The following is a 115,343-nucleotide window of genomic DNA, read 5'->3' on the forward strand; positions in this document are numbered from 1 at the left end:
GTTTATGGAGGATTAAAGTATGACATTCCTAAACCTCCCAGACTTATGCTTCATGCTTATAAAATTTTCTTTAAGCATCCCCGAACCTTAGAAAATATGGAATTTATAGCACCAATCCCTAAGGAATTTGAAAAATACATAGAACTTCTTAAAAAGGGGTAAAATTGAAAAAAATTGGTATTACAGGCGGAATTGCTACAGGAAAAACTACTTTTTTAAATATAATTAAATCTCTGGATTTCCCTGTTTTTTCAAGTGATGAAATTGTAAGAGAACTTTATAAAGAGCCTGAAATCAAAGCTCAACTTTTAAAAATTTTTGGACAAGAAATCTTAAATTCTGATGGAGGTATTAATAAAAATAAAATTTTAAAAAAAATTTTAGAAAATTTAGAACTTAAAACAAAACTGGAAATGCTTTTTCATCCGATAGTAAAAAAGAAATTGTTAGAGTTTTTTAAAGATGCTGAGAAAAATCAGTATAAAATAGCATTTGCAGAAGTTCCTCTTCTTTTTGAAGCTGGCTGGCAATCTATATTTGATGAAATTTGGGTTATAACCTGTTCAAAAGAAACTCAAATTAAAAGAATAAAAGAAAAAGGTAATTATGCAGATTTATTTTTTCAGCTTTCTGAAAAGCAGATACCCCTTGAGGAAAAAGAAAAAAAAGCTCACAGAATTTTTTCTTCTGAAAAATTGCCAGATGAGTTAAAAAAAGAGCTTAAAATTCTCCTAAAGGAATATTTAAAAGGTTAAGCCCTGTTTGGGTATAAGCATGAAATAAATAGGAATTGCCAAGTTTTTTGACATGCAAATCTTTAAGAAATAAAGCTTCATTTAACCGTGTTAAAGGTTCTCTTTCAATAGCCATAATCCCTTTTTTATCTCCTATGATAACAGGGCCTACAAAATAAAAAATCTCATCAACCAAATTTTCCTCCAAAACACTTCCATGAATTTTAGCCCCTCCTTCAACCAACAAAGAGGAAATCCCTTTTTCATAACATTTTTCTAAAAGTGCTTTTAAATCTATTTTATTTCTTTTTAAAGGAAGTCTCCAAACCTCTATTCCTTTATTTTTAAAAACTTCTTCTTTTTTTAAAGATGCCTTTTCCCCGCAGGCTATAACAGTTTTTTTATCTTTATCTATTTTAAAAATTTTATAATCAGGACTCAAGCTGAGCTTGGTATCCAAAACAATTCTTACAGGATTTTTCCCTTTTACCAATCTACAAGTAAGTTCAGGATTATCTTTTATAACAGTGTTTTTACCAACTAATATAGCATCGCATATATGTCTTAATTTATGCCCATATTTTCTTGCCTCTTCTCCTGTAATCCATTTTGAGTCTCCTGTAGAGACTGCTATTTTGCCATCTAAGCTCGAAGCAACTTTCATAATAACCCAGGGCTGTTTCCTTAAAATATAACTCAAAAAAAATCTTGTTAAAATTTTAGCTTCTTTTTCCAAAACCCCTACTTTAACCTCCACACCTTTAGATTTCAAAATTTCCAAACCACCTCTGGCTACAGGATTAGGGTCTCTTATAGCGCATATTACTTTAGAAATTCCTACTTCTAAAATTTTTTCTGTGCAAGGAGGAGTTTTCCCATAATGAGAACAGGGTTCTAAAGTAACATAAAGATGAGCTCCTTTTGTTTTTCCTCCTGCTTTGCAAATTGCTTCTACTTCAGCATGAGGATAACCATATCTTTTATGATAGCCTTTAGCAATGATTTCCTTAGTTAAAGGATTTACTAAAACAGCACCAACTGCAGGATTGGGAGAAGTATAACCCAATCCCTTATATCCTTCTTTTATGGCAATTTTCATAAAATATTCATCAGAAAATTTAATAGACATTATTTTCTTCTGGGACGTAATGATGATATATAAAGAAAAGTTTGCAAACGAGACCAATTTATGTTTTTGGTTTCTTTTTTACCCTCTTTCTTAGCCAGTTTAATCTTTTCTGCAACCTTTGGAAAATATTCTTCCTGAATATTTATAGGTCCTCTGCGGATTTGATTTAAATGGAAAATTAAAGCATTTAACTTTTTAACCTTGCTATAGGCATCACCTACTTCTTCACCCAAAAGTTCTTCCAGCTTGGCAATTTCTTTTCTCAATTCTACTTCCTTTGGAACAAAACCTGCATTTTTAAGGATTCTGAAAACTATTTTTAATTCTTCCGGAACAAAGGGATCATCTTTTAAATCTAAAGACTTACCCTTACACTCAAGATTATCAAATTCTCCATTTTCTATAGCCTCTCTAATACGCTCTTCTGCAATTTTCTTAAATATAAAGAGACTCATTTTTTTACAATAAGTTGTGATAATTTATATTCTACTAAACCTGCTTCTTCTGAAGGAAACTCTTTAAGATATTTTTTATAATATTTTTTAGCAAGAGCAAAGTTTCCGATTTTTTCAGCTGCCCGTGCTATATCCAAATAAGTTAAAAAGTTCAACTCTGGTTCTTTTTTAATAACCTCTTTATAAGTTTTTAAAGACTCTTTCCATTTATTTTGATTTTCTAAAACCTTGGCCTCTCCATACAAAATGACACCTTTTATTTCTGCAGGGTATTCGCTTTTTAATTCCTTTAAAAGATCCTGCATTTTAGCATACTCTTTTTCCTGAAAATAATAATTCCATAATAGAAGAGAAGCTTGAAGTGCAGCTGAAGTGCCTTTATATTTGTCTTTAACTTCTTTTAAGGCTTTAACAATATTAGGGCTCTTAACTGCTTCCATAAGTTTAAGAGCTGCCCTTTTTTCTTTTTTAGAATTATAATAAGTTATCCCTCCCCAGATAATTCCTATTCCAATTAAAGCAAAAATTGATAACAAAATAACACGAAGATTTCTATCAAAAAAAGCAGTTAGCTTTTCATGAAAAGACAAAAGTTTATCTTCATTTTCCATTTTAATAACTCCTTTTTTAATCTTCTACCCCACTAAAGAAATCATCCCATTTAAAAATAAGAGGTTCTTCTCCTTCTTTTAATACTTGATAATCTACAATTTCTCCTACAATTATCATATGATCCCCAGCTTTAAATTCATCCATAACTCTGCACTCAAAATAAGCAATAGCATCAAGAAGAACAGGACTTCCATTAAAAGCGGTTTTATAAGAAATGTTTTCAAATTTATTTACCTTTTTTCCGCTTTTAAAACCAAAATGTTTAGCAAGTTCTATTTGATTTTTGCTCAAAACATTTATACAGAAAATACCAGATTGTTTAATTAGTTCGTAAGTATACCTTTGAGGAGCAATAGCAACAGAGAGTAATCTCGGTTTAAAGGAAACCTGAGAAACCCATGCTGCAGTCATTCCATTAATTTTATCATTCCATTTTGAAGTGATAACAAAAACTCCCTGAGGAATATAAGTAGTAATTAATTTTTGCAATCCCATAATTTTCTCCTTTAAAGTGATAATATTTTAAGCTATTTTTAAAAATTATTGTAAAGTATTATAAATATATTGTCAAGATGAGGCAGAGTTTGTGTTTATCTTGCTTCTCCAGACTCTTGACAAAAGTCAATAAATTGTTACATTTAAAAATTGTATAAATGGGCCGTTAGCTCAAGTGGTAGAGCAATGGACTCTTAATCCATAGGTTGGAGGTTCGAGTCCTCCACGGCCCACTGTTTATCAGAATCCCAAAACGTTGTTTCAAATTAAATTCTCTTTAGGGAACATTCTGAAGACAAATCTTAGAGATACAAGGAATAAAAGGTTTTAAAATTATTCTTATGGAAGAAAAAGAAATGCTTGGAGAACTATTTAAAATCTATAAAAGCATAAAACCACAAATAATTTTACGTTTAAAAGAATTTAAAAATCTGTGGCTAAATGGAAAAGAAGAGGATATTTTTAAAGAACTTATTTTTTGTTTACTTACACCTCAATCAAAAGCTGAAAAATGCTGGGAATGTGTAAAAAATCTTGAAATGAAAAACCTTTTATTTTCAGAAAATGAAGAAAAAATTGCAGAAGAGCTTAAAAATGTTCGTTTTAGATTTAATAAAGCAAAATATATTATTGAAGCAAAAAAGAAGTTTGTTATAAAAGATGAATTAAAAATAAAAAGTTGCATAGAAAATTTTGAAAATCCTATAAAAGCAAGAGATTACCTTGTAACAAATATAAAGGGGCTGGGTTATAAAGAAGCAAGTCATTTTTTAAGAAATATAGGCCTTGGAGAAAACTTGGCAATACTTGATAGGCATATTCTTAAAAATTTAAAACTACTTAAAATAATCCAAGAGATTCCAAAAACCTTATCAAGAAAATGGTATATTGAAATTGAAAATAGAATGAAAAGATTTGCTAAATTTATAAATATTCCCTTATCGCATCTTGATTTTGTGCTATGGTATAAAGAAACTGGTAAAATTTTTAAATAAGAAGTCAATATGAAATTGCATTATATTCAGCATGTTCCTTTTGAAGGATTGGGTTACATTGAAAATTGGGCAAAGAAAAAGCTTCAATCTTTATAACCAAAATGTATGAAAATCCTGATTTTTCAAAAACTGAAAGTTTTGATTTTTGGTTATCGGTGAATTTTAAGGTATTCATCCTTTTTTGCGGTAAAAGCTGAAACTACCTCAAAGATCACTTCAGGATTTTTTTAATAAAAATAGGTGTTTCTGGCTGTATTAATCAGTGTGCAGAAAACTGCATTAAAGATCTGGGATTCCATGGATTGAGAAGTGGCTGGGTAGTTACTGTGTATAGATGTTATATGAATTTTTAAAGTTAAAATAATTTTATAAAAATTTTAAAATTAACTTGAATTTTAATAACTAAGACTTATAATTTAAATTAATAAAAGAGTTCTATTTAATTGAAATTTTTAAATAATTTTTTTAGGAGATAGGTTATGCCTTTTATGGAGTGGAATGACAAATTATTAACAGGTGTAAAAGAATGTGATGAGCAACACAAAAAATTGGTAAATCTTATAAATGAACTCTATGAAGCTATGAAACAAGGAAAAGGAAAAGAAATTATAGATAAAATTCTTAATGAATTAGCCAGTTATGCAGATTATCATTTTTCTACAGAAGAAAAGCTCATGACCAAATATGGGTATCCTGAGCTTTCCATTCATAAAAAGGAACATGAAAGTTTTAAAAAGAAAGTTAAGGAATTTATAGAGAGAAAAGCTAAAGGTGAGGTAACTCTTTCTGTAGAAATAATGAATTTTTTAAAGGATTGGTTATTTCATCATATTATGGAAACTGATAAGAAATATGGACCTTTTCTTTCTCAGAAATTGGGCATTAAGTAAATAAAAAAAGATTTAAAATCAAAAAAATTTTTTAAAGGGGATTTCTATGACAAAAAGATTTCAAATTTATAAATGTTTGGTATGTGGCAACATAGTAGAGGTTTTACATGGAGGCAAGGGAGAGCTTGTTTGCTGCAATCAGCCAATGCATCTTTATCAAGAAAATACTACAGATGCAGCCAAGGAAAAACATGTTCCTGTAATAGAAAAAGTAGAAGGTGGATATAAAGTAAAGGTAGGGAGTGTTCCTCATCCTATGGAAGAAAAACATTATATTGAATGGATTGAGCTTATTGCTGATGGAAAAGTTTATAGAAAATTTCTAAATCCCGGTGATATACCTGAGGCAATTTTTGAAATTAAAGCAAAAAAAGTTGCAGCCAGAGAATATTGCAATTTACATGGTTTATGGAAGGCAGAGGGTTAAAAATTATATAAAGGAGGAGGGAAATTATGGCGATAAAAGTAGGATCACCAGCACCAGATTTTAAGGCAATGGCATTTGTAAATGGAAAGTTTAAAGAGATAAAACTTTCAGATTACAAAGGCAAATGGGTAATTTTATGCTTTTATCCAGCTGATTTTACATTTGTTTGACCTACAGAGATTACCGCAGTTGCGGTAAAGTATGACGAAATTAAAAAACTTGATGCAGAAGTATTGGCTATAAGCACAGATACTCAGTTTGTTCACAAAATCTGGCAAGAAGTTGAACTCAGCAAGATGGTAGAGGGTGGAGTGCCTTATCCTCTGGTTTCTGATCCAGGTGGAAAAATCGGAAGCATGTATGGAGTTTATGATGAATCTGCTGGAATTAATGTAAGAGGAAGATTTATTATTGATCCAGATGGTATTATTCAAGCAATGGAAATTTTATCTCCACCAGTTGGTAGAAATGTAAATGAGCTTATCAGACAATTACAAGCTTATCAGCATGTGCGTAAGACTGGAGGTAAAGAAGTATGTCCTGCTGGTTGGAGGCCAGGTAAAACTATTCTTAAACCAGGTCCTGATTTAGTGGGTAATGTCTGGAAAGTGTGGAAACCAAGCGAAGCTTTTGAAGAGTAAACTTTTAAAGACTATGCGGGAGAAATCCCCGCTTTTATTTATTTTTTAAATGTCCTTTTTAAAAAATCTGAAATGTTTGATCTACAGAAATTAAATAATCTTTTTATAAATTCTTAATAGAGTATTGCAAAATTCCGTTTTTGGGTATTATATTAACAATTAGTATTTAATATAAAAATTAGATATCCAAGGAGGGATCAAAAATGATTATCATTATGGAGCCTCATGTTACTCAAGAAAGTTCAGAATTCAAGTCTTTGTTAAAATATTTAGAACGATTTCCCCACTTGAAGATAAAAGTTATGGAAAGTAAAGGGGTTACGCGAAATGTTTTAGAAATTCATCTCATAGGAGAGGATTACATGGTGTCTCAAGAAGAAATAGAAAGTTTACCAGGCGTTGAAAAAGCTATAAAAGTAACCACTAAATATAGACTCATTGGAAGGCATGGAATATTAAGTGATTTTGGGTTTGAATATAAAGGTATCCAGTTTAATCAAGATACCTTTCATATTTTTCCTGGATTATGTGCTGTTGATACTTATGAAAATACAGAAGTTATTTTTAAAACATTAAAAGAAAACAATGTATATTGTGCTCGCATGGGAGCTTATAAACCCAGAACCTCTCCTTATGATTTCCAAGGGCATGGTAAAGAATGTTTGCCCTGGCTTTTTGATTTAGCAGGTAAATATGATATCAAAATAATTGTAATGGAAGTCTTAGCACCTTATCATATAGATGAAATAAAAGAAGCTTTAGATCTTACTGGTCATCCCTGTGGAGTTATCCTCCAAATAGGAACCAGAAATGCTCAAAATTTTGAATTATTAAAAGCTGTTGGTAGGCAAAAAGAATTCCCAGTTCTTTATAAAAGGGGATACGGTTTAGCTTTAGAAGAAAGCCTTAATGCTGTAGAATATATAGCCTCAGAAGGAAATACTAATATAATATTTTGTTTAAGAGGTGTTAGAACCCATCTTGGAGATCCCCATAGAAATTTAGTAGATTTTGCACATGTTCCTGTAGTAAAAAGACTCACCAGACTTCCTGTATGTATAGATCCTTCTCATCCTATTGGTTCAAGAGTAAAAGCACCTGATGGCATTAGAGATATTTATCATGTTACTGCTCAAGGGGTTATTGTAGGAGCTAATGCAGTTTTAGTGGAGTTTCATCCTTGTCCAGAAAAAGCCCTTTGTGATGGACCTCAGGCTATACCCTTAAATGAGCTTCCTTTATATCTGGAATATGTCCATAAGGTAAGAGAAACCTATTTAGAGCTAAAAAATTTGGTAAATGAGAAAAGCTCTTAATTTTAAAACACCCTTTGGCAAGAGCCAAAGGTGTTTTATTTTAGTTTTTCAACAAGTTTAAAATAGCTTTAGCAAATTCTTCTGCAGCAAAGGGACCTGCTCCAGTAACTATTTTGCCATCTATTTCTACAGGCTTTCCAGTATAAATAGCTCCTTTCTCTTCCAAAGCTTTTCCTTCTGATTGCCATACTGTAGCCTTTTTCCCTTTTAAAACTCCAGCTTCAGCTAAAATCCTTGGAGCAAGACAGATAGCTCCAAGAACTTTCCCTTTAACTACAGCTTCTCTGGCAATTTTATGAGCAACAGGATTATGAAAATATTCCTGAGCTCCAATTCCTCCTACAAAAACTATAGCATCATAATCATCTACATTTACCTGATCAATTAGAATTTGAGGAGTAACCAATGCTCCAAGCATACCCTTAGCTGGTTTTAAAGATGAAGAAGCAATAACAACTTGATAGCCTTCTTTCTCAAAAAGTTTTTTAGGTATTAAAAGCTCTTCATCTCTAAAATTTTGAAAGGCAATAATCATAAGGATTTTCTTGCCCATTTTAGCCTCCCCTATGTTATTACTTAATAATATCATCATAATCAAAATTAATAGACCTTTTAAATACTTCATTATAACTTCCTCCTATCTAAACTTAGATGATTTCTAAATTTTTAAGTTTTTCCTCTATGGGGAAACCTTTTTCATCCCATCCTCTTATTTCATAATACTTAGGTAAAAGTTCAGGTAATTTATGAACATATCCTTTAGAAGCACCTTCTGAAATTGGCTCTGAAAGAAATCTTTTAGGAAGTATATCTTCCTTAGGATCAATTCCTGCTTTTAAATTGAATAACCTTTCTAAATTATAAATTCTTTCTCCTGCTTCAAGTAATTTTTCTTCTGTATAACCAGTTCCACAAACAGCATTTATAAAATCTGTATAATCCTTTAAATTTAAAGCGAAAGAAGTAAAAAGACATATTCCTAAGGAATCTATTACTGCTGTAAGATCTTGAAAAAGTTTTGTCCATTCAGCTTTACCTTCTAAAGAAAATCTATCAAGTTTTTTAGGAATACCCAGTATTTCAACAGAAATTAAATATCCTCTTACATGACAACCACCTCTATTAGAAGTAGCGTATTCCAAACCCTGTCCTTGTGCACCTCTTGGATCATAAGCAGGAAGTTCTTGTTTTTTCACTGACATAGAAAATTCCGGAACTCCATAAGCTTCACAAAGTCTGTAAGATCCTTCTGCTAATTTATCACCAAATCCTTCTCTTTTTCCCATTTTTATAGTCCATCCTATAATAGCTTGTGGATCACCAAAATTTAAAGATAAACCATCCTTAGCTATTTCCTCATCTTTTATATAGCCTTTTTGATATAGCTCCATAGCAGATGCAATAGTAGCTCCAGCGGAAATAGTATCTATTCCATATTCGTTACACCAGTAATTGGCTTCAGCTATAGCATTTAAATCATAAACCTCACAATTTGCACCAAAAGCCCAAATTGTTTCATATTCAGGTCCCCCGATTTCTTTTTTCTCTTTTAAATTCACTATTCTTCCACATGCTATAGGACATCTGTAACAGGCATATTTTTTAACAAAAATAGTATTTGCCATGGTTTCACCACTTATTTTATTAGCATATTTAGTATAAGCCTTTTGAAAATTGGCTGTAGGAAAAATTCCATTTTCATTTATTATATTTACAAGGATCGCTGTTCCATAAGTAGGGAGTCCTTGTCCTGTAACAGGATGTTCCCGCAGTTTTCTTAATTTTTCCATAACTACATTTTTAACTTTTTCCTTATCTGCCACTTTTACATTATTAGAACCTTTAACTACAATAGCTTTTACATTTTTAGATCCCATTACTGCACCAACTCCTGATCTACCAGCTGCTCTTTCATAATCATTCATTACACATGCAATCTTTACCAGTTTTTCACCAGCAGGCCCGATACAAAGAACTTTTACTTTGTCTCCATGTTCTTTTTTAAGTATATCTGTTGTTTCAGAAACTAATTTACCCCATAAGTTAGAAGCATCCTTAATTTCAATTTGGTCATCTTCAATAATTATATAAACTGGGTTCTCTGCTCTCCCTTCTAAAATAATCATATCATAACCCGCTGTTTTTAATTCTGCTCCAAAGTATCCACCTGAATTAGAACATGCTATAGTTCCTGTTAAAGGAGACTTGGTAATTACCATATATCTTCCACTTGAAGGAACAGAGGTTCCTGTTAAAGGACCAGTAGCAACAATAAATTTATTTTCTGGACTTAATGGATCTAACTTAGGATCTATTTCTTCAAAAAGATATTTACTTGCAAGTCCTCTACCACCAATATATTTCTTTGCCCAGTCTTTGTTTAAATCTTCTACCTTAATGTTTCTATTGCTTAAATCTATTCTTAAAATTTTTCCAGTATATCCAAACATAATTTTCCTCCTCAATATGTTTTATATGTTTATTTTTATAATTAAAAATTATTATAAAGTCAAGTTTTATCGTTGTAGTATTTACACAAACTTGTTACAGTCAAAAATTTATATAAAATTTTTTATATGAAATACATTCAGCCTTTTGATCCCTGGAAATCTTCTCTTTGCACCTGCCCTCCAAAATATAGCCTGAATCCTTATACAGGATGTGGACATGGATGTCTTTATTGCTATGCTACAAGCTTTATTAAAAATTTTTATAGCCCAAGACCCAAAAAAGATTTTTTAAAAATTGTAATAAAGGACTTAGTCAAACTTCCAAAAAATAGTCTTATTTCCTTATCTAATTCCTCTGACCCTTATCAACCCTTGGAAAATTTATATGAACATACCAAAAAATTTTTGAATTTTCTTTTAGGAACCTCTTATAGAGTTTTAATTATTACTAAGTCCGATCTTATTTTAAGAGATATAAAGCTTTTAACCAAGTTAAGATGTGCTGTTAGTATTACTATAACTTCAAAGACTTTAAGTAAAAAACTTGAGCCAGGAGCTCCAGGTTATAAAAACAGATTGAAAGCGGTAAAAATTCTTTCTGAAGCAGGAATACCTGTATCTGTTAGGCTTGATCCTATTATACCGGGACTTAATGAAAAAGAAATTTTTGAAATCCTTGATGAAATTGTTCCTTATGTAAAACATATTACTGTTAGCACTTATAAAGCCAGACCCGATTCTTTAAAAAGATTAATAAACGCCTTTCCAGAAAAAAAGAAACTTTTGGAAGAACTTTATTTAGAAAAGGGGAAAAGATTAAGCGGAGCTATTTATCTTCCAGATAAACTGAGATATAAGTTGATAAAACCTCTTTATGAAAAAGCTAAAAAGTATAATCTTTCTTTTGCTACCTGCAGAGAAGCCTTAGATAAATTTAAAAATCCTGGAAAATGCGACGGAAGCTTTTTGATAATTTGATTTTTACTTCTTTCCTATATACAAATTTACAATTCCAAAAGTTAGAGGATAATTTTTGATTTCTTTGAAACCACATTCAGAAAGCATAGTTTTTATTTTTTCAGGAGGAGGAAATTTTTTAATAGAATCTGCAAGATAAAGGTAAGCCTCTTTATCTTTTGTTAAAATTCCTCCTAAAAAAGGCATATAGTAATCCAGATAAATTTTGTAAATTTTTTGAAAGATAAGATTTTTGGGCCAAGAAAATTCAAGAATTACCAATTTTCCGTTGGATTTTAAAACCCTGAAAAATTCTTTTAGAGCTTTCTTTTTATTAGGTAAATTCCTTAAACCAAAGGCTATGCTTATTCCTCCAAAAGCATTATCTTTAAAAGGTAAAATTTCAGCATCTCCACAAATAGGATAAACAGGTCTATTATTCAATCTTTTTTTTCCATAAAATAACATAGAAAAACTAAAATCAAGTCCGTAAATTTTAACAGGTTTTTTCTTTAAAATTTCCAGAGTTAGAGTATAAGGACCACAACAAAGGTCAAGCAGTGGAGGCTCTGCTTCTTTTAAAATTTCTGCTACTTTTTTTCTCCACAGTTTATCCTGCCCAAAACTGCCTATTAAATTAACAAGATCATACTTTTTTACAATGCGATCAAATTTTTCTTTAACAAATCTTTTATGCAAATCCATAAAACAATTTATACCTCAAAAAATTTCAACTCAGGTATAGAAGGAATAATCTTTTTTTTATAAAGATATCCACAAAATGTTAAAAATGCTTTCTGTTTTAAACCTGAAAAATCATATTCTAAATGGGTTAAATAATTGTAAACAAATTCTTTGGGGAACTTTAAATAACTTTTTTCTACAATCTTTTCTAAATTGGAAAAAGCACAAGCTCTGGCATAGTAAATATTTAAACAAAAATCTCTCAGAAGCCTTTTATATTTTTCAGCTATCTCTTCTCTAATTATAAATAAAGCAAAAATAAAGGGAAGATGAGTGTATTTAAGCCATAATTCTGCAAGATCTGTAATAAACATCTCTTGATTATTCAATTGCAAAGTTAAGGCTTCATCTCCTATAGCTAAATACCCTGCCAATTCTTTTTTTTCTTCCTTTTTTAAATTATTCCAATTGGTGGAAAGATAAATATAATCTGGTTTTATATTAATAAAATCTTCCATAAGGATTCTCAAAAGATTAAAAGAGCTTTCAGTTTCAGGAGTAATTCCTATTTTTTTGGCATTAAGTTTTTCAAGAGGCTCTTTATGACAGAGAATTACACTTTTTACCTCACCTACAGCACTTATAGAAATATCCGGAAGAAGAAGATATTTATTAAAATCTCTGGCATAAACTACACTTGAACTAAGACTCCCATGGATTTCTCCTCTGGCTAAGCTAAGGTTTAATTTTTTGGGAATTTCAAGTAATATTTCAAAATTAACATTATTCTTGGGTAAATAAAATAGAAGTGGTAAAGTATTTAAATAAAATGGTATTCCTATTTTTAATCTAAACATAGACTCTAAATATTACCTCTTTTTCAGAATATACTAAATCCTCTAAAATTTTTTTTAAATTTTCAGAAAGTTTGTCTTTTATCTCTATTATTATAAGATTTGGTTTATAATCTGGCATAATTGCTCCCATATTACTAAATCCCAAAATATGTGCTCCATTATAAGTTGCCATTTTCAACAATTCTTCTATGGAAATATCTGTAAAAAAACTATGTAAAACTTTTATTTCATCCCATATAGATAAATGATCATTGCTTGCAAAACTATCTGTTCCTATACATACTTCTATTCCTGCATTTAAAAATTTCTTTAATTTAGGAATTCCAACTCCTATAAAAATATTGCTTTTGGGACAAATACAAATTTTAACATTTTTTTCTTTTAAAATTTTAATATCTTCCTCATCTACATAAACTGCATGAATTAAAAGTGTATTCTCATCTAATACTCCCAAACTGTTAAGATATTTTACAGGACTTACCTTAGGTGGAATAAAACTATCATTCCAGATTCCTCTTTCCTTTAAAAGTTTTGACCATTGTCCTTTACCTGTTTGTAAAAATTCTACTTCCTCAGAAGACTCAGCACAATGAATACAAAAAAGTCTTTTTCTTTTTTTATTGTAAGATTTGATAGCCTGAATTAAAAGAGGAGCTACAGTATGTGGTGCATGAGCTGAATAGGTGATTTTAAAATTTGAACATGGATATTTAATATATAACTCTTTTAAGTTATAAACTCCTTGAAAATTTAAAACTTCCTGGAAAAAATATCCATAAAAAGGTGATTGACAGAGGAGATCCAAGGTTATAGCAATATTTCCTACATCTCCTATAATTCCTATACCTTCTTTCCAAAAACCTTCTATAGTTAATTTAGCAGCTTCTTTCATTTCTATAGGAGTGAGTTGTTCTCTCATTTTTATAACATTTCTTACCCATAAAATAAAGCTTCCCGAAGGAGGAATTCTGTATTTAAGAGCTGAAAGTTCTAAATGAGTATGAGCATTTGTTAAAGCTGGCATTATAACAGCATCTTCAAAATCTATGAGTTTAGCATCAATTACTTCTTTTGAAAGTTCTTTATAAGTTCCAATTTTTGTTATTTTTTTATCTTTGATTTCTATAGCACCATCAAAAATAGGAGAGGATAAAATAGGGAGAACCCACTTAGCTCTTAAAAGATAATGATGATAAGACTGAGCCTGTATATTTTCCATTATTCTATTATGGTATAATCCATTTTTCTTCTTTTTGGAATATATCCAGCTGATTTTATATAATGTCTTATTTGTTCTTCACTTAATCTATGAGAAACCCCGGTTGCTGCTACTACATTTTCTTCTATCATAGTGCTTCCAAAGTCATTTCCTCCAAATTCTAAAGCTATTTGAGCAATATGAGGACCTTGTGTTACCCAAGAAACTTGAATGTTTCTAATGTTATCAAGGACTATTCTTGAAATTGCAAGAACTCTCAAATATTCTACAGATCCGACTTTGGTTAAATAGTGCAATTTTGTATTCTTAGGCTGAAAAGTCCATGGAATAAAAGCAGTAAAACCACCTGTTTTATCCTGCAGATTTCTTATTTTTAAAAGATGTTCCACAATTTCTTCCCTTGTTTCTATATGCCCAAACATCATAGTAGCTGTGGTTTTAAGTCCAAGCTTATGGGCTATTTCCATAACTTTAAGCCATTCTTCAGAAGTAGCTTTATTAGGAGATAAAAGACCTCTTACTCTGTCAGAAAGTATCTCAGCCCCTCCACCAGGTATGGAATCAAGACCTGATTTTATAAGTCTTCTTAAAACCTCTTCTATACTCAAACCTGATTTCTTACTAAAATGCACAATTTCTGGAGGAGAAAAACCATGCACATGAATTTGGGGATAATGGGTTTTTATAAAACCAAGCATTCTTTCATAAAATTCCAAAGACAAATCAGGATGAAGTCCTCCTTGAAGAAGGATTTGATAACCTCCAAGAGCAAGAGTTTCCTCTATCTTTTTACCAAGCTCTTCAAAGCTCAACACATAGCCATCAGGAGATCCAGGAGGTTTATAAAAAGCGCAAAATTTACATCCTGAAATACAAATGTTTGTATAATTAATATTTCTATCTACCACATAGGTTACAATTCTTTCTGGATTAAGTTTGAATCTAACAATTCTTGCAAGATACCCAAGCTCAGCCAAATCAAAATCAAAAAGCTTTAAAGCCTCATCTTCATTAAGTCTTTCTCCCTCTAAAATTTTACTTATTATCCTTTTTTTCATTTTTCTATTCCTTTTCTTGCAAAAACTCCCTCATCTATATAATGTTTGATTTTTTTCATCTCTGTTACCAAATTTGCCATTTCAATAAGTTCTTGAGGGGCATTTCTTCCTGTAATAACTATTTCTACTTCCTTGGGTTTGTTTTTTAAAACCTCTAAAAATTCTTTTAAATCAATTATTCCCCAGTTTAAAGCATAAATAATCTCATCCAAAACAATTATATTATAATCTTTGGAATTTACCAGATTTTTAACCTCGGACCATCCTTTTAAAATCAAATCTTTAAATTCTGGTTTTATTTCTCCTATTATAAAACTTCTTCTTCCGAAATTTTTATAATAAATCTGAGGAGCAAAGCTTTTGAGAATTTTTACCTCGCTTGAAGTACCAGGTTTAAAAAACTGGATAAATGCAACTTTAAAACCTGCTCCTATTGCTCTTATAGTCAAACCTACAGCAGCTGTGGTTTTTCCTTTACCATCTCCTGTATAAACCTGAATATAACCTTTAAATTCTTCCATTCTTTTTAATTTTAATCCATCTTTTAAACATAACAAATTTTTTTAGCCATTTGTTTCTAAATTTCTTTTTTAGAAATATAAAAATTTGATCTTGACAATTAATTTTAAATTTTATAAAAAAAATTATAAGAACATTAAAAAATCAATTTTATAAACATCCTATTATAATAGGAGGTAATTTATGCTTGTAGCTATTAGTGATCTTCATTTTGTTGATGGGACAGCAGGAGAGCATAATGTTCCCTATGAAGTTTTTGAAGATATCTTTCTAGAAAATAAATATGTAAAATCAGCTTATAATGAAAACATCTGGAAAAATAATCCTAAAATTCAATATATAACCCCTACTTATGATCATAGTCCTGATTTTGTAGAACTTAAACAGATGACTTATATAGTTTTTTATAACAAAGAGGAAAATACAGATAATAAAAAAAGCAAATACTTTGTGTTTTGATATGTGGACAGGAATAAAAAAGAAATATTATGAAGAAAAATAACACAGGAAAACTAACAGGAGGAGATAAAATGCGTTTATTTATTTTAGCTATTATTTTTGTACTTGTTTTTAATACTTCTCTTTTAGCAAAAAAAGAGAGTTCAAAAGAGACTAAAATCTGTTTTAGGGTTAAAAAAGAACTTTTTGCAGAGCCTGATTTTTTGCTTTTAAATATTTCTATTGAAGCAAAAGCTGATGAAGAAAAAGATGTGCTTAATGCTTTAGCTCTTGCTGACAAAAGGATTAAAAATACTCAAATTAAATACGAAGGTGGAAAATATAATATAAGAAAAAATTGTTTCTGGAAAAGGAATGAATGGATTTGTAAAGAATTTATTGGAAATGCTAATTATAATTTTAAATTAAAATCCCCTGAAAAACAAAATATAATTTTAGAAACCTTAGAAACTGATCCTAAGCCTTATACTTATTTTATAAATTATTTGCGGTGGACTATTTCTAAAAATAAAGAAAAGTATATAGAAGATAAATTATTTTCTGCTATTTTTGATGAAGTTTTAAGGAAAAAAGAATTAATTGAATCTAAACTTAATACCAAATGCTATATTAAAAAGATAGATTTCATAAAAAGATATTATCCAGTTAGAATGAATATGATAGCTGAAAAATTGAACAAATCAGTTGTTGAAGCTCCTATGCCTCAAAAAGAAAAACTTAACTTTTATAAAGCTGCTGAAATAGAAATAAGGTGTGAAGAATAATAAATGCTTCTTTGGATAAGTTTTATTATATGTACTTTAATAATTTTTTACGGGGGGAACAATCTTTCTAAATATGGTGATATTATTGCAGAAAATACAGGGATTGGAAGAACCTGGGTAGGGCTGGTTATCGTTGCCTCTGTTACCTCCTTACCTGAATTAATAACAGGTATAAGTTCTGTAACTTTTGTTAAAGTTCCAGAGATTGCAGTAGGAGATGTTCTTGGAAGTTGTATTTTTAATCTTTTAATTTTGGGATTTGTTGGTTTTTTTTATAAAGGTGCTTCTATATCTTATCAAACTCACCATGGCAATATTCTTGGAGCTTGTTTTAACATTATATTATTAATATTAGTTTCCTTAGGTTTATTTTTGCAAAGTTATATTTTTCCTATAGGTTGGATAGGAGTTTATACTATTCTAATTATTTTTACTTATTTTATGGCTATTCGTTTTGTTTATTTATATGAAAAAAGGGAATTACAAAAAATTATAACAGAAAGAGCAAAAGAACTGAAATATAAAGGTATATCTTTAAAAAAAGCTATTTTTAAATATGTCTTTAATGCTATTTTAGTAATTATAGCAGCTTCTATTCTTCCTAAAATTGGCAAAGAATTAGCAGGTGTTACAAATCTTGGGCAAATTTTCGTAGGTAATATTTTTATCGCATTTTCAACTTCACTTCCAGAATTGGTGGTTTCTATATCAGCTTTACGATTAAAAGCAGTTGATCTTGCAATAGGAAATTTATTAGGTAGCAATCTTTTTAATATAATAATTCTGGCAGTAGATGATTTGTTTTTTACAAAAGGACCTTTACTTTCTTTTGTAAGTAAAAATCATTTAATTCCAGCTTTGTTTTCTATTTTAATGATATCTATCATTATCATAGGAATACTTTATAGAACAGAAAAAAAGAAAATTTTATTAGCTTGGGATTCTTTACTTATTATTATAATTTATTTATTAAACCTTATGATTCTTTATAATCTTAGATAAATTTATTTTTAACTTATCTTTTCCCATATATTTTCTACAATCTCTGCAATTTCTCCGCCTTTGTTGTAAGTTTTTACATATTCTATAAAAGGCATTTCCTGTTTAACAGATTTTAAAACATCTTCTGAAAAAGGAATTTTTCCAATTACTTCTACGTCTTTTTCTTTGAGTTTGTTTTCTATCTCTAAACTCATCTCTTTGTTTAAATCGAATTTATTAATAATTACTTTTACTTCGGTTTTAAAGTGTTTAGCAAGATCTAAAACCCTTTCAAGATCATGTAAACCAGACAAAGTAGGCTCGGTTACAGCTACTACCAGATCAACCCCTGTCATACTTGCCATAACAGGACATCCTACTCCAGGAGGTCCATCAATTATTATGTAATCTTTGTTTTGTTTTTCTCCCATATCTTTGGCTATTTCCCTTAATTTAGCTACCAATTTCCCGGAATTTTCCTGAGCAATCCCAAGTCTTGCATGTACCATAGGTCCATATTTTGTTTCAGAAATAAAGTATTTTCCAGAAATTCTATCCTCTAAAATAATAGCCTCTTCAGGACAAAAATAGTAACAAATTGTGCATCCCTCACAAAAAAGAGGGTTTATTACAAAATCATCTGTTATAGCTTCAAATTTACAAATACTTTTACAAGTTCCACATTCTGAACATTTATCTTTATTTATTTTTGCAATTTTACCTCCTATAAAATCATAGCTTTCCTTAATTTTTGGATGTAATAATAAATGTAAATTAGCAGCATCAACATCTGCATCAACTATAATTTTATTCTTAGCAAGAACAGATAAGCATCCTGAAAGCATGGTTTTACCTGTTCCACCTTTTCCACTAATAATCAAAATTTGTTTCATTTTACAAGCTCCTTAATGGTTTCAAAAAGTTTTTGAAACTTTTGTTTATATTCAGGTAAACCTTCTACTAAAGGGATCCCTTTAGAATAAAGTTCTGCAATTTTTTTATCAAAAGGTATTCTCATTAAAATAGGTATATTATTTTTTTCACAGAAGCTTTCTATTATGTCATCCTTTTCAGACTTGTTTATAATTACTCCAGAAGGAATATTCATAATTTTGGCAACTTCATAAGCTATTTCAAGGTCATGAAGTCCGAAAGGAGTTGGTTCTGTAACTAAGATACAGAAATTTACATCTTTTAATGAAGCAACTACAGGACATGAAGTTCCTGGAGGAGCATCAATAATAGCATCCATGGAAAGATCTATAAAAGATTTAGCTTCCTCAATTACAGCAGGAGCCATAACTTCAGAAATATTAAGTTTTCCTTCTATAAATCTTAAATTTTCCTTTTTTCCAATATTAACAATCCCTACCTCTCTTTTCCCTTCTTTCATAGCTTTTTCAGGACACAAGAGAACACAGCCTCCACATCCATGACATAAATGAGGAAAAATTATCACAGAATTTGTCAAAACTGAAATAGCATTATAAGCACATATTTCACTGCACTTTCCACAATAGTTACACTTTTCTTCATCAATTTCAGGAAACATAACTTTCACAGAATAAGTTTCCTTTATTTCAGGTTTTAAAAATAAATGATCATTTGGTTCTTCTACATCACAATCTATTAATTGAACTCTCTCTAAGCTTAAAGCTAAATTTACAGCTATTGTAGTCTTACCTGTTCCACCTTTTCCGCTGGCTACTACTATAATCAATTTTAAGCCTCCTTAAACGCTTATAATTTCTCCTGTAGTAGCAAACCTAAATTTAGAACCAAAAATCTCTCTAAACTTAGAAGCAACACTCAAGCCTGTGCAATGATTAGCAGCAATAAGAGATACCTCCATCTGAGCTAAACGAATTAAGGTTTCTTCAAGTTGCTTGGAAGATGCAGGACCAAGATGGGTTCCTCCTATCACAGCAAATATTTTTTCTTCTCCTGTTACCTCTTTAGCATGTTCTATTATATTAATCACTCCAGAATGAGCACATCCAAGAATAACAACTAAACCCTTAGGTGTTTTTATAAAAAGGCTCATATCATCTAAAATAGGATCGGGGAGCTTTTTATCACCTTCTTTTATATACATACTTTCATCTATTTTTTCAAAAGTGGTCTTTCTTGGAATCTCGCCACTCAACCATATTCCCGGGAATATTTCAGTAGGCTTTTTTATCCATTTAAAATTAGCTCCTAAGCCTTCAAGTTCCTCTTTACGGAAAGGAATACCAATATAACGATCCACAGGAGATGAAACACAATGAAGACTAAAAATGTCAGGATGAGCATAAACAGGAATAGGTTTATTTATAAATTCCAAAACAGCCTTTAAACCGCCTGTATGATCATAATGACCATGGCTTAAAACTATAGCTTCTGCCTCTTTTAGATTTACACCTAAACGTAAAGCATTTTCTACAACTTTCCCTGTTTGTCCTGTATCAAAAAGTATTTTATGCCCCTCATGTTCAATCCAAACACTTAAACCATGTTCTCCAGCAAGTCCTTGTGGTATTAAAACTCCTACTGAATTTTCTATTAAAACAGTAATTTTCATTTCAACCCTCCAAAATTATTTCCTTTCCCACTCCAGCATTTATAAAATTTTCTTTAAATGCTTCTCTAAACATCTCTCTTGCCTTATCTCCAGTGCAATGAGAGGCAGCAATATATCTTAATTTACAAGATTTAAAAAATTCAATAATATCTTTTATTTCCGATTTATTCTTGCTCAGCAAATGCAACCCACCTAATATCATAAAAGGTTTATCTTGAGCGATTTCAATAGCTCTTTGTAAAATATTAATTATTCCTGGATGAGCACAACCTGTAATTAGAATAAATCCCTTTTCCGTTCTTAAAATAAGAGAAATTTCTTTTATATAACTCCCAAGCTCTTCTGTAGATAAAATTCCTGAATAAATTTCTAAAGGTTTATCTTTAATTAATTGAACTTTCATTTTTTGAGGAAAAGAAGCACTTAAATGTTCATAAGAAAAATTTCCCATATAAAGCTCAAGATTTTCAAGTAAAGGAAACAATCCCTTTAAACCTCCAGTATGATCACCATGATAATGAGAAATAACTATTTTATTAATAATTTTAGGATCAATTTTAGCTTTATTAAAATTATATAAAAGTATATGAGAATCTCCACCGGTATCAAAAAGAATGTTTTGATGAGGTATTTGAATAAGACAGGAAAAACCCCAGCCAGTTATAAAATCTTCTTCAGCTGGATAATTATCATAAAGGATTTTTATTTTTATCATTTCAAAATTTCTTCTATTTGCTCAATTATTTTAAAAAAAGCTTTAGCTGGCTCACTTTCAGGATAATATTCTACACAAGGCTTTCCTTCATCCCCTGCTTCTACAAGCTTGGGATCAATAGGAATTCTCCCTAAGAATCTAATATTTAATTCTTTAGCTAAAGTTTCAGCCCCTCCACTTTTAAATATGTTTATAACTTCTCCACATTTTGGGCAAACAAATCCGCTCATATTTTCAATTATTCCAAGAATAGGAGTTTGGGTAGCTTCGCAAAATTTTATAGATCTTTTCACATCAGCTAAGGCTACATCTTGAGGAGTAGCTACAATAATGGCTCCATCAACTTTACCTAAAAGATGCCTTATAGAAAGCACTTCATCACCAGTTCCTGGAGGAGAATCTACAATAAGATAATCTAAAGCTCCCCAGATAATATCACTTAAAAATTGTTGAATAGCTCTATGTTTTAAAGGTCCACGCCAAATTATAGCATCATTATCCTTAGCAAAAAAACCTATAGACATTACCTTTAAAGTTGGAGAATAAACTACTGGATAAGCTCCTTCTGGAGTGACTGGTGGCTGCGTTCCCTTTAAACCAAGCATATTAGGAATATTGGGTCCATGAAGATCTACATCCAAAAGACCTACCATATTATCTCTTAGAGATAAACCAACCGCTATATTGGTAGAAACTGTACTTTTCCCTACTCCACCTTTCCCTGAAAGAACCAAAATTCTTCTTTTAATAGCTGAAAGTTTTTCTTGTAGCTCCTGAAGTTCTTTATCCTGTTCTTTTTTACCTGGCATTTGCTTATCCTCCTCATAATTTGCTTATAATATCTTTTACTTTTCCAGAAACTTCAACTATTTCTACTCCAGCATTTTTTAAAACTTCTTCTGCATTAGGACCGATTCTTCCTGTAAAAACTTTTTTAGCTCCCTTTTGAACTACAAACTGAGCAGCCTGAATTCCTGCTCCACCCATAGCAGCTTTCCATTGATTTTCTACTGCCTCATGTTGTTTAGTATCTGTATCATAAAAAATAAAATAACTACACCTTCCAAATCTTGGATCAACTTCTGAATCAAGACTACTTCCTTGAGCTGTAATACAAACTATCATAACTTTCCTCCTTTAGTAAAAAAATTTTTACAACTTCAAATTAATGGCATTCATGACCATGAGAATGGTCACAAAGACTCTCTCCACCTTTTAAAGTTCCTTCTAAGAAAGCTTTTAAAACCTCTTCCACTCTGCCTGTAACTCCTAAAATTGGTTGTATACCTGCTGATTGAAGCATCATGACAGCTTTGGGTCCCATTCCTCCTGCTATAATATAATCAACCCCTATGCTTTGTAAAAACCTTGGAACTAATCCAGGTTGATGTCCTGCATAACCTGGATTTTCAACCATTTCCCTTCTGACAATGTTACCTTCTTTATCAATATCCACAACTAAAAAAGCCTGACATCTGCCAAAATGAGCAGAAACAAAATCATCATCCACAGCTATAGCTACACGCATACAAAACCCCCTTAGTGAGATTAATTTTTAAACTGAATTTAAATTTTCACTAATAAATTTTTCAACAATTTCCACTTCTTGAGGAGTAAAATCTATACTACCTGCAACTTTTTTAATTCCTAATTTTGTTAAATCATAATGATAATTTATTTCTATTCCAGCCTTTTCTAAAATTTTTTTGGCACAATTTTTAGGACATCCGTCTATAGCTATAACACTTTTAGCCTGAGAAACTTTTTTAAAAGCATTCTGTATTCCTGCAGCAATTCCTGCTAAACAGACCATGTATCCCAAATTAGATTTTACTAATTTTACACCTATAGCATTAGCCAATTGTCCTGTATTAGAGCCACCAGCACAGGTAAAAATAGCTATTTTACCTGTATCTGTTTTCTGATTATTATCCATTTCTTCCACCTCCTTTTCCCTGACCCCTTCCTTGACCTTTTCCTCTTCCGCATCCCCCACCTTGACCTTTTCCCCGGCCTCCGCAACCACCTTTTTCCTGACCTCTTCCACCTCCTCTTCCTCTTCCACAACCACCACCTTGGCCTCTATCACCTCTTGGACAACAATTATTTTTAAACATTTTTTTCTCCTTTTTAAGTTTTAAAACACTATTTTACTCTTTCTTTTACCAATTCCAACCCCAGCCTCTTCTCCAAGCCATACCTCTACCACCAAACCAGCCTCTACCCCAACCTCTTCCAAATCCTCTTCCTCTGCCCCAGCCTCTTCCAAATCCCCAACCAGGACCTTTGGTAAATCCAGGACTGTCAAAACCACTACAGTAACCTAATCCCCTACCTGTTCTTGGACCTAAACCTAATGGACCTGTTCTATCTCCCCAAGGCATAACTTACACCTCCTTTTTAATTTACTTTTCTTCTTCCAACTTTTTCATTCTTTTTTCTATTTCAGCAAGCCTTCTTTTTAAGAATTCAGCTTCTTCTTGTAAAAGTTTTTTTTCATCATCAGGAGGAAGGATTTCTTCTGGGAAATAATTCATAGCCCAGAACCATCTCCAACCTCTTCCTCTGCCCCAACCTCTTCCAAATCCTCTTCCTCTGACCCAGCCTCTTCCAAATCCCCAACCAGGACCTTTGGCAAATCCAGGACTGTCAAATCCGCTACAGTAACCTAATCCCCTACCTGTTCTTGGACCTAAACCTAATGGACCTGTTCTATCTCCCCAAGGCATAACTTACACCTCCTTTTTAATTTTTTTTATTTTCTTGCTCTAACTGAGCTAATCTCTTTTCAATCAATTCAAGCTGAGTTTTTAATACTTCTGCTTCATTTTTAAGCAATGCTTTTTCAATTTCAGCATAGGGTTCTTCTAAATAAGCCAATCTCCGCCAGTATCTCCAACCCCAACCTCTTCCCGGCCATCCAAACCACCAACACCATCTCCATCTCCAACCTCTTCCTCTACCCCAGCCAAGCCCTGGTACAAACCAAGGCATAAATTACCACCTCCTTTAGTTTTTATTATTGATAATAATTCTCATTTTCATTATTTTAATGATATATCTTAATTTTAAAAAGTCAAGTATTTAATTTTTGAATTGTTGAAAAAACTTTTTATTATTTGATTAAAAATTTAAAAAATTTTACGAAATAAACTATTTTTCAAGTTTCTGACAATTTTCACAAAGTCCATAAAATTGTAAATCTGAACTTTCAATTTTAAAATTGAATTTTTTTTGGATAGAGTTTTTAAAATCTTTTAAAGGATCCTCTTCAAGAGTCACTTCATAATCTATGATTTTACCACAATTTTTGCAAATAAGGTGATAGTGCTCTGCATTATCATTATGTATAAATTCATATCTTGCTTTACCGTCTTTAAAATCATACCTTTTTATAAGGCCAATTTCTGTAAGCAAATCCAAAGTTCTATAAACTGTAGCAAGCCCTACACCAGGTAATACCTTTTTAAGTTCCCAAAAAATCTCTTCTGCACTTAAATGCCCTTTTGTGCGGCTTAAAAGCTTTATTAAAGCCTCTCTGGCTTGAGTTCTTCTGAATCTCCAACAGCGTCCTTTACCAAAAGGCACTTTTTTATACCTTTATTGAAAATTTTTCCTTTTATTTTTTAAAAATAATTTAACTTCTCAAATAAGTCAACTTTTTATTTCTATTTTAAATATTTTTAATTTTTGAAAAATTTTTTAATTGGATTTATATATTATCACTTTTCAAAAATTTTCTCAAAACCTTCTTCATAGCCTGCACAATCAATACAAACCTTTTTATTACCTAAAACTCTTAGATAAGGAATTGAAACCCATTCTCCACAAATTTCACAGGGTTGAGCTCCTAAAACCTCTTCTGGAGGTTCAAAAGTTGAATCTTCAAGTTCACCAATGATAAATATTTCTTCTTCAGGTGCTTCTAAAACGATTTTTACTGCTTCCCAGGCTTCTTCTTCAGGAATTTGGTCAGGTGGAATCCCTTGGGCTCTTTTTTTCATAAAAGAAGTTTGTGCAATTTTTTCTCTTATCTCAGGATTAAATTTATAAGCAATTCTTATTTGTTTTCCCTTTTTGGATCAACTAAAGTAAAAGCCAATTTACCTCTTGGTTTCCATATAAGACCTGCTTTACCCACAGTACAACCTGTAGCATACTGTAATCCATCTAAAAAACACACAGCTCCGTGAAAATATCCAGTTTCAACAATAGCATAGAGTCCTCTTGAACCAATTCTTTGAGCCCCAAGTCCCCTTAAAGCTATAAGACCTGCTCTAAAACCCAAGGTAGATGCCCAACATTTGTGACCATGAAAATTAAACATCTTTTCCAAAAGCTCTTTTTTGATTTCCATAACTAACCTCCTTCTTTAGATTAATTACCATATTAATGTATAGCTAAATAGCTAAATGTCAAGAAATACATCTTCAAAGTTTTTAAAAGTGTTATATGGCTTAGCAGGTTGAAAAAACCAATAAAACTTAGTTGGAAAAGTCTGGTATATCTGGAAAGCAAAATTTAAAACAATTAAAATTTAAGTAATATTTTGTTTTTTAAAAACATAATTATTAACATCTATACCAATATGAGAAGCAATTACCGGACATTTTACTTTTAAAAGAAAAAACAAATTGTCCTTTTTTATATCAGAAAGACTTTCGTAGTTTCCTTGTCCTTTGCTTATAATAATATCAGCTTGGTTGAAAATTTCCGAAAATTCTTTGCTACACTCTTTAAAATCAATTCCAGGCAAGGTGCAACCCGTAGAAATTATCTCAGCACATTCATGTAACCCTGATTCATAAGCCTCTTCCAAGGTAGCATCATTTATAATTGGAATACCTCTTACAGCATAAAAAATTTTATATTTTTTAAATTCTTCAATCAAAATTTTATCAAAAACTGTTTCACCTGCATTATCTCCCAAAATTAAAATAATTTTAGCATTTTTGAGTTTTTCTTTAAAATTTTCCAAATCACATAAAGCGAATTCTTTTTTTAATTCCTTTTCCAAATTTTTTTCCAAATTTATTTTAGAATAAACTCCATAGTCTAAAACATTTCCTATAGCTGCAATTTTTAAACCCCAGTATAATTTATCTCCCTGTTGATTTAAAAATTCTTTTAAAGGTTTATAAAATTTTTTAGCTATTTCTATACTCTGCTTTTTTATCTCTTTGTAAGGATCTGGATCTCTTGTGTATATTTTTACAAGACCATGAATTTCTCTTGCGAGTTCAGGAGGAGTTCTATAATTTTTGAAATCTCTGAGAATCTTTATAGCTTCTTCTATAATCTTTTCTTGAATTTCTGTTTTTTTGGTTACCATACGACTTGCTTCTAAAACTTGTCTTAAAAAACAGGGCAGACAATCAAGTTGTAATTTCATTCTTTAACCTCCAAAAATATAATTTGATATTAAGATATTTTTGGATTATAATAAACAAATTAAAAAAATAAAAGGGGTGACAAATGGAAGCACTTACTAATTTAAGAGGTTTAGATAAAATAATTGTTCCTATCAGACTTTCTTCCAAATCCAAAATCAAGTTTCAATGCTATCCAGGAGTTCCTTGTTTTAAACTTTGTTGTTCTAATCTATTTTTACCTCTTACTCCTTATGATATTATAAGAATCAGAGATAAACTTGGATTATCTACTGATGAATTTCTTCTTTTATACACAGAACCTTTCATCTTACCTAAATCCGGGCTTCCAATTGTTAGATTAAAAATGTCAGATAATGAAGATAAAACCTGTCCATTTTTAGGGGATGGTGGATGCGAAATCTATGAAGTAAGACCTTTAGCTTGCAGATATTATCCTTTAGGTTTTGGTCTTTTTAGAAATAGAGATAAAAGAACAAATGAAGAAATATATTATCTTGTAAAAGAAGGTTTTTGTCAGGGATTAGAATCAGGACCAGAAATTACTGTAGAAGAATACAGAAAATCTCAAGGAATTCCTGAGCTGGAAAAACCTATTAAAGAATGGGCAGAAATAATTATGAAAAAAGAATCCTTGGGGCCAATTGAAGTCCCGGAAAAAAGTTTACAATTGTTTTTTATGGTTAGCTCTAATCCTGATAGATTTAGAAGCTTTGTTTTTGAAAGTAAATTTTTAGACATTTTTGAAGTTCCAGAAAAAACCTTAGAGGAAATTAAAAAAGATGATTTAAAGCTTCTTCAATTTGGTTTTAAGTGGTTAAAAACTGTGCTTTTTGGAGAAAATCTGATAAAACGCAGAAAGGTTGTTTCCTCAGTGAAAAAAATTAAGCCTTTTTAAGTTAAATTAAAATAATTCTTTATAAAATTTAAAAAAATCTGACTCGCTGGAGTAAAATTTTTATATTTAGGATAAACTAAATAAAAGTTTCTTGTTATAGTTAACTTTTTAATTTTTATTACCTTTAATAATTTTAAAGATTTTTCTATTTCTATGGCAAGAAAAGATACAAACCCACAGCCTAAACCCGCTTTAACAGCTTCTTTAACTGCTTCGGTGGAACCCATTTCTCCAGTAATATTTAGCTTCAAAATATCAATCCCTGCTTTTTGAAGAGTTTCTACTGCATTTTTCCAACTTCCTGAACCTTCTTCTCTTTTAATTAAGGGGATTTTATAAAGCTCTGAAAGCTCCACTTCATCTTTAGAAAACTGAGGTGGAGCAATTAAAACAATTTCATCTTGATAACAAGGTGTATAAACTATTTCTCTGGTTTTGAAAGTAGCTCCAATCATTCCTAATTCTAACTCGCCTATCATTACTTTTTCAGCTATTTCCTGAGAATCTCCCACTTTTAAAAATACAGAGATGTAGGGATATTTTTCTTTGAAATTTTTTATCACCCTGGGTAGAATATATTGTCCTGGAATAGTGCTTCCCCCTATTTCAACCAGACCACCTTTTTCATCTTTGAAAGGTTGAAGCTCTTTTTGCATTCTTTTTAAGATATTGAGAATTTCTTTTCCATATTCATAAACTATTTTACCTGCTTTACTTGGAATCACTTTTCTGGTATGTCTATCAAATAGAGTAACTCCTAAAGCTTCTTCTAGGTCTTTTATATGAAGTGTAATGGTAGGTTGAGCCAGATATAATAATTTAGAAGCTTTAGAAAAACTGCCTGTTTCATAAACTTTAAGAAATACTTCCAGTTTTTTAAGGTCTAACATTTTGAAATACTTTTAGATAAAATTCTAAAATAGATGATTTTAATTAATTTATTTAAAATTGCAATTATTTTTATTAGAAATTTTTATGAATTTTTTTCTAACTTCTATTTATTTTTTTCTAAAATTTTTTGAATTTCAGAAGGACCTGCCTTGGTTTTAACTATTAATAAATTTATATCTTTGGGACCATCTTTAAGAAGTTCTTTAATTTCAAATTCATAAAGTTTATTCTTTATAACAGGCAAAAAGTTGAGAATTTCTCCTACTGTAGGGCCTGAAACACAGATAATTCTTTCCATTTCAATACTGGTAAGAACATCTGAATATTTCCCATAGCCAAATTTCTCCAAAGCTTCCCTGGGAATCTCTCCAAAACCAGGAGCTAAAATAATAGCTCCTACTTCAAGTTCCCTAATTTCTGGGTTACGGATAAAAGTTAAATTGGCATTATATCTATCTACTGCCAAAGAGGAACAGTATCTGGTACAGTCTCCACAGGCTTTGCATTTATTTGAATCCACATATCTTGGATTAACTTTGACTTTCACTTTAAAATTTCCGGGTTCACCTTCTACAGCTTCTACCTCTGATAAAGTTAAAATTTCAATATTTTAATAATTATTATTTAGAATGTGCAAGAGATTATTATAAAATTTTTATTTTAATTTTTAAATAAAAACAATTTTTAAATTTTAAAAAAGTAATAAATTAAATCTTTTAGAATTTTTAGTTTTATTTTTGAAAAATATAATTAAAATATAAAAAGGAAAAAATATGTATCCTAAAATAAAACGTAAGAAAACCAGAGTTGTTTGGGTTGGGAATGTTGGAATAGGAGGGGATAATCCTGTTCGTGTCCAAAGTATGACAAATACTGATACAAGAGATGTCAAAGCTACTTTGGATCAAATCCACAGGCTTTATGAAGCTGGCTGTGAAGTAATTAGAGTTGCTATTCCAGATGAAAAAGCTGTTAAAGCTTTAAAAGATATTGTTAAAGAAAGTCCTATACCAGTTATAGCAGATCTTCATTTTTATACTTCTCTGGGAGAAAAAGCTGTAAAAGCTGGTATAGCAGGAATAAGGATAAATCCTGGCACTTTTAAAAATAAAAAAAATTTGGATCGTTTAATAGAAATATGTAAGGAAAGAAAAGTTTGTATAAGAATAGGTATAAATGCTGGTTCTTTAGAATCTGCAGTTTTAAAAAAATATAAAATACCTTGCCCAAAAGCTATGGTAGAGAGCGCTCTAAATTGGTTAAATTATATTATAGAAAAACATGATTATCAAAATTTAAAAATATCTCTAAAGTCTTCCAATTGGTGGGAAACAGCTAAGTCTTATGAAATGTTTTCAAAAAAATCAGACTTTCCTCTTCATTTAGGGGTAACAGAGGCAGGGGGATTAATACCTGGCACTATTAAAAATACCATGGCTATAACCTATCTCTTATTAAAAGGTATAGGAGATACTATAAGAGTTTCTTTAACTGCGGATCCTGTAGAAGAAATTTATGTAGCTTTTGAAATTTTAAAAAATCTGGGGTTAAGAAGCTTGCATCCTGATATAATTGCCTGTCCAACCTGTGGAAGATGTGAAATAGATTTAATGAAGCTTTATAAAGAAGTGGAAAATTGGGCCAAAAATATAAAAGCAGATTTAAAACTTGCTGTAATGGGATGTATAGTAAATGGACCAGGCGAAGCTAAAATGGCAGATCTTGGTATTGCAGGAGGAAAAGGAGTAGGGATTATTTTTAAAAAAGGAAAAATTATTCGCAAGGTTTCTGAGAAAGACCTTTTACCAACTTTTTTTGAAGAAATAGAAAAATTTTTAAAAGAACATCCAGAAAGACTCCATTTAACAACCTCATAAAGAAAAAATCAAAAATGTGTTTTTTGAATTGAAAAAAATTAAAAAAGGTCTATTATTAAAAATATGAGTATTAATAAAGTTATTCTTATTGGAAGATTAGGGGCAGATCCTGAAATAAGATATACCTTAGATGGGAAACCTGTTGCCAGTTTTAGAATAGCTACTAATGAGGTTATTGTTAAAAATGGGGAAAAAGAAATTCTTACTGAATGGCATAGGATAGTTGCTTTTGGAAGACTTGCTGAAATTTGTGGAGAATATCTGACCAAAGGGTCACAAGTTTATATAGAAGGTAAATTAAGAACCAGAAAATTTGAGGATAGACAGGGAATACAAAGATATATTACAGAAATTATAGTACAAAATATACAAATTTTAGGTAAAAAACCTCAAACCTCTCAAACTACAGAATCTTTAACCTCACAAGTAGAAAGTTCTCCTAAATTAGTCAAAAAGGATGAACCTTTACCTTTAGAAGAAACTGAAGAACCACTTATAGATGAAGAAGATATTCCCTTTTAAATTTTATTGAATAATCATCTTCTTAGAATTTTCTTTCTTATTTTCTTTTTTAGACAGTATTTTTTTCTTTTCTACCGATTCTTCAATTTCTGTAGTATCTTCTTCTGTTTCATCCAAGTTATAGATCTGTCTTATAAGACTAACAGCATATCTACCTTCTTCATGATAGCTTTTTTTGATAAAATTAATAGGAAAATAAAGCATTTTTTGAACTAAAGATTTAGTTAAAATTTCAATAGCTTCTTTTTCTTCTTCAGAAAGATTTTTAAGTTTTTTAAGAGTTTTAGAAAGCTCTTTTTGTCTTAAACGTTCAGCTTTTTCACTTAAAGCTCTAACTGTAGGATGATAATCAAGTTCTTTTAACCATTTCTGAAATTTTAAAACCTCTTCTTCTATAATAATTTTAGCTCTAAAAGCTTCTTTTTGCCTTTCTTTAAGATTTTCTTCTACTACTTCTTTTAAATCATCTATATCGTAAAGAAATACATTTTCCAATTTATTAACTTCTGGTTCTACATCCCTTGGAACAGCTATATCAATAATAAATAAAGGCTTAAATCTTCTTGCCTTAAGAATAGAAGCTACCATATCTTTAGTAATTACAAAAGAAGGTGCTCCTGTAGAGGAAATAACTATATCAGCTTTAATGAGAACATTAGGGAGTTCCTCTAAAGAATAGGCTTCACCTTTAAATTTTTCTGCAAGTTCTACAGCTTTTGATAAGGTTCTATTAGCAATAAGAACTTTATTAGCACCACCTGAAATAAAATGCATAAAAGCAAGTTCTGCCATTTCTCCGGCACCAACTAAAAGCACTGTTTTGTTTTTTAAAGAACCGAGAATTTTTTTTGCAAGTTCATAAGCTGCATAACTTATAGAAACAGCTCCTCCTCCAATCCCTGTCTCTGTGCGAACTCTTTTAGCAACAAAAAAGCATCTATGTAAAAGTCTATTTAATACTAAACCAGAAGTTCTATATTTTAAAGCATCTTTATAAGCATCTTTTACTTGCCCTAATATTTGAGGTTCACCTATTACCAAAGAATCAAGACCACAGGCTACTTCAAAAAGATGTTTTACAGCTTCCTCATTTTCCAAAAAATAAAGATGTGGTTTTAACTCTTTCCATTTAAAAGAACTTTCTTTTTCTAAAAATGAAGAAAAATCTCTTAAAAATTCTTCTTTTTTAAATCTTTCTAAAATAAAACAAAATTCAACTCTATTACAAGTTGACAGAAAAAAGGCTTCCTTAAAAGACGGTATTTGAGATTTTAGTTTTTCCAAGGGATGAGAAAGAGAGGTTTTAAAAGATAATTTCTCCCTAATTTCAACTGGAGCAGTTTTATGATTTAAACCTATTAAAATTATAATATATTCAGGAAACATAGGTATGAAATCCTTTAGTAAATAAATTTATCACAAAAAAGCTGATTAACCAGACTCCAAAACCTAAGATAATCATAAAAGCTGATTTTTTACCTCTCCAACCTATTAAAATCCTTTGATGAATTAAAATGGCATAAATTAACCATAAAATAAATGAATTAACTTCCTTAGGAGACCATCTCCAATATTCAGCATAAACAAGATTGCTCCATATAGCTCCAGTAATAATAGCTATACTGAGAAATAAAAATCCTAAATATACACACTTTTCACTGACTCTATCTAAATATTCTAAAGGTGGCAATTTTCTATAAAAAATCCCTAAATGTTTGCGCTTAATTTCTCTTTCTTGTAAAAGATACATTATAGAGGTTACCATAGCAAAAATTAAAAAACCATGAGAAAATAATCCAGAAATAGCATGTATAGGAAACCAAAAATTTCTAAAATAAGGTGTAAAAGGCGAAGTAAAAGTAGGAGAAATTATATAAGAAATAAATAAAAAAAATAAAATAAAAGGTGAAATGAAAAATCCAACAGTATAAATCTTAAGCCGACTAAAAGAAAAAATAAAATAAATTAATATGAGACACCAAGCTAAAAAATTAGGTAAATCTTTAAAATACAATGTATTGGTTGAATATATTTCCAAAATTCTAAAAATCCAAAAAATAGAATGAAAGACAAAACCAGATCCTAAAATAAATTGAGCATACTTTAGAACATCTTTTCTTAAAGTTTTAAAATAAAATCCAAAACCTATAAAAGCCACAAAATAAGCAATAAAGGTTAAAATGAAAAATAGATCGGTCATTTATAATTTGTTTAAAAAATTTTTTCAATTAATTTTATTTCTTTTTAGCTATGTAAATAGAACAAGGAGCAAAATTAGCCACTTTCGCAGCTGTGCTACCAAGAGTATATCTTATTATGTCTGGTCTGACTCCTCTTGCTCCCATTATTAATAAATCGGCTTCTTCTTTTTCTACAAAATTCAATATAGCTTCAGCTATAGAAAATTCAGTTATTATAACTTCTTTAATTTTAAAAGAATCCTGTATATCTATTTTTATCTCATCTAATAAGGCTTTAGCTTTTTCTTTAGCTTTTTCTTCCTCATCCTTAGACATATCCTCTCTTTTTCTAATAACATGAAGAAGAATTAATTCATCTATAGCATCCTTTAAAAAGTTTTGAATCATTTTTAAACCTTCTTTAACATCTTGAGATCCATCATAGGCAATTACTACTTTCATAAAAACCTCCTCTTTTAAAAGATTAAAAATACTTAATATTATATTTTAACACAATTTTAAACTTTTTGTAAGTTCTGAAAGAATTCTATATTCTCTTTTCCCCAAAGCTTTATAAATTTTTTGCCAAGAATTCTTATAGTGGTATTCCAAAAATTTCCTTTAAATAAATATTTTAAGGCTTCTTTATAACTATAAAAATCTTTAAATAATGTATTATGAAGCTCTTGTAATTCTAAAGGACTTAAATTTTTAGGATAAAATACTACATGATGACCATCATATAATTCCCAATCTGTAGTAAAAATTCTACCATTATTTAAAAAATCTTCAAATAATTTAGTACCAGGAATAGGTGTAAGTATTAAAAATTGAACAGAATCAAGGTTTATCTCTTTTGCAAACCTTAAAGTAGCTAAAATACTTTCCTTAGTATCTGTATCAGCTCCTATAACAAACATACCATGAATTTTTATCCCAAAATTATGAAGAGTTTTTATTCCTTCTTCTATCTCTTTCTTGGTTATGCCCTTTTTATAAAATTTTAAAGTTTCAGGATTTATAGATTCAATCCCTACATAAACCAAAATACACTTACTCTTTTTCATAAGATACAGAAGTTCTTTATCCTTATAAATATCAATTCTTACTTGAGTTGACCACTCACCTTTAAAATTATGTCTTATCATATCTTCTAAAAGCTCTTTAGTCCGATTCTTATCAGCTACAAAATTGTCATCATAAAAAAAGACATGTTGTCCCTTTTTTATATTTTTTAACTCTTCTAAAATAAGATCTTTATTTCTAAACCTATATTTTCTTCCGAACAAGGCAATAACAGAACAGAAAATACATCCAAAAGGGCATCCACGAGAGGTAGATATAGGATAAATTTTAATTTTATCAGAATTAAAATTCTTGACCAGAGAAAAATCAGGAATAGGAAGGGTATCCAAATCTATCCAATCTTTATCCATGGGATTATGATAAATCTTTCCGTTTAATTTATAAGAAAGGTTGGGAACAGAAGAAAAATTAGGCTTTGTGCTTTCTAATTGTTCTATTAATTTTACTATAGCTTTTTCCCCTTCTCCTCGTATTACAAAATCAGCAAAATTTAAAGCCTCTTCAGGAAGAAAAGAAACATGTGGTCCCCCCATAATTACAATTTTTTTGTATTTTTCTTTAACCTGTTGAGCTATTTTATAAGCCCTTTTGGCTGTAGGGGTAATAGTTGAAATCATTACTACATCCGCATTTTTCAAAGCATTTTCATCTATCTTCCCCTGCTCTTCTAAAAAGATTTCTACATCATGTCCTTTATTTTTGAGAATAGTTCCTAAAAGTGGCATAGCTAAACGAGAAAGTTTAAAAGCCGAAAATACATGGGTTCTAAAATTTTTAGGTTCTATACCAACTATTTTCATAAAAATACCTTAAATTGAAATTTTTATATATAAATTCTATTATAGAAAAAAAATTAAAAAAGTAAAGCTTATAAATTTTTGCAATATATAATTTTTAATGATAAAATTAAATTATGATTAAAAATAAAGAGAATATAAAAATGGACTCTAAGGAAAAAGTTAAAAAAATTGCTGAATTTATGAAAAGAAATGATAAAGTTGCTATATGGTTAAATGTAAATTTAATAAATATAGCTCCTGGTTATGCTTTAATTGAAATGAAAGTGAGAGAAGATATGCTTAATGCAGCTAATGTTTGTCAAGGAGGAGTTATTTTTTCCTTTGCAGATTTTGCTTTTGCTTTGGCATCTAATTCTCATGGAAAAATAGCTTTAGCTATTTCATCAAATATATATTATCCTTCCAGTGCTAAATTAGGAGAATACCTATTAGCAGAAGCAAAAGAAATTGCTTTAACCAGAAGAACAGGTGTATATGAAGTAAAGGTCTTTGAAAAAGAAACTAAAAGATTAGTAGCTTTATTTACAGGACAAGTTTATAGAAAAGAAGAAGAACTTTTAACAAAAATTTAATATACTATACAATTTTTGCCTTTTAGTTTAGCTTTATAAAGTTTTTTATCTGCATCAATCAACATATCTTTTAAAGAATTTTTAGCTCCAGTTTCTACCCCTATAGATATTGTATAAGGTATTTCTATATTCTCCAATTTTATAGGATGCTCCTCTATATATTTTCTAAAATTTTCTAAATGTTCTAAAAGTTTGGAGAAGCTGCTATAAGTTACTAATATAACAAATTCTTCTCCGCCTATACGGGCTAAAAGATCTTCTTCTCTTTGAAAAAAATTTTGTAATTTTTTTGCAAAATCTTTTAATACTATATCTCCAACATCATGACCATAAGTATCATTAATTTTTTTAAAATCATCAATATCTATAATTATACACGCTATATTTAATTTCCTTCTTTTAGCCAAATTCCATAATTTTGGAGCCTCTTCAAAAAAGTATCTCCGATTATATAATTCTGTTAAAGGATCTTTATATGCATAAAATTCAAGTTCTTCAATAAGATCAAGCATTTCTATAGCATTTGTAACTCTTACCATAAATTCTTCTTTACTAAAAGGCTTCTGTAAAAAATCATTAGCTCCAGCTTTTAAAAGTATAGGTATCATTTTAGGTTTTATTACTCCTGAAACAATTATTATCCCTAATTCACTTTTTTTATATTTCTCTCTTAATTCATAAATAAATTCTAAAGTATTTTCTTCGGGAAGATAATAATCTAATATAATTAATTTTATGTCAGGATTAGAATTTAATATTTCTTTTGCTTGAGAAATACTTGGTGCGTCAAATACTTTAAATAACATACTTTCTAAAATTCTTTTCATTATTAATCTATCAGTTAATGAATCTTCTATTATAAGAACCTCTGTCTTCATATTTTTTAAAGATCTTTTTATTACATCAATAATAAGGTTGGTAATCTTAGGAGTACCTTTAACTAAATAATCTATTACTCCTTTATTTAAAATTTCTTCTCTTAATTTTTCATCATAGTTATCTGTAAAAACTATAGTAGGAATCTTACGGTTTAACAATAAATCTACACTTTCACCTTTCTTAGCATCAGGTAAACAATAATCACAGATAGCAAGAGTATAAGTTTTATAATTTAATTTTTCTTTCAACTCTTTTAAAGATATAGCAGTATCAACTTTTAAAGATAATTTTTGACTGATTAATTTGGAAAGTAACTTTAAAATAATCTTATCATCATCAACTATTAAAATTTCTATCATTTAAAAACCAGTTTAAATAAATTACATTTTTTTAATTATAAATTTTTCCAAAGGATTATCAAGCGATAATAAATCTTTTAAAAATTTTAAAATAGAAAAATTTTCTTTAAAAACTTCTATTCTATATTTTTTTTCTTTTGATAAAATCTTTAATTCATCACTAATAATAGGTTCTATTTTAATTTTTTCATCAAGAGGAATCATTTCAAATACAAGTTTTCTTTTTTTAAGTACAGGTTTTTGTAGCCTTTCATAGACTTCTATAATTCTTAAACCTTTATATATCTCAAGACCTTTGATTTTCTCTGCTAAACCTTTTTCATACATAGCAAATGCTATAAATTCTTTTTCAGAAAAGATTCCTATAGGTAAAGCATTATCTACTACCAACTTGGGATGCGGATGGAATCCTGATGTATAAATAAGTGGTAGATTCATCTGATTAAATTTTAAAATAAAAAGCCTAATAATTTCTAACTGAGAAAGATAAATAGCCTTATCTTTTTTAGTATAGTATATTTCATACCAAATCTCGTAAAATTTTGATTTTATCTTAGAAATATTTAACTCTAAAAATTTATTATCTTCTTTTATATCCTTAGCCAGGATGTTTTTTATTTTTTTATAACAAACACCACATTTATAACATTTTTCAAACCTACAATCTTTTGTAATTTCTGCTTTATAAGCCTTTTCTCTTTCTTTTAATAAAAATCCTCTGGAAACTCTTAAATCTATATGCTCCCAGGGCAATTTTTCATCAAGAGATCTTTCCTTTAAATAAGAAGTTAAATCTATACCTAATTTTTTTGAAGTTTCCTGCCAAATCTGAAAATTAAAATATTCTTTCCAGCTATCCAAACGAGCACCTTTATAATAAACTGCTTCTATTAAATGGCTTAATTTCCTATCTCCTCTTGCTATAACTCCCTCTAAAAAGCTTTGTTCAGGTTGATGATATTTAAAAGCTCTCTTTAACTCTTTTTTCAAAAATTTAATTTTTTCATAAGTTTCTTCTATAGAGATCTGCCTTTCCCATTGAAAAGGTGTGTGAGGTTTAGGAATAAAAGTTGAGACCGAAACAGTAATTTCTAATTTAGGTAATAATTTTTTTAAATCTTTATAAAGCTTTATAATTCCTTTCAAGTCCTCTTCTGTTTCAGTAGGAAGACCTATCATAAAATAAAGTTTTATTTTTCTCCATCCCAAGTTATAAGCTATTTTAGCTTCTTCAAAAAGTTTGTTTATATCTATATCTTTATTAATAACCTTCCTCAATCTTTCTGTTCCTGCTTCAGGAGCAAAAGTGAGTCCGGATTTTCTACCAAGTTTTATAAAATCTAAAATCTCTTCATCAATACTTCCCACTCTCAAAGAGGGTAAAGAAAAAGCATATTTTCTAAAAATAGTATTTTCATAAAAAATTTTTTTAAGGTTTTTTATTAAATCTTTTAAACAGGTATAATCACTGGTAGAAAGAGACATTAAAGAAACTTCTGTATAGCCGGTTTGTTTTATATTTTTTGATATTTGATTTAAGATGTAATTTACACTTTTTTCTCTTACAGGACGATAATAAAAACTTGCTTCGCAAAATCTGCATCCTCTGGTACAACCTCTGGAAATTTCCAGAGGGATTCTATCGTGAGCCAAAGGAATAACCGGTGTTCCAAAATTCCACAAAATTTCTTTTTTATTTAAATTTTCTATTATACGTCTTTTTACTTTATTTTTAAAAACTGGGACATAAACTCCTTCTATTTTTACAAGTTCTTTCCAAAGATCTTCTCTTGAAGTCTTATCTTTTTTCCATAATTCTATAATTTTTATTACTTCTAAAATAGCCTCTTCTCCATCACCTATAATAATGGCATCAAAAAAATCTGCTATTGGTTCTGGATTTCCACAGCTTGGTCCACCTCCAAGAATAACTGGTTCTTTAAGGCTTCTTTCTTCAGCTTTAAAAGTGATTTTAGATAAATCTAAGATCTGCAAAATGCTGGTTGCTAAAAGTTCATAAGCATAAGAAATTCCTATAATATCAAATTCTTTTAAAGATTTTCTATAGTTAACACTTAAAAGGGGAATGTTAGAGGTTTTCAATTCTTTCTCAAAATCAGGAGCTACTGCAAAAACAAAATCAGCCAAATAATCAGGATTCTGATTAATTAAATAAGCCAAAATATTTATACCTAAATGAGACCTCCCTACTTCATAAAGGTCAGGATAAGCAAAACACACTTTTATTTTGGTTTCTTCCCAGTATTTCTTAGAAAAAGAAGGCTCTTCACCTATATATCTTGAAGGCTTTTTAACTTTAATTAAAATGGAATAAGGATAATCTAAATTTTTTAACATATTTTTAAAATTTACTATATGTTTTATTATTTGGGAATAGATATAGCAGGTTATAAAAATACTTGGGCTGTGGTTTTAAGTTTAGAAAAGAAAGAAATATATTTAAAAACTATTTTATCCTTAAAAAATCCTCTTAAACCCAATAGTGTGAGTCTTAAAGACATAGTAAATTTTTGCCAAAATAATAAGGTTTTAGCAGTAGCTATAGATGCCCCTTTGAGTTTTTCTATAGAAAGTGAAAAAGGAATAAGAAATTCAGATAAAGTTCTTAGAGATTTATTGCCTTCTGAAGCCAAAACTTGGGTAGTTTCTTATAATGCTCTTATGGCTATACCTATAAGGGCTTATTTATTAGCTCAAACTATAGCTCCCTATTGTGGAACTATAATTGAAACTCATCCAAGAGCAAGTTTTTATTTTTCTTTACCTAATAACAAAAAAACACTTGCATTTATTTATAAAAAAGTTAATCTTAATAAAGAAAAAAAATTTTTAATAAATTGGTTAGAAAGTAAATTTGATCTTTGTCTTTCTTTTGATTTTAAAGTGACAGAAGGAATTTTGGATGCTATTTTATGTGGTGTAACAGGATACTTTTATCATAGGTATCCTGAAAAACTTTTATTCCTTCCTGAAAAAAGTAATTTAAAAGGATTTGGTCCTTTTGTGGTTATTTACTTTTAAATTTTTAAATTTAATTTAAAATTTTAAAAAATTTTTTAAAAGGGGTTGCTTAATATGATATCTAAACTTTTTAGCTGGTTTTCTAAGGACCTTGCTATAGATCTTGGAACAGCAAATACTTTAATATACTTAAAAGGTAAAGGAATAATTTTAACTGAACCTTCTGTAGTTGCAATTAAAGAAGATGGAAAGCTTAAAAAAGTTATTGCTGTAGGAGATGATGCCAAAAAGATGGTTGGGAAAACTCCTGGTTCAATAAAAGCTATAAGACCTTTAAAAGAAGGAGTTATAGCTGATTTTGAGGTTACTGAGGCTATGATAAGGTACTTTATTCAAAAAGTGCATAATCGTGGATATTTGGTAAAACCAAGAATTATTATAAGTATTCCTTCTGGAACTACTCAAGTTGAAAGAAGAGCTGTAAAAGAAAGTGCAGAAAGTGCTGGAGCAAGAGAGGTTTATCTAATAGAAGAACCTATGGCAGCAGCTATTGGAGCTGGACTTCCTGTAACAGAGCCCATTGCTAATATGATAGTAGATATAGGAGGAGGAACTACTGAAGTAGCAGTTATTTCCTTGGGAGGAATAGTGGTAAGTCATTCTATTAAAGTTGCTGGAGATAAATTAGATGAAGCTATTTTACAATACATTAAAAGAAAATACAATTTGCTTATTGGAGAATCTACAGCTGAACAGATAAAAATACAGATAGGAAATGTTTTGCCAGAAGAGCCTTATGAAACTATGGAAATAAAAGGAAGAGATTTAGTAACAGGTGTCCCTAAAACTATTACTATCACCTCCAAAGAAATTCAAGAAGCTATTAAAGAGCCTGTAGATCTTATCTTACAAGTTATTAAACAAGTTTTAGAAGATACTCCTCCAGAATTAGCTGCAGATATGGTAGATAGAGGTATTACTTTAAGTGGAGGAGGTGCTCTTCTCAAAAATCTTGATAGACTTATTCAAAAAGAAACAGGACTCAATGTTTGTATAGCAGAAGATCCTTTAACCTGTGTAGCACTGGGGGCTGGAAAAGCCTTAGATGAAATAGACAGATTAAAAGAAGTTATGATAGAAAATATTTAAATTTTTTTTAAAAATTCTTCAAGACATCTTTTTGAGCAAAAATAATAGGTTTTACCTTTTATATCAACCTTTATAGCTTTATCCTTTTTTATATAGGTTTTACAATTCTCATCAAATACAAGTTCAGTTACTAAGGATTTTTTATCATTTTCTTTAATTCTTTTTTTCCTGGAAAAATACCAAAAAATAAAACCTAAAATAATAATCCATATTAAAAGTCTCATAAACCTAAAATACTATAAATTTTCTATTTTTAAACTCTCATAAATTTCTTTTATGCTTTTTTTAAAAACAGGATGAATCCAATCAGGAATTATTTCTAAAGCTGGAAACAACACAAAATCTCTTTGATGAGCAAGAGGATGAGGAATTTTCAAAATTTGACCTTCAATTATATAATTTTCATAAAAAATTATATCTATATCTATAATACGGTCTTCATAATTTTTTTTTCTTTTTTTTCTTCCCATTAAAGTTTCTATTTTTTTTATTTCAAAAATTAAAGCCCATGGAGAAAAAGAAGTCTTCCCAACTGCAATAAGATTAAAAAATAAATGTGGACTTTCAAAACCCCAAGCAGGATTTATATAAATATTTGAAATTTTTTGAAAATTAATAGGAAGCTTTTCTAAAAATTTTAAAGCTTGTTTAAGATTTTCCTCTTTATTTCCTAAATTACTTCCTAAACTTAAAACAATTGTTTTTAAAGTTTCAGGGTAGCAAGTCTTTTTATTGCTTCCTTTAATCTCTCAACTCCCACAGTTAAAGCTATTCTAAAATAACCTTCTCCAGCATTTCCAAATCCAATTCCAGGAGTTATTACTATACCAACCTCTTGGAGGACCTTTTTACAAAATTCTTGAGAAGACATATTTTTAGGGGTTTTTACCCAGAGATAAAAAGTAGCAGAAGGTTTTTTAAACTCATACCCGAGTTTTTGAAGTTCTTCTGCTAAAAAATCCCTTCTTTCTTTAAATACTTTTACTAAGGGTGGCACAAGTTTTTCCAAATTATTTAAGGCATAAGCCCCTGCTTCTTGAATAGCTGTAAATGCTCCGGAATCTATATTACTTTTAACCTTGGCAAGAGCAGAAATTAAAGAACTGTTCCCCACGGCAAAACCTATTCTCCATCCAGTCATACAAAAAGTTTTGGATAAACTATGAAACTCTATAGCTACATCCTTAGCCCCTTCTATCTCAAAAATACTTATAGGAGGTTCTTCATAATACATTTCTATATAAGCAGCATCATGAGCCACAATCAAGTTGTGTTTTTTAGCAAAGTTTACCAATTCTTTAAAATATTCTTTAGTAGCTGTTGCTCCTGTAGGATTATTAGGATAATTAAGCCAGATAATTTTAGCTCTTTTTAAAATATCTCCAGGGATTTTGGTAAGGTCTGGAAGAAAATCATTTTCCCATGTAAGAGGCATGGGATAGGATTCTCCATCTGTAAAAATAGCTCCCAAACGATAAACAGGATAAGCAGGATCAGGGTATAAAACCACATCTCCAGGATTTATAAAAGCTATAGGGAAATGAGCAATTCCTTCTTTAGAACCAATCAAAGTTAAGATCTCTGTTTCAGGATCAAAACTGATTCCAAAACGCCTTTTCATATAATCAGCACAGGCTTTTCTAAAAAACAAACTTCCTGCATTAGAAGGATACTTATGATAAGCTGGATTTTCTAAAGCTTTTTTAGCTACTTCTACAATTTCCTTGGGTGTAGGTAAATCAGGATCTCCTATACCAAGATCTATAACATCTACACCTTCTTTAATTTTTTCATTTTTTAATCTATCAAGTTCTACAAATAAATATGGAGGGATTTTTTGTAATCTTTTAGAAAGTTCCATATATCCTCCTATCTATCCCTTTTTCCTTCTATAAATTCTTGAACCATTTGTTTTGCTATATAATCAGGAAATTGTTTAGGAGGATGTTTCATGGTATAAGCTGAAATAGAAATTAAAGGTCCTCCAATTCCTCTATCCTTAGCAAGCTTAGCACATCTAATAGCATCTATAGCAGAACCTGCGGAATTAGGAGAATCCTCCACTTCTAATTTTACTTCTAAAGACATAGGCACACCACCAAAATGTTCTCCTTCAAGCCTAATATAAGCAATTTTCTTATCTTTTAACCAAGGAACCCAGTCAGAAGGACCTATATGAATGTTTTCCCATCCTATATCATAAGGAAGGATACTTGTTACAGCCTCTGTTTTAGACACTTTTTTTGTTTTGAGACGATTTCTTTCAAGCATATTTAAAAAATCTGTATTTCCTCCAAAATTGAGTTGATAACTTCTTCTAAGAGGGATACCTCTATCTACAAAAAGCTGAACCAAAGCTCTATGTAAAATGGTTGCTCCGAGCTGGGATTTTATATCATCTCCCACAGCAGGGATACCTTCTTTTTCAAATCTTTCTCCCCACATAGGATCAGAAACTATAAAAGTTGGCATAGCATTTACAAAAGCAACTCCTGCTTTTAAACAGGCTTCTGCATAAAATCTAGCTGCATTTTCTGATCCCACAGGAACATAGTTGATTAACACATCTGCCTGAGTATCTTTTAAAACTGACACCACATCTTCAAGTTCATCTTCTTTTTCAGAAGAAGGAACAAAACTTTTTTCTTGAGGAAATTGATTCATATGATCAGCAACCCCATCAAGAACTTTTCCTTTTCTAACTTTTACACCAAGATGAGGCACATCTTTATAAAAGATTGTAGTGCAATTAGGCGGTGCAAATATAGCCTCAGAAACATCTTTTCCCACTTTTCTTTCATCTATATCCCAAGCAGCAACTATTTCTATATCATAAGGTTTATAACCTCCTATATCAGGAACCATAATTCCTTCTATATTATCCAGATTTTTATTTTTATAATAAAAAATTCCCTGCACAAGAGAACAGGCACAATTACCCACTCCGACAATAGCTAACCGAACCTTTTTAGACATTATTTGCCTCCTGCAATTTTTTACAAATTTTTAAAATAACACAAAACTAAATATTATCAATTAAATATTAAATTATTTTTTGTTTATTTTTATCTTAGAAACACCTATTACCTGTTCTCCAGGTAATAAATTCATAAGTCTTATTCCTTTAGTAGATCTCCCCTGTTCAGGTATTTCTTTTCCTTCAATTCTAATTGATTTACCTGAACTTGCAAAAATTAAAACTTCTTCTTTATCAAAAAGATCCACCCCCCCTGCTAATCTCCCTGTTTTTCCATTAACACTATGGGCAATTATTCCTTTACCCCCTCTTCCCTGTAACCTGTAATCCTTAAAAGGTGTCTTCTTTCCAAATCCTTTTTCTGTAATTGTAAATAAATATCCCTTTTTATCTGTTTTTATTAAATCTAAAACTTCATTATTTTCATCAAGTCTTATTCCTATAACTCCTTCAGATTGTCTTTTGGTTACATTTATATCCTTCTCAGATAGATGTAAAGCTATTCCGTTTTTTGTAAGTATTAATAAATTGTCTTCTCCACAAGTAATTACTCCTTTTTGCAGCCTGTCTCCTGATTTTAATTTTATAACTATCATTCCATTTTTACGAACATTTTTCAATTCTGACATTTCCAATTTTTTAATAATTCCCTTAGCAGTAATAAGAACCAAATATCCCTTTTTTTGTTCAGGAAGCATAAAAGAGATGTTCCCCTCTAAATTGGGAATTAAATTTTTAATATGTATGCCTTTAGCTGTTTTTGTAGAAAGAGAAAGTTTTTTTAAATCTAAAGGATAGACCTTTCCATCTTCAGTAAAGACCCAGAGCTGAGCTAAAGAGTCTGTTTGTAAAGTAACCTTAAGTTTTTCTTCTGAACTAAAAGCCAAGCTTCCCTTTCCTCCTCTTCTCTGTGTGGAAAATAAATCTAAACTAAGTTTTCTAATATAACCTTCTTCACTTATTAAAACCAAAACATCTTCTGAAGGTATATCTTCTTCAGAACTTAAAATATCCTCTTCTTCTACACCAACAATCTCTGTTTTCCTTTCATCTCCATATTTTTCTTTTATTTCTTTAAGTTCTTCTTCTATAACAGTTATAAGAGTAGGCTCATGGTTAAGTATTTTTTCATAATAGGCTATAGCTCTTTTTAATTCCTCATATTCCAAAAGTATTTTTTCTCTTTCTAAAGCTGTAAGTCTTTGTAATCTCAGATTAAGAATCTCTTGTGCCTGAATTTCTGTAAAGTCAAATCTCTTTATAAGTTTTTCTTTAGCTTCTTTGGGAGTTTGAGATTTTTTAATAAGTTCAATAATTTCATCTATATGAGATAAAGCTTTAAGAAAGCCTTCTAAAATATGGGCTTTTTCTTTTGCTTTTCTAAGATCATATTGAGTCCTTCTTATAACAACTGTTCTTCTCCAATTAAGAAAATTTTGTAAAACATCTTTAAGAGTAAGAATTTCTGGTTTCCCATGAACCAAAGCAAGCATTATAACACCAAAGGAAGTTTGAAGAGGTGTCATATCATAAAGTTTTTTAGCAACAGTATGGATAGCATTACTCCAGTCTTTTTTTAGCTCAACAACTATTCTTATACCTTCTCTATCAGATTCATCTCTTACCTCAGAAATTCCGTCAATTTTTTTATCTTTTACTAACTGAGCTATTTTTTCTACAATTTTAGCTTTACTTACCTGATAAGGGATTTCAGTAAAAACTATTTTTACTTTATCTTTTTCTTTTTCCAGCTTATATTTAGCTTTTAATTTTATAATTCCTTTACCTGTAGTATAAGCTTGTTTTATACCTTCTTTTCCAACTATATAAGCCCCTGTTGGAAAATCAGGGCCTTTTATATATTCCATTAGATCTTCGTTATCAAGATTGGGATTTTTGAGCAAAGCTAATAATCCATCTATAACTTCTGTTAAATTATGAGGAGGGATATTGGTAGCCATTCCTACAGCAATTCCAGAGGATCCATTGATTAAAAGATTGGGAATTTTGGAAGGTAAAACCACAGGTTCTTTTAGAGAATTATCATAGTTCGGAACAAATTCAACAGTTTCCTTTTCTATATCTGTAAGGAGCTCATGGGCAATACGTGCAAGTCTTACCTCAGTATATCTCATAGCTGCAGGTGCATCTCCATCTACAGAACCAAAATTTCCTTGCCCATCTATAAGAGGATATCTCATAGTAAAGTCTTGAGCCATTCTAACTATAGCTTCATAAACAGGCATATCTCCATGGGGATGATATTTACCAATAACTTCACCCACAACTCTGGCACTTTTTTTATAAGGTTTATTCCAATCATTCCCCATTTCATACATAGCATAAAGAATTCTTCTCTGAACAGGTTTTAATCCATCTCTAACATCAGGAAGAGCTCTACCTACAATAACACTCATAGCATAGTCTAAATAAGATACCTTAAGTTCTTCCTCTAAAGGAATTGTGATAATTTCTCCCATATATTTTCCTCCTATTGTTTGCTTAACTTTTCAAGACCTTTTAAAATCGCCTCTCTTACTACTTGAGCCAATTTTTGTCTATCTCTTATATTAAAGTTTTTAGTTTCTATAGGTTTCCCTAAATATACTTTTACTTCCTTAGTTTTAGATATTCTAAACCAAAGAGCGCCTTTAGGTAAAATTTCTCTTGTTCCTGAAATAGCTACTGGCACAACTTTTACCTTGCTTCTTAAAGGTATCAAAAAACCACCTATTTTAAAAGGTAAAAGTTCTCCTGTAGGACTTCTGGTTCCCTCTGGAAATATAACCAAAGAAAAACCTTTTTTTAATCTTTCTACACAAGCTAAAACACTTTTTAAACCTTCCTTTGGGTCTTCTCTTTCTACAGGAACATAGCCTAAAGCCTTTATACCCCAACCAAAAAAGGGAATCTGAAAAAGGCTTTTTTTAGCCAAAAATCTGATATTATAAGGTTCTAAAACTTTTTCTAAAACAGGGATATCAAGCTGACTCTGATGATTAGACATGAAAACATATATTCCGTAAGGTAGCTCTGTATCTTTAAAAACTTTTATTTTTATACCCAGGACCTTTAATAAACCTTTACACCAAGCTTTTGCCCAAAAGTGTTGTCTTGTAAGAATTGCAAGTATTCCATAAAGAGGAACTGTTATAAGAATATAAATCCAGACCAGAAAATTACGAAAAATTTCCTCCGACTTTCTCAACATTTTAATATTTACTTAAAAAATTTCTTAAAAGAATAATTCCTTCAGGAAGATTGTTCGAAGTAAAATCCCAATCCTTTGGAGGATTTTTAAATTTCATCCACTTTTCAAGAGAAGTTCCTATGGACTCTGGATGAAATTGTACTCCCTCTACAGGAAATTCCTTATGCCTTATACCCATAATTTCCCCATCTTCAGCTTTAGCTGTAATAACAAAAGAATCAGGTAAAGTTTCTGGATCTATAGCTAAGGAATGGTATCTCATAGCTTGAAAAGGATTAGGAAGATTTGTAAAAACTCCTTTTCCATCATGAGAAACTAAAGAAATTTTACCATGCATAAGTCTTTTAGCTCTTATAATTCTGGCACCAAAAGCATAACCTATGCTTTGATGCCCTAAGCAAACTCCCAATATAGGTATTTTACCAGCAGCTTTTTGAATTAGCTCTACAGAAATACCTGCTTCCTTAGGAGTGCAGGGTCCAGGAGAAATAATAATATGGGTGGGATTTAAAGCTAAAGCCTCTTTTACTGAAATAGCATCATTTCTGAAAACTAAAATTTCTCCTTTCCAGAGTTTCTCAATCATAATTCCTATAAGCTGGACTAAATTATAGGTAAATGAATCATAGTTATCTATTATTAACACCTTTTTCATAGCTTAGGAAAACTCCTTTAAAATTTCTAAAGCTTTAAAAATGGCTTTAGCTTTATTGATAGTTTCTTCATATTCTTTATCTGGATCAGAATCAGCCACAATCCCTGCTCCAGCCTGTATATAAAGTTTGTCTCCCTTTTGAAAAAGAGTTCTTATAGTAATACAAAAGTCCATATTTCCAGAAAATCCGAAATATCCTACTGCTCCTGCATAGGGTCCTCTAACCTTTTTTTCCAGTTCTGTAATAATTTCCATAGCGCGTATTTTTGGTGCTCCTGAAACAGTTCCTGCAGGAAAGGTAGCTCCAAAAACATCAAACATATCAAGACTTTCTTTTATTTCTCCTCTAACTCCAGATACAAGATGCATCACATGAGAATACCTTTCCACTACCATCAATTCATAAACCTCCACACTTCCATATTTACAAACCCTTCCTATATCATTTCTTCCAAGATCAACCAGCATAATATGCTCTGCTCTCTCTTTCTCATCATTTTTTAATTCTTCTTCTAAAGCCTTATCTTCTTTCTCAGTTTTCCCTCTTCTTCTTGTTCCTGCAATAGGTCTTGTTTCTACAACATTTCCTTCCATTCTAACCAAAATCTCCGGAGAAGAACCTATTAAAATCTCGTCATCTAATTTTAAATAAAAAAGATAAGGCGAAGGATTAACCTTCCTTAAAGCTCTGTAAATAAGAAAAGGAGGAAGATCAGTCTCAAAAAAAAATCTCTGAGATAATACCACCTGAATAACATCTCCTTGCTGAATATAATCCTTGGCTTTTTTAACCATAGAAATGAATTCCTTTTTTTCTATTTCAGAAAGGATTTCCAAACTGGAGGGTAAAGAAGAAATATCATAATAATTAGTAATTTTTTTGCTTTGAATATTTTCTTTTACTTTTAAAAGTGTTTTTATAGCTTTATCATATAAAGTGTCTGCTTCTTTAGGATTTTTAAGCTGAGTATTATAAACCACTTTTAAAGTATGATTAAATCTGTCATAGATTAAAAGAACTTCTGGAAATACAAAATGTAAATCTGAAAAATTAAGAGTATCCTCTCCAGCTGGAATTTTTTCAAAAAACTTTATACACTCATAACCCACAAATCCTACTGCCCCTCCAAAAAAACGGGGGAGATTTTTCATTTCAGGGGCTTTAAATTTATTTACGATATTTTTTAATTCTAAAAAGGCATTCTCTGAATTATAAGTCACTTTTGAAAAATTATTCTCTTTTTTTTCTAAAATTGTTATTTTTTTGTTTTTACTTTTAAAAATAAGGAAAGGTTTAATACCTATAAAGCTATAACGAGCCCATTTTTCTGCTCCTTCTACACTCTCAAGTAAAAAGGCATACTTATTATCTTCTGCAACTTTATAAAAAAGAGAGATAGGGGTCTCAAGATCGCAGGGAAGATCTATGTAAATTGGAATAACATTATATTTCTGAGAAAGCTCCAGAAATTCTTCTTTGGAAGGCTTGACTAATTTACGCATAATTTATCTTCTCATAAACTTTTTCAGAAAGCTCCTTTAGATTTTCAAAATCTATATTTTCTTGCCTGCTTTCTTTTAAATTTTTAAAAATAACAGACTTATCTTTCAATTCTTTTTCTCCGAGAATAAGAGCATACCTTGCTGAAAGTTTATCAGCATTCTTAAGCTGAGCTTTTAAAGATTTATCTTCATAGGTTGTCTCACAACGAACCCCTTTTTCTCTAAGAATCCGTGCAAGCTTTATACCTTCAAAAATTGCCTCTTTTCCAAGAAGAACTAAATATAAATCAGGCTTGAGCTTATTTAAAATATTATCCAAAGGCAGAACACCTCTCTTTTCTTCATCTCCAAAAATAGAAATAGCCCATCTTTCAAGACCTATAGCAAAGCCTATAGCAGGAAGATGAGGTCCTCCAAGTTCTTCTAAAAGATAATCATATCTCCCACCAGCTGCTACAGTATCCTGTGCCCCTAATCCTTTAGCTTTTATCTCAAAAATAGTTCTTACATAATAATCAAGCCCTCTCACTAACCTTGGATTCAAAACATATTTTATATTTAAAGCTCTTAAAATACTTTTAAGTTCTTCAAAATGTTCTTTACATTCTTCACAAAGATAATCAGTTATAACAGGACTTTGACTTACAATCTCTTTACATGTTTCTATTTTACAATCAAGCACTCTCAAAGGATTTCTTTCAAGCCTATCTTTACAGATCTCACAAAGTTCATTTTTATGTTTTTTTAAATATTCTAACAAGGCTTCTCTATACAAAGGTCTACATTTAAAACACCCTAAGGAATTTAGCTCTAAGGTATAAATATCTTCCAAAGATTGACCACTTTGTTTAAGAGGAGTATTTAAAATTTTTAAAGCTAAATCTATAAGTTCTACTTCTAAATAGGGATTTAGTTCTGTAAAAAGTTCTAAATCTATTTGATAAAACTCACGAAGTCTGCCTTTCTGTGGTCTTTCATGACGAAACATAGGCCCTATGGTGAAATATTTAAGAGGCTTGGGTCTTACATGAAGTCCATGCTCTATAACCATTCTGCAAATTCCTGCTGTGGCTTCCGGGCGAAGAGTTAAAAAGTTTTTATTTCTATCCTGAAAAGTATAAGTCTCTTTTTGAACTATATCAGTAACTTCACCTATGGATCTTACAAAAAGCTCTGTTTTCTCTAAAATAGGAATTTTTATCTCTTTAAAATTATATTTTTTTAACCAATTCTTAGCTATATTTATAAGATATTCATATTTTGCAAAATTTTCAGGAAGCCAATCTTTAAACCCTCTGACAGCTTGAAATTTCATTTTATATCTTCTCCCCAGGCACTAACCAGCGAAACACCACCCATAGGGATATATACTCTTTCATAACCTTCATGATAAAAAATTCTTGAAACTTCATAAGATCTTGCTCCTAAGCTACAAACTATAACTAAATCCTTATCCTTAGGAAAAGTTTTAATTTTGCTTCTTATTTCATTATAAGGAACATTTATCCAATTAGGATATTTATCTTTCATAGGTCTAAATTCTTCTGGAGTTCTCACATCAATGACCAGCAAATTGGGATCTTCATTTTTTAAGCGATTTAAAACTTCATCCCATTCTATGGGTTTGAACCTACCATAAATAAGATTTTCAGCTATATGAGCAGTAATATTAATAGGATCTAAAGCAGTATTGAAAGGCGGAGAATAGGCAAGTTCTAATTCTACCAAATCCTCTACAGATGGTTTATAAGGTAAAATACTTGCAATCGCATGTAATCTTGCTAAGGTTCCATCTGTAAAAGGTCCTATTGATTGAAATCCTAAAACTTTATTAGTTTTTTTATCAAAAATTAGAGAATAATAAGAACCTCCATAGGAAAAAATATGAGCTCTTTCATGTTGCACATTTATGGCATACATAGCATCAAAACCTTCAGAACAGGCAACTCCATAACTAAGACCACATCCACCTATGGACATATCATAGCATTTTAAAATAAAAGATCCTACAGTTCCTTTAAATCTGGCATAACCTCCTGCTATATTAGTAGCAATAATTCTTCCCTGTTTATTAGCTAAGGATCCTTGAGGCATAAGTATTTTTTTACCTGTTAAAATATGAATAACCTCTATACAATCTCCCCCAGCATAAATATCTGGATCAGAAGTTTGCAGTCTTTCATTTACTACTATACCTCCTGTAAAAGGAGAAACCAATAAACCTGCCTTTTTAGCAAGTTCATTATTTGGTCTCACACCTGTAGCTAAAATAATCAAATCTGCTGGATAAAAATTATCCTCTGTTTTAACTCCTTTTACTTTTCTATTTTCTCCTACTATTTCTTTTATCCTGGCGTTAAGAATTAATTTTATTCCTTTTTTTCTTAAATTATTTTCTACAATACGGGATAAGAAAGGATCAATAAGTCTTGGCAAAACTTGAGGGAAATATTCTAAGACTGTAACAGAAACTCCCCAAGCTTCTGTAAAAGCTTCTAATATTTCTAAACCTATAAATCCAGCTCCAATTATAACAACATTTTCAACTTTTCCTTCTTCCAGTTTTTCTCTTATTTTTTTAGCATTATAGGCATTAGATAAAGTAAAAACTCCTTCTAAATCCACTCCTGGAAACAGAGGAACCTTAGGAACAGCACCTGTAGCTAAAACTAATTTATCATAAGGAATTTCTTCAGTTTTATTATTTTCTAAATATTTAACTTTTACAACCTTTTTCTGTCTGTCAATCTCTTCAGCTAAGGTTTTAGTTAAAGTAATTACTCCTTTACAATTTTTAAAAAATTCAGCATCTCTAATAGCCCTAAAACTTGTTGTTCTTATTTCATCTATATTAAAAATGTCTCCTGTAAGATAATAAGGTAATAAACATGCACCATAGGAAATAAAGTCATCCTTATCTATCATAATAATTTCTGCATCAGGTCTTAATCTTTTCAATCTACAAGCAGCCCTTGTGCCACAAGCAACCGCACCAATTATGACAACCTTCACGAGAAACCTCCATCTTTTTAAAATATACTTTGAATTTTACCATAAAAGTTTAAATTTAAAACTATAAAAATTGGTAACTTACTTGACTATAAAGTTATACTATTTTAAAATTTTATAACATGAAAGCCTGGGTAATTGAAAATATAACCGATCTTTCTAAAAATCCTGAACCTTTAAAATTGATAGAATTGCCTGATCCTATCCCTGAATCAGATGAAATAATTATAAAAGTTCATGCCTGTGGAATTTGTCATACAGAAATAGATGAAATAGAAGGTAGAGCTATTCCCTCATTTTTCCCTATTATACCTGGGCATCAAATTGCTGGAGAAGTGGTAGAAATTGGAAAAAGAGTTGAAAAATTTAAAATAGGAGACAAGGCTGGAGCAGGCTGGATTTATTCTGCCTGCGGAAAATGTGAATTGTGCAAAAAAGGATTAGAAAATCTTTGTTCAGAATTTAAAGCTACTGGTAAAGATGCCCATGGAGGATATGCTGAATATTTTAAAATAAAAGAAACCTTTGCTTTCCATCTTCCAGAAACATTTTCTTATGAAGAAACTGCGCCTCTTTTTTGTGCAGGAGCTATTGGATACAGATCTCTTATGCTTGCAGGTCCTGAAAATGGACAAAATATAGGTTTAATTGGATTTGGTGCTTCTGCTCATTTGGTTTTAAAAATGATACGATATTTGTTTCCTGATATTAAAATTTTTGTATTCTCTCGGACTCCTAAAGAAAGAGAATTTGCTCTTAATTTAGGAGCTTTTTGGGCTGGAGATATAGGAGAAGAACCTCCAGAAAAACTCCATTCTGCTATAGATACCACCCCTGTTTGGAGACCTCCTTTAACCACTCTAAAATTTTTATTACCAGCAGGAAGATTGATAATTAATGCTATAAGAAAAGAAGAAGTTGATAAAAATGAATTATTAAATCTTGATTATCCAAAAGATCTCTGGTTAGAAAAAGAAATTAAATCAGTGGCTAATGTTACCAGAAAAGATATAGAAGAATTCCTTAAACTTGCTGAAAAAATTCCTATTAAACCCGAAATAGAAGTCTATCCCTTTAAAAAAGCAAATCAAGCTTTAAAAGATATTAAAAATCGTAAAATTAAAGGAGCAAAAGTTTTAAAAATAGCAAACTAAATTATGAAAATTTCCTTAGGATTTGATTTACATCGTTTAGCTCATGGAAGAAAATTAAAAATTTGTGGTATAGAGATACCTTTTGAAAAAGGACTTCTGGGTCATTCAGATGGAGATGTGGGATTACATGCCCTTATAGATGCTATTTTATCAGCAGCTGGTCTTCCTGATATAGGAACTCTTTTTCCTGATAATGATCCTAAATACAAAGATATAGATAGTCTTATACTCTTAAAAAAAACTTTAGAATTAATTCAAGAAAAAAATTTAAAAGTTTCTCAAGTAGATTTCACCTTTATATGCGATGCCCCTAAATTATCACCTTATTATGAAAAAATGAAAAAGCTTTTATCAAAAGTTCTAAAACTTGACATTTCAGAAATAAGGATTAAAGCTCGCAGTACAGAAGGATTAGGGTGGGGCGGAGAAAAGGATGCAATTGCATGTTTTTGTTTAGTTGTTTTGGAAAAAAATTAAAAATTTAATTTTCTAAATTATCTTGTAATTTTTATACAATGTGTTATCTTCTTTAGAAGATAGAAGTTTGAGTTTTTAGAGTCCCATTCTCTAAATTCTCAACTTCTATCAAATTTTAAAATTAAAGGAGCTTTAAAATGCGTAAGGTTCAAGTTGGTGATGTAGTTAGTATACATTGTGTAGGTAAACTTAAAAATGGTGAAGTTTTCGAAAACACTTTTGAAAAAGAACCCTTTGTTTTTCAAGTAGGTTCTCCTGAAATCATTCCTGGACTTTCTGAAGCAGTTATAGGAATGACAGAAGGAGAAGAAAAAGAAGTAGTTATTCCTCCAGAGAAAGGTTTTGGCCCAAGAGATGAAAACCTTGTAAGGTCCATTCCTAAGGATTCTCTTAGTTTAGATGTGGAACCTGAACCAGGTCTTATGTTAAATCTTATTGTAGATACACCTCAAGGAGAAATGACCTTTCCTGCTACTATAGTTGAAATAACCGATAACGAAATAGTTCTTGATCTTAATCCTCCTTTAGCAGGGCAGGATCTTATTTTTCAAATCAAAGTAGAAAAAATCATTAATCCTAATGAAAAAGATATAATTCTCTAAGTTTTAATTCTTTAAATTCTTTGGTGGGGAACCTTTTCCCACCTTTTTTAAATTCTTTATTTCTATTCACCCAAGAAAAATTTTTTAAATTATTTTTATAGTTTTATAGACTTAGTAAACTAATAGATATATATGTCCTTTTTAAAAAGTGATTGAAATTTTAATGCTTTTTCTTTAAACAATAGTCTAAACTAAGCTCAGCAAATAGCAATCTAAAATCGTATTTAAGGGTAGACAAATTTTTTTAATGGGTTAATTTTAAAATAGTTAAACTTTCATATGGAGGTCTAAATGAGGATAAAAACTATTTTAATAATAATTTGCCTGTTTTTTTCTGGATTTTTAACTAATTTCCTTTATGCTCAAGAAAATTCTAATTCTACTAAAAGAGTCTTAATATTACCTTTTAAAATTTATGCTCAGCAAGATTATTCTTATTTAAAAGAGGCTATACCTCAAATGTTAAGTAGCCGTTTATTTACTCCTTCAAAAGTTGAAATAATAGATATAGATAAAATTAAAGATGAAATAAAAAAATACCCTGAAATAAACCAAGATGTAGCTAAAAACTTAGCTCAGAAATTTAAAGCAGATTATGTAATCTGGGGAAGCATTACAATTTTGGGCAAAGCTGTAAGCATAGATGCTCAAATAATGGATTTTTCCGGCAACAAAAAACCTGTAAAGTTTTTTCAGGAAATAAAAGATCTTTCTGAAATAATCCCTCAAATATCACGTTTTGCATGGAAAGCCAAAATGTATATTGAAGGTAAGGAAAAAGATTTTTATAAAGCTGAGCCCTTTTATGCTATGACTCCTTATGCTTCTGATAAAATACATCCTGAAAGAGAGTTTTATTATTATGCACCTTATTTATATCCTCCTGTTTCTTATAAATCAAAACCCAAAGTAACAAAAGCTAAACCTGCTTTTGGAGACACTTTAGAAGAAGGTTTAACCAAAAATTTAGTAATAGATCTTTCCAAAGGGACTATTGGATGGGCTGAAGATGAAGAAAAAAACAAAAAAACTTCTCAAGAAAATTCTACAATGTTAAAACCTTCTTATCCTCTTATATATCCTCCACAACCTTATTATTCTTATTCACCTCCACCCTACTATTATTATCAGCAGGAAGAGAAAAAAGGTTTTTTTTCTAAACTGTGGCCTTTTGGTAAAAAGAAAAAACAATACCAAACACAAATTGTCCAATTTAACTCTAAGGAACAAATAATTCAACAAAAAACACAACCTAAATCACAAACAATAACCTCAAATAAACTAACTATTAATAAAACTAATAAAACCAGGGTAACTAAAAGTAATCCTTGGAGCTGGGAATAGATTTCTAACAGGTCAAATGAAATGCCCCTGCAATAGATTTATTTTGAGAATAAAGATCATTGAACCTCTTAACAGCATCAGCAGTTTTATAGACTTCCAATTTTATATTTAACTCTTTAGCTTTTTTCTCCACTGAAGGATCAATTTTCATAACTCCATAAGCTCCTGTTCCTACGATTAAAAATTCTACAGGAACTTCCCATATATCTTCCAAATCTTCAACTTGTAAATAATGTCCTTCTTTTCTCCACCAGTTAGAAACAATCTTTTCGTCTTTAGAAGTTTTTATGATGATCAAGTCTTTATTAAATGTTTTATTTTTAAAAACTAAACTGCCAAAACTATAATGAGATATCATAAAAATTTACCTTTTAAAAAATTTAAGCAGCTAAGCTCATTTTTTCTTCTTCCTGTTTAAGGGCTTCTGTTCTATAATGAGTGATTAAAGCATCTATAAATTCATCAAGATCTCCATCTAATATCTCAGTAAGATTATAAACTGTTAGACCTATTCTATGGTCTGTAACTCTATTTTGAGGAAAATTATATGTTCTAATTTTTTCACATCTTTCTCCTGTACCCACCTGAGATTTTCTTTCTTTTTGAATTTTTTCATTTTGTTCTTTTTGAGCAAGTTCATAAAGTTTAGCTCTAAGAATTTTTAAAGCTGTAGCTTTATTTTGATGTTGACTCCTTTCGTTTTGGCAACTAACTACTATTCCAGTAGGAATATGAGTAATTCTTACTGCACTTTCAGTTCTATTAACATGCTGACCACCATGACCACTTGCTCTCATAGTTTCTATTCTTAAATCTTCAGGACGGATTTCAATTTCAACTTCATCTACCTCTGGTAAAACAGCCACTGTAGCGGTAGAGGTATGTATTCTACCTCCACTTTCAGTAATTGGCACTCTTTGAACTCTATGAACACCACTTTCGTATTTTAATCTACTATAAGCACCTTTTCCTTCTATTTTAGCAACTACCTCTTTAAAACCCCCTAAACCTGTTTCATTAGCATCAAGGATTTCAAATTTCCAACCTTGTCTTTCTGCATACCTCTGATACATTCTTAAGAGATCCGCAGCAAAAAGAGCAGCTTCTTCTCCTCCTGCTCCGGCTCTAATTTCTAAAATAACATTCTTTTCATCATTAGGATCTTTGGGTAATAAAAGTATAGGCAGCTTTTCTTCCAAATCTTCCAAACGTACCACCAGTTCTTTTAATTCCTCTTTTGCTAATTCTATTAATTCTTCATCTGATTCTTCTTCAATGATTTGTTTACTTTCTTTAATTTGCTGAAGAACTTTTTTATATTCTCTAAAAACTTCTACAATTTCTGAAAGTTCTGAGTGTTCTTTGGCTAATTTGGCATAAATAGAGGGATCGGATATAATTTCAGGATTAGAAAGTTTTGCAGAAATTTCTTCAAATTTTTTTTCTATAGCTTCTAATTTATTTAAATAAAATTTGGATAAACTCATAAATTACTTTTTCTTATTTTTTAAATTTAATTTTTCATAAAATTCAGCATATTTTTTCATAAATTTTTCAATTCTACCTTCAGTATCTACAAATTTCATTTCTCCTGTAAAAAAGGGATGACATTTAGAACAAATTTCTACTTTTATTTCTGGTTTAGTAGAACCTACAGTAAATTCATTACCACAGGCACATCTAACCACAGCATTAGGATAATACTCAGGATGTATACCTTTTTTCATTTCACACCTCTCCTTAATTTTGGATTTTATTTTTTGAAATATAATCCAGAAATAAAAAAACTCAAGAGAGCGCCCCCGGAGGGACTCGAACCCCCAACCTACGGCTTAGAAGGCCGCTGCTCTATCCTATTGAGCTACAGGGGCATTTTGTTGATTATAAATTTTAATCAATTTTTTTATTTTGACAAGTACTTTTTTGGGTTTATAATAAATCCACTATGGAGCTAAAAATTTTTTCTCTTTTTGACAATTTAGAAGTAGAAAAAATTAAAAATTTGTTTAAAACTGAATATCCCTGGGAGCCTTTAAAAATACTTAAAAACTATCTCTTAGAGTTAATTCCAGATTTGCCAAAAAAAATACCTTTAAGAGAACCCCTTTCTAAAAGTTTGTTTTTAACTTTAGAAGGGGAAATCTTGCTTTTAAATGAAATAGAAATTATAGAAAATGAGTTTTATTTTAAAGGAGAAAAAATTGAAGGTGCTATTTTATATGCAGGAGCAATTTTAATGAATTCAAAGATATTTTTTGAAAAAAATGTAATAGTAGAGCCATTTGCTATGGTTTCAGGGCCAGCTTATTTTTCCGAAGGAACTCAAATAAGGCAAGGAGCTTATATTAGAGGAAGTGTATATACCGGTAAAAATGCTGTTATAGGACATACTACAGAAGTAAAAAATAGTATTTTCTTTACTTCTGCTAAAGCTGCTCATTTTGCTTATGTAGGAGATAGTATCCTCGGCAAGGATGTCAATCTTGGAGCAGGAACAAAACTTGCTAATCTTAAGTTTACCAAAAAAGAAATATTTTTTGAAATAAATGGGGAAAGGATATCTACAGGCTTAAAAAAATTAGGAGCTATTTTAGGAGATAATTGTCAAACAGGTTGTAATTCTGTCTTGCAACCTGGGACAATTTTAGGTAAAGGTTCTTTTGTATTACCAGGAAAAGTAGCAGGCCCTGGTATTTTACATCCCAAAACTATAATAAAATAAAAGGAGTTTTTATGAAAAAATTTTCTATTTTATTTTTTTTAATTTTTAATTTAGCATTGTTTAATTATTTATGGGCGCAAGATCAAAATATTTTGGCAAAAGTTGGACCTTATAAGCTTTATATGAGCGATTTAGAAGATCTTATTAAACAAAATCCTCAGGTCAGTAAAGCTTTAAAACAAAAACCAGAATTAAAACAAAAATTAATAAAAGCTTTAGTTGAAAGATGGCTACAAATTTCTCTGTTAGCTTTAGCAGCAAAAGATGAACACCTGGATAAAAATCCAGATGTTCAAAAAAAATTAATAGAATTAGAAAAAAATTTCTTAGCTCAAAAATATTTAGAAAAAGAATTAAAAGAAATAAAGATTACAGATAAAAATCTCAGGGAGTATTATAAGAAAAATAAAAATAGATATGTTGAGCCAGAAGGATTAAAAATAAAGCATATTTTGATTTATGTACCTAAGAATGCAGATAAAGCTACTCAAGAAAAAGCTTATAAAAAAGCTTTAAAAATAAGAGATCAACTTTTAAAGGGTGTTAAATTTGAAACTTTGGCTAAAATTTATTCTGATGATACAGCTTCAAAAGATAAAGGAGGAGATTTGGGTATTATAAGAAAAGGAGAAACTATACCTGAATTTGAAAAAGAAATATTTAAATTAAAACCCGGAACTATCAGTCAACCTATAAAATCTATCTACGGATATCATATTGTAAAGGTTGAAAAAAAAATACCTGCTAAAACTTTATCCTTTGAAGAAGTTAAAAATATAGTAAAGCAGGATTATATTCAGGAACAAGAAAATAAAATAATAAAAAAATTATTTGTTAAATTAGTTCAAAAATATAACCCTAAAATTTATTTAAAGAAAGATGTTAAAAATGGAGAGAAATAATTTAGAAATTTTTAAAATTGAACTTCAAAAATTAGATATAACTGAAGAAAATAAATGGAAAACATATCTCCATTTTCCTTCTCATGTTCTTTTTCTGGATATTGAAACTGAAGGCTTATCCAAAAATAAGAATGATATTACTTTAATAGGCACTTATAGAAATGGAATTTATTTGCCTTTTATAAAAGATATAAATTTAGAAAAATCCTTAAAAATTTTAAATGAAACGCCTATTTGGATAACCTTTGGAGGGGAAAATTTTGATATACCTTTTATAAAAAAGAAATTCCCTTTTTTAGAAACCCCTATAATTCATTTAGATTTATTCTTATTAACAAAAAAAATTGGCTTAAAAGGTGGTTTAAAGAAAATAGAAAAATTTTTAGGTATTTCAAGAGAAACAGATGGTTTAAATGGATATGATGCTGTAAAATTATGGCAAAAATGGGTAGAATATAAAGATAAAAAAGCTCTAAGAAAATTAATAATTTATAACAAAGAGGATGTGGTAAATTTAAAGAAAATTATGAATTATGTAATAAAAAAATTGACTAAAAAAGAAAAGGAGGGAAATTTTTATGAAAAAGAGATCCAATTCTCTTTATAAAACTTTGATAATAGTCTTATTATGTTTTACTCTGGGGGTCATTTTTAAAATTTATTTGGATAAAGGTTATTTTTCTAATAAGCCTTTAATAGCTGAGGACGGAGTTAAATTTTCTAAGGAAAATTTGGAATTAGCTCAGAAGGTTTCAGAGGCTTTTTCTTATGTAGCTCAAAAAGCTGCTCCGGCAGTAGTTTATATAGAAACAGAAAAGGTAATATCCATGCCTCGCGAATTGTTTCCTTTTGATTTTTTTGGAGATGAATTTTTTAAAAGGTTTTTTTCTCCACCTCGTTATAGAGAAAGAGGAGCAGGTTCTGGTTTTATCATCTCTAAAAATGGATACATAGTTACTAATAATCACGTTATACAGGGAGCTCAGAAAATTACAGTAAAACTTACTGATGGTAGAACATTTAGAGCTAAAGTTGTAGGAACAGATCCTTTTTCAGATATAGCTCTTCTTAAAATAAACGCCCATAATCTTCCTACACTTACTCTTGGTAATTCTGATTTAATAAAACCAGGCGAATTAGTTATCGCTATAGGCAATCCCTTTGGTCTGACTCATACTGTTACTGCTGGAATTATAAGTGCTAAAGGTAGAAGTGGTATAGGTATTACTAATATAGAAGACTTTATTCAAACGGATGCTGCCATTAATCCTGGGAATTCTGGAGGACCTCTTTTAAATCTTCAAGGTAAAGTTATTGGTATGAATACTGCTATTTTTACAAGATCTGGTGGTTATATGGGTATAGGGTTTGCTATTCCCAGCAATATAATTAAATATGTAGTGACTCAATTAAAAACCAAAGGTAAAGTAGAAAGAGGATACTTAGGAGTAGTGATTCAAAATCTCACTCCTGCTTTAGCTAAGGAGCTTGGCTTAAATATTTCTGAAGGAGCTTTAGTTACAGAAGTTATACATCATTCTCCAGCTGAAAAAGCTGGATTAAAAGAGAAAGATGTAATCATATCTTATAATGGTAAACCTGTTAAAAATGCTGCGGATCTTAAAAATTATGTACTTTTAACTAAACCCAGTACAGAAGTTACCTTAACTGTTATAAGAAATGGGGGAAAGATCCAGTTAAAAGTTAGAATAGAATCTCCAAAAAAAGAATTCTTCACTTCTAAACCTGAATTTAAAAAATTGCAAAAACTTTTAGAAGATTTTGGATTGGTAGTAGAAGAAATAACTCCAGAAATAGCTAATAAATTGGGACTTAGAAGTACCCAAGGAGTTATTATTAAAGAGATACTTCCTGAAACTCCTGCAGATTATGCTGGTCTATCTCCAGGACTTGTAATAGATGAAGTAAATGGCAAAAAAATTAAAAATTTAAGAGATTTTTATGAAGCTTTAAAACCTTCTTTAAAGTCTAAGAAAGTTTTGTTGGGAATCCGAACTCCCAAAGGCAGATATTATGTTACTCTTGGTGTAGATTCTGAAGAATAAGATCATGTTTAAGAAATTGATTTTTGTAGTAGTTCTTTTTATATTATTTTGGATTGATCTTCTCCCTGCTACAAAGGTTGTTAATAAAATTGTAGCTGTAGTAGGTGATAAATTTTTAACTCTTTATGAATTAAACAAGCTGTGTAAACCCTATTTTGAAAAATTTTTAAAATCTGATATGCCTCCTGAAGAAAAGGAACTATTAAAAAAAGAAATACAAAAAAAGGTTTTAAAAGACTGGGTAGAGGATACTCTTATAGGATTAGAAGCTAAAAAATATAATTTAACTGTAACAGATGAGGAAGTTGAAAAATATTTAGAAGCTGAAAAAAAATCCTTAGGAGAAGAAAAATTTAAAGAAATTTTAAAACAGCAAGGATTAACCTTACAAGATTATAAACAAAAATTAAAAGATAAATTATTAAAAATAAAATTGGTTCAGTTACAGGTAAAAGAAAAGGTTGTAATTACAGATGAAGAGCTTAAAAAAGCTTATAAAGAAGCTATTAAAAATTATGATGATAAAGATTATAAATATTGGATATCTATTTTAATTGTTAAAAATAAAGATCTTACTAATAAAATTTATCAGGAAATAAACCAAGGTGTGTCCTTAGAAGAAATTGTTAAAACTTATCCTAATCAGTTAAAATTTATTAAAAATGAAGCATTTAAAGAGGAAGAACTGGCTCCGGAAATTTTAGAAACTTTAAAAAATTTAAAACCTGGAGATATAACTAAACCTATAAATATTAACAATAATTTTTATATAATTAAACTAATTAAAAAGGGTTATAACAAACCTCCTTCTTTTGAAAAACTAAAGCCCAAACTTTATAAAAAACTTTTTGAGAAAAAAGCTCAAGCTTATATAGAAAAATGGATTAAAGATCTTCAGGAAAAAAGGTATATCAAAATCTTTCTTTAGCTATAAATGTTTTTTTCTACAGAAGCTATCATTATCTCTAAAAAAGATTTAGGAGAAATAGATTTATTATTAGAACTCTTTACTCCAAAAGGGAAATTTTGGACTATTGCAAAAGGCGCACGAAAAAGTCGTAAAAGATTTGTTAATTTGCTTGAGGAATTTAATATTATAAAGGCTCATTTAAGAAAAACTTCAAAAGGAAAACTTCCTATTCTGGAAAAAGCTGATTTTATTTTTTTACCTGAAAATATAAGAATTGATTATAAAAAATATATTTTTTTATCTTATATAGGGGAAATACTATCAAAAATAAGTTCTATAGGTGGAGAAAAAACTTTTAATTTTGTAAAGAGTTTTATAAATTTGGTAGAAACAAACAACAATTTTATATGGTTAAAACCTTATTTTGAATTAAACTTTTTAAAATTTTTAGGATGGTGTCCTGAATTGTTTAGATGTGTAAAGTGTGGATATGAACCTAAAAAGATTTTTTATTTTTCTATTCCAGAAGGAGGTTTATTATGCTATAAATGCAAAGATGATAGATGTGAAATTTTAGAAGCTAACATCCTTGAGATTTTAAGAATTTTAATTAAAATGCCATTAAATAAATTAAATTTTTTAGAATTAGAAAAAGGAATGGATTTAAACAGAAAAAATAAGACTAAAATTTTAAAAATTGCAGAAGATTTTTTAAAATTCTTTTTGCTTTTTGATATAAATTCTTTAAAATTTTTAAAAGAAGTTTTAGAAGGAGTTTAATTTATGGAGAAATTTTTTAACGGTAGACTTTTTGAAGAAAAACAATATGTTTTAGAAGGCTTAGCTGCAAAGGAGTCTTGGAGATTATTTAAAATTTTAGCAGAATTTGTAGAAGGTTTTGAAGTTTTACCAAGAGTTTATCCTGGAGTAACAATTTTCGGTTCAGCCAGAACACCTCCTGAACATCCAGATTATAAAAAAGCTGAAGAACTTGCTAAACTTCTTGTAAAAGCGGGTTTTTCAGTTATTACAGGTGGTGGTCCTGGTATCATGGAAGCTGCTAATAAAGGTGCTGCAGAGGCTGGGGGATATTCAGTAGGTCTTAATATAAAATTACCTTTAGAGCAGGCTCCTAATCCATATGCTAATATAAAGCTGGAATTTAGATATTTTTTTGTTAGAAAGGTTATGATGGCAAAGTATTCTGTGTCTTTTGTTTTCTTCCCAGGAGGATTTGGAACTCTGGATGAAATGTTTGAAGTTTTAACCTTAGTTCAAACTAAAAAAATTAAACCTGTGCCAATAGTATTAATAGATAGAGAGTATTGGAATACACTTTATAGATGGATGGAAGATTATTTAATCCCCAACAATAAAATCTCTTCTAAGGATGTAGAATTGTTTAAAATTGTTGATACTCCTGAAGAAGCTTTAGACCATATTAAGGAATATTTATGGCTTTAAAACAAAATCACCTTTTAGATATAGCTTCTTTATCAAAAGAAGAAATAAAAGAGTATTTAAACTTGGGTTTGAATTTAAAAGAAATTTTATATAGACCTATTCCTAAGGTGCCTACTTTAAGAGGTAAATTGATTATTCATCTTTTTTATGAACCATCTACAAGAACAAGATTTTCTTTTGATAGAGCAGCCAAAGTTTTATCAGCTGATACCTTAGCATTTACTGCTAAGGGGTCAAGTATAGAAAAAGGAGAAACCCTTTTAGATACAGTTAAAAATTTAGAGGCTATAGGAGCAGATTTATTTATAATAAGACATCCCTTAGCTGGTGCTCCACATTTCATAGCTAAACATAGCAAAGTTCCTATTGTAAATGCTGGAGATGGAACACATGAACATCCTTCTCAGGCTTTGTTAGATCTTCTTACAATAAAAGAAAAACTTGGAACTTTATCAGATTTAAAAGTGACTATAATTGGGGATATAAAACATAGCAGAGTGGCTCATTCTGATATACTGGCTTTCCAAAAAATGGGATCATCTGTTTATGTTACAGGTCCAGCCCCACTTTTACCGGATCCAAAAGAGGAATCCTATTTCAGACTTTCAGAAAAAACTTTCAAAATTTGTTATAATTTAAGAAAAACTATAAAAGATGCTGATGTAATAATAGCTCTAAGGATTCAAAAAGAAAGACACGGAAAAGCTCTTATTCCAAGTTTTCAAGAATATTATGAATTTTTTGGATTAAAACCCCAGTATTTGGATATTATAAAACCCGGAGCTATACTTATGCATCCTGGCCCAATTAATTGGGGAATTGAGCTTTCTCCTGAACTTGAAAAATATCCTTTTCAAGTAATTTTAGATCAGGTAGAAAATGGTGTAGCTATTAGAATGGCTATTTTATTAAAATTACTTACAGGTGAAAAAACTTATGAAGTTACTTATTAAAAATGGTAGAATTATTGATCCAACTCAAAATATAGATTTAAAAGGTGATCTTCTAATAGAAAATGGAAAAATTGTAGGGTTTGATAAAAATATTGAAATTAATGATGCCATTAAAATTATTGAAGCAAAGGGATTATGGGTTTTACCAGGATTGGTAGATATTCATGTACATTTAAGAGATCCTGGAGAGGAATGGAAAGAAGATATAGAATCAGGAACCAAAGCAGCTTTGTATGGTGGGGTTTTAAGACTGGCTTGTATGCCTAACACAAATCCCCCTAATGATTCTCCTGAAGTAACTTCTTATATTGTTAAAAAAAGTAAGGAAAAAGGTTATGTAAAAGTCTATCCTATAGCATGTATTACTAAAGGCCAAAAGGGCGAAGAGATTACAGAATTTGGAAGATTAAAAGAAGCAGGTGCTGTGGGGGTTTCTGATGATGGAAAATGGGTCCAAAATTCTGAAATAATGAAACGAGCTTTATTTTATGCTAAACATTTTGATCTGGCGGTTATTTCTCATTGTGAAGATCAAAATTTATCTCAAGGAGGTCAAATTAATGAGGGAATATATTCAGCTAAATTAGGATTAAAAGGAAAACCTCCTTCTGCTGAGGTAATAGCTGTAATTAGAGATTTAATTCTGGCTAAGGAAGCTCAAAAATCTGTTCACTTAGCTCATCTTTCAACCAAGGAAGTAATTCCCTTTCTTAAATGGGCTAAAGACGAAGGAATTCCTTTTACAGCAGAAACTTGCCCTCATTATTTTACTTTAACCGAAAAAGAAGTGGATAATTATAATACTCTTGCTAAGGTAAATCCTCCTTTAAGGACTGAAGAAGATGTTCAGGCTATAAAAGAGGCTCTAAAAGAAGGATTAATAGATATTATTTCTACAGATCATGCTCCTCATAGTTCTCTTGAAAAAGAAATAGAATTTGAACTTGCTTCTCCAGGTATGATAGGGTTACAATTATTATTACCTTTAAGTTTAAATTTGGTTAGAGATGGTTACCTAACTCCTTTACAATTAGCAAAATATTTAATAACAAATCCTTCTAAAGTAATAAGAATAGAACCACCTTGCTTTAAAAAAGAGGCTCCAGCTGAAATTATTATTATAGATCCTGAAGAAGAATACATCTTAACAGAAGATTTTATTAAATCTAAAAGCAAAAATACCCCTTTTTTAAATAAAAAACTCAAAGGTAGAGTAAAAAAGGTTATTTTAAATGATAATATTATAACCTTAGATTGAGTGTGTAATTTTCTACACAGTTGTAAACTTTATTTAACACTTGTATATTTTTAAAAATTCCTTAAAATTTGGCTAATCTTTAAGATCAAAACTGGCATACAATTTGTTTAAAATTTTTTTAGAGAAATTCTGTCTAAGGGAAAAGGGTATATGGAATATCAGAGAACTGTAGCTGATAAAATAGTTTTAGAAGATAAGGGTATTTTTAGTGGGAAAAATATAAAGGTTGAAATAGAGCCTGTAGAAGAAAATACAGGCATAATTTTTATAAGAGAGGATTTACCCTCCAAACCTGTTATACCTTTAAAAATAGAAAATGTTATAGGGCTTGATGGAGCTACTGCAGTTACAGATGGAGAACATTTTATTTATTTGGTAGAACATCTTTTATCAGCTTTACACGGATTTCAAATAGATAATGCCATCATTCGCGTCCATGGAGAAGAAATTCCTCTTATAGATGGATCTTCTTATCCTTGGGCTAAAAAAATAAAAGAAAAAGGATATAGATTTTTATTTGCTCCCCGGAAAAAATTGAAAATAAAAAAAACTTTCCATTATCAAAATGGTATAGGCAGTATAACTTTTAAACCTTCTGATACTTTAAAAATAAATGCATCTATAAAATTTGATCATCCTTTAATAGGTTTACAAAGTTTTATTATAGAGGTCAATCCCAGAACCTATTTTAATGAAATTTGTTTTGCCAGAACTTTTGGTTTTAAGGATATTCTTTTTGAAAGAAAAAAGAAAGGTATTTTAAAAGGAGGAGATCTATCCAATGCTATTGTCTTAGATAAAGAAGGAATTTTAAATCCTGAAGGATTAAGAAGACCTGATGAATTTGTAAGGCATAAAATTTTAGATATAATAGGAGATCTTTATGCTCTGGGATATCCTTTAATTGCTGAAATAGAAGCTGATTGTTCTCATCATAAACTTCACATTGAAGCTTTAAAAAGTATTTATAAAGCTGGTTTATTAGAAGAAACTGAAGATAGAGCTTTAACTTTTTTCATAATCCCTAAAAGGTTTCGGAAAATAGATTAATCTTCACTTAATTTTGCCTATCTTATAAATCAAACCATCTGGATTTTTCAAAATTTTTTCCAGTTTTAAAAGGTTAATTTGATAATTTTGATGTTTTATCAATTTGTCCAATTTTTTAATAATATAGAAAATCGGATGTTTAATTCTTTTTTCTATATCTTCATAAGCTTGAATGTATATATTTTTATTTTCCACAGCAAGTTTATAAGGTTCATAAACAATCTGCACAGTAGTTCCTACAGTAACATTATTATAGAGAAATTTTATATGCTGAGGATAAAGACGTATGCAGCCGTGTGTACTTCGTCTTCCTATGCTATAAATTTTATTGGTGCCATGAATGGCATACAGTCCTCTTGATAAATAAAGTGCATATTTACCCATAGGATTGTTTGGTCCAGGAGGAACTACATCAGGCAAAGTAGGATCTTCTGCTTTTATAGAAGGTGGAGGATACCAAAAAGGATCTTTTTTCTTTTTAATAATCTTATAAATACCTGGATCTGGTAATCTCCCTACATCTCCTACCCCTATAGGAAAAACGAATAACTTTGGAAATCTAAAATAATAAAGCTTCATTTCGGGAAGATTAATTATTATATAAGATTTGGAATGAAAATATTTAGAAAATTCCTGAGGAATAAGGATTTGATAGGGAATAATGATCTTCTTTTTAGGCTTGGGTACCCAAGGATCTATTTTTGGATTAGCAAGAGTTAAATGATAATATCCTACTTCAAAAGTTACCGCTAAATCAACCAAAGTATCATTTTTTTGAATAATATAGGTTTTATTTTTTAAATAAATAAATCTATGAGGGAATATATAAATAAAAGAAAAAGCAAAAGCTTTTACTTGGCAAGTAAATAAAGTGATATAAAATAAAGCAATTAAAACTTTGAAGAGGATTTTATGAAATTTCATAATATCTTGCAAAAAATTGGTAATACTCCAATAATTAAACTAAGAAAACTAAAAGTCAAGTCTTCTATAGAAATTTTTGGCAAATTAGAAAGTTTAAATCCCGGAGGTTCTATTAAAGATAGACCTGCTTTTTTTATGATTGAGGATGCTGAAAAAAAAGGGCTTTTAACTCCTGAAAAGATAGTCATAGAGGCTTCCAGTGGTAATACAGGTATAGGCTTATCTTTAGTTTGTGCAGTAAAAGGCTATAAATGTATGATTGCTATGTCTGAAGCTGCTTCTATTGAAAGAAGAAAAATTATGCAGGCTTATGGTGCAGAAATTTTATTAACCCCTGCTGAAAAAGGAACAGATGGTGCTATAGAGGCTGTATATGAATTAATAAGAAAATATCCAGATAAATACTATTGTCCTGATCAATTTAATAATCCTGCTAATTGGATGAGCCATTATCAAACTACTGCACCTGAAATCTGGAGAGATACAGAAGGAAAAGTTACCTATGTTGTTTGTGGACTTGGAACCACTGGAACCGCGATGGGTATAGCAAAATATGCTAAGGATAATAATCTACCTTTTAAAGTTATAGGAGTTGAGCCTAATCCTGGGCATAAAATTCAAGGCTTAAAAAATATGAAGGAATCCTATCCTCCGAGTATCTATAATAAAAAACTTCTTTACAAAATTATAAATATAGATGATGAAGAGGCCTTTTACTGGACAAGATGGCTGGCAAAAGAAGAAGGTATTTTTGTAGGAATTAGTTCTGGCGCTGCTCTGGCAGGAGCTTTAAAAATTGCTAAAGAAATTGACAAAGGACTTATAGTAGTAATTTTTCCAGATGGAGGTGAAAGATATCTATCTACACCTTTATGGAGTTTTGATTTGGATAAAATAGATTCTACAGAAAAAGCTGATCTTATTCTTACTAATACTTTCTCAGGAAAAAGAGAAATCTTCAGACCTTTAAAAGATAAAGAGGTTAAAATTTATACCTGTGGACCCACTTTAAACGCTAAACCCCATATAGGACTCTATAGAAGACTTCTTACTGTAGATCTCCTAAAAAATTATTTAAAACTAAAAAATTATCAGGTAAAACATGTAATTAACCTTACTGATTTTGATGATAAAACTATAAAAGCTGTTTTAAAAAAAGAGATTGATTTAAAAGATTATACCTCTGATATAGAAAAAGGATTTTATCAAGATTTAGAATGGCTTAAAATTGATAAAGCTGATTTCTATCCCAAGGTGAGTGAACATTTAGAGGATATGAAAGAAGTTGCTTTGAAAATCTTAGAGAGAGATATGGCTTATATAAAATATTCAAGTCTTTATTTTGATATTTCAAGACTTCCAGATTATGGACAGCTCTCTAAAATAGATTTAAGGTATCTTAAACCCGGTGCTACCATAGATGTAGAAGAATATGATAAAGAAGAACCCTTTGATTTTGCTTTATTAAAAAGAGTTCAAATTTTAGAATTAAAAAAAGGCTATTTTATAAATACTCCTTTTGGAAAAGTTAGACCGACCTGGCATATTCATTGTGCAACTTTAATTTTGAAATACTTAGGAAATGAAATAGATATTTTTACCAGCAGTAATGATCTTATCTTTCCTCATCATGAAAATACCAGAGCAGTAGTAAAAGCTTTAACAGGAAAGGAGGTTGCTAAATATTGGATACATACTGGCTTGGTTTTTTATAATGAAAAAAAACTTTCTTCAGAAAACAAAATCACTATAGATGATCTTAAGGCTAAAGGATTTTCAGGTAGAGATTTAAGATTCTATTTTTTAAGAACTCATTATCGGAATCCTTTTAATTTTAGCTGGAAAGGTCTTGAGGAAAGCAAAAAAATTTTAGAAAAAATTGACAAATATATAGCTCTTTTAGGAGCTGCTACAGAAATTTCAGAAAAAAAAGAAGAGCCCTGGAAATTTTTAAAAGAATTTAATCAAAATTGGCAAAATGCTTTAAAAGAAGATTTAAATACACCTGTGGCTATTTCGGAGTTAATAACCTTTTTTAAAAAAATTTATCCCTTTTTTAAAATTGGTTTACCTGAGGGATTTAAAGAAGAAATTTTTAAAAGTTTAAGAATATTAAACAAAGTTATTAAAGTTCTAAGATTTCCTGAAAAGGTTAAAGATAAAGAAATACTTGAAAAAATAGAATTAAGAAAAAAAGCAAAAAAAGAAAAAAATTATGCTCTTGCTGACCAAATAAGAGATGAACTTCATCAGCTTGGCTTTTGGGTTATAGACCTACCTTCAGGAACAGAAGTGATAAGATTAAAGGACGAGGTATGAAAGATATTAGTAAAATTCTTGAGGAAATATATAACAGACTTTTCAGGCATTTTGGTCCTCAAGGCTGGTGGCCTGCTAAAACACCTTTTGAAGTTTGTGTAGGTGCTATTCTTACTCAAAATGCCAGTTGGAAAAATGTAGAAAAAGCCATAAATAATCTAAAAGAAAAAAATTTACTGGATCCCTTTAAGCTCTATGAATTACCTTTAAATATATTGGCAAATATTATAAAACCTTCTGGTTTTTACAATATAAAAGCTAAAAGGTTAAAGGAATTTATAAAATTTTTAGTAGAAAATTATGAAGGAAACCTGGAAAAGCTTTTTTCCAAGAATCTTAATGAAATAAGAAAAGAATTGCTAAACTTAAGAGGACTGGGGAAAGAAACTGTGGACAGTATTTTACTTTATGCTGGTAATTTTCCTGTCTTTGTAGTTGATACCTATACCTATAGAATTTTAAATCGCCATTATTTAATTCCTGAAGAATCAACTTATGATGAAATACAAGAATTATTTATGGAAAATCTACCACCTGATCCCAAGCTTTTTAATGAATATCATGCTTTGTTTGTAGCTTGTGGTAAAAATTACTGTAAAAAGAAAACTCCAATATGTGAAAAATGTCCTTTAAAGGATCTCAAATAAATTATGCTTTATTTTCTTTTTGCTATTTTAGCCGGATTTTTTGTAGCTTTAAGTGATGCTCTAAATAAAAAATTTCTATCTTCTCTGGGTTCTCCTTATATGGTAATTGCAAGAACATTGGGTAGTTTGCCTTTTCTTTTCCCTTTGTTTGTTTATCTAACCCTTAAACATAATTGTTTTTTTTATTTTTCTTCTAATTTTGTTTTTACAGTTTCAATTCTTTTAATCTTAGAAATTATAGCAACGCTTCTTTATATGAAAGGAATCCAGATTTCTCCTCTTTCTTTAAGTCTTCCTTTCCTTTCTTTTACTCCTATATTCATTATTTTAACAGGCTATATCCTTCTGGGAGAAGAAATTTCTAAATTAGGAGCTTTGGGTATTCTTTTGATAGTCTTAGGAAGTTATTGTATCAATCTTCCCTCTATTAAAGAGGGTTGGTTATCTCCTATAAAGGCTATTAAAAAAGAAAAAGGAAGTTTGCTTTTACTTAAAGTGGCTTTTATTTATTCTATAACATCTGTTCTTGGTAAAAAAGGGCTTTTATTAACTGATCCTGTTTGGTTTGCCTCTTTTTATTTTTCTCTTTTGGGAGTTTTTGCAACTTTAGTAATAAAAATTTTTTATAAAATAAAAATTTTAGATTTTATCAAAAGATATAAAAATGCTATTTTACTGGTAGGTATCACTCAGGCACTTATGTGTTTTTGCCACATGATAGCCTTAAGTCATATAGAAACAGCTTATATGATAGCCCTAAAAAGAACAAGTATACTTTTTGCTGTAATTTTGGGATATTTAATATTTAAAGAAAGTTATTTTTTAATCAGACTTTTCTCTGTAATTTTTATGCTTTTAGGTATATTAATAATCACTTTGTTTAAATGACCTGTTTATTTTAAATACTTTTCTTTAATTCTTTTTATTACAATGTGTGCAGTATTAAAGGCTTTCATAATATTGCCTTTTTCTACTGCTATATCTCCTACTAAAAAAACCTTGGGCAAGTTGGTCTCAAAATATTCATCTAAGGAGGGCTTCTTGTTATCCATTTGTATTCCTATTTTTTGTAAAAATCTTTTAGGAGTAGATCCACCTAAGCAATAAATAATATAATCATAAATATCTTCTTTATTATTTTTAAAATATACCTTTATTTTATCATCAAAAGGTTCTAATTTTTCAATATCTGTATTTAAAAGAAGTTTTATCTTCCCCTGTTTTGCTTTTTCATTTAGTATTTTTAAATTGGTTTCATTAATTCTAAAAAATTGGGGTCTTCTGTAAGAAATATAAATTTCATTGTTATCACATAAACTATAAGCTACTTCTGCAGCAGTATTTCCTCCTCCTACAACTAAAATTTTTTTATTTTCAAATTGTTGCTGAGGAGGTTCAAAAAAAATCTTGTTTTTTAATTCAGAAGGAATAGGATAAGAAGGTTTTCTGGGAGTGCCAAAAATTCCTATAGCAATAATCACAAATTCAGCCCAAATTTCAGGATTATCTTTAATCCAAATATCATATCCTTCTCCATTTTTAGTTATATTAGTAACTTCTGCCTTAAATCTAATATCTAAATTCCATTGTTTTGTCCAATTTTCTATTCTTTTTAAAAAATTTTCCTTAGTTTCTGTTTCAAAAGAACAAAGTCCTATAGGTTTTATACCTGCACTTTTAAAATTAGCATCAACCCTTTTTCCAGGTTTATAGAATTTGTTAATTGTATAACAAATTTGATCACTCTTTTCTAAAATAACCACAGGCTCTATTTTAGAAGCTTTAGCTTCTATAGCAGAAGCTATGCCTGCTGGACCTGCTCCTATAATAGCTATTTTTACTTTTTCCATTTTTACTCCTTTTTTTATTTTTTATTATTATGATTTTAAGATGTTTGTTAACTTATTTCCAACTATTTGATAAATTTTTAACAACCTAACCCTTTTTTTATTTTTGAAATTAATTTTTAAATTATGAATCAACAAAAAAATGAATTAGCCTTACTTTTTAATTCTTCTGAATTTGTAATAACCTTTGAACTTGTCCCATCAAGAAGCACAAGAACACGGCAATATAAAGATATTATAAATTTTATTTCTAAAGTTTCTAAGGAAAATTTACCTATCAAGGTCTTCACTATTACTGATAATGCAGGGGGAAATCCTACTTTAACTCCTTCAGTATTAGGCAATGATTTGAAAACTATGGGGTTTATACCTATAGTTCATTTTTCTTGTAAAGATAAAAATAGAAATGCTATAGAAAGCGAACTTTTGGCTTTGGATAGAAATGAACTTCATAATTTACTAATTATGACAGGAGATTATCCAAGATACGGCTTTTTTGGAAAAGCAAAACCTGTTTTTGATTTAGATGCTATAAGTCTGCTTTATTTAATCACTGAAATAGAAAAAGGTATAGAACTTCCTTCCTGGGTTCCAGGTGGAGGAATTAAGCTTGCTCCTATTCCTTTTTATAAAGGCGCTATTGTTAACCCTTTTAAAACTCTTTCTGCAGAGCTTTTCTGGCAATATGTAAAATTTTACAGAAAATTTAAAGCCAAAGCTTATTTCTTTATTACACAAGTAGGTTTTCATCCTCAGGGTTTTGCAGATTTCATAGGAATTATCAAATTAGGGTTTACTCGTTTATTTGCAGAATATCTACAAGATCCTTCTATTTATAATCCAGAAGATGATAAAAAATTAAAAGAACTTCCCATTTTAGCAGGTTTGTTTTATGTAAATGAAAAAATAGCCAGAATTTTTAAAAATAATAATATTCCGGGTATTTATTTTAGAGATGATTTTTATAATATCCTTGATCCTATAGATTCTTTGGCAAAATTTATGTATTTAGTTAAAGAATTAGGATATAAAGGTGTTCATTTATGCGGTCTTCCTTTAAAATTAGAAAAATTTCAGCAACTTTTAGAAAAATTTAATAATTATTTAGCTAAAAAACCTGAATTAGATAAACTTTTTGGGAGCTCTCCAAAAAATCAAGGTGTTTCTCAACCTTATTCCTTATATGAAGTTTTTAATAGAAATAAAAAAGAAAATCCGGTCTCTTCTCAAATTTTTAGATATAAACTTTATAATGTTTTACATTATCTTTTCTTTTCTAAAACCAGCCCTATTTATCCACAATTGAAAAAACTGGCTTTATTTATAGATCATCACGAAAGAATTAAAAATTTTTTTACTCGCACAGAATATTTTTTTAAAAAGCTTCTTTTTAATTGTCAGGAATGTGGAGATTGCTTTTTACCAGAAGTTGCTTATTTATGTCCTCAAAGCCAATGTGCCAAATTTTTAGTTAATGGACCTTGTGGAGGGAGCTGGAATGGTTATTGTGAAGTGTATCCCAGAAAGAAAATCTGTGTCTATGTAAGAGCTTATGAAAGACTTAAAAAAGCTAAAAAATTAAATCAGGTTTTTAAAATATCTTTTGTTCCTCCAAGAAATTGGACTCTTTATAAAACCTCATCATGGCTTAATTTTTATCTGGATAGAGATCATCATTTCTATCTTACTAAATAAGATTCTCTGTCCAAAAATTTTAAGACATCTGTTGCAGATAAAATTCCTACAGGAACTGTTTTCCCTACCTTTTCTGAAACTACAAGTATTCTATGAATCTTGTGTTTTAACATTTTATCTATAGCTTGCTTCAAAGAGGCATTCCCTTCTATAGTATAAACACCTGGACTTATCAAATCCTCAGCTGTTAAAGAAAAAACTTTTTCTCCATCTTTTAATAAAGCTTCTATAATATCGGTTTGACTAATAACTCCTGCAAGTTCACCAGTAGGAGATAATACAAGAACAGCATGAACTTTTTCTTTTCTTAAAGTCTCAAGTATTTCTCTAAAATTTGCTTCCATAGGAACAGTTATTAATTGTCTGTTCATTACATCTGAAACTTTAACCTCATCTATTTTCATAATTCCTCCTAATTAAAAATTTAATTTTTAATTATAAAATTGTTAGTATATTTTTACAAGGTGGATCTTAAAAAGATTTAAAATTTAACCAAAATTTTACATAATTTTAACTAAAATTTTATAAAAATTTTAAATTTTTTAAAATTTTTTATTTTACAATAAATACGGTTTTAATTGTTAAAAATCTCTAAAAAGGAGGGGAAATATGTTTAAAAGAAAAATCAGTAAGGCTTTAACCCTATTTTTTTCAGCTGGTTTAATAGGATCTACAGTTTCTTCTGGATTAGCTGAAGATTTTCAATTAAAAACATCTCAAACTAAAAACATTGTCTATTCTAAAGAAGCACAATTAGATGCTAAAATAGAGGAATTAAGAGCTTTGTTAAGAGAATATGATGTCAAAATAGCAGAAATTAAGCAATTGCTTAATATATTAGAAGATAAAGAAAGAAAATTAAAGGCTAAGGAAAAGGATATAGAAGCTATAAATAAAGAGATTGAAAAAACAAAAAAAGAGATTTCAGAAAAAAACAAAGATTTAGAAGACATAATTAAAAAATTAAAAGGTCTTAAAATAAATGGATTATGGTATATTTCTTATCAAAATTGGACACAAAACGGTCCAGATTACAAAAGCAAAATAGCTATAAAAAGAGGTTATGTAAGATTTACCAAAAGCATTACTCCTTGGCTTGATGCTCATGTAACTTTTGATGTTACTCAAGCCAACGAGGATACTGGTAATTTAGATGGTTCTATAGTAGTAAGAACAAAATATATTTTTGGAAAATTTAAATTTCCGGATATAGGATTTTTAACCAAACCTACTTTAGAATTTGGGCAGGTTCATTTCCCATGGCTTGATTTTGAAGAACATGTTAATTTTTTTAGATGCCAGGATACAATGTTTACAGAAAGGAATCATATTTACAATTCAGCAGATTTTGGAGCTACTTTTATGGCACTTCTTGGAGGAGAAATGCCTGAGTGGTATAAAAAGCATGTTAATTCTCATTATCCTGGGCGTTATGGTAGTATTGCTTTAGGAATATATAATGGTGCTGGATACCATGGCAGAGAGAAAAATAATAATAAACCTATAGAAGCAAGAATTACCATTAGACCTTTACCTGAGATTTTACCTGGATTCCAAATTTCCTACTTTGGAATTCGTGGTAAAGGGAATAAAGCTGATAACCCTCCTGATTGGAAAGTAAATCTTCTTTTTGCAAGCTATGAACATGAATATTTTACTACTACAGCTCAATATTATTGGGGAAAAGGCAATTTAAATGGAGATGATAATTATGATAAAGATGGTTATTCTTTATTTTTAGAATTAAAACCTTATGCTTTTTCAAGTTTGCCTATCAGTATAATAGGAAGATATGATTATTTTGATCCAAATGACGATCAAGATAATGATGAAAGTAAAAGATATATTGTTGGTTTAGCCTATCATTTTGATAAACCTCATAAAAATATGGTTTTACTTGATTATGATCATTTAGACCAAGACAATAAAGATGATGACTCAAGAGTTCAGCTTACTTTGCAAATTAAGTTTTAAGTGTAACCCTTCATACCACACCTCTTAAAAAGGAAGAGAGACAAGTTTTGGCTCTCTTCCCCTCTTCTAATTTTCTTTAAGTTTTAATAGTTCTTCAAAAACTTTTTTAAGCTGGATAAACCTTTCATGAGAACCACCTTTATCAGGGTGAAGCTCTTTGGCTTTTTGTCTATATATTTTAAATAATTCCTTTTTTGTAGCTTTCTTAAGAATTTCAATAGAAATTCCTAAAAGATTTGAGGCTTTTAGGAATATTTCATTTTCTTTAAAATTGTCTATGAAATGAAATTTTTTGGGTCTCTTAAATAAAGGAATAGCATCGAAATAAAGCCAAATATATCTACAGAAATAAGTTTTCAGCAATTCTTCGGTATCCATACCCATTCTAAAAGTTTCATCTTTTAAAATTTTGCAAAAGTTATTTAAAAACATTTTATCTATATCTTCTTCTGAAAACCAAGAAGGAATATAATTCAAACCAAAGATAATCATTAAATATCTTATTTTTTCTTTAAACTTTAAGCTATCTTCCAGATCCCAAAAATAATTTTCCAGCTCATCTCTTGATTTTTCATAAAGCTCACTCAAGAAAGGATAGGGACAGTCCATATATTTTTCTGGGTTTGACATGCCAAATTTTAAAACTATTCTTCTTTTTATATCAAAAGGATGGAAATCTTTTATATTTACCTTTTTTCTTTTTATTTTAATAACTTGTGATCGAGTGAATTGAGTAATAATCCTCTTAGCTTCAGAATTTAAAAATCGGAAAAATAATTTTTCAAGTTTCCATTGATCAACTTTATACCCTAATTTTTCAAGAGTTTCTTCTAAATCAATAAAAAAACCCACCTCACTGTAATATATGATATAATCTTCTGGAGATGAACCAAGATTTAAAATGGTTCTGCTCTTCCAATACGGATCTTCATAATAAGATTCTTTTAAAGAATACTCATAATGTCCAAATACTGGTCTTCTTGCAATATACATATTTCTATTTTATCCCCCTTTTAGAATTTAAGAACAGCTTAAAAAACAAACTTTGTAAAAATGAAAGTGTTCCACGTGGAACACTTTAGGCTGGTGTATGAAAATTGCAATCAACCAAACTTTCAAGTTCTCTAATGTAAAGTAGTCTCCAGTCTAAAAATTCTTCATATTTTTTTCTATTAAGTTCCTCTACAAAATTAAAAGCCTCCAAGGTGGTCAAGTTTTTTACCTACTAAATAATTTTTTTTAATATTTAAAATTATTATAACCTAATTGTTTTAAAAATTCCATGCTTATCAACTTTTAAATTTTATTTACTTTTTAAATTATTTTTTAAATTTCTATCTATTTTGCTATTAGCTGGTTATACAAATCCCTGCTTAGCCAAATCCTTATTTTTATCATTTTTGGTTTTTTTATGAATCTACAAGCTCTTTTTAACTGATGTTTTATTGTTTAATAATAATTATAACTCCAATAGTAATGATTTTTGGAAATTTAAAACAACCAAAATCTTCTGTTCCAAAAGGCCCTATTTGTAGGTTTTGGTTTATATAATCAATGTTCCACGTGGAACACTCTCATTTTTGTCAAATTTTAATAAATTTTCTTATCAATTCATTATATTTTTGTTCTATTGGTTTAGCTGTACCCAAAATTGAAGTATTATCCAGCCAAACAAGTGATTGAAAAAGGAGATGTATTTCAAATTCAGGTTAAAATAAGTACTTCTGCACATATCAAAAATATTACTGTTATACCTATTTTGCCAGTTGTTTTTCTCAAAACCTATGCTTCCGTCTATCCCTCAATATTATAAAACAATTAAAAGTCTTTCTCAATATAAAATAAAAGGTTCTATTGTTAAAATTAATTCTTTGTATCCTGGGAGTGAAATTATCATTCCTTTTAAAGTATTTTCTCCATCTGCAATAGCTCGAGAACAAGTAAATGGAACTAAATATACATATACAACAGAAGAAAATAAGTATATTGGAGCTAATGTTTTTTACGAGTTATGTAACAAGCAAACATGTAAAGTTTTTTCTACCTCTCAAAGAATACCTATAAGAGTTACCACAGATATGCGAATTTATTTGATTTTTGGTATATTAGGTATTTTTCTTAGTTTTATTGTAAAAACTATTACTAAACAACGAAAGAAAATCGTTTCTATGTTGCGCCTCTATTCTTCTTATAAAACTTTTATCAGAATTTTGAAATATATCTTTATAATTTTCTTTAAATTTCCTCTAATTAATAGATTTACAGAATTTTCCACATCTTTAATTCTTGGTTTTGGAGTACTTATAATTTTAGCTGAAAAGTCTCATATTGATTTTCACTATACCAGATTCTTTTAAAAAGAGACAAGCTGAAGCTGAATTAAACAAAATCCAGAGAATTTTTTTAAAAAAAGACTTTTTAGGGCTTATAAAAACTTCAAAAAAGGAGTTATGAAAAAACACGGTTACAAGTAAGATCCCTTTCTTAGAGGGGGCTTATCTGCTAAATATGGAAATTTTAGTTTCTTACTAAAAATTTCATGAAAGAGTTTTTGAAAATACTGATTATTTCTAAATTTCAAGCCGGCGAGGGGATTTGAACCCCTGACCTGCGGATTACGAATCCGCTGCTCTAACCCCTGAGCTACGCCGGCTTTTCAAACTATTTCTATCTTAAAATCTTGAATGTTTTTACTTTTATTTTAATTATGATACAATAAATATAATATGTCGTCAACAAAACTGTGGATCAACAAATTACCTAATAAAGATCTTCTCTATGAATTTGTAACATATGGATTTTTTCCTCCTCTCTTAGCTCAAATTCTAATCAATAAAGGTTTCACAGATATTAAAACCGCTTATTCCTTTTTATATCCCCAATTAACAGATTTCTCAGATCCTTTCACTATTCCAGAGATGGATTTAGCAGTAAAAAGAATTTACAAAGCTTTAAAAAAAGAAGAAAAAATTCTTATTTATGGAGACTCAGATGCAGATGGTATAATAGGTACATTTATTCTTTATGATTTTTTAAAGCTTTTCACTTCTGAAATAGACTGGCTTATTCCAAGTAAAAATAAAGAGGGATACGGCTTTCATGCCAAATTTTTACCTGAGATTAAGGCAAAAGGTGTAAAATTAATTATTACTGTAGATGTAGGTATTTCTGCTTATGAAACAGTAAATTCCGCTAAAGCTTTAGGAATTGATGTAATTATTACAGATCATCATGAAGTTATTAATAAACCTGATACCATTACTGTCACAGGGAAACTTACCCCACCTTCTTCTCCTTTCTATCATCTTTGTGGAACCGGGGTTGTTTTTGCGCTTATCAGAGCTTTAAGAACTTATTTATATAAACAAGGATATTTTAAAGAAAAAAATCCCCCTTCTTTGAGAAAATATTTAGAACTGGTAAGCCTTGCTACCTTAGCAGATATGGTTCCTCTTACAGGAGAAAATAGAACCATTACTTATTTGGGGTTTAGAGATTTTTCTTCTCCTTCTTTTGTAGCAACCCAGGTGCTCTTAGAAAATTTCAATATAAAGCATAGCTTATCAGAGGAAGATTTTTATTATAGAATTATTCCCAAAATAAATGCCACAGGGAGGCTGGGATATCCTGAATTAGCTTTTAAATTTTTAAATGCCAAGGACAAAGAAACCGCTCAGAAACACCTCTCTGAAATAGAAAATCTTAATTTACAAAGACAGGAAATAGAAACAGGGATAATAAAAAAATTTTTACCTCAAATTGAAAAAGAACTTAAAAAATTTCCTTTTTTATTTCTTATATTAGAAAATATTCCTAAGGGCTTGTTGGGATTGATTGCTAACAGGTTTAAAAATTTATACAATGTTCCTGTAATAGTAGTCTCTTTAGAAAACGGAATTGGTGTAGGCTCTGCCAGATCTCCAGAAGATTTAAATTTTTTTAAAGTATTTTCTCAATGTAAAGACCTATTAATACAATATGGAGGTCATAAACATGCTTTTGGATTTCAAATAGAAAAAGATCTTATTCCACAGCTTAAAGAAAAATTAAAAAATATATTAAGTTCAATTTCTTGGAAAGATGGGTCAGAAAAATATCTTTACATAGATGCTGAAACTACTTTAGCAGAGTTATTACATCATGAAATTTTATATGCCTTGGCTCAACTTCATCCTTATGGAGAAGGACATTCTTCTCCCAATCTTCTTGTGAAAAATTTTGAAGTAAAAGATATTAAAATCCTGAAAGATAAACATTCAAAAGTTGTGCTAAAGCATGGAGTTAATGAGCTCTGTGCCATTTGTTTTAACAAAATTTTAGAACAAAATCAGATAAATTTAATAGTAGGAAATCCTTTTATAAATACTTTTACTAATACTTTAGAATTGAAAATAGAAGATGTTAAATAAATTTTGTATAAGAGAGCAAAAGGAATTATTGGAAGATCAAATTCTTTCTCCTTTTGCTACCAGGTCCAAGTATTCTAAAGGGCGATTAAAACCAGAAAAAGAATGTGATATCAGAACCTGTTTTGAAAGAGATAGAGATAGAATAATTCATTCTAAAGCCTTTAGGCGTTTAAAACACAAAACCCAAGTGTTTTTAGCCCCCAGAGGGGATCATTACAGAACCCGACTTACTCATACTTTAGAAGTAGCTCAAATTGCAAGAACCATAGCTAAGGCTTTAAGGTTAAATGAAGATTTAACCGAGGCTATAGCTCTTGGACATGATTTAGGACATACCCCTTTTGGTCATGCAGGAGAAGAAATTTTAAATGAATTACTCCCAGAAGGCTTCAGACATAATGAACAAAGTTTAAGAGTGGTTGATCTTTTAGAAAAAGAAGGAAAAGGTTTAAATCTCACTTTAGAAGTTAGAGATGGAATATTAAAACATTCTAAAGGTAAAGGACCTATTTTATGTGAAAAAGAGAAAGATAAACCTTTAACTTTAGAAGCTGAAATTGTCAGAATTTCGGATGTAATAGCATATGTAAATCATGATATAGATGATGCTATAAGAGCAAGTTTAATAACTTTAAATGATATTCCAGATAAAGCTAAGAAAATCTTAGGAGAAACTCATAGTAAAAGAATAGATACATTGGTAAAAAGTGTAATATTTACTACCAAAATGACAAATAAAAAAATTATTCTTATGGAAGAAAAAGTTCTGGAAGCTTTAAACATTTTAAGAGAATTCCTTTTTGAAAAAATATATTTTTCTCAGACAGTAAGAAAAGAGTTTGACAAAGCTAAAAAGCTTCTTTATTCTCTTTTTGAATTTTATTATAAGAATTTTGAAAGTCTTGATTATTTTAAAAAAGCAAGAGAACTTTTCCCTAAGGAATCCAAAACAAGATTAATAGCTGATTATATTTCAGGAATGACTGATAGATATGCAGTTTATCAATATTTTGAATATTTTATACCTAAACCCTGGGAAATCCCTTTTAATTTAGGAGGTCTAAACTATGTACTCTAAAAAATTGGGATGGTTTACTACAGGAAGAGATGAAGCAGCTATTGATCTTTTAAAAATTGTTTTTTCTTATATCAAGACAGGTTTTATACCTGCTAAAATTTCTTATGTATTTATAAGTAAAGATAAAGGAGAAAATTCTATTTCTGATAGATTAATAACTCTTGCGGAAAAAGAAATGGGACTCCAGGTTATTTGTTTTTCAGCTTTAAAGTTTGAGCCTGAGTTAAGGAAAAATGATAAGGATTTGTGGAGAGATAAATACCATAAAGAGGTTCTCAAAAGACTGCCAGAGGATATAGATTTTGGTATTTTAGCGGGTTATATGTGGATTGTTTCTTCTGAATTCTGCAAAAGATTAAATTTAATAAACTTGCACCCTGCTTTACCAGGGGGACCTAAAGGCACCTGGCAGGAAGTTATCTGGCAACTTATTAGTGCAAGAGCCTTTGAGGCAGGAGCTATGATGCATCAGGTAACTCCTCAGTTAGATGAAGGACCAGCTGTAAGTTATTTTAGATTTTCTATAAGATCTCCTGAATTTATACCTTTATGGGATTATACTGAAAAACTTCTTTTAAAACATCACCTAAGTGGTTTGCAAAAATTAGAGGGGGAAAATAATAAACTCTTTCAAAAAATCAGAGAAGAGGAAGTTAAAAGAGAATTGCCTTTAATTGTTTATACATTAAAATATCTTTCAGAGGATAAAATAATTTTAGGGAGTGAAAATTTGCCTTTAGATTTAACAAATGAAGTTGAAAAACATTTAAAAACCCTTTAAATAAGGAGGATCTTATGAAAAAATGGATTTATATAAGTTTTCTGGTTTTACCTTTGTTATTAGGTGGTTGTGTAGCTTATCAGGATGATTTCCAGACTTTAAAAATAAAAGTTATAAATTTAGAGACAACGGTAAATAAATTACAAATAGAAGTAAATAAGCAAAACAAAAAAATTTCAGAGATTGAACAGAGATTAAGTAATTTAGAAAACAATTTTTCCAAAGATGTAATTCTAAACATTAAAACTCAAATTTTATCAGATATAGAAGAAATTAAATCAAGACAGGCTCAACTTGCTTCTCAAATTGAAGAAATGCAATTTTCACAAGAAGAAAGAGATAAAGAAATCAAAAGCAAGTTTGAAGATTTAAACACCAAACTTATGGCTTTGGACTTAAGATTAAAAACTATAGAAAATAAACTCAATTTAGCTCCTGCAGAAAAATCCAATGCTACTGCTAATGCTACAATTAATGGAACTTTAACTTCTTCTCTCTCTGAAAAAATTTCAAATAAAACCTTTGAAAAAAATTCCAATACTACTATAAATGAAAACTCTAATAAAACCTCTACTATTGTTTCAAATCAAACCAAAATCAATAATATGACTTCTTTGAGTAACGCCACTTCAAATGTTACTGAAACTATTACTAATAATTCTACTAACAATGCTACGCAATCTATTAAAAAACCTTTAACAGAAGCAGATCTTTTTCAAGAAGCTTATAATTACTATAAAAACAAAAATTTTGATAAAGCCATTGAAACTTTTAAAGAATATTTACAAAAATTTCCTAAGGGTAAATGGATTGGACAAGCTTATTATTGGATAGGAGAAAGCTATTTCAATCAAAAGAAATATGAAGAAGCTATTTTAAATTATCAAAAACTTATAGATTTACCTAAATTTCATCCTTTAAAACCCTCAGCTATGTATAAACAAGCTTTAGCTTTTAAAGCTTTGGGAGATAAAGAGGCTTTTAGTATTTTAATTAAAAAGCTTTTAGTGAATTATCCTCATAGCAACGAAGCTCAAAAGGCTAAAAAATTATTAAAATCTAAATTTTAAAGTTTTAAATTTAGTTTATTTTGTATTTATAAGGATTAACTGTTAATACTGGTATGGGGGAATTTTTAACTACTCCCTCTGCCACACTTCCAAATAAAATTTTATCAAGGCCCTTTCTTCCATGAGTTCCTATTATGATTAGATCTGCTTTATATTTTTGAGCTGTTTCTATGATTTTTTCTACTATATCTCCTTTAACTATTACAGGTTCCACTTCTGAACAATCAGAAAAATACTTTTTTATAAAATCTTTCATAGACTTTTCTGCCCCTTCAAGAAGCATATTTTCCAAATCTGTTAAAATTTTAGTTGAAGTATAAAGTCCCTCATAAGCTGTCAAATCTTCTAAAACATAAATTAAAATTATTTTAGCTCCTAATTTTTTAGCAAAATCCTTAGCATATTGAGCAAGTAAAGAAGCTACATCAGAAAAATCTACAGGAACTGCGATAGTTTTGATATTTAACATAAAATTTTCCTCCTGTTTATTTTTAAATAAAATTATTGATTAAATATTACCAAAAGTCAAGTATATAAACTTTCATCAAAGTTTAAAATGAATCTTTGAAACCACAACTTTTACAAATCTCTTGACAATATTCAAAAAATTTATTATTATATTTTCAAAGATTGGGGGATCGTCTAATCGGCAGGACGGTGGGCTCTGGACCCACTAGTGGAGGTTCGAATCCTCCTCCCCCAGCCATCTGATTCAATTTAAGGTAATTATTAAAATTTATTCCACTTTGACAGAATTTTCTTACCTTTTTTTTATAAATTTTATCATAATCTGTCCTTAAATAGAATGTTTATCTTAATTTCTTAAAAGCAATAAGTAAGCATATTCATATCACAAAATATAGTAAAGTAGAATAGAAATATTTAATTTATGTTATGAAAAAATTAGGTATTACCTCTTGACAAAAAAATATGTTAAGATAGGCTTTTAAAATACAGGGGTGGAAGTCAGGGAAGAGGGGTGAAAGTCCCCCGCTGCCCCGCAGCCGTGACCGGGGACGAAAGCCGCTTGGGAGCTCTAAAATTTAGAGCTCCTAGGGAAGGAGGTCCCGAGTAGGAAGTTTTTACTTCTGAAAGGAGGCTTCCTTCCTTGGGCTAAGAGCTGAAGCTCACGGAGAGCAAGCTCTTAGCCGACAGGTCACTGGTGCCGAAAGGCACTGGGAAGGCGCGGCGAGTAGGATGATCCGGAAGCCGGAAGACCTATCCACCCTTAAAAAACCTCGAGGGGGGTGTTAAAATGAAACAACTCTCTTTTATCACCTGAATCTCTTTATATTCCAATCTTTAGCTATTTTCTGTTTTTGTTTTTTTTAAGTTCAAAAATTCGAAAAGGGGGTATGTTATGCGTAAAAATCTGATCTTAGCTATTTACTTTTTACTATGTGCCTTTCTTACAGTTCAAATTATATATAAAAAAGGAGTTGCTATGGAAATCAAGTCCAATAATGTAAACAAAAAAGCTATTTTAGTAGTAGCTTTTGGAACAACTTATCCATCTGGGCAAAAGGCTTTGAAGGATGTTCAAAGTATGCTTAAAAATGAGTTTTCCGATATCCCTATTTACTGGGCTTACACTTCTAAAATCATAAGACACATTTTAGCTAAAAGAGGAATTCATATCCTATCTCCTGAAATGGCTTTAGCAAAGCTCATGAACAATGGCTATAAAAAGGTTTATATCCTTTCTCTCCATGTTATTCCCGGAGAAGAATATCATTTACTCTATTCCAATGCAAAGCTATTTTCTCTTATGAAAAATGGGATAAAAGAAATCAAAGTTTCAAAGCCTCTTGTTTCTACTTATGAGGACCTGGAAAAAGTAGCAAATGCAGTATTAAAAAACATTCATCTAAAAGAAAAAGAAGCTTTGATTTTTATGGGACATGGAACAGAACATCCAGCTAATGCTATCTACATAGCCTTAAATAGCATTCTTAATAAGAAAAATCCCAGAGTCTTCCTTGCTACAGTGGAAGGGCATCCTACCATTTTTGACATTATTCCTAAGTTAAAAAAACAGGGAATAAAAACTGTCTATCTTATGCCTTTTATGTTAGTAGCAGGAGATCATGCTAACAATGATATGGCTGGAGATCAACCAGATAGCTGGAAATCCATTCTTACTAAAGAGGGGTTTATTTGTAAACCTATTATTAAAGGATTGGGGGAAAATCCTGAAATTGTAAAAATTTATATAGACCATTTAAAAGAAATCATAAAGAAGTAAATAAAGGAGGTAAATTATGAAAAGAAAAGCAAGTGTTTTAACAGGATTGATGATTTTAAATTTGTTTATAAATAATGTTTCAGCAAAGGAATCAACAAAAACTGATAACAAAACTTCTACTGAAATTCCAGAAGTAGTAGTTACAGCAAGTAAAATAAAAGAGCCAATTTCTGAAACTACCAGTAATGTAATTGTAATAACAGAAAAGGATATAAAAAAAAGAAATATGCAATTCGTAACAGATGTTTTAAGAACAATATCAGAAATAAACCTTACTCAATATGGAGGACCTGGGAAATCAGCAAGTGTATTTTTAAGAGGTGGAAATTCTGATCAAGTTTTAGTAATGATTGACGGAGTAAAAGTAAATGATCCTACTTCAGGAGGGTTTAATTTTGGAACGCTTAGCGTAGATGATATTGAAAAGATTGAAATTATAGAAGGACCTCAAAGCACTCTTTATGGTTCAGAAGCCATGGCTGGAGTGATAAATATAATTACTAAAAAAGGGAAAGGGAAACCTAAAATAGAAGCTTCTTTTGAAACAGGCTCTTTTGGGACTTATAAACCTTCTTTAACTTTATCAGGCGGCAATAAAGTGTGGGATTACAGAGTAACTACTTTTTATTATCATACAGATGGAATATCTGCTTACAGATACGACTCTGAAAGAGATGGTTATAAAAATGCTTTTATCTCTGGCAAATTTGGATTTAGACCTAATAAAAATATTGATATTGAATTAATAGGAAGATATGGCTATGAACGGAATGAATATGATTTTGGGAATATTCCTGATGATCCTGATTATTTAAGCAAACAAAATCATTATATAATTTCTGGAAATGTTAAATTTACTATGTCAAAATATTGGCATCAAAAAATTGCACTTTCTAAAGTAGAAAGAATTGAAAGGAATTATGATCCAAATTTAACTTCAAAATATAACAAACGTCTTTATATCATAGATTGGCAACATGATCTTTATTTTTCAAATTTTTATACATTAGTTGCAGGGATTGAATACAGAAAAGAGGAAGGCAAAAATCAAGGTAATTATGATAAAAGGATAGAAAACAAGGCATTTTATTTAAATAATAAAGTTAAACTACTTCAAGATTCTTTAATTTTAAATGCTGGATTAAGATATGATGATCATCAAACCTTTGGAAGCAAAACCACTTATAGAATTGGATTTTTATATAATTTTAATCCCTGGGATCTGAAAATTAAAGGTAATTATGGCACAGGATTTAGAGCTCCATCTTTAGACGATTTATTTTGGCCAGATACCGGCTGGGCCAAAGGAAATCCCAACTTAAAACCTGAGGAATCTTGGGGTTGGAATATAGGTATAGAAAAAAATTTTTTAAATCATAGATTAACTGTATCTTTGACTCAATTCTATGAAAAATATAAAAATCTTATTCAATGGACAGAAGTTGCTCCATGGGTGTGGCAACCTGAAAATGTAGGATGTGCTATTGCTCAAGGTTTAGAAGTTCATTTACACTTTGCTCTTTCTCAAAATTTAAATATCTCAACTGGTTATACCTATCTTGATACAAAAGATAAATCCAATGATACATATTTAATTTATAGACCTAATAGTAAACTTAAAATTTCAGCAGAATATACTTTTAAAAAATTGTCATTTATAGCAGATTATATTTATGTAGGAACAAGATATGCTGATAAATATAATACTCAAAAGCTTAGTGGTTACTCCGTTGTAAACCTAAGTTCCACTTATAAAATGAATAAAAATCTCTCCTTCTTTGTTAGAGTAGCTAATTTATTTAATAAACATTATGAAGAAAGAAGAAACTACAATACTTTAGATAGCTCAATTTATAGTGGGATTAAAATAACTTTTTAAATACCACACCTCCTTGTTTATATAAATTTTTAGCCTCCTCCTTTATATAAAGGGAGGAGGCTAAGGAGGATTAGATGAGGCAAATTATTATGTTAATCTTATTTATATTGTTATTAAATACGTTCTACTTAACTCAGTTTGTATATGCCAAGAATATCCCTTTACCAAAGGAATTACAGGCTAAGGCTTTTATCATCTATTCTCAAAGAGATGGATGGTGGGAAAAAACCTTGGTTATAAGATTTAACCGAGAAAGAAGATGTCTGTCCACTTATGAGTCTTTTAAAAATGTATTAGCAGTAGTGAATCATTCTGCCCACCCTAATTTATGGAAAAAAGTCTGTCAGGTTCTAAAAACAAAAAACAAAGTAGGTGGCAAGGTTTATATGGAGGAGATAAGAGAAAAGGTTGCCGATTTGCTTAATATTCCCAAAGAAAAAGTTGCTATTTTAGCTACCGCTGTAAATATGGATAATCTCTCAGTGGTTACAAAAAGATTTAAGACTAAAGATGTAAATTTTGTAGTTACAGCTCTGGTTACTGCAGGAGCAAAAACCAACGCATTAAGAGCTGGTGTTGATAAAGGAAATTATATAGAGACCGAAAAACCCCATGGAACAGTTAATATTATTTTACTAACAAATGTCATATTGACAGATGCAGCTATGGCAAGAGCAATTATTACTATCACAGAAGCTAAAACCGCAGCTTTTGAAGATTTAAAAGTTCCAAGTTCTTATACTCCAAATGTTCAAGCTACAGGAACTGGAACTGACAATGTAATTATTGTTTCAGGGACAACAACTCCTAAAATCACTTACACAGGTGGACATAGCAAAATTGGAGAACTTATTGGAAAAGCAGTTCATGAAGCAGTAGTAAAAGCTCTGGAGGAACAAAATGGCTTTAAAATCAAAAAGTAAAGAGATTATTTTTATATTCTTATTTCTGGTAACAGTCTCATCTTCTATTTTTGCAAAAGAGATAACCATTGTAGATAAATTGGGGAGAAAAATTACTATAAATGCTCCTGTGAAAAGAGCCGTTGTTATTATGGCTCCAGAACTTATTCTAGCACTTGGTCTGTGGAATCAGGTGGTAGGAGTGAGTTATTGGGTTTACAGAGAATATAAATTTTTCAATTATATAAAACCAGACTGGAAGAAAAAAGTTTTCCCTGTAGGAAGTGGAATGGGAAAAGATATTAATATGGAAACACTTCTTAAACTTAACCCAGATGTAATTATTACAGGGCCTTTTTATCCTGAAGTTGTAAAGTTTATGGAAAAACATGGTTTAAAAGTAATCACAATCAATCCTGAAACAATTTCTGAGTTTTATAAAGTTATCAAACTATTTGGCTTGATCTTTGGTAAGGAAAATAAAGCTAATTTTTTAATTAATGAAATGAATAAAACCTTAAATCTCATTCAAAAAAGATTAGCTCAGCTCTCTAAACCTAAAAAGGTTGTCTGGATTTATAGGTTAGCTCCTTTGGGTATAGCTTGTAAAGGAGCTATCATAGATGATATTTTTAAAAGATTAAAAACCATAAATATAGGTGATCTAATAAAACCTAATTGTAATGTTATAGCAAATATATCTATAGAAGACCTTATAAAATACAATCCAGATGTAATTTTTATTTGGGGATTTACAAGAGCAAAACCAGAGGATATTATACATAATCCTCAATGGCAACCTATAAAAGCAGTAAAAGAAAACGAGGTTTATAAAGCCCCGAGAAATCTTGGGACATGGTCTCCTTCTCTTGTTATTCTTAGCCTCTGGACTGCTGTAAGAGTTTATCCAGAATATTTTAAAGATATAAATTTTATAAAGTATAGTAATTCTTTTTATCTGAAAATTTTTGGAGTGCCCTATACCAAAGTTGTAGTAAATGAATAAAGGTATAAAACCGAAATTTTTAATGCTTTTGATAACAAATAATTGCAATTTAAATTGCGTTTATTGTTATAAAGATAAACATTCTAAAATTCAAGATATGCCCTTTGAAATAGCAGAAAAGTCACTGATTTTAGCAGGTTCTTCAAAAAATTATTTCCATGTGCAATTAACAGGTGGAGAACCTCTTCTTAATCCAGAACTTATAGAAAGATTAGCTAAATTTATTTATAAAAAAAACTTGACTGCATCCATAGGTATCCAAACCAATGGAACTCTTTTAGACAATGCTTTAATTAATATTTTTAAAAGATATAAAATTCAAGTAAGTATAAGTATAGATGGACCTCCAGAAATTCAGGAAATTTTAAGAGATAAATCAAATAAGGTTTTTGAAAAATTGAGACTTCTGGCAAAAAATGAAGTTCCTTTTAAAGTAGTATCTGTGATCAGCAATCTAAATATAAATTTTTTACCAAAACTTTTACTTTTGTTAAGTACTTTTCCCAATTTTGAGGGCATTGCCTTAAGCCTTCTTGTTAAAAAAGGGCAAGCCTTAAAAAATCCTCAAATAAAATTACCTGATATAAAAAAGTTCAAAGCGATTTTAAAGGAATTTTTAAAAACTCTGGATTTAGTTAATAGAATTAGGCTAAAACCTGTAAAATTTAGAGAACTTGAAATATTTAAAAATAGAGTTGAAAAAAACTTGAAATATCCCTTTTGTTTTGCTTTAAAAGGTAAAAGCTTGGCTGTTTGTCCTGATGGAACACTTTATCCTTGTTCTCAAACAGTTGACGATCCCAATTTCTTCTCCGGAACCCTTGAAAAATTGAATTTTGATGGATTTTTAGCTTTAAAAAAGATTTCTATCCTTTGCCCAGAAGACTGCCCAAGTAGAACATATTATAACAATGCAGAAAACAAAAAGCTCATCCATGCTATGCATAAAATTTTTAGAGAACATTTAGACTTTGGAGGTAAAAATTGAAGCCCTTTGTTCTTTATTACTATAGTCCTTTTTCCTTGGAAATTTCATCTTTAAGCGCTGGAGTGAAAAAATTGAAAGATGAAGGTGAAAAAATAAAAGTTGTAGCCAGAACAGGTTCACAGCTTTTGAATAAAGAAATAGCGCAGAAATTTGTAAAAGAGGCTCTTATAGCAGATGCAGTTTTTATAACTCTTCACGGTGGAAGACAATCCTGCCCTGTGTTTGATACATTAATGAAAGCTATTTCAGAGAGAAAAAATTCTGGAAAAAAAATTCCTTATCTTCATATCTATCCTTCTGGAAAAGATGAAGACGCCATTTTAGCAGCTCAAGAATATGCCCCAGATTTTGGAAAAGAACCATGGATAATTTTAAATCGCTATCTTTCTTATGGTGGAACAGTCAATTTTTACAATATGCTTAAATATCTCCGGTATCTTTTATTTAAAGAAGAACTTTCTTTTGACGAACCTATTAAACCTCCAGAAGAAGGTATTTATCACCCTGATTTTTCCAGAATATTTACTTTGAAAGAATATTATCCTTTAAAAATAGATCCTCAAAAACCCACTATAGGAATCTGGTTTTATCAAAGTTACTGGTTAAATGATGATTTAGCCTATATTGATGCCATAATAAAAGAAGTAGAAAAACAAGGAGCAAATGCAATAGCTGTTTTCCATTTAAGATATAAAGATGCAGAAAGAGGAAATAAAGGTGCAGATTTTATAGTGGAAAACTTTTTTAAAAAAGATGGTAAAACAATTATAGATTGTTTGATAAGCCCTATGTTATTTTCTTTGACTCTTTTTGCTCCAGAATATAAAGATCTTTTAAAATATTTAGATGTGCCTGTTCTTCAGGCTATCCCTATGTGGACTTCTTATAAAGATTGGAAAGAAAGTTCACAGGGAATTTCTATTATGGATGTAGCATATTCTGTTGCCCAGCCTGAATTTGATGGAAATCTGATAACTGTGCCTGTTGCCTCAAGAGAAGAAAGTGAAATAGATCCTCTTACAGGTGCTTTGATAGTAAAACAAATGCCTATACCAGAAAGAATAAAAAAAGTTGTCTCCTTAAGTTTGAATTGGGCTAAATTGAGAAGAAAAAAGAATAATGAAAAAAGAATAGCTATTATTTTTCATCACTATCCTCCAAGAAATGATAGAATAGGATGTGCTGCCGGACTTGATAGTTTTGAAAGTGTAAAGGAATTAATAAACAGATTAAAAGGTGAAGGATATAAAGTAGAAAGAACTTATAAAAGTGGAGAAGAAATAATAAAAGAGCTTCTTTCTGGAATGACATGTGATCAAAGGTGGTTAATACCTGAAAAGATTTCAAAAGAATCTCAAGCTATTATGGAAGAATTAGAGATAGAAGAAAGTTTCAAAGATTTGCCAGAAAAAGTAAAAGATAAATTGAAAAGAGATTGGGGAGAACCTCCAGGAGAACTTTTTGTATGGCAGAACAAAATGTATTTTCCTGGTATAATAAATGGAAACATTTTTATAACAATTCAACCTCCCAGAGGTTATTTAGAAAATATAGAAAAAATTTATCATGATACAAACCTTTCTCCACCCTATTATTATTTAGCTTTTTACAGGTGGATTAAAAATGTTTTTAAAGCTGATGCTATTATTCATGTAGGGAAACATGGTTCTTTAGAATGGCTCCCTGGAAAATCCGCAGGGCTTTCCAAGAAGTGTTATCCTGATATTGCTATTATGGATCTTCCTAATATTTATCCTTATATTATAAATGACCCCGGAGAAGGAACTCAAGCTAAAAGAAGATCTTATTGCTGTATTATAGACCATCTCACACCGGTTTTTACAAATGCAGATTTATATGAAGAGTTGGCTAAGGTAGAAAATTTATTAAATGAGTATGCAGATGCTCAAAGAGAAGATCCTAAAAAAATAGAAATTCTTAAACCTTTAATATGGAAGGCTGTATGTGAGGCTAATCTGGATAAAGATTTAAAAATAAAAAAAGAAGAAGCTTTTGCAGATTTTGAAAAATTTTTGAAATCTTTGCACAATTATTTGGATGAATTAGGAGATACTATAATAAATGATGGACTTCATATCCTTGGTAGACCTCCTGATGGAGATAGATTGGTAGAATTTTTAGTGCAATTGACACGCCTGCCTAATGGAGAAATTCCATCCTTAAGAGAGGCTATTTTAAAGATTTGGGGATATGATTATGATGAGCTACTTAAAAAGAAAAAAGAAAGAAAACTCATTCAGGAAGCTCATAAAATAGCTGGATCCATTATAAAAGAATTAGAAAGGGAAAATTTTTCTATAGAAGCTATAGAAAATATAACAAAAAAATATTTTGAGAAACCTGACAAAGAACTTAAAAAGGTTTTAAAGTATATTTGTGAAAATTTAGTTTTAAACATAAAAAAAACCTCTGAAGAAATAGACGCAACTTTAAAAGCACTTTCAGGAAGATTTGTTTCTCCAGGACCTTCTGGAGCTCCAACCCGTGGTCAGGCAGATATTCTACCAACAGGGAAAAATTTCTATTCAGTAGATCCTCTTCAAATTCCCACTCCCTCTGCCTGGGAAATAGGTAAACGACTTGCTGAAGAACTTATAGAAAAGTCTTTAAAAGAAACAGGAAAATATCCCTCCAATGTAGGAATAATTTTATGGGGAACAGGCACTATGAGAACTAAAGGCGATGATGTAGCTGAAATTTTTTATCTTATGGGGGTAAGACCTCGTTGGGCTAAAGGTAGTGGAAGAGTAGAAGGATTAGAAATAATACCCCTTGAAGAGCTCGGTAGACCAAGAATTGATGTTACTGTAAGAATATCTGGATTTTTCAGAGATGCTTTTCCAAACCTTGTAGAACTCATTGATGAAGCTGTAAAAACAGTTGTAAAAATAAAAGAACCTCCTGAAATGAATATACTGAGGAAAAATGTTTTAGAGGATATTAAAAAGTATATAAAAATGGGAATGAACGAAGGGGAGGCTTTTAGAGAGGCTACTTTTAGAGTTTTTGGATGTCCTCCGGGGACCTATGGAGCCGGTGTCTCAGAACTTATAGAATCCAAAGATTGGAAAAATCAGGAAGATCTAGGAAATATTTATATAAAATGGAGTGCCTATGCTTATGGAAAAAATACTTACGGAAAATTTAAAACAGAAAACTTTAAAAATCTTCTTTCCAGAATGGAAGTTACAGTAAAAAATGAAGATACCAGAGAATATGATATTATGTCTTGCACAGATTATTATAATTATTATGGAGGATTAATTGCAGCAGTTAAAACTGTTAAAGGAGATTGTCCCCTTTCTTTAGTAGGAGACTCTTCTGATCCAAAAAGAGTAAAAATAAGAACTTTGGCAGAAGAGACAAAACATATTTTGAGATCTCGTTTAGTTAATCCTAAATGGTTGGAAGGTATGAAAAGACATGGATATAAAGGTGCAGGAGATATTTCTTATGTGCTTGATATTGTGTTTGGCTGGGATGCAACTACAGAAGTAATAGAAGATTGGATGTATGAAGAAATTGCCAGAAAATATGCCCTGAATAAAGAGATGCAGAAGTGGCTTAAAAAGGTTAATCCCTATGCCTTGCAAAATATCATTGAAAAATTGCTTGAAGCCATTTCCCGTGGGATGTGGAAAGCAGATAAAAAAACAGAAAAACAACTAAAAAAAATTTATTTAGAAATCGAAGGAGAAATAGAAAAACTTATATAAAAAGTTAAGGGAGAAGCAATTTGCAAGATCTGTATTCTAATATTTTTAATCATGGAGGAAATTTGTCTTCCTTAGAAAAATTTTTAAATCGTAAAATCTTGGATTTTAGCAGTAATATCAACCCTTATGCTTTACCTTACATTAAAAATTTTTTTCAGAAAAACACAAACTCTATTGCTGAAGCAATTTCTAAATATCCTGATCCAGAAGCTAAGGAATTGACTCAGAAACTTGCTGAATACTGGGATATTACTCCTGAAAATATTCTATGTGGGAATGGTGCTACAGAACTTATTTATTTAGTTCCAAAAGCCCTAAATCTTAAACATGCCCTTATTTTAATACCAACTTTCTCTGAATATGAAAGAGCTTTAAAATTGATAAATGCTAAAATTTCTTTTTATTTGTTAGAAGAAAGTAAAAATTTTGTACCTGATTGGGAAAATTTAATAAATTTTCTAAAATCTCAAAACTCCATAGATAGTATATTTATTTGTAATCCTAATAATCCTACAGGAAATCTGATTTTAGACTTGGAAAAAATCCAAAAACTACTATCTCTAAATGCTTTTGCAATTATTGATGAAAGCTTTATGGACTTTTTGTATAAGGAAAAAAAGTATACTGCAATTAAACTTACACAAATTTATCAAAATTTAATCATTATTAGAAGTTTTACTAAATTTTTTGGAATTCCTGGTTTAAGATTGGGATATTTAATTTCTCATCCTAAAACTATAAATAAAATTAAAAATTTTTTAATGCCATGGAATGTAAATGGATTGGCCCAGGCTTTAGCAAATTATCTATTGGAGTATAAAATCCAGATAGATGAAACAAAAAAAATTATTGCTAAAGAAAAAGAAAAATTTTTAAATTATTTTGCAAGTTCTAAAATTTTTAAAGCCTTTTCCTCTGTTACCAATTTTTTATTGATAAAAATTAACACTCCTTATATTAACTCTGAAGCCTTAACCCAGAAATTTCTTAAAAATGGTATTTTAATCAGAGATTGTAAAAATTTCAGAGGATTAAATAATAAATTTTTTAGAATAGCTATAAAAACTTCAGAAGAGAATACTTTATTTTTAAAAATTTTAGAGAATATACTGGAGAAATTACAAAATGGATAAAAAAGCCTTTGCCTGTTGGAGTGGGGGTAAAGATTGCACTCTTGCAGTTTTTAAGGCTCTAAAAGATGGATGGAAAGTATGCTATTTAGTTAACATGTTACAGCCTGATGGAAAAAAAAGCAGGTCTCATGGGCTCCCTGCTGAACTTTTAAAACTTCAGTCTCAAGCCTTAGGTATTCCTATTATTCAAAAAAAGAGTAGCTGGGAAGATTATGAAAACTCATTTAAAGAAATTTTAAAAGATTTAAAAAAAAGAGGTATTAATACAGGAATTTTTGGAGACATATATTTACAGGTTCATAGAAATTGGGTGGAAAGAGTTTGTAAAGAATCTGGAATAACTCCTCTTTTACCTCTTTGGCTAAAAGATACAGAAACACTCATTAATGAATTTGTGAATGCAGGTTTCAAGGCCTTAATAGTTTCCATCAATAAAAATTTTCTTGGAAAAGAATGGCTGGGACAGGAAATAAATAGAGATTTTATAGAAAAGGTTAAAAAATTAGGAAATATAGACCCTTGTGGAGAAGAAGGAGAATTTCACTCTTTTGTATATGATGGACCCATTTTTAAAAAAAGGGTAAAATTTAAAAAAGGAAAAATTTATCAAGAAGGTAAAAGGCTCTATTTAGAATTAATACCTTTGACTTAAGGAAAAGACATGCAAAAAAAGCTTGTATTGATACTTGGAGGAATTAAAAGTGGAAAAAGTAGTTTCGCTTTAAATCTTGCCAATCAGACTGTTGGAAAAAGGGCTTTTATAGGGACAGCAGAGCCTTTTGATGAAGAAATGAAAAAAAGAATAGAAAAACATAAATTAGAAAGAGGATACACCTTTGAAACCTTTGAAGAACCTATTCATCTTTCCAGCTTACTTAAGAAACTTCTAAAAATTTATGATGTGATTTTAATTGATTGCTTAACAGTCTGGTTAGGGAACCTATTTTATTATAAAATAGATATAAAACCTGCTTTAGATGATTTTATAGAGGTTTTAAAAAATTTTAAAAGAGGATATGTATTTATAGTTTCAAACGAGGTGGGTCTAACCATTATACCTGCCAATGAGATTTCCAGAAATTATGCCAATTATTTAGGCATTTTAAATCAGAGAATAGCTGAGGTTTCTGATGAGGTTTATTTAGTAATCGCAGGAATTCCTTTAAAAATTAAGTAGGAGGTGGAGATGAAGATTAAGCCTTTAAAAAAAGAGTGGTTTGAAATAGCTCAAAAAAGACTTGACAGCCTTACCAAACCCAGAGGAAGCCTGGGAAGGTTGGAAGAATTTGCAGCAAAATTGGTGGCTATTTTTGAAAACAAAATGCCAGCTATTAATAAAAAAGCTGTTTTTGTTTTTGCAGGAGATCATGGAATAGTAGAAGAAGGAGTTTCTGCTTTTCCAAAAGAGGTTACTGCTCAGATGGTTTATAACTTTTTAAGAGGGGGGGCAGGAATAAATGTGCTTGCAAGGCATGCAGGAGCAGATGTAATAGTAATTGATATAGGAGTGGATGCAGATCTAAGTCATATAAATCATCCTAATTTCATTTCCAGAAAAGTTGTCTGGGGAACAAGAAATTTTAAAAATGAACCTGCCATGACCAAAGAGGAAGCTGAAAAATGTATTAATATCGGGATTGAACTTGCCCATAAGTATATAGACCAGGGCTATAATCTTCTTGCCACAGGAGATATGGGAATTGGTAATACCACTCCTTCATCTGCTGTTTGTGCAGCTATCACAGGACAGCCTGTAAAAGATGTAGTAGGAAGAGGAACAGGAATTAATGATCATATTCTACAGCATAAAATAAAAGTCATAGAAGAAGCTTTAAATAAGCATAAACCTGATCCTTCAGATGCTTTGGATGTGCTTTCCAAGGTTGGAGGAGCTGAAATAGGGGCAATAGCAGGACTTATTCTTGGAGCAGCAGAAAAAAGAATTCCTGTAGTTATAGATGGTTTTATTTCTACAGCTGGAGCTCTTATTGCCTATACCTTTGATCCTGCAGTAAAAGATTACATATTCGCAGGACATCTTTCAGAAGAAAAAGGACATAGAGTTATGCTTGAATATATGGGACTTGAGCCTATTCTCAGGCTTAACATGAGATTGGGAGAAGGAACAGGAGCTGCTCTTGCCATGACCATTATTGAGGCTGGTTTAAAAATCTATAAAGAAATGGCAACCTTTGATGAAGCCGGGGTTTCAGAGGAAAAAAAATGAAAAAACTTTTTATAGCTTTCTCTTTTTTAACCTTACTACCTGTAAGGTTAAAAGATATAACTGTGGAAGACATTAAAAATTCCGTTATTTTTTTTCCATGGGTGGGTGCTTTTGAAGGACTTGCTTCTTTTTTAGCTGTTTTTATCTGCAAAAATTTTTTGCCTGTTGAATTTTTGGCTCTTCTGGTATTAATAGTTATCTTTCTTATAAGAGGTATTTTCCATCTGGATGGGCTTTCTGATACTTTTGATGCCTTATTTTACAAATCCTCTGGTAATGGAGATTTTGATAGAAAAAAACGGCTTACTATTATGAAAGATAGCACAGTAGGTGTAGGAGGTGTTTGTGCAGTTTTTATGGATCTTCTTTTTAAATTTACTTTATTAAAATTTATCTTTACAAATCTTTTCTATTTCTGGCATTTAATTTTTACTTTTAGTTTTTCAAGATGGGCTCTACTTCCTCTGATGTATCATGGAAAACCCGCTAAAAAAGAAGGATTAGGAGCTATTTTTGTAGGAAGATTAAGTTTTAAACATATTTTACTGGGTTCTATTTTGCCTTTTTCCTTGCTAACTTTTTACATTTTTAAAACTAAAAAACTAATTTTTTTATTTTTTCCTGTTTTTCTCTATTTAACCAGTTTTTTTATAAATAGAGTCTGTATTAAGAAATTTGGGGGAATTACAGGTGATAATTTAGGAGCTACAGTAGAAATAAGCGAAATAATAGGTCTTTTTTTCTGGGGATTTTATGGCTAAAGCTTTGATGATACAAGGAACATCTTCTGGAGCAGGAAAAAGTTTATTGGTAACCGCTCTATGCAGGATCGCAAAAAACTTGGGATTTAAAGTTGCACCCTTTAAAGCACAAAACATGAGTTTACAGAGTTTTATTACTAAAAATGGTGGAGAAATAGGTCTTGCTCAGGCTTTACAAGCCATGTCTGCTGGATTAGAACCTGAAATACACATGAACCCCATCCTTCTTAAAGCTGATGGGAATAAAGGCTCTCAAGTAATTATTCATGGAAAGGTTTATAAAACACTTAAACCTAAGGAATATTATGCAGAAAAAAAGAAGCTCTGGAATAAAGTTTTGGAATCTCTTGAATATTTAAAAAAACACTATGAATTGCTTATAGTTGAAGGAGCAGGAAGCCCTGCTGAGATCAATCTCAGAGATAGTGATATTGTAAATATGGCTGTAGCTGAATATCTAAAGGCACCTGTTATTTTGGTGGGAGATATAGATAAAGGTGGTGTCTTTGCCTCTCTTTATGGCACTATAAAACTGGTGGGCAAATCTGAAAAACTAATTAAAGGCTTTATAATAAATAAATTTAGAGGAGATGTAGAGATTTTAAAACCTGGAATAAGAGAGATAGAAAAACTTTGCCAGAAACCCTGCTTGGGAGTTCTTCCATATTTTGAAGAGCTTAGCCTTTCTTCTGAAGATAGCCTCGGACTTTCTTATCACAAAACTTTTTCTTCAGAGAAAAACAAACTTATTAAAATTGTAGTTTTAAGACTGAAATATATTTCCAATTTTAGCGATTTTGATCCTTTGAAATATGAGCCAGATGTAGAGCTTTTATATTCTCTGAGAAAAGAGGAACTTCTTTCTGCAGATGTAGTTATTATTCCTGGATCAAAAAGGACTGTGGAAGACCTTTTATGGCTAAAGAGCCTTAAAATAGATAAAATTTTAAAATATCTTGCAGAAAAGGGAGTTGAAATTATAGGTTTGTGCGGTGGTTTTCAAATGCTTGGAAAAATTTTAAAAGATCCAGAAAAGGTAGAAAGCGATTTAAAAGAAATCAAAGGGCTTGGGCTTCTTGATATAGAAACCACTTTTTATCCCAAAAAAATAACCACACAGGCAGAAGGTTATTGTAATCTTAAAGAGAATTTAAAAATCTGGGGCTATGAAATACATATGGGAGAAAGTGAGGGAGATTTAAATCTTTTTACCATTAAAAGATTTGCTACAAAAGAGATAAAAAAAGAGGGATCTCAAAAAGAAAGTATCTGGGGAACTTATCTTCATGGAATTTTTGAAAATGACGATTTTAGAAGATTTATTCTTAACAAAGTAAGAGAAAAAAAGGGACTCACTCCCTTAGAAAAAAGCTACTCCTATAAAAAACTTAGAGAAATTACTTTTAATACCTTGGCTAAATTAGTAGAAACACATCTCAATATGGAAAAAATCTGGAGTTTGATAAAGCTATGAAAGTGTTTTATGTTAACTGGTGGGGTGTAGCAGGTTCTTTGGTTGGAGATTTAATTATAGGTGATCCCAAAAGGTTTCATCCTGTCTGTGCCATAGGGAAACTCATAGAACTTACTGAAAAATTTTTAAGAACTTTGATAAACCTTGGAATTAAGCTTGGCTTTTCCAAAGCTTTTTTAGAAAAAATTGGCGGAGTTTTTCTGGCATTAGTCGTCTACTCTGCCACTTTTTCTGTTTCTTTAGTTTTTATCTGTTTTTTAATTAAACTATGCAGTTTTTCTTTTTATGGAAAAATATTCTCAGAGATAATTTTAATACTTGTTGCAAGCCTTTTTATAGCTTTAAAAGGGCTTATTAAGGCAGGTAAAGAGGTGGAGGATTTGGTTTTAATCAGTGATTTAAACTCTGCCAGAGATAAACTAAAAGCCTTAGTAGGAAGAGATACTGAAAGACTTTCTGAAAAAGAGATAAGAATAGCCATAATTGAAAGCCTGGGAGAAAATTTAAATGATGGCATAATCGCTCCTCTTTTTTATTTTATAGTAGGAGGTTTCCCTTTTCTTGTGCTTTATAAAACTGTAAACACTCTTGATTCTATGGTGGGGTATAAAAACGAAAAATATTTAAACTTTGGTTGGTTTTCTGCTAAAATAGATGATTTGTTTAACTTTCTTCCTGCAAGATTAGCAGGGATTTCTATAATTTTAGCAAGTGCTATGCTTTTAGGTTTAAAAAATGCTAAAAGGGCTTTTAAAATTATGCTAAGAGATGGAAGAAAACATCTCAGTCCCAATTCCGGAATTCCCGAGGCAGCTATAGCTGGAGCTTTGGGAATTAGAATAGGAGGTCCTAATTATTATGAAGGTGTTCTTGTTGAAAAACCTTACATAGGAGAGTCTATCTCTGAAGTAAATCATCTAAAAGTGCTATTAGCTCAAAAAATTGTTCTTTTAAGTAGCTTTATTTTTACTATTTTTTCTCTTCTTCTTAGAGAATTTTTAAAGCAATTTTTATAGGAAAAGGTTTAAAATGGAGAAATTTTTAAAAAATCTTAAAGATTTTGAAATAGAAAGTAAAAGCATGGATATTATTGAAAATGAAGTAAATTTATCAGGTTTTTCTTCCTTAGAAAAAGAGATTGTAAAAAGAGTTATTCATGCTACAGCAGACTTTGAATACAAAGACACTTTGAAATTTCATCCTCAGGCTATTTCTCTTGCCTTGAAAAATCTTAAAGAGGAGAAAAATATTCTGGTAGATGTAGAGATGCTGAGAGCTGGAATTTCTAAAAGATTTCTTGGAAAAATAAAAGTCCTTTGCTACCTTGACAAAATAAAAAATTATGAAACTACCAGAACAGAAAAAGCTATAGAGCTTGCTTTAGAAAAAGAAAAAAATTTAGGAATTGTAGCTATTGGCAATGCTCCTACAGCGCTTCTTAAAGCTATAGAAATTTTTCAAAAAAAAGAGATAAAAAATATAGTTTTAATAGGATTGCCAGTAGGATTTGTAAATGCTTTTTCTGCCAAGCTTTTACTTTCTAAACAAGATTTTCCTTATATTACCAATTTAAGCAGAAAAGGGGGATCTCCTGCCACTGCAGCAGTTATAAATGCTTTTTTAAAACTAAAGGAGATTTTTTAATGAGAAAAGTATATCTTATTGGAATAGGACCTGGAGATCCTAAGTTTTTAACGCTTCAGGCTATAGAAACTATTAAAAATTTAAAAACCTTTCTCATTCCCGCTAAAAAAGGAAACAAAGAAGACTTAACCAGAATAAGGAAAAATATCCTTAAATTTGTCCATCCAGAAGAAAACTATGAATTAATAGAGCTTAATTTTCCCGAGAGGAAAAAGGGGAGAAATTACAGAGAAAAAATAAAACAATGGAGGAAAGAAAAAGCACGGATTATCATAGAATTTTTAAAAAGCAGAAACTCTTTAAAAGAGGTAGGATTCCTAATTATAGGAGACCCTTGTCTTTATGATGGACATATTGAAATTTTTAAAGAGGTTCAAAAGGAGATACCTTTAGAAATAGAGGTAATTCCTGGTATTTCAGCCATGCAGATTCTTTCTGCTAAATGCAAAACCTCTTTAAATGAAATAGCTGGAACTATTACAATTACCACTTCAAGAGGTTTAAGAAAAATGAAAAATATTTTTAATACTACTGTAGTTTTTCTGGATAATTATGAAACCTTTAAACTTTTTAAAAATCAGCCTTTAGAAATTTACTGGGGAGCCTATCTTGGCACCGAAAAAGAAAAACTTATTGCAGGAAAATTAAAAGATGTAGCAGACACAATTTTAAAAGAAAGAAAAGAATTAAAAAACAAAAATAAATATATTATGGAAATCTATTTTTTAAAACCCTTTAAAGATGCCTAAATTGTATATTATAGGAATTGGATTTAAACCTCTGGAAGATAGGGTTAAAAAGCTTCTATTGGATGTTCCTTATATTATAATCTCAACAAGACTTGTAGAAGTATTTAAAAACTATGAAATTTACCCTCTGGTAAAAGAAAAATTGGTTTTAATGAAAAGTTTTAAAGAAACCATGTCTTTTGTAGAAGAAAAACTTAAAAATAGTAATTTAGCACTTTTAGCATCTGGAGATCCTCTTTATTTTGGTATAGGAGTAAAGGCTTTAGAAAAGTTTGGAGAAGAGCAGGTTGAAATCTATCCTGATCTTAACTGTTTACAAAAAGGTTTAAGTCTTATTAAAAAACCTTGGCACCAAATAAAAACTATAAGCTTACATGGAAGAGCTGTGAATTTTAATTATCTTATTAGTTTGCTTAAAAAAGAGGGAAAGGTTTGTATCCTTACAGACTCACGAAATAATCCTTCTTTTATAGCTCAGGTTCTTCTGAAAAAATTTCCTCAACCTGAAAAATTAACCTTTTATGTTTTTGAGAGATTAGGTTATCCAGAAGAAAAAGTATTTGTAAATAAACCTCAGATAATAGCTAAAACCAAATTTAAAGATCCTAATTTTTTTATCATAAACTACGAATTTTCTGATGATGAAGATATAATCTTTGGTCTGGAAGAAAAGGAAATAGCACATCAAAAGGGAATGATTACAAAAGATGAAATAAGAGCTATAGTAATTCACAAATTAAGGCTTCCTGAAAAAGGAATAATCTGGGATATAGGTGCAGGGTCTGGCTCTGTAAGTCTTGAAATAGCCAGACTAAATCCTAAATTGAAAGTTTATGCCATAGAAAAAGGAAATACTGAACTTATAGAAAAAAATAAAAATCGTTATTATATTAGTAATTTGGAAATTATAAAAGGTATAGCTCCTGAATGCTTAAAAAATCTTCCATCTCCTAACAGAGTTTTTATTGGAGGTAGTGGAAACAAATTAAAAGAAATTTTAGAATTTCTCTCAGGGATTTCTTCTCTTAAAACTGTAGTTCTTACAGCTGTTACATTAAAAACCTTGGATACTTCTTTAAAATATTTGAGAAAAAATTTTCGTAAAGTTGAAGTTTTTCAAATAAATGTTACAAAATTAGAAAATTTTCAAGATAATTTAATTTTAAAAGCCAAAAATCCTATTTTTATAATTAGAGGAATAAGATGAAACTTTATGTAGTAGGTATAGGTCCTGGGAATCCAGAACTTTTAACTCTTAAAGCTAAAAATATTCTTGAAAAGATATCCCTTATTTTTTATCCTACAGGAGGGAAAAATAGAACAGCTCTTTCTATAATAGAAAAAATCGTAGATCTTAAACACAAAACTCTTATTCCTCTCCATTTTCCTATGAAAAAAACCAGAAATACAGATTTAAATCTTCACTGGCAGAAGCTTGCAGAAACAATTTTAAAAAATTTGGAATTTTTTAAAGAAGCTGTTTTTATAACTCTGGGAGATCCTTCATTTTATTGCACTTTTTTTTATTTATATCCCTTTTTAAAAGATAAAATAAAAGTTAAAATTATTCCTGGAGTTAGTTCTATTAATGCCTGTGCCTGTGCCATTCCTGTAAGTCTTGCCTTAGGAGATGAAACCATAGCTATTATTCCTGCTAATTATGTAAATAGAATCAAAAATCTTCTTTATGAATTTAATACCATAATTTTTATGAAACCCCATAAATCTCTAAATAAAATTTTTGATTTTTTAGAAGATGAGAAATTTCAAGTTTACGGAGTAAAAAACGCCTCAAGTTCTGAAGAAAAAATCTTTTTAGATATAGATGATTTTAAAAAAGAAGATTTAAATTATTTTACTACTATAATTGTAAGGAAAAAATGAAAGTTTATTTTGTAGGAGCAGGACCAGGGGATCCAGAACTTCTCACTTTAAAAGCCTATAAGCTTCTAAAATCAGCTGATTGTGTAATTTTCCCAGGAAGTTTAATTAACAAAGAAATTTTAAAAATTACTAAGGGTGATCTTTATGATTCTTCTAAAATGTGTTTAGAAGAACTGATTACTGTTATGGAAAAGTATATCAAAAAGACCAAAAAAGTAGTGAGACTTGTGAGTGGAGATCCTTTTATTTATAGTGCTATTCAGGAACAGATAGAGATTTTAAGAGAAAAAAACATTCCTTATGAAGTTATCCCTGGTATCTCTTCTGCTATGGCTGGAGCAGCTAAAATGGGAATAGAATTAACCTTGCCAGAAATTTCCAACTCTGTTATTTTTACCAGAATAGAAGGTAAAACCTCTGGAGCTTCCTCTGAAGAAATTAAAAGTTTTGCTAAAACCAAATCAACTCTTGTTTTCTTTTTAAGTGCCGGGCTTGGTGAGAAGCTTGAAAAAACGCTTTTAGAAATCCTTCCTTCTGAAACACCTATTATTATAGCCTATAAAGTTACACAAAAAGGAGAAAAAATAATTTTTGGGAATCTTAAAGACCTTTCTAAAATACTTTATAAAAATAATATTAAAAAAACAGCTCTTATTTACGTAGGAGAAACTTTGAGGACTTTTAAAGAGAATCTTGGTAAAAAATCCAAACTCTACAATAAAAACTTTAAAAATGGAAAAGAATAAAGCTATTATTTATCTTTCTGAAAAAGGAAGAGAAATCGCAGAAAAAATTAGAAGTATTTTTCCTGAAGCTAAATTATATAAATTTAAAAAAGAGCTTCTTCATGAAATATGGAATAAATATAATGCCTTTATTTTTGTTTCTGCCATAGGTGTAGCTATAAGATGCATAGCATCTTTTATAAAAAATAAAAAAGAAGATCCTGCGATAATTGTAATAGATGAAGAAGGGAAAAATGTAATTCCTCTTTTAGGAGGACACTCTGCAGAAGCTAATAGTTTAAGTCTGACCATTGCCTCTTTTATTAAGGCTAATCCTGTTATAACTACTGCCTCTGATCTTAAAAATCTTCCTGCTCTTGATTTGTGGATAAAAAAAACCGGATTAAAGATTAAAAATCCCTTTCTCCTGCCTAAAATTATGGCAAAATTCAATTCCTCAAAAGAACTAAAAATTTTTTTAAACACTCAGGTAAAACTCCCCTTTCCTAAGCACTTTTCTCTTGTTTCTACAATTTCAGAAGCAGATATAATTGTAACAAACAAATTTATAAAAGATGTAGATGAAAATAATCAATTAGTTCTTATACCTAAGAATTTATTTGTAGGGATAGGGTTTCACGATTGGATAAAAGAAGAGGATTTGGAGAAAACATTAAAAGAGGTTTTTAAAGAGGCAGGGTTTTATTGGGAAGCTCTTTCTGGAATAGCAACTATTCAGAAAAAAGGCTCTCATCCTGCTTTAAAAAAATTATCAGAGAGATACAAAATTAAACTTTTTGCTTTTACTTCAAAAGAGCTAAATCAAGTAAATAGTTCAAGCCCTCCTGGAGCATCTATGAAAACTCTTGGAGTAGCTTCAGTTTCAGAACAGGCAGCCCTTTTTTCAGCTTTTACTGAATTTCAAAAGGCTTTTTTGTGTGTTCCCAAACAAGTTTTCAAAGACCTTACCATAGCCATAGCTGAAGGTGTTTATAAAATTAAAGGTAAGCTTTATATTGTAGGCACAGGACCAGGTGATTTAGAAAATCTTACCCCTAAAGCTATTTCTATTTTGAGAAGCTCTGATTTTATTGTGGGTTATAAAACTTATATAAATTTAATAAAACCTCTTATTGAAGATAAGGAAATTTTAGCTTATGGAATGATGGAGGAGGTAGAAAGAGCTAAAATTGCTATTAAAAAGGCTTTAGAAGGAAATGTGGTAAGCTTAATTAGTGGAGGAGATCCTGGAATTTATGGAATGGCAGGACTTGTTTTGGAAATTTTGTCTAAAAATAGCTTAGATTTAGAAATAGAGATAATTCCTGGCATTTCTGCTTTAAATGCCTGTGCCTCTTTAGCTGGTGCACCTCTTATGAATGACTTTGTAGCAATAAGCCTTTCTGATAGACTAACTCCCTGGGATGTTATAGAAAAAAGATTGCATTTAGCAGGAAAAGGAGATTTTGTAATAGTTTTATATAATCCAAAAAGTAAAGGAAGAAAAGAGCATTTATCTAAAGCCAAAAATGTTCTTCTTTCTTATAGAAAATCTGAAACCCCTGTAGCTATTATAAAAGGAGCTTTTAGAAAAAATCAGGAAATTATTTTAACCACACTAAAGAAGATAGATTTATATCCTATAGATATGCAAACTACTATAATTATAGGAAATTCTAATAGCTTTATTTTTAAAAATTGGCTGATCACTCCCAGAGGATATGAGGTAAAATATGGAGAAAAATTGCAATTTAGCAGCCCTTCTTTGGGATGAGTCTTATCTTTATGGAATCTGGCTTTATCAGGCTCTTTTAAAATCTCGTATAAATTTTGATCTTATAAAAGCTTCTGAGCTTACAAAATTAGAAAAATATAAAATCCTTTTTGTTCCTGGGGGATGGGCTTCTAATAAAATTAAAGCACTTGGATCTAAAGGTGCAAGTTATATTAGAAGATTTGTAAAAAAAGGAGGAATTTATTTTGGAATTTGTGGAGGCGCAGGGCTTGTTACTTCTGAAGAGTTAAATTTAGTAAATATAAAAAGAAAAAAACAGAGAGTTCCGGCTTTTAGTGGGAAAATAAAAGCTAAACTTTATTCTCATCCTCTTTGGCAAGGAATTAATATCCCTGAATTTTATCTCTGGTGGCCCTCTGAATTTTTGTTAGAAGAAACTAACAATATGAAAATTTTGGCAAAATTTGATAAAGCCTTAAAAGATTCTTTTTCTTCTGATTTGCCTGTTCGAGACTTTCAAAATCTCTGGAAAGAAGCGGAAAAGCTTTACGAAATCTTTCTTAATCCAGAAAGAATGAAAAATACCCCTTTATTAATAGAAATTACTTATGAAAAAGGTAAGATTTATTTATCTCTTATTCATTTTGATACCCCTGGAGATAAAAATGGCTTAAGAGTTTTAAAAAATATTAAAAATCTTTTTAATTTAGCCCCTTTAAAACCAAGAACTTTTAAAAATTTTTCTATCTTTAAAAAATCCCCAAATTATTTTTTAGCCAAAACAATTATCAGGTTTTTATTAAAAGAAATGGAAGAAATAATGATTTTAGGTGAGAGAAATTTTCTATGGTTTAAAAGGCATCCAGAAATCTATCAATGGAAAAGAGGAATAAGAGGTTCGGAATATGTTAATCTCTGGTACATGCTTAAAATCTTAAAAAAGAACTTTATCTATTTTCCTTTTACTGATATTCCTTTAAAAAAGCTTAAAGAGATTAAAATAGATTTAAAAAAATTTTCTAAAGAGGCTAAAAAGCTTTTAGCAAAAGAAAGATTAGCTTTACAAAAAGATAAAATAATTTTTAACTTTTGTGAAGACGAAGAAATAAATGAATTAAGAACTTTTCTTTTTGGTAAAAGTAAGAGTTATGGAGGGTATTATAAAACTCTTATAAAAAAAATAGATGAGGTGCTTTTTGAAGTGTTAAAAACAAAGCTTATTCTGATAAAAGGTCTGCATTCCAAAGAGAAAGAGTAAAAATACCATCTGGAAAAAAATTAAATATAGATATAGATGAATAGTTTAGATTTAAAGAAAAGTATAAATAAGAGGGTAGATTAAAAATTTCACAAAATATAGCTTTAATAACTCCAGCATGGCTAAAAACCAAAAAATTTCCTTTTTCTTCTCTTTTAATCTTTTCTAAAAAACTCCTTACTCTTTTTCTCAAGTCTTTAAGAGTTTCTCCATTAGGAGGTGCTATATTCTCTGGATCTTTATATCTTTCCCAGAAAACAGGATTTTGAGAAAGCTCTTTTATTGGTTTCCCTGCCCATTCTCCAAAGTTTATTTCTTTTATTTCTTCAACCTGCACCAGAGGTATATTTAGTTTCTCTGCCAATAATTTAGCAGGATAAAGGGTCCTTTTTAAAGGGCTTACAAAAATCTTATCCCAGGTATAAAGAGATAGCTTTTCCACCAGTTTTTCTGAATCTTTTTTCCCTTTTAAAGATAATTCTATGTCTATCTGTCCATAAAGAATAGAAGGATCTATCACTTCTGAGTGCCTCACCAGAACCAAATTAATTGCCTCTCTGAAAAGAAAATTATTTACCATTTTTATTTTCTGTATTTTCAATTTTACTCTTTGATTTTCATTTAAACAAGAAAAAAATTTATAAATTTTAATTAACACATTTTTAAAAATTTTTTAACATTAAATAATTTTTATTTTATTTAAAAATGTTATTATGAAAATTTTTTAAATATTATTGACATTTATTCTATTTCTGTTACTAAAATTAAAGTGATGTTATTTTTTAAAATTTTTTAAATCTATATTAGGAGGTAAGTATGAAATTTAAAAAGATTTTCATTAGTTCAGTTTTAATTTCTGTTATGGGATTGAAAGGTGTTTGTTTTGCAAAAGAAAACAATGCTAAAGATGCAACTCAGGAGCTTCCCGAGGTAGTGGTTACAGCAACCAGAACAGAAACACCAATTACTGAAACCCCAGGAAGTGTAACAGTAATAACCAAAAAAGACATAGAAATTAAAAATCCTAAAACCATTGATGAGGCTTTAAATGATATTCCTGGTGTTTTGGTTAAAAGAGGTAAAGGATTAATGGATACCTTAGCAAGAATTACTTTAAGAGGGATTCCCGGCCAACAAAGAACTCTCGTAATGATGGATGGAATAGTGCTTAATAATCCTTATTATGGGGGCATCAAAATAGCTGGGTTTTTTCCTGAAAATTTAGAAAAAATAGAAGTAGTAAAAGGACCTTTTTCTTCTCTTTACGGTGGATATGCTATGGGAGGTGTGGTGAATTTTATTACAAAAATGCCTGAAAAAAGAGAATTCACTCTTAAATCAGGCTATGGTTCAAGTTTTGATCGCGGTGAAGCTATGGATGATTTGCGAAGATTTTATATATCCTTTGGGGATAAAATTGCCAATAAATTTAGTTTTTTTATAAGTTACGGAAGGCATGACACCAATGGATATCCTACAAATCCTGTAATAAGAAATTCTGCGCCCCCTGCAGGAATTCTCGGCTATATAAATAGCTATGATAAATATGGAAATCCTGTTTATATTTATGGAGACAAAGGAGATAATACCTGGTGGGATGATGGAATTACTGTAAAAGCTCAGTATGATTTTTCAAAAGATACCGCACTGAGATTAACTTTTATGAGGAATCGTTATAAATATGATTATGACAATCCTCATACCTATCTTTACAATGCTACTACGGGACAGTCTTTATATTATCCTAAGGAATATTATTATCTTGCAGGAAGCGGTGGAAGAACACAAAATATTTTTGGTCTAAATTTTAATACAAAAATTTTAAAAAATCTTTTAATGAAATTCAATCTATCTTATTTAACCACGGAAAAAGACTGGTATATTTCCCCTTCTTATGGAGCAACTATTTCTGGAGGACCAGGTAAACTCTCAGATACTATCCAGAATAGATATTATATAGATCTTCAATTTTCTTTACCTTTGTTTACTAATCAAATCTTGACTTTTGGAGGGAGCTTTATTAAGGATTATGCAAATACCAAAGAAAAAAATCTTAGTGACTGGAGAGATGAAACATCTACCACTACTTTAAAATATCAATCTAAGGGTAAAACCCAAAGTTATGCTATTTTTATCCAAGATGAAATAGAAATATCTCCTAATTTGACTGCTTATCTTGGTATTAGAGAAGACTGGTGGAAAACTTATGATGGGTATGTAAATCAGATAGGTACTACTGGATATCCTATAGAATATGATTCACACTCTGAATCTTGCTTTTCTCCTAAATTTGCCATAGTTTATAAACCTTTTGAAAAAACTACCTTAAAAACATCCATTGGTAAAGCTTTTAGACCTCCTACGGTATACGAACTTTACAGAACATGGACATCATCTTATAGTGGAATTACATATGCTGGAAATCCAAATTTAAAACCAGAAACTGTTGTTTCCTGGGATATAGGGATTGAACAGAAACTTTGGAAGGGAGCTAAAATGGAAATTACCTATTTTCAAAATAATATGAAAAATCTGATCTATAGTAAGACAGTAAATGCTACTTATCAAGAAAAAGTTAATGTAGGTAAAGCTCAATCAAAAGGTATAGAATTTAGTATTGAACAAAAGTTTAGAAAATGGTTAAAACTTTTTGCTAATTTCACTTATACTGACTCTGAAATAAAAGAAAACGATGCTAAACCTTCTACTGAAGGGAAAAGACTCACTTATACTCCCCTTTGGATGGGAAATATTGGAGCAGAGCTTAAAAGAGGAAAGTTTTCAGCTTATATCGTAGGAAGATATGTGGACAAGATGTATGGTAATGATGAAAATAAAGATAAAAAATCTTATGTATATGGTTCCTATGATGAATACTTTGTAGTTGATGCCAGTTTTTCTTATAAATTTAATAAATTCACAACGCTTTCTCTTACCTTAAATAATATTTTTGATGAAGATTATTATCAATATTATAAGGCCCCTGGTAGATCATGGTTTGCAGAGCTTTCCATAAAATTCTAACTTTGTGGATTTTGGTTAACCTTTGGATTGGGGTAGCTTTTGCTACCCCTTATACCTTTATTGATAAAAGAGGAAAAAGAATTGTTATTAATGTCCCTGTAAAAAGAGCAGTAATTGTTATAAGCTATGAGCTTATTCCTGCTTTGAATCTCTGGGATCAGGTAGCAGGTGTTTCAACCTGGGCTGAAGAGCATTGTGACATTTACAAAGCTTTTATAAGCTTAAATCCCAAATTAAAAAAACCAACTGTAGGAGTAGGCACAAATTTAAATATAGAAGCAATTATCAAATTAAAACCTGATTTGATTATTACCTGGACCTATGCTCCTCAGGTAATTAAATATTTAGAATCTAAAGGACTTAAAGTTTTTGCTATTTATCCAGATAGTTTAAAAGAATTTTATCAGGTTTTAAAAATTCATGGTAAACTGTTTGGTAAAGAAAAAAGGGTTGAAGAAGTCATCAAAGAAATGGATAAAATTTTTAACTTGATTAAAAAAAGAGTAGCCAAAATTCCTCCTGAGAAAAGAAAAAAGGTTATTTATCTTTTAGGAAAACCTACTACAGTTTCTGCTGGAATTGGAATTACTGATGAAATAATTAATTTTATAGGAGGTATTAATCCTGCTGGTTTTATAAAACAGCGATATGCTGATGTTTCTATAGAACGGATTTTGCTGTGGAATCCAGATGTTATTTTTATCTGGGGATATGCAGGATATACTCCTGAATGGATTTTAAATAATTCTCAGTGGGAGCATATTAAAGCTGTTAAAAATAAACAGGTTTATAAACTACCCCACTGGTCAACCTGGTCTCCAAGAGTAGCTCTTGTTGCTCTTTATATGGCTATGAAAATTTATCCAGAATATTTTAAAGATATAAATTTTGAAAAAATAGCGGATAATTTTTATCGCAAGGTTTTTGGTATCTCTTATAAACAGGTTAAACCTTATGAAGAACCTTAAAGCTATCTTTCTTATCTTCTCCCCTTTAGTTATTGGTTGGATTGCTTTATTTTTGGGAGCTTATAAAGTTAATCCCTTAATGGTTCTTAAAATTATTTTAAATGAAGTTTTTCATGTTTTTAACTTAAGGGATTCTGCTGAAAAGGCTATTATTATAGATATAAGACTTCCTAGAGTATTACTGGCTGGAATTGTGGGAGCAAGTCTATCTGGATCTGGAGTGGTCTTGCAAGGAATTTTTAGAAACCCTCTGGTTGACCCTTTCATTCTTGGTATTTCTGCAGGTGCTGCTTTTGGATGTGCTATTACTGTTGGTTTTTTTCCTCATTGGTCTATTCAGCTTAATGCTTTTATTTTCGCCCTTTTAGCAGTAGCATTGACATATTTCATAGCAAGAACTCAAGGAGAAATTTCCCGTCTTCCTCTTATTCTTTCAGGAGTGATTGTTTCTGCTTTTTTTCAGGCTCTGGTTTCTATAGTAAAATTTCTGGTTGATCCTCATAAGTTGCAAGCTATAGTTTTCTGGCTTATGGGTAGCTTCAGTTTGGCTGATTGGCAAACTTTAAAAATAGCAGGTTTGGGTGCTTTAATCGGCCTTTTACCTGTTTATTTTATGAGATGGAGATTAAATGTCCTGAGTTTATCAGAAGAAGAGGCTAAATCCTTAGGTGTAAATGTAAAAAGGGAAAGATTGATTTTAATTGTCTTTTCCACCTTGGCAGTAGCAACTGCTACTTCTGTTTGTGGAATAATCGGATGGATAGGACTTATGGTTCCTCATTTAGTTAGAATGACTATAGGACCTGATCATAAAGTTCTCTTTCCTCTAAGTTTAACTGCTGGAGCAGCTTTTATGATTTTAGCGGATACTATCTCAAGAACTATCACAAATTTTGATATTCCAGTTGGTATTATAACAGCTTTAACAGGTGCACCTTTTTTCTTATATCTCTTGAAAAAAGGCGGAAAAGAAGCTTGGGGAAAATAAATATGTTGGAAATCAAAGAACTTTGGTTTAAACATAAAGGGCAAAAGGAGGATATTTTAAAAAATGTGAGTTTTACTACAGAAAAAAGAAGACTAACAGTAATACTTGGTCCTAATGGCTCTGGAAAAAGCACACTTTTTAAATGTATAACAGGGATATGGAAACCTTACAAAGGTTCAATTTTGGCAGATGGAAAAGAGATTAACAAACTTTCTCACTTGGAAAGAGCTAAAATTTTTGCAGTTGTTCCTCAGGAGCATGAGCCAGCTTTTCCTTATTCTGTATTTGATATAGTTTTAATAGGCAGAGCTCCTTATGTTGGGCTTTTTTCTTCACCTAATTCAAAGGATTATAAAAAGGCAGAACAAGCTCTTCAGATCTTGGGAATCTATCATCTGAGAGATAAACCTTATAATAAAATAAGTGGAGGCGAAAAACAACTGGTGCTTCTTGCAAGAGCTTTAGCTCAAGAAGCACCTTTTATGCTTCTTGATGAACCCACTTCTAATTTAGATTTCAAAAATCAAATAAAAGTGCTCTCCAAAATAAAAAAATTGGCTTATGAAAAAGGGCTTACAGCTTTGGTTACTTTACATGATCCAAACCTGGCAAGCCTGTTTGCAGATAAAATTATACTAATTAAAAATGGCAAAATAGTGGCAGAAGGTAAACCTGAAAAAATTTTAAACGAAAAACTTATAGAGAAGATTTACGGAGTGAAAGTGCGAATTGTGCAAAACAATGGCTTTAGATTAATATTTCCTATTTTAGAAACTTCATGTATAAACAAGCCTTTGGAGGCACAAAAATGAAGGTAATAGCTATTGTGTGGCAATCTTATTATAACATGCTTTATAAAGCTTCTAAAAATTTAGAAAATCTGGTAGATATAGAAGTCCATTCTGCAAGAGCATTGGATATGGATTATGAAAGATTTGAAAGGGTTTTAAAAGATTTGAAAAAAGCTGATCTTATTTTCCTCTACCGTTCTAACGAGCCCTTTTGGGAGACCTTAGAAAAAGAAATAAAAAAAATAAAAGCTAAGATTGTCTGTTTAGGACATGATACTTCTTATTGGCTTTTATCCAATATTTCAGTAGATGTGTTAAGCAAGGCTTATAAGTATTTAGTTATAAATGGAGAAAAAAATCTTACTAATATGCTTAAATTTTTGCTTAAAGAAACCCTTGATATGGAAATAAACTATGAGGAGCCTGAGGAAATTCCCTGGGAAGCACTTTATCATCCCTCTGCTAAAAGTATTTTTAAAAGTGTAGATGACTATCTAAACTGGTATGAAAAATACTGGGGAGCTAAAGAAAGTAAAGGCACCATAGGAATTCTTTTCTCAAGGCATTATTGGATAAATGGGAATACTGAAGTAGAAGATATTTTAATTAAAGAGTTTGAAGCAAAAGGTTTTAAAGTGATTTCAGGCTTTGCTTATTCTGTTAAAGATGAATCTCTGGGAACTAAAGGTTCTGGAGAGGTAGTTTTAGAATGGTTTTTAAATAAAGAAGGAAACCCAAGAATAGATGCTTTTATTAAACTTATTTCTTTTTTCTTAGGAACAAGCAGAGAAAAAAGTTTTGATAAAAAAGAAACAGCCTTTGATGGAATTGAAATTCTTAAAAAACTGAATGTTTCCTGTTTTTGCCCTGTTAGCTCCTATTATAAAACTATTGAAGAGTGGGAAAAAGAAGAGCTTAATTTGGATATAGGATGGTCTATTGCTCTTCCTGAATTTGAGGGAGTAATTGAACCCATTATAATTTCTGCTCAGGTAAATGGAGAGGCTGATGAGAGAAAAAGAATGCCTATTCCTGAAAGAATAAAAAAATTCATCTCCCGTATAGAGAGATGGATAGAGCTTAGAAAAATTCCTCCAGGGGAAAGACGCATTGCTTTTATTTTACATAATAATCCTTGCGCTTCTGTTGAAGCTACAGTTGGTTCTGCTGCACATCTTGATAGCCTTGAATCAGTGGTTCAGATTATGCGTAAAATGGAAAAAGCGGGGTATAAAGTAGAAAATATTCCAGAATCCGGGAAGGCTCTTATTGAAAAAATTATGCAGAAAAAGGCTATTTCTGAATTTAGATGGACCACAGTAGAAGAGATCGTAGAAAAGGGAGGAGCTCTGGCTTTGGTGCCTGTAGAAAAGTATTTAGAATGGTTTTCTGAGCTTCCAGAAAAAACTCAAAAAAGAATGTGTGAAGCCTGGGGAAATCCACCTGGAGAATGGAAAGAAGGTATTCCTCCTGCTATGGTTTATAATGGGAAGATAGTAATAACTGGGCTCAGATTCGGGAATGTAACAGTGCATGTGCAACCTAAAAGAGGGTGTGCTGGAGCAAGGTGCGATGGAAAAGTCTGTAAGATTTTACATGACCCAGATGTGCCCCCTCCTCATCAATATGTAGCTACCTACAAATGGATCTCCAGGGAATTTAAAGCTCATGCTATAGTTCATGTAGGAACTCATGGAAATCTGGAATTTTTACCTGGAA

Annotated in this window: 120 protein-coding genes, 4 tRNA genes, 2 pseudogenes and 1 riboswitch (2 of these 127 only partly in view); of the genes and pseudogenes, 69 read left to right on the plus strand and 57 right to left on the minus strand. The window is 30.2% G+C overall.

The annotated features are described in order from the left end of the window. Both CC87_RS04070 and coaE read left to right on the plus strand, forming a co-directional pair. Nucleotides 1-162: the 3' end of an RluA family pseudouridine synthase gene (locus CC87_RS04070; protein WP_038056685.1), read on the plus strand. 762 nt of this gene lie to the left of the window's left edge; 162 of the gene's 924 nt are visible here — the last part of the coding sequence; its start codon lies beyond the left edge, outside the window; the stop codon is at nt 160-162. A 2-nt stretch (nt 163-164) separates the two neighbouring features. After that, nucleotides 165-755 (plus strand): dephospho-CoA kinase, encoded by a 591-nt coding sequence (gene coaE, locus CC87_RS04075; protein ID WP_038056457.1) that lies wholly within the window; start codon nt 165-167, stop codon nt 753-755. On the opposite strand, the gene ribD is transcribed toward coaE, so the two are convergent. The 4 genes from ribD to CC87_RS04095 are packed head-to-tail and all read right to left on the minus strand — an operon-like array spanning nt 721 to nt 3,425. After that, nucleotides 721-1,863: a bifunctional diaminohydroxyphosphoribosylaminopyrimidine deaminase/5-amino-6-(5-phosphoribosylamino)uracil reductase RibD gene (ribD, locus tag CC87_RS04080; protein WP_038056458.1), complete on the minus strand. Its 1,143-nt coding sequence runs from the start codon at nt 1,861-1,863 to the stop codon at nt 721-723. The genes coaE and ribD overlap by 35 nt on opposite strands. Beyond that, complete coding sequence (locus CC87_RS04085) at nt 1,863-2,318, minus strand: DnaJ family domain-containing protein (protein WP_084222193.1); 456 nt, start codon at nt 2,316-2,318, stop codon at nt 1,863-1,865. The genes ribD and CC87_RS04085 overlap by 1 nt, the downstream gene beginning before the upstream one ends. Further along, nucleotides 2,315-2,929: a tetratricopeptide repeat protein gene (locus CC87_RS04090; RefSeq protein WP_038056459.1), complete on the minus strand. Its 615-nt coding sequence runs from the start codon at nt 2,927-2,929 to the stop codon at nt 2,315-2,317. Before CC87_RS04090 ends, CC87_RS04085 begins: the two co-directional genes overlap by 4 nt. Nucleotides 2,930-2,945: 16 nt before the next feature. Then, on the minus strand, nt 2,946-3,425 hold the full coding sequence (locus tag CC87_RS04095) for a flavin reductase family protein (protein WP_051920548.1): 480 nt from the start codon (nt 3,423-3,425) through the stop codon (nt 2,946-2,948). A 160-nt stretch (nt 3,426-3,585) separates the two neighbouring features. On the opposite strand from CC87_RS04095, the gene CC87_RS04100 reads away from it, so the two are divergent. From CC87_RS04100 to CC87_RS04130, 6 genes and pseudogenes are all read left to right on the plus strand, one after another. After that, nucleotides 3,586-3,658, plus strand: a tRNA-Lys gene (locus CC87_RS04100). A 108-nt stretch (nt 3,659-3,766) separates the two neighbouring features. Next, nucleotides 3,767-4,420, plus strand: a complete 654-nt coding sequence (locus CC87_RS04105; protein ID WP_038056460.1) for an N-glycosylase/DNA lyase — start codon at nt 3,767-3,769, stop codon at nt 4,418-4,420. Nucleotides 4,421-4,899: 479 nt separating this feature from the next. Continuing rightward, on the plus strand, nt 4,900-5,310 hold the full coding sequence (locus tag CC87_RS04110; RefSeq protein WP_038056462.1) for a bacteriohemerythrin: 411 nt from the start codon (nt 4,900-4,902) through the stop codon (nt 5,308-5,310). A 46-nt stretch (nt 5,311-5,356) separates the two neighbouring features. Continuing rightward, nucleotides 5,357-5,737: a desulfoferrodoxin gene (locus tag CC87_RS04115; RefSeq protein WP_038056463.1), complete on the plus strand. Its 381-nt coding sequence runs from the start codon at nt 5,357-5,359 to the stop codon at nt 5,735-5,737. A gap of 32 nt (nt 5,738-5,769) precedes the next feature. Beyond that, nucleotides 5,770-6,378 (plus strand): annotated as a pseudogene (gene prxU, locus CC87_RS04125) (thioredoxin-dependent peroxiredoxin); the annotation flags it as partial. A gap of 203 nt (nt 6,379-6,581) precedes the next feature. Further along, nucleotides 6,582-7,694 (plus strand): 3-deoxy-7-phosphoheptulonate synthase, encoded by a 1,113-nt coding sequence (locus CC87_RS04130; RefSeq protein WP_038056464.1) that lies wholly within the window; start codon nt 6,582-6,584, stop codon nt 7,692-7,694. A gap of 40 nt (nt 7,695-7,734) precedes the next feature. On the opposite strand, the gene CC87_RS04135 is transcribed toward CC87_RS04130, so the two are convergent. Together CC87_RS04135 and CC87_RS04140 are read right to left on the minus strand one after the other, a co-directional pair. Then, nucleotides 7,735-8,319, minus strand: coding sequence for a DJ-1/PfpI family protein (locus CC87_RS04135; protein WP_084222195.1), 585 nt, complete (start codon nt 8,317-8,319; stop codon nt 7,735-7,737). A 22-nt stretch (nt 8,320-8,341) separates the two neighbouring features. Further along, nucleotides 8,342-10,144 carry an aldehyde ferredoxin oxidoreductase family protein gene (locus tag CC87_RS04140; RefSeq protein ID WP_038056465.1) on the minus strand — a complete coding sequence of 601 codons (1,803 nt, stop codon included), beginning with the start codon at nt 10,142-10,144 and terminating at the stop codon, nt 8,342-8,344. 126 nt (nt 10,145-10,270) lie between these two features. On the opposite strand from CC87_RS04140, the gene CC87_RS04145 reads away from it, so the two are divergent. Beyond that, complete coding sequence (locus CC87_RS04145; RefSeq protein ID WP_038056466.1) at nt 10,271-11,122, plus strand: SPL family radical SAM protein; 852 nt, start codon at nt 10,271-10,273, stop codon at nt 11,120-11,122. A 3-nt stretch (nt 11,123-11,125) separates the two neighbouring features. Here the strand turns inward: CC87_RS04145 and CC87_RS04150 are convergent, their stop codons facing one another. The 5 genes from CC87_RS04150 to CC87_RS04170 are packed head-to-tail and all read right to left on the minus strand — an operon-like array spanning nt 11,126 to nt 15,440. Continuing rightward, a complete protein-coding gene (locus CC87_RS04150) occupies nt 11,126-11,806 on the minus strand; it encodes a ubiquinone/menaquinone biosynthesis methyltransferase (RefSeq protein ID WP_038056468.1) in 681 nt (226 codons plus the stop codon). An 8-nt stretch (nt 11,807-11,814) separates the two neighbouring features. Further along, nucleotides 11,815-12,642 (minus strand): menaquinone biosynthetic enzyme MqnA/MqnD family protein, encoded by an 828-nt coding sequence (locus CC87_RS04155; protein ID WP_038056470.1) that lies wholly within the window; start codon nt 12,640-12,642, stop codon nt 11,815-11,817. Continuing rightward, nucleotides 12,635-13,861, minus strand: coding sequence for an amidohydrolase family protein (locus tag CC87_RS04160; protein ID WP_038056472.1), 1,227 nt, complete (start codon nt 13,859-13,861; stop codon nt 12,635-12,637). The genes CC87_RS04155 and CC87_RS04160 overlap by 8 nt, the downstream gene beginning before the upstream one ends. Beyond that, nucleotides 13,861-14,919: a cyclic dehypoxanthinyl futalosine synthase gene (gene mqnC / locus CC87_RS04165; protein WP_038056473.1), complete on the minus strand. Its 1,059-nt coding sequence runs from the start codon at nt 14,917-14,919 to the stop codon at nt 13,861-13,863. Before mqnC ends, CC87_RS04160 begins: the two co-directional genes overlap by 1 nt. Continuing rightward, nucleotides 14,916-15,440, minus strand: a complete 525-nt coding sequence (locus CC87_RS04170; RefSeq protein WP_038056696.1) for a cob(I)yrinic acid a,c-diamide adenosyltransferase — start codon at nt 15,438-15,440, stop codon at nt 14,916-14,918. The genes mqnC and CC87_RS04170 overlap by 4 nt, the downstream gene beginning before the upstream one ends. 181 nt (nt 15,441-15,621) lie before the next feature. Here CC87_RS04170 and CC87_RS04175 point away from each other — a divergent pair, with 181 nt between their 5' ends. From CC87_RS04175 to CC87_RS04185, 3 genes are read left to right on the plus strand one after another with little or no spacing between them, the layout of a single operon-like run. Next, nucleotides 15,622-15,897, plus strand: coding sequence for a hypothetical protein (locus tag CC87_RS04175; RefSeq protein WP_038056476.1), 276 nt, complete (start codon nt 15,622-15,624; stop codon nt 15,895-15,897). A gap of 29 nt (nt 15,898-15,926) precedes the next feature. After that, nucleotides 15,927-16,661, plus strand: a complete 735-nt coding sequence (locus CC87_RS04180) for a hypothetical protein (RefSeq protein ID WP_038056478.1) — start codon at nt 15,927-15,929, stop codon at nt 16,659-16,661. 3 nt (nt 16,662-16,664) lie between these two features. After that, nucleotides 16,665-17,663: a sodium:calcium antiporter gene (locus CC87_RS04185; protein WP_038056480.1), complete on the plus strand. Its 999-nt coding sequence runs from the start codon at nt 16,665-16,667 to the stop codon at nt 17,661-17,663. 8 nt (nt 17,664-17,671) lie between these two features. Here the strand turns inward: CC87_RS04185 and CC87_RS04190 are convergent, their stop codons facing one another. The 16 genes from CC87_RS04190 to CC87_RS04260 form a co-directional block, all read right to left on the minus strand. Beyond that, nucleotides 17,672-18,535: an ATP-binding protein gene (locus tag CC87_RS04190; protein ID WP_038056482.1), complete on the minus strand. Its 864-nt coding sequence runs from the start codon at nt 18,533-18,535 to the stop codon at nt 17,672-17,674. Continuing rightward, nucleotides 18,532-19,362, minus strand: a complete 831-nt coding sequence (locus CC87_RS04195; RefSeq protein ID WP_038056484.1) for a P-loop NTPase — start codon at nt 19,360-19,362, stop codon at nt 18,532-18,534. The genes CC87_RS04190 and CC87_RS04195 overlap by 4 nt, the downstream gene beginning before the upstream one ends. A gap of 12 nt (nt 19,363-19,374) precedes the next feature. Continuing rightward, nucleotides 19,375-20,205 (minus strand): MBL fold metallo-hydrolase, encoded by an 831-nt coding sequence (locus CC87_RS04200; protein WP_038056486.1) that lies wholly within the window; start codon nt 20,203-20,205, stop codon nt 19,375-19,377. Between the two features lies 1 nt (nt 20,206). Continuing rightward, on the minus strand, nt 20,207-20,920 hold the full coding sequence (locus tag CC87_RS04205) for an MBL fold metallo-hydrolase (protein ID WP_051920550.1): 714 nt from the start codon (nt 20,918-20,920) through the stop codon (nt 20,207-20,209). Continuing rightward, a complete protein-coding gene (locus CC87_RS04210; protein WP_038056487.1) occupies nt 20,917-21,729 on the minus strand; it encodes an Mrp/NBP35 family ATP-binding protein in 813 nt (270 codons plus the stop codon). Before CC87_RS04210 ends, CC87_RS04205 begins: the two co-directional genes overlap by 4 nt. Before the next feature lie 13 nt (nt 21,730-21,742). Next, nucleotides 21,743-22,045 carry a NifB/NifX family molybdenum-iron cluster-binding protein gene (locus CC87_RS04215; RefSeq protein ID WP_038056488.1) on the minus strand — a complete coding sequence of 101 codons (303 nt, stop codon included), beginning with the start codon at nt 22,043-22,045 and terminating at the stop codon, nt 21,743-21,745. Nucleotides 22,046-22,085: 40 nt separating this feature from the next. Continuing rightward, nucleotides 22,086-22,448, minus strand: a complete 363-nt coding sequence (locus CC87_RS04220; protein ID WP_038056489.1) for a NifB/NifX family molybdenum-iron cluster-binding protein — start codon at nt 22,446-22,448, stop codon at nt 22,086-22,088. A 27-nt stretch (nt 22,449-22,475) separates the two neighbouring features. Next, nucleotides 22,476-22,856: a putative zinc-binding protein gene (locus CC87_RS04225; RefSeq protein ID WP_051920552.1), complete on the minus strand. Its 381-nt coding sequence runs from the start codon at nt 22,854-22,856 to the stop codon at nt 22,476-22,478. Further along, the gene (locus CC87_RS04230) at nt 22,849-23,037 is read right to left on the minus strand and encodes a hypothetical protein (protein WP_051920554.1); all 189 of its coding nucleotides are present in this window, start codon (nt 23,035-23,037) and stop codon (nt 22,849-22,851) included. The genes CC87_RS04225 and CC87_RS04230 overlap by 8 nt, the downstream gene beginning before the upstream one ends. Nucleotides 23,038-23,082: 45 nt before the next feature. Continuing rightward, complete coding sequence (locus tag CC87_RS04235) at nt 23,083-23,304, minus strand: DUF5320 domain-containing protein (RefSeq protein WP_038056491.1); 222 nt, start codon at nt 23,302-23,304, stop codon at nt 23,083-23,085. 21 nt (nt 23,305-23,325) lie between these two features. Next, nucleotides 23,326-23,649, minus strand: coding sequence for a DUF5320 domain-containing protein (locus CC87_RS04240; RefSeq protein WP_038056493.1), 324 nt, complete (start codon nt 23,647-23,649; stop codon nt 23,326-23,328). A 16-nt stretch (nt 23,650-23,665) separates the two neighbouring features. Next, a complete protein-coding gene (locus tag CC87_RS04245; RefSeq protein ID WP_038056495.1) occupies nt 23,666-23,914 on the minus strand; it encodes a DUF5320 domain-containing protein in 249 nt (82 codons plus the stop codon). 159 nt (nt 23,915-24,073) lie between these two features. Next, nucleotides 24,074-24,508: a Fur family transcriptional regulator gene (locus CC87_RS04250; RefSeq protein WP_038056497.1), complete on the minus strand. Its 435-nt coding sequence runs from the start codon at nt 24,506-24,508 to the stop codon at nt 24,074-24,076. A gap of 134 nt (nt 24,509-24,642) precedes the next feature. Further along, nucleotides 24,643-24,924 carry a TraR/DksA C4-type zinc finger protein gene (locus CC87_RS09085; RefSeq protein WP_051920556.1) on the minus strand — a complete coding sequence of 94 codons (282 nt, stop codon included), beginning with the start codon at nt 24,922-24,924 and terminating at the stop codon, nt 24,643-24,645. 56 nt (nt 24,925-24,980) lie between these two features. Further along, nucleotides 24,981-25,277 (minus strand): FmdE family protein, encoded by a 297-nt coding sequence (locus tag CC87_RS09090; protein WP_051920557.1) that lies wholly within the window; start codon nt 25,275-25,277, stop codon nt 24,981-24,983. 180 nt (nt 25,278-25,457) lie between these two features. Next, nucleotides 25,458-26,312, minus strand: coding sequence for a damage-control phosphatase ARMT1 family protein (locus CC87_RS04260; RefSeq protein ID WP_038056499.1), 855 nt, complete (start codon nt 26,310-26,312; stop codon nt 25,458-25,460). A gap of 83 nt (nt 26,313-26,395) precedes the next feature. Between CC87_RS04260 and CC87_RS04265 the strand changes: the two genes are divergently transcribed. Further along, the gene (locus CC87_RS04265) at nt 26,396-27,208 is read left to right on the plus strand and encodes a YkgJ family cysteine cluster protein (protein ID WP_038056500.1); all 813 of its coding nucleotides are present in this window, start codon (nt 26,396-26,398) and stop codon (nt 27,206-27,208) included. Here CC87_RS04265 and CC87_RS04270 read toward each other — a convergent pair. Together CC87_RS04270 and CC87_RS04275 are read right to left on the minus strand one after the other, a co-directional pair. Further along, the gene (locus tag CC87_RS04270) at nt 27,205-28,098 is read right to left on the minus strand and encodes a selenium metabolism-associated LysR family transcriptional regulator (protein WP_038056503.1); all 894 of its coding nucleotides are present in this window, start codon (nt 28,096-28,098) and stop codon (nt 27,205-27,207) included. The two genes, CC87_RS04265 and CC87_RS04270, sit on opposite strands and share 4 nt — an antisense overlap. Before the next feature lie 104 nt (nt 28,099-28,202). Next, nucleotides 28,203-28,646: a hypothetical protein gene (locus tag CC87_RS04275; protein WP_038056505.1), complete on the minus strand. Its 444-nt coding sequence runs from the start codon at nt 28,644-28,646 to the stop codon at nt 28,203-28,205. Nucleotides 28,647-28,872: 226 nt separating this feature from the next. On the opposite strand from CC87_RS04275, the gene ispG reads away from it, so the two are divergent. Both ispG and CC87_RS04285 read left to right on the plus strand, forming a co-directional pair. Further along, on the plus strand, nt 28,873-29,976 hold the full coding sequence (gene ispG, locus CC87_RS04280; protein ID WP_038056506.1) for a flavodoxin-dependent (E)-4-hydroxy-3-methylbut-2-enyl-diphosphate synthase: 1,104 nt from the start codon (nt 28,873-28,875) through the stop codon (nt 29,974-29,976). Between the two features lie 63 nt (nt 29,977-30,039). Next, nucleotides 30,040-30,498, plus strand: coding sequence for a single-stranded DNA-binding protein (locus CC87_RS04285; RefSeq protein WP_038056510.1), 459 nt, complete (start codon nt 30,040-30,042; stop codon nt 30,496-30,498). A gap of 3 nt (nt 30,499-30,501) precedes the next feature. Here the strand turns inward: CC87_RS04285 and hemA are convergent, their stop codons facing one another. The 4 genes from hemA to CC87_RS04305 are packed head-to-tail and all read right to left on the minus strand — an operon-like array spanning nt 30,502 to nt 34,564. Then, the gene (gene hemA, locus CC87_RS04290) at nt 30,502-31,884 is read right to left on the minus strand and encodes a glutamyl-tRNA reductase (RefSeq protein ID WP_038056512.1); all 1,383 of its coding nucleotides are present in this window, start codon (nt 31,882-31,884) and stop codon (nt 30,502-30,504) included. Then, a complete protein-coding gene (locus CC87_RS04295; protein WP_038056514.1) occupies nt 31,874-32,698 on the minus strand; it encodes a cytochrome C assembly family protein in 825 nt (274 codons plus the stop codon). Before CC87_RS04295 ends, hemA begins: the two co-directional genes overlap by 11 nt. 34 nt (nt 32,699-32,732) lie before the next feature. Next, nucleotides 32,733-33,140, minus strand: a complete 408-nt coding sequence (locus CC87_RS04300; protein WP_038056517.1) for a universal stress protein — start codon at nt 33,138-33,140, stop codon at nt 32,733-32,735. 56 nt (nt 33,141-33,196) lie between these two features. Continuing rightward, nucleotides 33,197-34,564 carry a B12-binding domain-containing radical SAM protein gene (locus CC87_RS04305; protein ID WP_038056701.1) on the minus strand — a complete coding sequence of 456 codons (1,368 nt, stop codon included), beginning with the start codon at nt 34,562-34,564 and terminating at the stop codon, nt 33,197-33,199. A 113-nt stretch (nt 34,565-34,677) separates the two neighbouring features. Between CC87_RS04305 and CC87_RS04310 the strand changes: the two genes are divergently transcribed. After that, nucleotides 34,678-35,136, plus strand: coding sequence for a hotdog fold thioesterase (locus tag CC87_RS04310; RefSeq protein ID WP_245605487.1), 459 nt, complete (start codon nt 34,678-34,680; stop codon nt 35,134-35,136). Here CC87_RS04310 and CC87_RS04315 read toward each other — a convergent pair. Both CC87_RS04315 and CC87_RS04320 read right to left on the minus strand, forming a co-directional pair. After that, on the minus strand, nt 35,133-36,374 hold the full coding sequence (locus CC87_RS04315) for a GGDEF domain-containing response regulator (protein ID WP_038056520.1): 1,242 nt from the start codon (nt 36,372-36,374) through the stop codon (nt 35,133-35,135). The two genes, CC87_RS04310 and CC87_RS04315, sit on opposite strands and share 4 nt — an antisense overlap. 21 nt (nt 36,375-36,395) lie before the next feature. Further along, the gene (locus CC87_RS04320) at nt 36,396-38,732 is read right to left on the minus strand and encodes a DUF2344 domain-containing protein (RefSeq protein WP_051920559.1); all 2,337 of its coding nucleotides are present in this window, start codon (nt 38,730-38,732) and stop codon (nt 36,396-36,398) included. Between the two features lie 18 nt (nt 38,733-38,750). Between CC87_RS04320 and CC87_RS04325 the strand changes: the two genes are divergently transcribed. Both CC87_RS04325 and CC87_RS04330 read left to right on the plus strand, forming a co-directional pair. Next, a complete protein-coding gene (locus CC87_RS04325) occupies nt 38,751-39,416 on the plus strand; it encodes a DUF429 domain-containing protein (RefSeq protein ID WP_038056522.1) in 666 nt (221 codons plus the stop codon). Between the two features lie 54 nt (nt 39,417-39,470). Further along, nucleotides 39,471-40,505 (plus strand): rod shape-determining protein, encoded by a 1,035-nt coding sequence (locus CC87_RS04330; protein WP_038056525.1) that lies wholly within the window; start codon nt 39,471-39,473, stop codon nt 40,503-40,505. Here CC87_RS04330 and CC87_RS04335 read toward each other — a convergent pair. The 10 genes from CC87_RS04335 to CC87_RS04380 all read right to left on the minus strand — a co-directional run bounded on the left by CC87_RS04335 (nt 40,502) and on the right by CC87_RS04380 (nt 51,863). After that, nucleotides 40,502-40,729, minus strand: a complete 228-nt coding sequence (locus CC87_RS04335; RefSeq protein WP_038056527.1) for a YHS domain-containing protein — start codon at nt 40,727-40,729, stop codon at nt 40,502-40,504. The two genes, CC87_RS04330 and CC87_RS04335, sit on opposite strands and share 4 nt — an antisense overlap. A 12-nt stretch (nt 40,730-40,741) precedes the next feature. Beyond that, on the minus strand, nt 40,742-41,251 hold the full coding sequence (gene folK / locus CC87_RS08875) for a 2-amino-4-hydroxy-6-hydroxymethyldihydropteridine diphosphokinase (protein WP_084222196.1): 510 nt from the start codon (nt 41,249-41,251) through the stop codon (nt 40,742-40,744). Then, complete coding sequence (locus CC87_RS04345) at nt 41,209-42,366, minus strand: LL-diaminopimelate aminotransferase (protein WP_038056531.1); 1,158 nt, start codon at nt 42,364-42,366, stop codon at nt 41,209-41,211. Before CC87_RS04345 ends, folK begins: the two co-directional genes overlap by 43 nt. A gap of 8 nt (nt 42,367-42,374) precedes the next feature. Beyond that, on the minus strand, nt 42,375-43,481 hold the full coding sequence (locus CC87_RS04350; protein ID WP_038056534.1) for an inositol-3-phosphate synthase: 1,107 nt from the start codon (nt 43,479-43,481) through the stop codon (nt 42,375-42,377). 72 nt (nt 43,482-43,553) lie between these two features. Next, nucleotides 43,554-45,962, minus strand: a complete 2,409-nt coding sequence (gyrA, locus tag CC87_RS04355) for a DNA gyrase subunit A (protein WP_038056535.1) — start codon at nt 45,960-45,962, stop codon at nt 43,554-43,556. Nucleotides 45,963-45,973: 11 nt separating this feature from the next. Further along, a complete protein-coding gene (locus CC87_RS04360) occupies nt 45,974-46,693 on the minus strand; it encodes a lysophospholipid acyltransferase family protein (protein WP_051920563.1) in 720 nt (239 codons plus the stop codon). 1 nt (nt 46,694) lies between these two features. Beyond that, the gene (locus CC87_RS04365; protein WP_038056537.1) at nt 46,695-47,348 is read right to left on the minus strand and encodes an anthranilate synthase component II; all 654 of its coding nucleotides are present in this window, start codon (nt 47,346-47,348) and stop codon (nt 46,695-46,697) included. A gap of 3 nt (nt 47,349-47,351) precedes the next feature. Further along, on the minus strand, nt 47,352-48,851 hold the full coding sequence (trpE, locus tag CC87_RS04370) for an anthranilate synthase component I (protein WP_038056539.1): 1,500 nt from the start codon (nt 48,849-48,851) through the stop codon (nt 47,352-47,354). Then, on the minus strand, nt 48,844-50,166 hold the full coding sequence (hisS, locus tag CC87_RS04375) for a histidine--tRNA ligase (RefSeq protein WP_038056541.1): 1,323 nt from the start codon (nt 50,164-50,166) through the stop codon (nt 48,844-48,846). Before hisS ends, trpE begins: the two co-directional genes overlap by 8 nt. Then, nucleotides 50,163-51,863: an FAD-dependent oxidoreductase gene (locus CC87_RS04380; protein ID WP_038056543.1), complete on the minus strand. Its 1,701-nt coding sequence runs from the start codon at nt 51,861-51,863 to the stop codon at nt 50,163-50,165. Before CC87_RS04380 ends, hisS begins: the two co-directional genes overlap by 4 nt. Before the next feature lie 119 nt (nt 51,864-51,982). On the opposite strand from CC87_RS04380, the gene CC87_RS04385 reads away from it, so the two are divergent. The 4 genes from CC87_RS04385 (at nt 51,983) to CC87_RS04400 (ending at nt 55,437) form a co-directional block, all read left to right on the plus strand. Continuing rightward, the gene (locus tag CC87_RS04385; RefSeq protein ID WP_038056545.1) at nt 51,983-53,014 is read left to right on the plus strand and encodes a zinc-dependent alcohol dehydrogenase family protein; all 1,032 of its coding nucleotides are present in this window, start codon (nt 51,983-51,985) and stop codon (nt 53,012-53,014) included. Beyond that, nucleotides 53,015-53,491 carry a 2-C-methyl-D-erythritol 2,4-cyclodiphosphate synthase gene (gene ispF / locus CC87_RS04390; protein ID WP_425427676.1) on the plus strand — a complete coding sequence of 159 codons (477 nt, stop codon included), beginning with the start codon at nt 53,015-53,017 and terminating at the stop codon, nt 53,489-53,491. Nucleotides 53,492-53,628: 137 nt separating this feature from the next. Next, nucleotides 53,629-54,093 carry an FKBP-type peptidyl-prolyl cis-trans isomerase gene (locus CC87_RS04395; RefSeq protein ID WP_038056549.1) on the plus strand — a complete coding sequence of 155 codons (465 nt, stop codon included), beginning with the start codon at nt 53,629-53,631 and terminating at the stop codon, nt 54,091-54,093. A gap of 291 nt (nt 54,094-54,384) precedes the next feature. Continuing rightward, a complete protein-coding gene (locus tag CC87_RS04400) occupies nt 54,385-55,437 on the plus strand; it encodes a hypothetical protein (RefSeq protein WP_038056551.1) in 1,053 nt (350 codons plus the stop codon). Nucleotides 55,438-55,441: 4 nt separating this feature from the next. Here CC87_RS04400 and CC87_RS04405 read toward each other — a convergent pair whose 3' ends face one another. The 4 genes from CC87_RS04405 to CC87_RS04420 all read right to left on the minus strand — a co-directional run bounded on the left by CC87_RS04405 (nt 55,442) and on the right by CC87_RS04420 (nt 57,308). Further along, nucleotides 55,442-55,795: an Mth938-like domain-containing protein gene (locus tag CC87_RS04405; protein ID WP_038056552.1), complete on the minus strand. Its 354-nt coding sequence runs from the start codon at nt 55,793-55,795 to the stop codon at nt 55,442-55,444. 22 nt (nt 55,796-55,817) lie between these two features. Continuing rightward, nucleotides 55,818-56,924, minus strand: a complete 1,107-nt coding sequence (gene prfA / locus CC87_RS04410) for a peptide chain release factor 1 (protein ID WP_038056554.1) — start codon at nt 56,922-56,924, stop codon at nt 55,818-55,820. A gap of 3 nt (nt 56,925-56,927) precedes the next feature. Then, nucleotides 56,928-57,164 carry a 50S ribosomal protein L31 gene (gene rpmE / locus CC87_RS04415; protein WP_038056704.1) on the minus strand — a complete coding sequence of 79 codons (237 nt, stop codon included), beginning with the start codon at nt 57,162-57,164 and terminating at the stop codon, nt 56,928-56,930. 70 nt (nt 57,165-57,234) lie between these two features. Beyond that, nucleotides 57,235-57,308: transfer RNA gene (locus CC87_RS04420), tRNA-Arg, on the minus strand. Nucleotides 57,309-57,382: 74 nt separating this feature from the next. Between CC87_RS04420 and CC87_RS04425 the strand changes: the two genes are divergently transcribed. From CC87_RS04425 to lpxC, 10 genes are all read left to right on the plus strand, one after another. Next, on the plus strand, nt 57,383-58,159 hold the full coding sequence (locus tag CC87_RS04425; RefSeq protein ID WP_084222197.1) for an LbetaH domain-containing protein: 777 nt from the start codon (nt 57,383-57,385) through the stop codon (nt 58,157-58,159). A gap of 11 nt (nt 58,160-58,170) precedes the next feature. Further along, entirely contained in the window at nt 58,171-59,061 is an 891-nt protein-coding gene (locus tag CC87_RS04430) for a peptidylprolyl isomerase (RefSeq protein ID WP_038056556.1), read from the plus strand. Then, a complete protein-coding gene (locus CC87_RS04435; RefSeq protein WP_051920566.1) occupies nt 59,048-59,668 on the plus strand; it encodes a ribonuclease H-like domain-containing protein in 621 nt (206 codons plus the stop codon). The genes CC87_RS04430 and CC87_RS04435 overlap by 14 nt, the downstream gene beginning before the upstream one ends. Beyond that, a complete protein-coding gene (locus CC87_RS04440) occupies nt 59,640-61,127 on the plus strand; it encodes a DegQ family serine endoprotease (RefSeq protein ID WP_038056558.1) in 1,488 nt (495 codons plus the stop codon). Before CC87_RS04435 ends, CC87_RS04440 begins: the two co-directional genes overlap by 29 nt. Nucleotides 61,128-61,131: 4 nt before the next feature. Then, a complete protein-coding gene (locus CC87_RS04445) occupies nt 61,132-62,055 on the plus strand; it encodes a SurA N-terminal domain-containing protein (RefSeq protein ID WP_038056560.1) in 924 nt (307 codons plus the stop codon). A gap of 6 nt (nt 62,056-62,061) precedes the next feature. Next, entirely contained in the window at nt 62,062-62,817 is a 756-nt protein-coding gene (gene recO / locus CC87_RS04450; protein ID WP_038056563.1) for a DNA repair protein RecO, read from the plus strand. Between the two features lie 3 nt (nt 62,818-62,820). Then, entirely contained in the window at nt 62,821-63,501 is a 681-nt protein-coding gene (locus CC87_RS04455) for an LOG family protein (RefSeq protein ID WP_038056565.1), read from the plus strand. Beyond that, complete coding sequence (locus tag CC87_RS04460) at nt 63,492-64,454, plus strand: aspartate carbamoyltransferase catalytic subunit (protein WP_038056567.1); 963 nt, start codon at nt 63,492-63,494, stop codon at nt 64,452-64,454. The genes CC87_RS04455 and CC87_RS04460 overlap by 10 nt, the downstream gene beginning before the upstream one ends. After that, nucleotides 64,438-65,712, plus strand: a complete 1,275-nt coding sequence (locus CC87_RS04465) for a dihydroorotase (protein WP_038056569.1) — start codon at nt 64,438-64,440, stop codon at nt 65,710-65,712. The genes CC87_RS04460 and CC87_RS04465 overlap by 17 nt, the downstream gene beginning before the upstream one ends. Before the next feature lie 150 nt (nt 65,713-65,862). Then, nucleotides 65,863-66,762 carry a UDP-3-O-acyl-N-acetylglucosamine deacetylase gene (gene lpxC, locus CC87_RS04470; RefSeq protein ID WP_051920568.1) on the plus strand — a complete coding sequence of 300 codons (900 nt, stop codon included), beginning with the start codon at nt 65,863-65,865 and terminating at the stop codon, nt 66,760-66,762. A 3-nt stretch (nt 66,763-66,765) separates the two neighbouring features. Here lpxC and CC87_RS04475 read toward each other — a convergent pair whose 3' ends face one another. Then, entirely contained in the window at nt 66,766-67,686 is a 921-nt protein-coding gene (locus tag CC87_RS04475; RefSeq protein ID WP_051920570.1) for a L,D-transpeptidase family protein, read from the minus strand. Between CC87_RS04475 and cysS the strand changes: the two genes are divergently transcribed. The 3 genes from cysS to CC87_RS04490 are packed head-to-tail and all read left to right on the plus strand — an operon-like array spanning nt 67,675 to nt 71,540. Continuing rightward, the gene (gene cysS, locus CC87_RS04480) at nt 67,675-70,005 is read left to right on the plus strand and encodes a cysteine--tRNA ligase (RefSeq protein ID WP_038056570.1); all 2,331 of its coding nucleotides are present in this window, start codon (nt 67,675-67,677) and stop codon (nt 70,003-70,005) included. The genes CC87_RS04475 and cysS overlap by 12 nt on opposite strands. After that, on the plus strand, nt 70,002-70,652 hold the full coding sequence (locus CC87_RS04485; RefSeq protein ID WP_038056572.1) for an endonuclease III domain-containing protein: 651 nt from the start codon (nt 70,002-70,004) through the stop codon (nt 70,650-70,652). Before cysS ends, CC87_RS04485 begins: the two co-directional genes overlap by 4 nt. Before the next feature lie 3 nt (nt 70,653-70,655). Then, on the plus strand, nt 70,656-71,540 hold the full coding sequence (locus CC87_RS04490; protein WP_051920572.1) for a DMT family transporter: 885 nt from the start codon (nt 70,656-70,658) through the stop codon (nt 71,538-71,540). Nucleotides 71,541-71,545: 5 nt separating this feature from the next. Here CC87_RS04490 and CC87_RS04495 read toward each other — a convergent pair whose 3' ends face one another. Beyond that, complete coding sequence (locus tag CC87_RS04495) at nt 71,546-72,502, minus strand: NAD(P)-binding domain-containing protein (protein WP_038056574.1); 957 nt, start codon at nt 72,500-72,502, stop codon at nt 71,546-71,548. 123 nt (nt 72,503-72,625) lie between these two features. Between CC87_RS04495 and CC87_RS04500 the strand changes: the two genes are divergently transcribed. After that, on the plus strand, nt 72,626-74,194 hold the full coding sequence (locus CC87_RS04500; protein ID WP_038056576.1) for a methylenetetrahydrofolate reductase C-terminal domain-containing protein: 1,569 nt from the start codon (nt 72,626-72,628) through the stop codon (nt 74,192-74,194). Here CC87_RS04500 and CC87_RS08635 read toward each other — a convergent pair. Then, nucleotides 74,179-74,598 (minus strand): CBS domain-containing protein, encoded by a 420-nt coding sequence (locus CC87_RS08635; RefSeq protein ID WP_051920574.1) that lies wholly within the window; start codon nt 74,596-74,598, stop codon nt 74,179-74,181. The genes CC87_RS04500 and CC87_RS08635 overlap by 16 nt on opposite strands. 205 nt (nt 74,599-74,803) lie before the next feature. Here CC87_RS08635 and CC87_RS04510 point away from each other — a divergent pair, with 205 nt between their 5' ends. Continuing rightward, entirely contained in the window at nt 74,804-76,168 is a 1,365-nt protein-coding gene (locus CC87_RS04510; protein WP_038056578.1) for a hypothetical protein, read from the plus strand. 66 nt (nt 76,169-76,234) lie between these two features. Here the strand turns inward: CC87_RS04510 and CC87_RS04515 are convergent, their stop codons facing one another. Both CC87_RS04515 and CC87_RS09095 read right to left on the minus strand, forming a co-directional pair. Then, nucleotides 76,235-77,161 (minus strand): J domain-containing protein, encoded by a 927-nt coding sequence (locus CC87_RS04515; protein WP_038056580.1) that lies wholly within the window; start codon nt 77,159-77,161, stop codon nt 76,235-76,237. A gap of 85 nt (nt 77,162-77,246) precedes the next feature. Next, complete coding sequence (locus CC87_RS09095) at nt 77,247-77,381, minus strand: Lcl C-terminal domain-containing protein (RefSeq protein WP_169740263.1); 135 nt, start codon at nt 77,379-77,381, stop codon at nt 77,247-77,249. Nucleotides 77,382-77,819: 438 nt separating this feature from the next. Between CC87_RS09095 and CC87_RS09025 the strand changes: the two genes are divergently transcribed. After that, complete coding sequence (locus CC87_RS09025; RefSeq protein WP_156955575.1) at nt 77,820-77,981, plus strand: hypothetical protein; 162 nt, start codon at nt 77,820-77,822, stop codon at nt 77,979-77,981. Beyond that, nucleotides 77,953-78,525 carry a hypothetical protein gene (locus tag CC87_RS04520; protein WP_038056582.1) on the plus strand — a complete coding sequence of 191 codons (573 nt, stop codon included), beginning with the start codon at nt 77,953-77,955 and terminating at the stop codon, nt 78,523-78,525. Before CC87_RS09025 ends, CC87_RS04520 begins: the two co-directional genes overlap by 29 nt. Nucleotides 78,526-78,748: 223 nt before the next feature. On the opposite strand, the gene CC87_RS04525 is transcribed toward CC87_RS04520, so the two are convergent. Next, nucleotides 78,749-78,821: transfer RNA gene (locus tag CC87_RS04525), tRNA-Thr, on the minus strand. 73 nt (nt 78,822-78,894) lie between these two features. On the opposite strand from CC87_RS04525, the gene recJ reads away from it, so the two are divergent. The 4 genes from recJ to ybgF are packed head-to-tail and all read left to right on the plus strand — an operon-like array spanning nt 78,895 to nt 83,506. After that, complete coding sequence (gene recJ / locus CC87_RS04530) at nt 78,895-80,577, plus strand: single-stranded-DNA-specific exonuclease RecJ (RefSeq protein WP_038056583.1); 1,683 nt, start codon at nt 78,895-78,897, stop codon at nt 80,575-80,577. Then, on the plus strand, nt 80,567-81,655 hold the full coding sequence (locus CC87_RS04535) for a deoxyguanosinetriphosphate triphosphohydrolase (RefSeq protein ID WP_038056585.1): 1,089 nt from the start codon (nt 80,567-80,569) through the stop codon (nt 81,653-81,655). Before recJ ends, CC87_RS04535 begins: the two co-directional genes overlap by 11 nt. Further along, a complete protein-coding gene (locus tag CC87_RS04540) occupies nt 81,645-82,436 on the plus strand; it encodes a formyltransferase family protein (protein WP_038056587.1) in 792 nt (263 codons plus the stop codon). Before CC87_RS04535 ends, CC87_RS04540 begins: the two co-directional genes overlap by 11 nt. A gap of 14 nt (nt 82,437-82,450) precedes the next feature. After that, nucleotides 82,451-83,506 (plus strand): tol-pal system protein YbgF, encoded by a 1,056-nt coding sequence (ybgF, locus tag CC87_RS08640; RefSeq protein WP_051920576.1) that lies wholly within the window; start codon nt 82,451-82,453, stop codon nt 83,504-83,506. A 10-nt stretch (nt 83,507-83,516) separates the two neighbouring features. On the opposite strand, the gene CC87_RS04550 is transcribed toward ybgF, so the two are convergent. Further along, on the minus strand, nt 83,517-83,975 hold the full coding sequence (locus tag CC87_RS04550) for a universal stress protein (RefSeq protein ID WP_038056589.1): 459 nt from the start codon (nt 83,973-83,975) through the stop codon (nt 83,517-83,519). A gap of 162 nt (nt 83,976-84,137) precedes the next feature. On the opposite strand from CC87_RS04550, the gene CC87_RS04555 reads away from it, so the two are divergent. From CC87_RS04555 to CC87_RS04655, 21 genes are all read left to right on the plus strand, one after another. After that, nucleotides 84,138-84,212: transfer RNA gene (locus CC87_RS04555), tRNA-Gln, on the plus strand. Nucleotides 84,213-84,450: 238 nt separating this feature from the next. Next, nucleotides 84,451-84,746, plus strand: a riboswitch (cobalamin riboswitch). A gap of 120 nt (nt 84,747-84,866) precedes the next feature. Continuing rightward, nucleotides 84,867-85,751 (plus strand): sirohydrochlorin cobaltochelatase, encoded by an 885-nt coding sequence (locus CC87_RS04560; RefSeq protein ID WP_038056591.1) that lies wholly within the window; start codon nt 84,867-84,869, stop codon nt 85,749-85,751. Between the two features lie 16 nt (nt 85,752-85,767). After that, the gene (locus CC87_RS04565) at nt 85,768-87,630 is read left to right on the plus strand and encodes a TonB-dependent receptor plug domain-containing protein (protein ID WP_038056593.1); all 1,863 of its coding nucleotides are present in this window, start codon (nt 85,768-85,770) and stop codon (nt 87,628-87,630) included. Between the two features lie 74 nt (nt 87,631-87,704). Then, complete coding sequence (locus tag CC87_RS04570; protein WP_211248394.1) at nt 87,705-88,553, plus strand: adenosylcobinamide amidohydrolase; 849 nt, start codon at nt 87,705-87,707, stop codon at nt 88,551-88,553. After that, entirely contained in the window at nt 88,531-89,538 is a 1,008-nt protein-coding gene (locus CC87_RS04575) for an ABC transporter substrate-binding protein (protein WP_051920579.1), read from the plus strand. The genes CC87_RS04570 and CC87_RS04575 overlap by 23 nt, the downstream gene beginning before the upstream one ends. Further along, the gene (locus tag CC87_RS04580; protein ID WP_038056595.1) at nt 89,531-90,526 is read left to right on the plus strand and encodes a radical SAM protein; all 996 of its coding nucleotides are present in this window, start codon (nt 89,531-89,533) and stop codon (nt 90,524-90,526) included. The genes CC87_RS04575 and CC87_RS04580 overlap by 8 nt, the downstream gene beginning before the upstream one ends. Beyond that, nucleotides 90,523-94,263, plus strand: a complete 3,741-nt coding sequence (gene cobN / locus CC87_RS04585; RefSeq protein ID WP_038056596.1) for a cobaltochelatase subunit CobN — start codon at nt 90,523-90,525, stop codon at nt 94,261-94,263. The genes CC87_RS04580 and cobN (CC87_RS04585) overlap by 4 nt, the downstream gene beginning before the upstream one ends. Nucleotides 94,264-94,283: 20 nt before the next feature. Beyond that, nucleotides 94,284-95,396: a threonine-phosphate decarboxylase CobD gene (gene cobD / locus CC87_RS04590; RefSeq protein ID WP_051920581.1), complete on the plus strand. Its 1,113-nt coding sequence runs from the start codon at nt 94,284-94,286 to the stop codon at nt 95,394-95,396. After that, nucleotides 95,389-96,048 (plus strand): Dph6-related ATP pyrophosphatase, encoded by a 660-nt coding sequence (locus CC87_RS04595; RefSeq protein WP_038056598.1) that lies wholly within the window; start codon nt 95,389-95,391, stop codon nt 96,046-96,048. The genes cobD and CC87_RS04595 overlap by 8 nt, the downstream gene beginning before the upstream one ends. A 9-nt stretch (nt 96,049-96,057) precedes the next feature. Beyond that, nucleotides 96,058-96,573, plus strand: a complete 516-nt coding sequence (cobU, locus tag CC87_RS04600; RefSeq protein ID WP_038056599.1) for a bifunctional adenosylcobinamide kinase/adenosylcobinamide-phosphate guanylyltransferase — start codon at nt 96,058-96,060, stop codon at nt 96,571-96,573. Nucleotides 96,574-96,582: 9 nt separating this feature from the next. After that, nucleotides 96,583-97,623 (plus strand): nicotinate-nucleotide--dimethylbenzimidazole phosphoribosyltransferase, encoded by a 1,041-nt coding sequence (gene cobT, locus CC87_RS04605; RefSeq protein ID WP_038056600.1) that lies wholly within the window; start codon nt 96,583-96,585, stop codon nt 97,621-97,623. Beyond that, entirely contained in the window at nt 97,620-98,384 is a 765-nt protein-coding gene (gene cobS / locus CC87_RS04610; RefSeq protein WP_038056602.1) for an adenosylcobinamide-GDP ribazoletransferase, read from the plus strand. The genes cobT and cobS overlap by 4 nt, the downstream gene beginning before the upstream one ends. Beyond that, nucleotides 98,377-99,858 carry a cobyric acid synthase gene (locus CC87_RS04615; protein WP_038056604.1) on the plus strand — a complete coding sequence of 494 codons (1,482 nt, stop codon included), beginning with the start codon at nt 98,377-98,379 and terminating at the stop codon, nt 99,856-99,858. Before cobS ends, CC87_RS04615 begins: the two co-directional genes overlap by 8 nt. Further along, entirely contained in the window at nt 99,855-100,874 is a 1,020-nt protein-coding gene (gene cbiB / locus CC87_RS04620; RefSeq protein ID WP_038056606.1) for an adenosylcobinamide-phosphate synthase CbiB, read from the plus strand. The genes CC87_RS04615 and cbiB overlap by 4 nt, the downstream gene beginning before the upstream one ends. A 13-nt stretch (nt 100,875-100,887) precedes the next feature. Then, nucleotides 100,888-101,502, plus strand: a complete 615-nt coding sequence (locus tag CC87_RS04625; RefSeq protein ID WP_038056608.1) for a precorrin-8X methylmutase — start codon at nt 100,888-100,890, stop codon at nt 101,500-101,502. Beyond that, nucleotides 101,502-102,251, plus strand: coding sequence for a precorrin-6A synthase (deacetylating) (cobF, locus tag CC87_RS04630; protein ID WP_038056610.1), 750 nt, complete (start codon nt 101,502-101,504; stop codon nt 102,249-102,251). Before CC87_RS04625 ends, cobF begins: the two co-directional genes overlap by 1 nt. Then, nucleotides 102,244-103,458, plus strand: a complete 1,215-nt coding sequence (gene cbiE, locus CC87_RS04635; protein ID WP_084222199.1) for a precorrin-6y C5,15-methyltransferase (decarboxylating) subunit CbiE — start codon at nt 102,244-102,246, stop codon at nt 103,456-103,458. The genes cobF and cbiE overlap by 8 nt, the downstream gene beginning before the upstream one ends. Beyond that, a complete protein-coding gene (cobI, locus tag CC87_RS04640; protein ID WP_038056614.1) occupies nt 103,455-104,135 on the plus strand; it encodes a precorrin-2 C(20)-methyltransferase in 681 nt (226 codons plus the stop codon). The genes cbiE and cobI overlap by 4 nt, the downstream gene beginning before the upstream one ends. Then, nucleotides 104,132-104,881 (plus strand): precorrin-4 C(11)-methyltransferase, encoded by a 750-nt coding sequence (gene cobM / locus CC87_RS04645; protein WP_038056617.1) that lies wholly within the window; start codon nt 104,132-104,134, stop codon nt 104,879-104,881. Before cobI ends, cobM begins: the two co-directional genes overlap by 4 nt. Next, nucleotides 104,868-106,634 carry a precorrin-3B C(17)-methyltransferase gene (gene cobJ / locus CC87_RS08880; protein ID WP_156955576.1) on the plus strand — a complete coding sequence of 589 codons (1,767 nt, stop codon included), beginning with the start codon at nt 104,868-104,870 and terminating at the stop codon, nt 106,632-106,634. The genes cobM and cobJ overlap by 14 nt, the downstream gene beginning before the upstream one ends. After that, entirely contained in the window at nt 106,594-107,853 is a 1,260-nt protein-coding gene (locus tag CC87_RS04655) for a BPL-N domain-containing protein (protein ID WP_038056619.1), read from the plus strand. Before cobJ ends, CC87_RS04655 begins: the two co-directional genes overlap by 41 nt. Here CC87_RS04655 and CC87_RS04660 read toward each other — a convergent pair. Next, the gene (locus CC87_RS04660; RefSeq protein ID WP_156955577.1) at nt 107,813-108,454 is read right to left on the minus strand and encodes a histidine phosphatase family protein; all 642 of its coding nucleotides are present in this window, start codon (nt 108,452-108,454) and stop codon (nt 107,813-107,815) included. The two genes, CC87_RS04655 and CC87_RS04660, sit on opposite strands and share 41 nt — an antisense overlap. Before the next feature lie 215 nt (nt 108,455-108,669). On the opposite strand from CC87_RS04660, the gene CC87_RS04665 reads away from it, so the two are divergent. The 5 genes and pseudogenes from CC87_RS04665 to cobN (CC87_RS09260) all read left to right on the plus strand — a co-directional run. Then, nucleotides 108,670-110,877: a TonB-dependent receptor gene (locus CC87_RS04665; protein ID WP_038056624.1), complete on the plus strand. Its 2,208-nt coding sequence runs from the start codon at nt 108,670-108,672 to the stop codon at nt 110,875-110,877. Continuing rightward, nucleotides 110,847-111,845 (plus strand): ABC transporter substrate-binding protein, encoded by a 999-nt coding sequence (locus CC87_RS04670; protein ID WP_038056626.1) that lies wholly within the window; start codon nt 110,847-110,849, stop codon nt 111,843-111,845. The genes CC87_RS04665 and CC87_RS04670 overlap by 31 nt, the downstream gene beginning before the upstream one ends. Further along, nucleotides 111,832-112,833 (plus strand): FecCD family ABC transporter permease, encoded by a 1,002-nt coding sequence (locus CC87_RS04675; protein ID WP_038056628.1) that lies wholly within the window; start codon nt 111,832-111,834, stop codon nt 112,831-112,833. The genes CC87_RS04670 and CC87_RS04675 overlap by 14 nt, the downstream gene beginning before the upstream one ends. Nucleotides 112,834-112,835: 2 nt before the next feature. Then, the gene (locus CC87_RS04680; protein WP_051920583.1) at nt 112,836-113,645 is read left to right on the plus strand and encodes an ABC transporter ATP-binding protein; all 810 of its coding nucleotides are present in this window, start codon (nt 112,836-112,838) and stop codon (nt 113,643-113,645) included. Nucleotides 113,646-113,992: 347 nt separating this feature from the next. Next, nucleotides 113,993-115,343: pseudogene (gene cobN / locus CC87_RS09260) on the plus strand (cobaltochelatase subunit CobN) (it continues 2,198 nt past the right edge of the window).

Origin of the sequence: Thermodesulfobacterium hydrogeniphilum (genome assembly GCF_000746255.1) — a bacterium.
Classification (GTDB): Bacteria; Desulfobacterota; Thermodesulfobacteria; order Thermodesulfobacteriales; family Thermodesulfobacteriaceae; genus Thermodesulfobacterium; species Thermodesulfobacterium hydrogeniphilum.

Coding starts and splice junctions, on each gene's coding strand:
- CC87_RS04110 (WP_038056462.1), top strand. CDS start 4,900: ATGCCTTTTATGGAGTGGAATGACAAATTATTAACAGGTGTAAAAGAA.
- CC87_RS04345 (WP_038056531.1), bottom strand. CDS start 42,366: ATGGAACTTTCTAAAAGATTACAAAAAATCCCTCCATATTTATTTGTA.
- CC87_RS04665 (WP_038056624.1), top strand. CDS start 108,670: ATGAAATTTAAAAAGATTTTCATTAGTTCAGTTTTAATTTCTGTTATG.
- CC87_RS04145 (WP_038056466.1), top strand. CDS start 10,271: ATGAAATACATTCAGCCTTTTGATCCCTGGAAATCTTCTCTTTGCACC.
- CC87_RS04130 (WP_038056464.1), top strand. CDS start 6,582: ATGATTATCATTATGGAGCCTCATGTTACTCAAGAAAGTTCAGAATTC.
- CC87_RS04595 (WP_038056598.1), top strand. CDS start 95,389: ATGGATAAAAAAGCCTTTGCCTGTTGGAGTGGGGGTAAAGATTGCACT.
- CC87_RS04265 (WP_038056500.1), top strand. CDS start 26,396: ATGGAAGCACTTACTAATTTAAGAGGTTTAGATAAAATAATTGTTCCT.
- CC87_RS04335 (WP_038056527.1), bottom strand. CDS start 40,729: ATGAGACTTTTAATATGGATTATTATTTTAGGTTTTATTTTTTGGTAT.
- cobT (WP_038056600.1), top strand. CDS start 96,583: ATGAAGATTAAGCCTTTAAAAAAAGAGTGGTTTGAAATAGCTCAAAAA.
- ybgF (WP_051920576.1), top strand. CDS start 82,451: ATGAAAAAATGGATTTATATAAGTTTTCTGGTTTTACCTTTGTTATTA.
- CC87_RS04215 (WP_038056488.1), bottom strand. CDS start 22,045: ATGATAGTTTGTATTACAGCTCAAGGAAGTAGTCTTGATTCAGAAGTT.
- ribD (WP_038056458.1), bottom strand. CDS start 1,863: ATGTCTATTAAATTTTCTGATGAATATTTTATGAAAATTGCCATAAAA.
- CC87_RS04430 (WP_038056556.1), top strand. CDS start 58,171: ATGAAAAAATTTTCTATTTTATTTTTTTTAATTTTTAATTTAGCATTG.
- CC87_RS04260 (WP_038056499.1), bottom strand. CDS start 26,312: ATGAAATTACAACTTGATTGTCTGCCCTGTTTTTTAAGACAAGTTTTA.
- CC87_RS04675 (WP_038056628.1), top strand. CDS start 111,832: ATGAAGAACCTTAAAGCTATCTTTCTTATCTTCTCCCCTTTAGTTATT.
- CC87_RS04095 (WP_051920548.1), bottom strand. CDS start 3,425: ATGGGATTGCAAAAATTAATTACTACTTATATTCCTCAGGGAGTTTTT.
- CC87_RS04235 (WP_038056491.1), bottom strand. CDS start 23,304: ATGCCTTGGGGAGATAGAACAGGTCCATTAGGTTTAGGTCCAAGAACA.
- CC87_RS04085 (WP_084222193.1), bottom strand. CDS start 2,318: ATGAGTCTCTTTATATTTAAGAAAATTGCAGAAGAGCGTATTAGAGAG.
- CC87_RS04475 (WP_051920570.1), bottom strand. CDS start 67,686: ATGAAATTTCATAAAATCCTCTTCAAAGTTTTAATTGCTTTATTTTAT.
- CC87_RS04240 (WP_038056493.1), bottom strand. CDS start 23,649: ATGCCTTGGGGAGATAGAACAGGTCCATTAGGTTTAGGTCCAAGAACA.
- cobI (WP_038056614.1), top strand. CDS start 103,455: ATGAAACTTTATGTAGTAGGTATAGGTCCTGGGAATCCAGAACTTTTA.
- CC87_RS04400 (WP_038056551.1), top strand. CDS start 54,385: ATGAGGATAAAAACTATTTTAATAATAATTTGCCTGTTTTTTTCTGGA.
- CC87_RS04510 (WP_038056578.1), top strand. CDS start 74,804: ATGTTTAAAAGAAAAATCAGTAAGGCTTTAACCCTATTTTTTTCAGCT.
- CC87_RS04180 (WP_038056478.1), top strand. CDS start 15,927: ATGAAGAAAAATAACACAGGAAAACTAACAGGAGGAGATAAAATGCGT.
- CC87_RS04155 (WP_038056470.1), bottom strand. CDS start 12,642: ATGTTTAGATTAAAAATAGGAATACCATTTTATTTAAATACTTTACCA.
- CC87_RS04360 (WP_051920563.1), bottom strand. CDS start 46,693: ATGTTGAGAAAGTCGGAGGAAATTTTTCGTAATTTTCTGGTCTGGATT.
- recO (WP_038056563.1), top strand. CDS start 62,062: ATGTTTTTTTCTACAGAAGCTATCATTATCTCTAAAAAAGATTTAGGA.
- CC87_RS04495 (WP_038056574.1), bottom strand. CDS start 72,502: ATGGAAAAAGTAAAAATAGCTATTATAGGAGCAGGTCCAGCAGGCATA.
- cobU (WP_038056599.1), top strand. CDS start 96,058: ATGCAAAAAAAGCTTGTATTGATACTTGGAGGAATTAAAAGTGGAAAA.
- CC87_RS04550 (WP_038056589.1), bottom strand. CDS start 83,975: ATGTTAAATATCAAAACTATCGCAGTTCCTGTAGATTTTTCTGATGTA.
- lpxC (WP_051920568.1), top strand. CDS start 65,863: ATGGAATATCAGAGAACTGTAGCTGATAAAATAGTTTTAGAAGATAAG.
- CC87_RS04520 (WP_038056582.1), top strand. CDS start 77,953: ATGCTTCCGTCTATCCCTCAATATTATAAAACAATTAAAAGTCTTTCT.
- CC87_RS04350 (WP_038056534.1), bottom strand. CDS start 43,481: ATGTCTAAAAAGGTTCGGTTAGCTATTGTCGGAGTGGGTAATTGTGCC.
- cobM (WP_038056617.1), top strand. CDS start 104,132: ATGAAAGTTTATTTTGTAGGAGCAGGACCAGGGGATCCAGAACTTCTC.
- mqnC (WP_038056473.1), bottom strand. CDS start 14,919: ATGAAAAAAAGGATAATAAGTAAAATTTTAGAGGGAGAAAGACTTAAT.
- CC87_RS04115 (WP_038056463.1), top strand. CDS start 5,357: ATGACAAAAAGATTTCAAATTTATAAATGTTTGGTATGTGGCAACATA.
- CC87_RS04680 (WP_051920583.1), top strand. CDS start 112,836: ATGTTGGAAATCAAAGAACTTTGGTTTAAACATAAAGGGCAAAAGGAG.
- cysS (WP_038056570.1), top strand. CDS start 67,675: ATGAAATTTCATAATATCTTGCAAAAAATTGGTAATACTCCAATAATT.
- cobS (WP_038056602.1), top strand. CDS start 97,620: ATGAAAAAACTTTTTATAGCTTTCTCTTTTTTAACCTTACTACCTGTA.
- CC87_RS04320 (WP_051920559.1), bottom strand. CDS start 38,732: ATGTTAAAAAATTTAGATTATCCTTATTCCATTTTAATTAAAGTTAAA.
- CC87_RS04670 (WP_038056626.1), top strand. CDS start 110,847: ATGGTTTGCAGAGCTTTCCATAAAATTCTAACTTTGTGGATTTTGGTT.
- CC87_RS04230 (WP_051920554.1), bottom strand. CDS start 23,037: ATGTTTAAAAATAATTGTTGTCCAAGAGGTGATAGAGGCCAAGGTGGT.
- CC87_RS04435 (WP_051920566.1), top strand. CDS start 59,048: ATGGAGAGAAATAATTTAGAAATTTTTAAAATTGAACTTCAAAAATTA.
- CC87_RS04440 (WP_038056558.1), top strand. CDS start 59,640: ATGAAAAAGAGATCCAATTCTCTTTATAAAACTTTGATAATAGTCTTA.
- CC87_RS04285 (WP_038056510.1), top strand. CDS start 30,040: ATGAGTATTAATAAAGTTATTCTTATTGGAAGATTAGGGGCAGATCCT.
- CC87_RS04460 (WP_038056567.1), top strand. CDS start 63,492: ATGGCTTTAAAACAAAATCACCTTTTAGATATAGCTTCTTTATCAAAA.
- CC87_RS04200 (WP_038056486.1), bottom strand. CDS start 20,205: ATGAAAATTACTGTTTTAATAGAAAATTCAGTAGGAGTTTTAATACCA.
- CC87_RS04210 (WP_038056487.1), bottom strand. CDS start 21,729: ATGCCAGGTAAAAAAGAACAGGATAAAGAACTTCAGGAGCTACAAGAA.
- cobJ (WP_156955576.1), top strand. CDS start 104,868: ATGGAAAAGAATAAAGCTATTATTTATCTTTCTGAAAAAGGAAGAGAA.
- CC87_RS04185 (WP_038056480.1), top strand. CDS start 16,665: ATGCTTCTTTGGATAAGTTTTATTATATGTACTTTAATAATTTTTTAC.
- CC87_RS04535 (WP_038056585.1), top strand. CDS start 80,567: ATGTTAAATAAATTTTGTATAAGAGAGCAAAAGGAATTATTGGAAGAT.
- CC87_RS09085 (WP_051920556.1), bottom strand. CDS start 24,924: ATGAAAAAAAGAGCCCAAGGGATTCCACCTGACCAAATTCCTGAAGAA.
- CC87_RS04405 (WP_038056552.1), bottom strand. CDS start 55,795: ATGATATCTCATTATAGTTTTGGCAGTTTAGTTTTTAAAAATAAAACA.
- cbiE (WP_084222199.1), top strand. CDS start 102,244: ATGCCTAAATTGTATATTATAGGAATTGGATTTAAACCTCTGGAAGAT.
- CC87_RS04570 (WP_211248394.1), top strand. CDS start 87,705: ATGAGGCAAATTATTATGTTAATCTTATTTATATTGTTATTAAATACG.
- cbiB (WP_038056606.1), top strand. CDS start 99,855: ATGAAAGTGTTTTATGTTAACTGGTGGGGTGTAGCAGGTTCTTTGGTT.
- CC87_RS04170 (WP_038056696.1), bottom strand. CDS start 15,440: ATGGAAGAATTTAAAGGTTATATTCAGGTTTATACAGGAGATGGTAAA.
- CC87_RS04150 (WP_038056468.1), bottom strand. CDS start 11,806: ATGGATTTGCATAAAAGATTTGTTAAAGAAAAATTTGATCGCATTGTA.
- CC87_RS04560 (WP_038056591.1), top strand. CDS start 84,867: ATGCGTAAAAATCTGATCTTAGCTATTTACTTTTTACTATGTGCCTTT.
- CC87_RS04445 (WP_038056560.1), top strand. CDS start 61,132: ATGTTTAAGAAATTGATTTTTGTAGTAGTTCTTTTTATATTATTTTGG.
- CC87_RS04500 (WP_038056576.1), top strand. CDS start 72,626: ATGAATCAACAAAAAAATGAATTAGCCTTACTTTTTAATTCTTCTGAA.
- cobF (WP_038056610.1), top strand. CDS start 101,502: ATGAGAAAAGTATATCTTATTGGAATAGGACCTGGAGATCCTAAGTTT.
- CC87_RS04490 (WP_051920572.1), top strand. CDS start 70,656: ATGCTTTATTTTCTTTTTGCTATTTTAGCCGGATTTTTTGTAGCTTTA.
- trpE (WP_038056539.1), bottom strand. CDS start 48,851: ATGCGTAAATTAGTCAAGCCTTCCAAAGAAGAATTTCTGGAGCTTTCT.
- CC87_RS04205 (WP_051920550.1), bottom strand. CDS start 20,920: ATGATAAAAATAAAAATCCTTTATGATAATTATCCAGCTGAAGAAGAT.
- CC87_RS04575 (WP_051920579.1), top strand. CDS start 88,531: ATGGCTTTAAAATCAAAAAGTAAAGAGATTATTTTTATATTCTTATTT.
- CC87_RS04330 (WP_038056525.1), top strand. CDS start 39,471: ATGATATCTAAACTTTTTAGCTGGTTTTCTAAGGACCTTGCTATAGAT.
- CC87_RS04580 (WP_038056595.1), top strand. CDS start 89,531: ATGAATAAAGGTATAAAACCGAAATTTTTAATGCTTTTGATAACAAAT.
- CC87_RS04140 (WP_038056465.1), bottom strand. CDS start 10,144: ATGTTTGGATATACTGGAAAAATTTTAAGAATAGATTTAAGCAATAGA.
- recJ (WP_038056583.1), top strand. CDS start 78,895: ATGTCGTCAACAAAACTGTGGATCAACAAATTACCTAATAAAGATCTT.
- CC87_RS04295 (WP_038056514.1), bottom strand. CDS start 32,698: ATGACCGATCTATTTTTCATTTTAACCTTTATTGCTTATTTTGTGGCT.
- CC87_RS04220 (WP_038056489.1), bottom strand. CDS start 22,448: ATGCGTGTAGCTATAGCTGTGGATGATGATTTTGTTTCTGCTCATTTT.
- CC87_RS04365 (WP_038056537.1), bottom strand. CDS start 47,348: ATGAAAAAGGTGTTAATAATAGATAACTATGATTCATTTACCTATAAT.
- CC87_RS04135 (WP_084222195.1), bottom strand. CDS start 8,319: ATGAAGTATTTAAAAGGTCTATTAATTTTGATTATGATGATATTATTA.
- CC87_RS04565 (WP_038056593.1), top strand. CDS start 85,768: ATGAAAAGAAAAGCAAGTGTTTTAACAGGATTGATGATTTTAAATTTG.
- CC87_RS04245 (WP_038056495.1), bottom strand. CDS start 23,914: ATGCCTTGGTTTGTACCAGGGCTTGGCTGGGGTAGAGGAAGAGGTTGG.
- CC87_RS04315 (WP_038056520.1), bottom strand. CDS start 36,374: ATGATAGAAATTTTAATAGTTGATGATGATAAGATTATTTTAAAGTTA.
- CC87_RS04270 (WP_038056503.1), bottom strand. CDS start 28,098: ATGTTAGACCTTAAAAAACTGGAAGTATTTCTTAAAGTTTATGAAACA.
- CC87_RS04625 (WP_038056608.1), top strand. CDS start 100,888: ATGGAGAAATTTTTAAAAAATCTTAAAGATTTTGAAATAGAAAGTAAA.
- hemA (WP_038056512.1), bottom strand. CDS start 31,884: ATGTTTCCTGAATATATTATAATTTTAATAGGTTTAAATCATAAAACT.
- CC87_RS04310 (WP_245605487.1), top strand. CDS start 34,678: ATGATTAAAAATAAAGAGAATATAAAAATGGACTCTAAGGAAAAAGTT.
- CC87_RS04615 (WP_038056604.1), top strand. CDS start 98,377: ATGGCTAAAGCTTTGATGATACAAGGAACATCTTCTGGAGCAGGAAAA.
- rpmE (WP_038056704.1), bottom strand. CDS start 57,164: ATGAAAAAAGGTATACATCCTGAGTATTATCCTAATGCTGTGGTTAGA.
- CC87_RS04425 (WP_084222197.1), top strand. CDS start 57,383: ATGGAGCTAAAAATTTTTTCTCTTTTTGACAATTTAGAAGTAGAAAAA.
- CC87_RS04515 (WP_038056580.1), bottom strand. CDS start 77,161: ATGTATATTGCAAGAAGACCAGTATTTGGACATTATGAGTATTCTTTA.
- CC87_RS04305 (WP_038056701.1), bottom strand. CDS start 34,564: ATGAAAATAGTTGGTATAGAACCTAAAAATTTTAGAACCCATGTATTT.
- CC87_RS04385 (WP_038056545.1), top strand. CDS start 51,983: ATGAAAGCCTGGGTAATTGAAAATATAACCGATCTTTCTAAAAATCCT.
- CC87_RS04160 (WP_038056472.1), bottom strand. CDS start 13,861: ATGGAAAATATACAGGCTCAGTCTTATCATCATTATCTTTTAAGAGCT.
- gyrA (WP_038056535.1), bottom strand. CDS start 45,962: ATGGGAGAAATTATCACAATTCCTTTAGAGGAAGAACTTAAGGTATCT.
- CC87_RS04105 (WP_038056460.1), top strand. CDS start 3,767: ATGGAAGAAAAAGAAATGCTTGGAGAACTATTTAAAATCTATAAAAGC.
- CC87_RS04325 (WP_038056522.1), top strand. CDS start 38,751: ATGTTTTATTATTTGGGAATAGATATAGCAGGTTATAAAAATACTTGG.
- CC87_RS04465 (WP_038056569.1), top strand. CDS start 64,438: ATGAAGTTACTTATTAAAAATGGTAGAATTATTGATCCAACTCAAAAT.
- CC87_RS04655 (WP_038056619.1), top strand. CDS start 106,594: ATGGAGAAAAATTGCAATTTAGCAGCCCTTCTTTGGGATGAGTCTTAT.
- CC87_RS04485 (WP_038056572.1), top strand. CDS start 70,002: ATGAAAGATATTAGTAAAATTCTTGAGGAAATATATAACAGACTTTTC.
- hisS (WP_038056541.1), bottom strand. CDS start 50,166: ATGAAATTTCAAGCTGTCAGAGGGTTTAAAGATTGGCTTCCTGAAAAT.
- CC87_RS04395 (WP_038056549.1), top strand. CDS start 53,629: ATGCGTAAGGTTCAAGTTGGTGATGTAGTTAGTATACATTGTGTAGGT.
- CC87_RS04190 (WP_038056482.1), bottom strand. CDS start 18,535: ATGAAACAAATTTTGATTATTAGTGGAAAAGGTGGAACAGGTAAAACC.
- CC87_RS04300 (WP_038056517.1), bottom strand. CDS start 33,140: ATGAAAGTAGTAATTGCCTATGATGGATCTCAAGATGTTAAAGAAGGT.
- CC87_RS04540 (WP_038056587.1), top strand. CDS start 81,645: ATGTACTCTAAAAAATTGGGATGGTTTACTACAGGAAGAGATGAAGCA.
- prfA (WP_038056554.1), bottom strand. CDS start 56,924: ATGAGTTTATCCAAATTTTATTTAAATAAATTAGAAGCTATAGAAAAA.
- CC87_RS09090 (WP_051920557.1), bottom strand. CDS start 25,277: ATGGAAATCAAAAAAGAGCTTTTGGAAAAGATGTTTAATTTTCATGGT.
- CC87_RS08635 (WP_051920574.1), bottom strand. CDS start 74,598: ATGAAAATAGATGAGGTTAAAGTTTCAGATGTAATGAACAGACAATTA.
- CC87_RS04090 (WP_038056459.1), bottom strand. CDS start 2,929: ATGGAAAATGAAGATAAACTTTTGTCTTTTCATGAAAAGCTAACTGCT.
- CC87_RS04175 (WP_038056476.1), top strand. CDS start 15,622: ATGCTTGTAGCTATTAGTGATCTTCATTTTGTTGATGGGACAGCAGGA.
- ispG (WP_038056506.1), top strand. CDS start 28,873: ATGTATCCTAAAATAAAACGTAAGAAAACCAGAGTTGTTTGGGTTGGG.
- CC87_RS04225 (WP_051920552.1), bottom strand. CDS start 22,856: ATGGATAATAATCAGAAAACAGATACAGGTAAAATAGCTATTTTTACC.
- CC87_RS04455 (WP_038056565.1), top strand. CDS start 62,821: ATGGAGAAATTTTTTAACGGTAGACTTTTTGAAGAAAAACAATATGTT.